This is a genomic window from Sphingomonas sp. NY01, assembly GCF_038809135.1.
Classification (GTDB): Bacteria; Pseudomonadota; Alphaproteobacteria; order Sphingomonadales; family Sphingomonadaceae; genus Sphingomonas; species Sphingomonas carotinifaciens.
Genome location: NZ_CP101722.1, coordinates 2483634 through 2595162, shown reverse-complemented (window position 1 = coordinate 2595162; position 111529 = coordinate 2483634). Strand labels below are relative to the sequence as shown.

The 111529-nt window shown below is 68.2% G+C and carries 107 protein-coding genes and 2 tRNA genes (2 of these 109 only partly in view); 52 read left to right on the top strand and 57 right to left on the bottom strand.

All coding sequences use genetic code 11. The features are described from left to right. From NPJ82_RS12545 to NPJ82_RS12520, 6 genes are all read left to right on the top strand, one after another. Window positions 1-995, top strand: partial view of a heme lyase CcmF/NrfE family subunit gene (locus NPJ82_RS12545; RefSeq protein ID WP_342657579.1) — the 3' portion only. The gene continues 922 nt to the left of window position 1, outside the view; the window shows 995 of its 1917 coding nt (coding positions 923-1917); the start codon falls outside the window, past its left edge; it ends in the stop codon at window positions 993-995. Continuing rightward, window positions 995-1522 carry a redoxin family protein gene (locus NPJ82_RS12540; protein ID WP_342657578.1) on the top strand — a complete coding sequence of 176 codons (528 nt, stop codon included), beginning with the start codon at window positions 995-997 and terminating at the stop codon, window positions 1520-1522. Before NPJ82_RS12545 ends, NPJ82_RS12540 begins: the two co-directional genes overlap by 1 nt. A 26-nt stretch (window positions 1523-1548) precedes the next feature. After that, window positions 1549-1923: a cytochrome c-type biogenesis protein gene (locus NPJ82_RS12535; RefSeq protein ID WP_240313396.1), complete on the top strand. Its 375-nt coding sequence runs from the start codon at window positions 1549-1551 to the stop codon at window positions 1921-1923. Continuing rightward, window positions 1923-2552 carry a hypothetical protein gene (locus tag NPJ82_RS12530; RefSeq protein WP_267351141.1) on the top strand — a complete coding sequence of 210 codons (630 nt, stop codon included), beginning with the start codon at window positions 1923-1925 and terminating at the stop codon, window positions 2550-2552. The genes NPJ82_RS12535 and NPJ82_RS12530 overlap by 1 nt, the downstream gene beginning before the upstream one ends. A 378-nt stretch (window positions 2553-2930) precedes the next feature. After that, the gene (locus tag NPJ82_RS12525) at window positions 2931-3500 is read left to right on the top strand and encodes a hypothetical protein (protein ID WP_342657577.1); all 570 of its coding nucleotides are present in this window, start codon (window positions 2931-2933) and stop codon (window positions 3498-3500) included. Continuing rightward, entirely contained in the window at window positions 3497-4306 is an 810-nt protein-coding gene (locus NPJ82_RS12520; protein WP_342657576.1) for a hypothetical protein, read from the top strand. Before NPJ82_RS12525 ends, NPJ82_RS12520 begins: the two co-directional genes overlap by 4 nt. A gap of 266 nt (window positions 4307-4572) precedes the next feature. On the opposite strand, the gene NPJ82_RS12515 is transcribed toward NPJ82_RS12520, so the two are convergent. After that, on the bottom strand, window positions 4573-4785 hold the full coding sequence (locus NPJ82_RS12515) for a DUF3072 domain-containing protein (protein ID WP_174236572.1): 213 nt from the start codon (window positions 4783-4785) through the stop codon (window positions 4573-4575). 53 nt (window positions 4786-4838) lie between these two features. Continuing rightward, complete coding sequence (gene ald, locus NPJ82_RS12510; protein WP_342657575.1) at window positions 4839-5945, bottom strand: alanine dehydrogenase; 1107 nt, start codon at window positions 5943-5945, stop codon at window positions 4839-4841. A 131-nt stretch (window positions 5946-6076) separates the two neighbouring features. Here ald and NPJ82_RS12505 point away from each other — a divergent pair, with 131 nt between their 5' ends. After that, a complete protein-coding gene (locus tag NPJ82_RS12505; RefSeq protein WP_112381081.1) occupies window positions 6077-6520 on the top strand; it encodes an Lrp/AsnC family transcriptional regulator in 444 nt (147 codons plus the stop codon). Here the strand turns inward: NPJ82_RS12505 and NPJ82_RS12500 are convergent. From NPJ82_RS12500 to epsC (NPJ82_RS12460), 9 genes are all read right to left on the bottom strand, one after another. Further along, window positions 6492-9053, bottom strand: a complete 2562-nt coding sequence (locus NPJ82_RS12500) for an EAL domain-containing protein (protein ID WP_342657574.1) — start codon at window positions 9051-9053, stop codon at window positions 6492-6494. The genes NPJ82_RS12505 and NPJ82_RS12500 overlap by 29 nt on opposite strands. 271 nt (window positions 9054-9324) lie before the next feature. Continuing rightward, window positions 9325-12474: an autotransporter domain-containing protein gene (locus NPJ82_RS12495; protein ID WP_342657573.1), complete on the bottom strand. Its 3150-nt coding sequence runs from the start codon at window positions 12472-12474 to the stop codon at window positions 9325-9327. A gap of 70 nt (window positions 12475-12544) precedes the next feature. Further along, window positions 12545-14926 carry a TonB-dependent receptor gene (locus tag NPJ82_RS12490; protein WP_342657572.1) on the bottom strand — a complete coding sequence of 794 codons (2382 nt, stop codon included), beginning with the start codon at window positions 14924-14926 and terminating at the stop codon, window positions 12545-12547. Continuing rightward, the gene (locus NPJ82_RS12485) at window positions 14926-15861 is read right to left on the bottom strand and encodes a FecR domain-containing protein (RefSeq protein WP_342657571.1); all 936 of its coding nucleotides are present in this window, start codon (window positions 15859-15861) and stop codon (window positions 14926-14928) included. Before NPJ82_RS12485 ends, NPJ82_RS12490 begins: the two co-directional genes overlap by 1 nt. Window positions 15862-15894: 33 nt before the next feature. Next, window positions 15895-16434, bottom strand: a complete 540-nt coding sequence (locus NPJ82_RS12480) for an RNA polymerase sigma factor (protein ID WP_342657570.1) — start codon at window positions 16432-16434, stop codon at window positions 15895-15897. A 37-nt stretch (window positions 16435-16471) separates the two neighbouring features. Continuing rightward, window positions 16472-18895: a DUF3772 domain-containing protein gene (locus NPJ82_RS12475; RefSeq protein WP_342657569.1), complete on the bottom strand. Its 2424-nt coding sequence runs from the start codon at window positions 18893-18895 to the stop codon at window positions 16472-16474. 168 nt (window positions 18896-19063) lie between these two features. Further along, a complete protein-coding gene (locus tag NPJ82_RS12470; RefSeq protein ID WP_342657568.1) occupies window positions 19064-19300 on the bottom strand; it encodes a hypothetical protein in 237 nt (78 codons plus the stop codon). Continuing rightward, the gene (locus NPJ82_RS12465) at window positions 19300-20070 is read right to left on the bottom strand and encodes a gamma-glutamyl-gamma-aminobutyrate hydrolase family protein (RefSeq protein ID WP_342657567.1); all 771 of its coding nucleotides are present in this window, start codon (window positions 20068-20070) and stop codon (window positions 19300-19302) included. Before NPJ82_RS12465 ends, NPJ82_RS12470 begins: the two co-directional genes overlap by 1 nt. Further along, window positions 20070-21020 (bottom strand): serine O-acetyltransferase EpsC, encoded by a 951-nt coding sequence (gene epsC / locus NPJ82_RS12460; RefSeq protein ID WP_267351336.1) that lies wholly within the window; start codon window positions 21018-21020, stop codon window positions 20070-20072. Before epsC (NPJ82_RS12460) ends, NPJ82_RS12465 begins: the two co-directional genes overlap by 1 nt. 171 nt (window positions 21021-21191) lie before the next feature. On the opposite strand from epsC (NPJ82_RS12460), the gene NPJ82_RS12455 reads away from it, so the two are divergent. Next, window positions 21192-22724: a tryptophan halogenase family protein gene (locus tag NPJ82_RS12455; protein WP_342659018.1), complete on the top strand. Its 1533-nt coding sequence runs from the start codon at window positions 21192-21194 to the stop codon at window positions 22722-22724. Window positions 22725-22883: 159 nt separating this feature from the next. Next, window positions 22884-25397: a TonB-dependent receptor gene (locus NPJ82_RS12450; RefSeq protein WP_342657566.1), complete on the top strand. Its 2514-nt coding sequence runs from the start codon at window positions 22884-22886 to the stop codon at window positions 25395-25397. Window positions 25398-25674: 277 nt separating this feature from the next. On the opposite strand, the gene NPJ82_RS12445 is transcribed toward NPJ82_RS12450, so the two are convergent. Genes NPJ82_RS12445 through NPJ82_RS12435 form a run of 3 tightly spaced genes read right to left on the bottom strand, consistent with a single transcriptional unit; the run spans window position 25675 to window position 30283 of the window. Further along, complete coding sequence (locus tag NPJ82_RS12445) at window positions 25675-26805, bottom strand: glycoside hydrolase family 68 protein (protein WP_342657565.1); 1131 nt, start codon at window positions 26803-26805, stop codon at window positions 25675-25677. A 32-nt stretch (window positions 26806-26837) separates the two neighbouring features. Further along, window positions 26838-28952: an alpha-galactosidase gene (locus NPJ82_RS12440; RefSeq protein ID WP_342657564.1), complete on the bottom strand. Its 2115-nt coding sequence runs from the start codon at window positions 28950-28952 to the stop codon at window positions 26838-26840. Next, on the bottom strand, window positions 28949-30283 hold the full coding sequence (locus tag NPJ82_RS12435) for an MFS transporter (RefSeq protein ID WP_267351344.1): 1335 nt from the start codon (window positions 30281-30283) through the stop codon (window positions 28949-28951). The genes NPJ82_RS12440 and NPJ82_RS12435 overlap by 4 nt, the downstream gene beginning before the upstream one ends. A gap of 192 nt (window positions 30284-30475) precedes the next feature. On the opposite strand from NPJ82_RS12435, the gene NPJ82_RS12430 reads away from it, so the two are divergent. From NPJ82_RS12430 to NPJ82_RS12405, 6 genes are all read left to right on the top strand, one after another. Then, window positions 30476-31000, top strand: a complete 525-nt coding sequence (locus NPJ82_RS12430) for a hypothetical protein (protein ID WP_342657563.1) — start codon at window positions 30476-30478, stop codon at window positions 30998-31000. Further along, window positions 30943-31713 carry an MFS transporter gene (locus NPJ82_RS12425; protein ID WP_342657562.1) on the top strand — a complete coding sequence of 257 codons (771 nt, stop codon included), beginning with the start codon at window positions 30943-30945 and terminating at the stop codon, window positions 31711-31713. The genes NPJ82_RS12430 and NPJ82_RS12425 overlap by 58 nt, the downstream gene beginning before the upstream one ends. Then, window positions 31710-32708, top strand: a complete 999-nt coding sequence (locus tag NPJ82_RS12420; protein WP_342657561.1) for a helix-turn-helix domain-containing protein — start codon at window positions 31710-31712, stop codon at window positions 32706-32708. The genes NPJ82_RS12425 and NPJ82_RS12420 overlap by 4 nt, the downstream gene beginning before the upstream one ends. 189 nt (window positions 32709-32897) lie before the next feature. Continuing rightward, window positions 32898-33710 (top strand): helix-turn-helix domain-containing protein, encoded by an 813-nt coding sequence (locus NPJ82_RS12415; RefSeq protein ID WP_342657560.1) that lies wholly within the window; start codon window positions 32898-32900, stop codon window positions 33708-33710. A gap of 82 nt (window positions 33711-33792) precedes the next feature. Further along, window positions 33793-34317: a phosphoribosyltransferase family protein gene (locus tag NPJ82_RS12410; RefSeq protein WP_149680863.1), complete on the top strand. Its 525-nt coding sequence runs from the start codon at window positions 33793-33795 to the stop codon at window positions 34315-34317. 5 nt (window positions 34318-34322) lie between these two features. Further along, the gene (locus NPJ82_RS12405) at window positions 34323-34589 is read left to right on the top strand and encodes a hypothetical protein (protein ID WP_342657559.1); all 267 of its coding nucleotides are present in this window, start codon (window positions 34323-34325) and stop codon (window positions 34587-34589) included. Window positions 34590-34766: 177 nt separating this feature from the next. On the opposite strand, the gene NPJ82_RS12400 is transcribed toward NPJ82_RS12405, so the two are convergent. Together NPJ82_RS12400 and leuA are read right to left on the bottom strand one after the other, a co-directional pair. Beyond that, window positions 34767-35543: a hypothetical protein gene (locus tag NPJ82_RS12400; protein ID WP_342657558.1), complete on the bottom strand. Its 777-nt coding sequence runs from the start codon at window positions 35541-35543 to the stop codon at window positions 34767-34769. Between the two features lie 50 nt (window positions 35544-35593). After that, complete coding sequence (gene leuA / locus NPJ82_RS12395; RefSeq protein ID WP_342657557.1) at window positions 35594-37252, bottom strand: 2-isopropylmalate synthase; 1659 nt, start codon at window positions 37250-37252, stop codon at window positions 35594-35596. Between the two features lie 282 nt (window positions 37253-37534). Between leuA and NPJ82_RS12390 the strand changes: the two genes are divergently transcribed. After that, entirely contained in the window at window positions 37535-37930 is a 396-nt protein-coding gene (locus NPJ82_RS12390; protein ID WP_342657556.1) for a BLUF domain-containing protein, read from the top strand. Window positions 37931-37945: 15 nt separating this feature from the next. On the opposite strand, the gene NPJ82_RS12385 is transcribed toward NPJ82_RS12390, so the two are convergent. From NPJ82_RS12385 to miaA, 5 genes are all read right to left on the bottom strand, one after another. Beyond that, window positions 37946-38551 (bottom strand): YceI family protein, encoded by a 606-nt coding sequence (locus NPJ82_RS12385; protein WP_342657555.1) that lies wholly within the window; start codon window positions 38549-38551, stop codon window positions 37946-37948. Window positions 38552-38687: 136 nt separating this feature from the next. Continuing rightward, on the bottom strand, window positions 38688-39707 hold the full coding sequence (ilvC, locus tag NPJ82_RS12380; RefSeq protein ID WP_342657554.1) for a ketol-acid reductoisomerase: 1020 nt from the start codon (window positions 39705-39707) through the stop codon (window positions 38688-38690). 107 nt (window positions 39708-39814) lie between these two features. Further along, window positions 39815-40330 carry an acetolactate synthase small subunit gene (gene ilvN / locus NPJ82_RS12375; RefSeq protein WP_112381059.1) on the bottom strand — a complete coding sequence of 172 codons (516 nt, stop codon included), beginning with the start codon at window positions 40328-40330 and terminating at the stop codon, window positions 39815-39817. A 151-nt stretch (window positions 40331-40481) separates the two neighbouring features. Next, a complete protein-coding gene (locus tag NPJ82_RS12370; protein ID WP_112381719.1) occupies window positions 40482-42242 on the bottom strand; it encodes an acetolactate synthase 3 large subunit in 1761 nt (586 codons plus the stop codon). Window positions 42243-42330: 88 nt separating this feature from the next. After that, window positions 42331-43257 carry a tRNA (adenosine(37)-N6)-dimethylallyltransferase MiaA gene (miaA, locus tag NPJ82_RS12365; protein ID WP_342657553.1) on the bottom strand — a complete coding sequence of 309 codons (927 nt, stop codon included), beginning with the start codon at window positions 43255-43257 and terminating at the stop codon, window positions 42331-42333. Between miaA and serB the strand changes: the two genes are divergently transcribed. Further along, window positions 43256-44140 carry a phosphoserine phosphatase SerB gene (gene serB, locus NPJ82_RS12360; protein ID WP_342657552.1) on the top strand — a complete coding sequence of 295 codons (885 nt, stop codon included), beginning with the start codon at window positions 43256-43258 and terminating at the stop codon, window positions 44138-44140. The two genes, miaA and serB, sit on opposite strands and share 2 nt — an antisense overlap. A 19-nt stretch (window positions 44141-44159) precedes the next feature. Here serB and NPJ82_RS12355 read toward each other — a convergent pair whose 3' ends face one another. Beyond that, window positions 44160-45143, bottom strand: a complete 984-nt coding sequence (locus NPJ82_RS12355; RefSeq protein ID WP_342657551.1) for an SPOR domain-containing protein — start codon at window positions 45141-45143, stop codon at window positions 44160-44162. 146 nt (window positions 45144-45289) lie between these two features. Between NPJ82_RS12355 and NPJ82_RS12350 the strand changes: the two genes are divergently transcribed. From NPJ82_RS12350 to NPJ82_RS12340, 3 genes are read left to right on the top strand one after another with little or no spacing between them, the layout of a single operon-like run. Next, window positions 45290-46003 carry a ParA family protein gene (locus NPJ82_RS12350; RefSeq protein ID WP_342657550.1) on the top strand — a complete coding sequence of 238 codons (714 nt, stop codon included), beginning with the start codon at window positions 45290-45292 and terminating at the stop codon, window positions 46001-46003. Continuing rightward, the gene (locus NPJ82_RS12345; protein ID WP_342657549.1) at window positions 46003-46452 is read left to right on the top strand and encodes a hypothetical protein; all 450 of its coding nucleotides are present in this window, start codon (window positions 46003-46005) and stop codon (window positions 46450-46452) included. The genes NPJ82_RS12350 and NPJ82_RS12345 overlap by 1 nt, the downstream gene beginning before the upstream one ends. A 1-nt stretch (window position 46453) precedes the next feature. Then, window positions 46454-47707 (top strand): SPOR domain-containing protein, encoded by a 1254-nt coding sequence (locus NPJ82_RS12340; RefSeq protein ID WP_342657548.1) that lies wholly within the window; start codon window positions 46454-46456, stop codon window positions 47705-47707. A 7-nt stretch (window positions 47708-47714) separates the two neighbouring features. Here NPJ82_RS12340 and NPJ82_RS12335 read toward each other — a convergent pair whose 3' ends face one another. From NPJ82_RS12335 to coxB, 8 genes are all read right to left on the bottom strand, one after another. Next, window positions 47715-48884 carry an NAD(P)/FAD-dependent oxidoreductase gene (locus NPJ82_RS12335; RefSeq protein WP_342657547.1) on the bottom strand — a complete coding sequence of 390 codons (1170 nt, stop codon included), beginning with the start codon at window positions 48882-48884 and terminating at the stop codon, window positions 47715-47717. Between the two features lie 454 nt (window positions 48885-49338). Further along, window positions 49339-49518 carry a hypothetical protein gene (locus NPJ82_RS12330; RefSeq protein ID WP_112381051.1) on the bottom strand — a complete coding sequence of 60 codons (180 nt, stop codon included), beginning with the start codon at window positions 49516-49518 and terminating at the stop codon, window positions 49339-49341. Further along, entirely contained in the window at window positions 49518-49976 is a 459-nt protein-coding gene (locus NPJ82_RS12325) for a GreA/GreB family elongation factor (protein WP_342657546.1), read from the bottom strand. The genes NPJ82_RS12330 and NPJ82_RS12325 overlap by 1 nt, the downstream gene beginning before the upstream one ends. A 67-nt stretch (window positions 49977-50043) precedes the next feature. Then, window positions 50044-51102 carry a c-type cytochrome gene (locus NPJ82_RS12320; RefSeq protein ID WP_342657545.1) on the bottom strand — a complete coding sequence of 353 codons (1059 nt, stop codon included), beginning with the start codon at window positions 51100-51102 and terminating at the stop codon, window positions 50044-50046. Continuing rightward, window positions 51099-51710, bottom strand: coding sequence for a cytochrome c oxidase assembly protein (locus tag NPJ82_RS12315; RefSeq protein WP_342657544.1), 612 nt, complete (start codon window positions 51708-51710; stop codon window positions 51099-51101). The genes NPJ82_RS12320 and NPJ82_RS12315 overlap by 4 nt, the downstream gene beginning before the upstream one ends. Further along, window positions 51707-52087: a hypothetical protein gene (locus tag NPJ82_RS12310; protein WP_112381047.1), complete on the bottom strand. Its 381-nt coding sequence runs from the start codon at window positions 52085-52087 to the stop codon at window positions 51707-51709. Before NPJ82_RS12310 ends, NPJ82_RS12315 begins: the two co-directional genes overlap by 4 nt. Window positions 52088-52112: 25 nt before the next feature. Then, window positions 52113-54632: a cytochrome c oxidase subunit I gene (gene ctaD / locus NPJ82_RS12305; protein WP_342657543.1), complete on the bottom strand. Its 2520-nt coding sequence runs from the start codon at window positions 54630-54632 to the stop codon at window positions 52113-52115. Then, window positions 54629-55642 (bottom strand): cytochrome c oxidase subunit II, encoded by a 1014-nt coding sequence (gene coxB, locus NPJ82_RS12300; RefSeq protein WP_342657542.1) that lies wholly within the window; start codon window positions 55640-55642, stop codon window positions 54629-54631. Before coxB ends, ctaD begins: the two co-directional genes overlap by 4 nt. A 193-nt stretch (window positions 55643-55835) precedes the next feature. Here coxB and NPJ82_RS12295 point away from each other — a divergent pair, with 193 nt between their 5' ends. Then, window positions 55836-57536, top strand: coding sequence for a DEAD/DEAH box helicase (locus NPJ82_RS12295; RefSeq protein ID WP_342657541.1), 1701 nt, complete (start codon window positions 55836-55838; stop codon window positions 57534-57536). Window positions 57537-57581: 45 nt separating this feature from the next. Here the strand turns inward: NPJ82_RS12295 and NPJ82_RS12290 are convergent, their stop codons facing one another. The 4 genes from NPJ82_RS12290 to NPJ82_RS12275 all read right to left on the bottom strand — a co-directional run bounded on the left by NPJ82_RS12290 (window position 57582) and on the right by NPJ82_RS12275 (window position 61549). Then, a complete protein-coding gene (locus tag NPJ82_RS12290; RefSeq protein ID WP_342657540.1) occupies window positions 57582-58793 on the bottom strand; it encodes a dihydroorotase in 1212 nt (403 codons plus the stop codon). Next, entirely contained in the window at window positions 58790-59773 is a 984-nt protein-coding gene (locus NPJ82_RS12285; protein ID WP_112381042.1) for an aspartate carbamoyltransferase catalytic subunit, read from the bottom strand. The genes NPJ82_RS12290 and NPJ82_RS12285 overlap by 4 nt, the downstream gene beginning before the upstream one ends. 211 nt (window positions 59774-59984) lie before the next feature. Then, window positions 59985-60443: a Holliday junction resolvase RuvX gene (ruvX, locus tag NPJ82_RS12280; RefSeq protein ID WP_342657539.1), complete on the bottom strand. Its 459-nt coding sequence runs from the start codon at window positions 60441-60443 to the stop codon at window positions 59985-59987. Beyond that, the gene (locus NPJ82_RS12275; protein ID WP_342657538.1) at window positions 60440-61549 is read right to left on the bottom strand and encodes a DUF3089 domain-containing protein; all 1110 of its coding nucleotides are present in this window, start codon (window positions 61547-61549) and stop codon (window positions 60440-60442) included. Before NPJ82_RS12275 ends, ruvX begins: the two co-directional genes overlap by 4 nt. Before the next feature lie 140 nt (window positions 61550-61689). Between NPJ82_RS12275 and gatC the strand changes: the two genes are divergently transcribed. The 6 genes from gatC (at window position 61690) to NPJ82_RS12245 (ending at window position 67807) form a co-directional block, all read left to right on the top strand. Then, window positions 61690-61992: an Asp-tRNA(Asn)/Glu-tRNA(Gln) amidotransferase subunit GatC gene (gene gatC / locus NPJ82_RS12270; protein ID WP_342657537.1), complete on the top strand. Its 303-nt coding sequence runs from the start codon at window positions 61690-61692 to the stop codon at window positions 61990-61992. Then, window positions 61992-63476, top strand: a complete 1485-nt coding sequence (gene gatA, locus NPJ82_RS12265; protein ID WP_342657536.1) for an Asp-tRNA(Asn)/Glu-tRNA(Gln) amidotransferase subunit GatA — start codon at window positions 61992-61994, stop codon at window positions 63474-63476. Before gatC ends, gatA begins: the two co-directional genes overlap by 1 nt. Window positions 63477-63712: 236 nt before the next feature. Then, on the top strand, window positions 63713-65185 hold the full coding sequence (gene gatB, locus NPJ82_RS12260) for an Asp-tRNA(Asn)/Glu-tRNA(Gln) amidotransferase subunit GatB (RefSeq protein ID WP_342657535.1): 1473 nt from the start codon (window positions 63713-63715) through the stop codon (window positions 65183-65185). A 110-nt stretch (window positions 65186-65295) separates the two neighbouring features. After that, the gene (locus NPJ82_RS12255; protein WP_342657534.1) at window positions 65296-66024 is read left to right on the top strand and encodes a hypothetical protein; all 729 of its coding nucleotides are present in this window, start codon (window positions 65296-65298) and stop codon (window positions 66022-66024) included. After that, window positions 66021-67196: a M48 family metalloprotease gene (locus NPJ82_RS12250; RefSeq protein WP_342657533.1), complete on the top strand. Its 1176-nt coding sequence runs from the start codon at window positions 66021-66023 to the stop codon at window positions 67194-67196. Before NPJ82_RS12255 ends, NPJ82_RS12250 begins: the two co-directional genes overlap by 4 nt. Next, the gene (locus NPJ82_RS12245; RefSeq protein WP_342657532.1) at window positions 67196-67807 is read left to right on the top strand and encodes a hypothetical protein; all 612 of its coding nucleotides are present in this window, start codon (window positions 67196-67198) and stop codon (window positions 67805-67807) included. Before NPJ82_RS12250 ends, NPJ82_RS12245 begins: the two co-directional genes overlap by 1 nt. Window positions 67808-68329: 522 nt before the next feature. Here the strand turns inward: NPJ82_RS12245 and NPJ82_RS12240 are convergent. The 3 genes from NPJ82_RS12240 to NPJ82_RS12230 are packed head-to-tail and all read right to left on the bottom strand — an operon-like array spanning window position 68330 to window position 68929. Beyond that, on the bottom strand, window positions 68330-68578 hold the full coding sequence (locus tag NPJ82_RS12240; RefSeq protein ID WP_112381034.1) for a hypothetical protein: 249 nt from the start codon (window positions 68576-68578) through the stop codon (window positions 68330-68332). A gap of 14 nt (window positions 68579-68592) precedes the next feature. Next, window positions 68593-68763, bottom strand: coding sequence for a hypothetical protein (locus tag NPJ82_RS12235; protein ID WP_160146715.1), 171 nt, complete (start codon window positions 68761-68763; stop codon window positions 68593-68595). Between the two features lie 4 nt (window positions 68764-68767). Beyond that, the gene (locus NPJ82_RS12230; protein ID WP_162843965.1) at window positions 68768-68929 is read right to left on the bottom strand and encodes a hypothetical protein; all 162 of its coding nucleotides are present in this window, start codon (window positions 68927-68929) and stop codon (window positions 68768-68770) included. Between the two features lie 113 nt (window positions 68930-69042). Here NPJ82_RS12230 and NPJ82_RS12225 point away from each other — a divergent pair. The 6 genes from NPJ82_RS12225 to NPJ82_RS12200 all read left to right on the top strand — a co-directional run bounded on the left by NPJ82_RS12225 (window position 69043) and on the right by NPJ82_RS12200 (window position 74507). Next, window positions 69043-69127: transfer RNA gene (locus NPJ82_RS12225), tRNA-Leu, on the top strand. A gap of 61 nt (window positions 69128-69188) precedes the next feature. Then, window positions 69189-70871: a trigger factor gene (gene tig / locus NPJ82_RS12220; RefSeq protein WP_342657531.1), complete on the top strand. Its 1683-nt coding sequence runs from the start codon at window positions 69189-69191 to the stop codon at window positions 70869-70871. Between the two features lie 191 nt (window positions 70872-71062). Next, on the top strand, window positions 71063-72001 hold the full coding sequence (locus NPJ82_RS12215; RefSeq protein ID WP_112381032.1) for a glycosyltransferase family 2 protein: 939 nt from the start codon (window positions 71063-71065) through the stop codon (window positions 71999-72001). Window positions 72002-72056: 55 nt separating this feature from the next. Next, on the top strand, window positions 72057-72743 hold the full coding sequence (locus NPJ82_RS12210; protein WP_112381031.1) for an ATP-dependent Clp protease proteolytic subunit: 687 nt from the start codon (window positions 72057-72059) through the stop codon (window positions 72741-72743). Window positions 72744-72866: 123 nt separating this feature from the next. Then, window positions 72867-74135: an ATP-dependent Clp protease ATP-binding subunit ClpX gene (gene clpX, locus NPJ82_RS12205; RefSeq protein ID WP_112381030.1), complete on the top strand. Its 1269-nt coding sequence runs from the start codon at window positions 72867-72869 to the stop codon at window positions 74133-74135. 204 nt (window positions 74136-74339) lie between these two features. Then, window positions 74340-74507, top strand: coding sequence for a hypothetical protein (locus tag NPJ82_RS12200; RefSeq protein WP_162843964.1), 168 nt, complete (start codon window positions 74340-74342; stop codon window positions 74505-74507). On the opposite strand, the gene NPJ82_RS12195 is transcribed toward NPJ82_RS12200, so the two are convergent. After that, window positions 74497-75810 carry an MFS transporter gene (locus NPJ82_RS12195; protein ID WP_342657530.1) on the bottom strand — a complete coding sequence of 438 codons (1314 nt, stop codon included), beginning with the start codon at window positions 75808-75810 and terminating at the stop codon, window positions 74497-74499. The two genes, NPJ82_RS12200 and NPJ82_RS12195, sit on opposite strands and share 11 nt — an antisense overlap. Window positions 75811-75957: 147 nt before the next feature. Here NPJ82_RS12195 and pgsA point away from each other — a divergent pair, with 147 nt between their 5' ends. From pgsA to NPJ82_RS12180, 3 genes are read left to right on the top strand one after another with little or no spacing between them, the layout of a single operon-like run. After that, window positions 75958-76509 carry a CDP-diacylglycerol--glycerol-3-phosphate 3-phosphatidyltransferase gene (gene pgsA, locus NPJ82_RS12190; RefSeq protein ID WP_149680830.1) on the top strand — a complete coding sequence of 184 codons (552 nt, stop codon included), beginning with the start codon at window positions 75958-75960 and terminating at the stop codon, window positions 76507-76509. A gap of 5 nt (window positions 76510-76514) precedes the next feature. Further along, on the top strand, window positions 76515-76772 hold the full coding sequence (gene moaD / locus NPJ82_RS12185) for a molybdopterin converting factor subunit 1 (protein ID WP_342657529.1): 258 nt from the start codon (window positions 76515-76517) through the stop codon (window positions 76770-76772). Continuing rightward, on the top strand, window positions 76769-77221 hold the full coding sequence (locus NPJ82_RS12180) for a molybdenum cofactor biosynthesis protein MoaE (protein ID WP_342657528.1): 453 nt from the start codon (window positions 76769-76771) through the stop codon (window positions 77219-77221). Before moaD ends, NPJ82_RS12180 begins: the two co-directional genes overlap by 4 nt. A 21-nt stretch (window positions 77222-77242) precedes the next feature. Here the strand turns inward: NPJ82_RS12180 and NPJ82_RS12175 are convergent, their stop codons facing one another. The 4 genes from NPJ82_RS12175 to NPJ82_RS12160 all read right to left on the bottom strand — a co-directional run bounded on the left by NPJ82_RS12175 (window position 77243) and on the right by NPJ82_RS12160 (window position 80481). Next, on the bottom strand, window positions 77243-77905 hold the full coding sequence (locus NPJ82_RS12175; protein ID WP_342657527.1) for a fasciclin domain-containing protein: 663 nt from the start codon (window positions 77903-77905) through the stop codon (window positions 77243-77245). 111 nt (window positions 77906-78016) lie between these two features. Next, window positions 78017-78631, bottom strand: a complete 615-nt coding sequence (locus tag NPJ82_RS12170; protein ID WP_342657526.1) for a fasciclin domain-containing protein — start codon at window positions 78629-78631, stop codon at window positions 78017-78019. A gap of 113 nt (window positions 78632-78744) precedes the next feature. Then, a complete protein-coding gene (locus NPJ82_RS12165) occupies window positions 78745-79647 on the bottom strand; it encodes a hydrogen peroxide-inducible genes activator (protein ID WP_112381025.1) in 903 nt (300 codons plus the stop codon). 72 nt (window positions 79648-79719) lie between these two features. Beyond that, window positions 79720-80481, bottom strand: a complete 762-nt coding sequence (locus NPJ82_RS12160; protein WP_112381024.1) for a sulfite exporter TauE/SafE family protein — start codon at window positions 80479-80481, stop codon at window positions 79720-79722. A gap of 220 nt (window positions 80482-80701) precedes the next feature. Between NPJ82_RS12160 and epsC (NPJ82_RS12155) the strand changes: the two genes are divergently transcribed. Both epsC (NPJ82_RS12155) and NPJ82_RS12150 read left to right on the top strand, forming a co-directional pair. Beyond that, window positions 80702-81385 (top strand): serine O-acetyltransferase EpsC, encoded by a 684-nt coding sequence (gene epsC / locus NPJ82_RS12155; RefSeq protein ID WP_149680825.1) that lies wholly within the window; start codon window positions 80702-80704, stop codon window positions 81383-81385. Between the two features lie 16 nt (window positions 81386-81401). Continuing rightward, complete coding sequence (locus NPJ82_RS12150; RefSeq protein ID WP_112381715.1) at window positions 81402-81734, top strand: DUF2794 domain-containing protein; 333 nt, start codon at window positions 81402-81404, stop codon at window positions 81732-81734. 9 nt (window positions 81735-81743) lie between these two features. On the opposite strand, the gene NPJ82_RS12145 is transcribed toward NPJ82_RS12150, so the two are convergent. The 9 genes from NPJ82_RS12145 to NPJ82_RS12105 form a co-directional block, all read right to left on the bottom strand. Then, on the bottom strand, window positions 81744-82787 hold the full coding sequence (locus NPJ82_RS12145) for a hypothetical protein (protein ID WP_342657525.1): 1044 nt from the start codon (window positions 82785-82787) through the stop codon (window positions 81744-81746). A gap of 180 nt (window positions 82788-82967) precedes the next feature. Next, window positions 82968-83354, bottom strand: a complete 387-nt coding sequence (locus tag NPJ82_RS12140; protein WP_267351046.1) for a hypothetical protein — start codon at window positions 83352-83354, stop codon at window positions 82968-82970. Window positions 83355-83468: 114 nt separating this feature from the next. Next, entirely contained in the window at window positions 83469-84161 is a 693-nt protein-coding gene (phoB, locus tag NPJ82_RS12135) for a phosphate regulon transcriptional regulator PhoB (RefSeq protein ID WP_112381020.1), read from the bottom strand. An 11-nt stretch (window positions 84162-84172) separates the two neighbouring features. After that, the gene (gene phoU, locus NPJ82_RS12130) at window positions 84173-84856 is read right to left on the bottom strand and encodes a phosphate signaling complex protein PhoU (protein ID WP_112381019.1); all 684 of its coding nucleotides are present in this window, start codon (window positions 84854-84856) and stop codon (window positions 84173-84175) included. 11 nt (window positions 84857-84867) lie between these two features. Next, a complete protein-coding gene (gene pstB / locus NPJ82_RS12125) occupies window positions 84868-85614 on the bottom strand; it encodes a phosphate ABC transporter ATP-binding protein PstB (protein WP_342659017.1) in 747 nt (248 codons plus the stop codon). Window positions 85615-85646: 32 nt separating this feature from the next. Next, a complete protein-coding gene (pstA, locus tag NPJ82_RS12120; protein ID WP_342659016.1) occupies window positions 85647-86861 on the bottom strand; it encodes a phosphate ABC transporter permease PstA in 1215 nt (404 codons plus the stop codon). A 28-nt stretch (window positions 86862-86889) separates the two neighbouring features. Further along, on the bottom strand, window positions 86890-88266 hold the full coding sequence (gene pstC, locus NPJ82_RS12115; RefSeq protein WP_342657524.1) for a phosphate ABC transporter permease subunit PstC: 1377 nt from the start codon (window positions 88264-88266) through the stop codon (window positions 86890-86892). After that, the gene (locus tag NPJ82_RS12110) at window positions 88263-89309 is read right to left on the bottom strand and encodes a substrate-binding domain-containing protein (RefSeq protein WP_342657523.1); all 1047 of its coding nucleotides are present in this window, start codon (window positions 89307-89309) and stop codon (window positions 88263-88265) included. The genes pstC and NPJ82_RS12110 overlap by 4 nt, the downstream gene beginning before the upstream one ends. A 221-nt stretch (window positions 89310-89530) precedes the next feature. Next, a complete protein-coding gene (locus tag NPJ82_RS12105; RefSeq protein ID WP_342657522.1) occupies window positions 89531-90709 on the bottom strand; it encodes an ATP-binding protein in 1179 nt (392 codons plus the stop codon). A gap of 370 nt (window positions 90710-91079) precedes the next feature. On the opposite strand from NPJ82_RS12105, the gene NPJ82_RS12100 reads away from it, so the two are divergent. From NPJ82_RS12100 to NPJ82_RS12085, 4 genes are read left to right on the top strand one after another with little or no spacing between them, the layout of a single operon-like run. Beyond that, on the top strand, window positions 91080-91421 hold the full coding sequence (locus tag NPJ82_RS12100; protein ID WP_342659015.1) for a hypothetical protein: 342 nt from the start codon (window positions 91080-91082) through the stop codon (window positions 91419-91421). 5 nt (window positions 91422-91426) lie between these two features. Then, window positions 91427-91702 carry an HPr-rel-A system PqqD family peptide chaperone gene (locus NPJ82_RS12095; RefSeq protein WP_342657521.1) on the top strand — a complete coding sequence of 92 codons (276 nt, stop codon included), beginning with the start codon at window positions 91427-91429 and terminating at the stop codon, window positions 91700-91702. After that, entirely contained in the window at window positions 91699-92544 is an 846-nt protein-coding gene (locus NPJ82_RS12090) for an HprK-related kinase A (RefSeq protein WP_342657520.1), read from the top strand. The genes NPJ82_RS12095 and NPJ82_RS12090 overlap by 4 nt, the downstream gene beginning before the upstream one ends. Then, complete coding sequence (locus NPJ82_RS12085) at window positions 92541-93536, top strand: nucleotidyltransferase family protein (RefSeq protein ID WP_342657519.1); 996 nt, start codon at window positions 92541-92543, stop codon at window positions 93534-93536. The genes NPJ82_RS12090 and NPJ82_RS12085 overlap by 4 nt, the downstream gene beginning before the upstream one ends. Here NPJ82_RS12085 and NPJ82_RS12080 read toward each other — a convergent pair. After that, window positions 93499-94188, bottom strand: a complete 690-nt coding sequence (locus NPJ82_RS12080; protein ID WP_342657518.1) for an HAD-IA family hydrolase — start codon at window positions 94186-94188, stop codon at window positions 93499-93501. The two genes, NPJ82_RS12085 and NPJ82_RS12080, sit on opposite strands and share 38 nt — an antisense overlap. A gap of 63 nt (window positions 94189-94251) precedes the next feature. Here NPJ82_RS12080 and glmU point away from each other — a divergent pair, with 63 nt between their 5' ends. From glmU to NPJ82_RS12060, 4 genes are all read left to right on the top strand, one after another. Beyond that, window positions 94252-95607 carry a bifunctional UDP-N-acetylglucosamine diphosphorylase/glucosamine-1-phosphate N-acetyltransferase GlmU gene (gene glmU, locus NPJ82_RS12075; protein ID WP_342657517.1) on the top strand — a complete coding sequence of 452 codons (1356 nt, stop codon included), beginning with the start codon at window positions 94252-94254 and terminating at the stop codon, window positions 95605-95607. A 6-nt stretch (window positions 95608-95613) separates the two neighbouring features. After that, complete coding sequence (gene glmS, locus NPJ82_RS12070; RefSeq protein ID WP_342657516.1) at window positions 95614-97437, top strand: glutamine--fructose-6-phosphate transaminase (isomerizing); 1824 nt, start codon at window positions 95614-95616, stop codon at window positions 97435-97437. Window positions 97438-97746: 309 nt separating this feature from the next. Next, window positions 97747-99624: an EAL domain-containing protein gene (locus tag NPJ82_RS12065; RefSeq protein WP_342657515.1), complete on the top strand. Its 1878-nt coding sequence runs from the start codon at window positions 97747-97749 to the stop codon at window positions 99622-99624. Beyond that, window positions 99624-101483: a CHASE4 domain-containing protein gene (locus NPJ82_RS12060; RefSeq protein WP_342657514.1), complete on the top strand. Its 1860-nt coding sequence runs from the start codon at window positions 99624-99626 to the stop codon at window positions 101481-101483. The genes NPJ82_RS12065 and NPJ82_RS12060 overlap by 1 nt, the downstream gene beginning before the upstream one ends. A 1-nt stretch (window position 101484) precedes the next feature. On the opposite strand, the gene NPJ82_RS12055 is transcribed toward NPJ82_RS12060, so the two are convergent. Both NPJ82_RS12055 and dinB read right to left on the bottom strand, forming a co-directional pair. Further along, a complete protein-coding gene (locus tag NPJ82_RS12055) occupies window positions 101485-102606 on the bottom strand; it encodes an SET domain-containing protein-lysine N-methyltransferase (RefSeq protein WP_342657513.1) in 1122 nt (373 codons plus the stop codon). 67 nt (window positions 102607-102673) lie between these two features. Beyond that, on the bottom strand, window positions 102674-103717 hold the full coding sequence (gene dinB / locus NPJ82_RS12050; RefSeq protein WP_342659014.1) for a DNA polymerase IV: 1044 nt from the start codon (window positions 103715-103717) through the stop codon (window positions 102674-102676). 296 nt (window positions 103718-104013) lie between these two features. Here dinB and NPJ82_RS12045 point away from each other — a divergent pair, with 296 nt between their 5' ends. The 3 genes from NPJ82_RS12045 (at window position 104014) to NPJ82_RS12035 (ending at window position 106078) form a co-directional block, all read left to right on the top strand. Then, complete coding sequence (locus tag NPJ82_RS12045; protein ID WP_342657512.1) at window positions 104014-104349, top strand: hypothetical protein; 336 nt, start codon at window positions 104014-104016, stop codon at window positions 104347-104349. 112 nt (window positions 104350-104461) lie between these two features. After that, a complete protein-coding gene (locus tag NPJ82_RS12040; protein ID WP_342657511.1) occupies window positions 104462-105889 on the top strand; it encodes a phospholipase D-like domain-containing protein in 1428 nt (475 codons plus the stop codon). A 3-nt stretch (window positions 105890-105892) separates the two neighbouring features. Then, window positions 105893-106078 (top strand): DUF4169 family protein, encoded by a 186-nt coding sequence (locus NPJ82_RS12035; protein WP_342657510.1) that lies wholly within the window; start codon window positions 105893-105895, stop codon window positions 106076-106078. A gap of 3 nt (window positions 106079-106081) precedes the next feature. On the opposite strand, the gene NPJ82_RS12030 is transcribed toward NPJ82_RS12035, so the two are convergent. Together NPJ82_RS12030 and NPJ82_RS12025 are read right to left on the bottom strand one after the other, a co-directional pair. Next, window positions 106082-107104: a glycosyltransferase family 1 protein gene (locus NPJ82_RS12030; RefSeq protein WP_342657509.1), complete on the bottom strand. Its 1023-nt coding sequence runs from the start codon at window positions 107102-107104 to the stop codon at window positions 106082-106084. 4 nt (window positions 107105-107108) lie between these two features. Beyond that, window positions 107109-107966, bottom strand: a complete 858-nt coding sequence (locus NPJ82_RS12025) for a UDP-2,3-diacylglucosamine diphosphatase (protein ID WP_149680805.1) — start codon at window positions 107964-107966, stop codon at window positions 107109-107111. 196 nt (window positions 107967-108162) lie between these two features. Here NPJ82_RS12025 and NPJ82_RS12020 point away from each other — a divergent pair, with 196 nt between their 5' ends. After that, window positions 108163-108318, top strand: a complete 156-nt coding sequence (locus tag NPJ82_RS12020; protein ID WP_160146714.1) for a hypothetical protein — start codon at window positions 108163-108165, stop codon at window positions 108316-108318. Window positions 108319-108433: 115 nt separating this feature from the next. Here the strand turns inward: NPJ82_RS12020 and NPJ82_RS12015 are convergent. Then, window positions 108434-108510: transfer RNA gene (locus NPJ82_RS12015), tRNA-Pro, on the bottom strand. 220 nt (window positions 108511-108730) lie between these two features. On the opposite strand from NPJ82_RS12015, the gene lepA reads away from it, so the two are divergent. Next, window positions 108731-110542, top strand: a complete 1812-nt coding sequence (gene lepA, locus NPJ82_RS12010; RefSeq protein WP_112380998.1) for a translation elongation factor 4 — start codon at window positions 108731-108733, stop codon at window positions 110540-110542. Between the two features lie 314 nt (window positions 110543-110856). Next, window positions 110857-111529 carry the 5' portion of a molybdate ABC transporter substrate-binding protein gene (gene modA / locus NPJ82_RS12005; RefSeq protein WP_342659013.1) on the top strand. It continues 59 nt past the right edge of the window, so 673 of the gene's 732 nt are visible here — the first part of the coding sequence; its start codon is at window positions 110857-110859; its stop codon lies beyond the right edge, outside the window.

Here is a 111529-nt window from a genome sequence, read left to right as displayed (position 1 = left end):
TCGATCCCAAGCGGGGCGCGTTCATCCTGGCGCTGCTCGCCCTCTATATCGGCGGGGCGCTGGCGCTGTTCGCAGGCCGCATCGGCACGGTGAAGGCGGGAACGGTGTTCGCCTCGGTCAGCCGCGAGGGCGGGCTGGTGGTCAACAACCTGTTGCTGTCGGTGATCCTGGGCGTGGTGCTGATCGGGACGCTGTACCCGATCGTGGCGGCGGCGTTCGGGGTGCAACTGTCGGTGGGGCCGCCCTTTTTCAACAAGGCGGCCGGGCCGATCGCGCTGGCGATGGTGGTGGTGATGGCGGTGGGGCCGCTGCTGCGCTGGCGGCGGGACGACGGCCGCGCGCTGCCGCGGCGGATGGCGGTGCCGGCGGGGGTCGCCGCGGCGGTGCTGGTCGCGCTGCTGGTGCTGGCGCCGATCGGGGTGCTGCCGCTGCTCGGGCTGGCGCTGGCCGCCGGGCTGGCGGTGGCGAGCGTCATGCCGCTGGGCGGGCGCAACCTGCGCCGGACGCCGCTGCCGATCTGGGGCATGGTGGTCGCGCATCTGGGGCTGGCGGTGAGCCTGGTGGGCATGGCGTGCGACAGCGCGTTCACCGCCGAGCGGCTGGCGGCGGTGCGTCCCGGCGAGACGGTGACGGTGGGCCCGTGGCGCGTGACGCTGGACGGGATCGCGCCGGTGGTAGGCGAGAACTGGTCGGCCTTGCAGGCGCGGCTGACCGCGCGCACCGGGAATAGCGTGCGGGTGCTGCGCCCGCAGTCGCGCTTCTTCGCGACGCCGCCGACGGTGACCAGCGAGAGCGCGATCCTGACGCGGTGGAACGGGCAGCTTTATACCGTGCTGGGCCAGCCCGATGGATCGGGGCGCTGGCAGGTGCGACTGTGGTGGAAGCCGTTCGTGACGCTGATCTGGGCCGGCGGCGGGATGATCGCGCTGGGTGGGTTGCTGGCGCTGGTCGGGCGGTGGTGGCGGACGCGGCGGCAGCGGAGGGCGTGGAACTGATGCGGCGGTGGTTGCTCTGGGTGCCGTTCGGGGCGTTCGCGCTGCTGTTCGCGGTGGTGGCGAGCGGGCTGTTCCGCCCCGCCGACCGCACGGTGCGCTCGACCCTGGTCGACAAGCCCTTGCCGGCGTTCAAGCTGGGCGCGGTGGTGCCGGACAAGCCAGGGCTGGCGAGCGGCGATTTCGGGCACGGGCAGGCACGGCTGCTGAACGTCTTCGCGAGCTGGTGCGTGCCGTGCATGGCAGAGGCACCGCAACTGATGCGGCTGAAGGCGATGGGCGTGCCGATCGACGCGATCGCGATCCGCGACACCGGGCCGGCGGTGCAGGGCTTCCTCAAGCGCTTCGGCGACCCCTATACGCGGATCGGCAACGACCGGGTGAGCCGGGTGCAGCTGTCGCTGGGGTCGTCGGGCGTGCCCGAGACGTTCCTGATCGATGGGCGCGGGCGGATCGTGCGGCAATATGTCGGCGATATCCAGCCGGACCAGGTGGCGGGAATCGCGGCGGCGGTGAAGGCGGCGCAGTGATGCGGTGGCTGTTGCCTTTCGCACTGATGCTGACCGCGCCCGTAGCAGCGCAGGTCGCGGCCCCGGCGGAATATGCCGATACGCAATTGCCCGACGGGCGCCAGGAGGCAGCGGCGCGCGGATTGATGGAGACGCTTCGCTGTCTGGTGTGTCAGGGACAGTCGATCGCGGACAGCGACGCGCCGATGGCGGGCGACATGCGCGCGCTGGTCCGCCAGCGTATCGCGGCGGGCGAGGAGCCGGCGGCGGTGCGCGACTGGCTGGTCGAGCGGTACGGGGCATATGTGACCTATGACCCGCCGCTGGGGGCGGCGACCTGGCCGTTATGGCTGGCGCCGCTGCTGCTGCTGGGCGTGGGGGCATGGCTGGCGCGGGGCAGTTTCCGGCGGAAGGAGCGCTGATGGGCTGGGCGATGCTGCTGCTGGTCGGGCTGGGCGCGATGGCGCTGGTCGTGGCGTTGCGGCTGGCGCGGCCGTTATGGCCGATGATGGGCGCCGCGCTGATGCTGGGTGCGGCGGGCTATGCGGTGCAGGGGCATCCCGGCGTGCCCGGCGCGCCGGTGTCACCGCGCGCGGAGGGGCTGGCCGAGGATGACGGGCTGCTGGACATTCGCAGCCGGATGTTCGGGCGGTTCGGACCGGATGCAGCAATCTTTACCGCGGCGGATGCGATGAACCGCTATGGCCGCGACCGCGGCGCGGTGCAGGTGATGCTGGGGTCGATCGGCGGCAATCCCCGAAGCGTGCCGTTCTGGACGCATCTCGGCACGACGCTGGCACGACATGACGGGAACCAGATGTCGCCGGCGGCACGCTTCGCCTTTGCGCAGGCGCGGCGCCTGGGGCCGCGCGACCCGGCACCGTTGTTCTTCGAAGGACAGGCGCTGATCCGGGCAGGCGATTTCGCCGCCGCCCGGCCGCTATGGGCGCGGGCACTGGCCCTGTCCGATCCGCAGGCCGGATACGCACCGGAGGTGGCCAAGCGGTTGATGGTGCTCGACCGGTTGCTGGCGGCGCAGGGCGGGGGGTGAGTGTTCGGGGTGCGGTGTTACCCGATAGGGGTTGAGTGACTTCGTTGAATCATCGTTTCCGGGCAAGAGTGTCCTAAAAGCGATCAAATTCCGAGAATGCCCGGATTGGGGTAGAAAGCCGACGTTCTGGTTTACGACGAACAACCGCAAATGCTCTTTTGGTTATTCTAAACATCGCCGATCCAGCTATGATCCTGCTACTGTGACGCGCTAGGCAGGATGGAGAACCGTGCGCGATAATACAGGTCGGGCAGGCGTGTCATATTTGCCAGCGGCTGGGTAGGAATACGGGGGAAACGGTCGCCCATTCTTGTCTGATTGCCCTCTCGCGAAACCCTGTCAAAATCAGGCCGTAGGCGGGTCGCATAGGAGTTGCGGATGGCAGGAGGTAGCAAGGATCGAGCTAAGCATACGGCTGCTCGCGGAGTTAAGAAGCCTACCCGACAGCAGCTTATGTCTGAAATACCCGATCCGGCCGACATGCCCGCTTATTTGAAGATGCTACACTTCGAGGCTGATGACCGGGGTTGTGCCATCATGGGCGGGGGTCTGGTTGAGCACTACCTTACGCAGGCGATCAAATGCCGCTTAATTGATCCGGGAGCCAAGCTAGCGGGTGAGTGGTTCACTGGACCTAGTGCGCCATTCTCTACCTTCTCTGCTAAGATACAGTTAGGCATGGCGATTGGTATTTATGGCCCCTTGATGCATGGACGCCTTAACGCGATCAAGGATGTTAGGAATGTGTTCGCTCATAGGGCGCTACCTTTGACCTTTGACCATCCGACTTTGCTAGAGTCGATTTTGAAGCTAGCTCCATTCTTAAAGGGGTCGAAAGAAGATAACTACAAATTGGTCTATGCTACCGGGTGTGTGGCTATGGGGGATGCTCTAATCCAGGACGCTGCCGCCCACTCTGGTCGAGACATGGAGACGACATATCCATGAAGCGGTTGCTAATGCCGGGTTTGGTGTTGCTGCTAGGTGCCGCGAACGCGCCAGCCGTGCAAACCAAGTATCCATCGAGCAAGGCACAAGCGGCTGTAGCCGCAGCAGTTCCTGATCAGGATAGAGGATGCTTGGGCAAGCCGTCAGATCGGTCATCGGAGTTATGCGCTCAGTGGTCCGCTGTCGATGTTTCAGCATCGGCCCTGAAATGGTCCGAAGCCAGTTTTTGGCTTGGGATCATCGGGGCGGCTCTCGGCCTCCTTACTGCTGTGGCAGCATTCCTAGCAGCCCGGTATGCAAAGAAAGCATTTGAAGCCGCAGAGATTGATCTACGCCCATGGCTTCAATTTACCATAGAGCCGGGTTGGGCAAGTGGTCGTGAAGATGGCTACACTGCTGCCATTGTGGTCAAAGCTACCAACATCGGCAGAACTCCCGCTACCGACGTGAGTTGCCTTTCCGAAACACACAGATACGATAACAGGGTCGTGGAAGATCACTTCCTGCCATTCTTCAAAAGCGATGTATTCACCGATCAAAATACTGAGCTAGTCTCCCTCCTGCCCGGAGAGAGTTACACATTCCAAGTTCTGTCTGACGTTCCCAACGATGACACAAAGCGCATTCCTACCATTGGCATCAAGCTAGGATACAAGTGGTCAAACGGAAAGCGAGCTAGGACATGTCGCGCCTTCCACTCTGATTACCGCTGGGAAGGGCCGACGATCAATCCTCATACCGGCAATCCCCAATGGCATTCCACGGAACAACGGTTCTGGGTCGCTCCCGTCAACGTGACCGAATGACGGCTTGGCGGTTCGAGTCCCTGTTGCGGACTCACGTCGACCTGCCCTTTGCCATTCGCCTAGGCAAAATGTTACATCACGCGTTGCCAACAGTGACAGCGGCCCAAACAAAAGTGTTTTTCAATGCCTTAGGAGGATGTCGGTAAAATCCTCATCTGGCCACTCGCGGTGCGTCGACTAATGGACGAGCGTGCTTGGGAACTTGAAATGACGCCTTGAGGGAGCGAGGCGCGCCCCGCTCCCCCGGATACGACAAAGGGTCGGTTTTACTGCCCGCGACCGGTCTTGGCCTGCAGTTCGTCGATACGCTTCGATGCATCCGCCTTGGTCAGTGTGTCGTCGAAGGGTTCGCCCGCTTCCTCGGACAGCGTCTTGAGGTAGCTGGCCTGGGCGCCGGTCATCGCCTCGTCGCCGGTGGTCCAGTCGTCGGGGTCCTTCTCGGCGTTGGAGAAGGGTTCGCTCTTGGGATTGTCGGTCATCGCGATCGGTATCCTTTCGCGATGACCAACCAACATGTTCCTTATCCGTTCCCTTATGCCGTCCATGCCTGGTACGGCAGGTCCAGATCGTCGGCGACCGCCTTGTAGGTGATCTTGCCGTTCATCACGTTCAGGCCGTTGGCGAGGTGCGGGTCGGCGCGCATCGCCGCCTCGGCGCCCAGATTGGCGAGCTTGAGCGCGAAGGGCAGGGTCGCGTTGTTGAGCGCGAAGGTCGAGGTGCGGGCGACCGCGCCGGGCATGTTGGCGACGCAGTAATGCGTCACGCCGTCCACCTCGAACACCGGGTCCTCATGCGTGGTGGCGTGGCTGGTTTCGAAACAGCCGCCCTGGTCGATCGCGATGTCGACCAGCACCGATCCGCGCTTCATCGTCTTGAGCATGTCGCGGGTGACCAGCTTGGGCGCGGCGGCCCCGGGCACCAGCACCGCGCCGATGACGAGGTGCGCTTGTCGAACCGCCGCGGCGATCGCCGCCTTGCTGGCATAGGCGGTCTTGATCTGGCTGGAGAAAAACATGTCCAGCTCGGCCAGGCGGTCGTTGCTGATGTCGTAAATGGTAACGTCGGCGCGCATGCCGACCGCCATCTGCGCGGCGTTGACGCCCGAGACACCGCCGCCCAGGATCGCGACCTTGGCAGGCGCGACGCCGGGCACGCCGCCGAGCAGCACGCCGCGTCCGCCCTGGAACTTCTCCAGATAATGCGCGCCGACCTGTACCGACATGCGGCCGGCAACCTCCGACATCGGCTTCAGCAGCGGCAGGCCGCCGCGCGGGGCGGTGACGGTTTCGTAGGCGATGCAGGTGGCGCCCGACTTCATCAATCCTTCCGCCTGCGGCTTGTCGGCGGCGAGGTGGAGATAGGTGAAGAGCAGGTGATCGGAGCGCAGCATCGCGATCTCGCCCGCCTGCGGCTCCTTGACCTTTACGATCATGTCGGCGCCCGCGAAAACCTCGGCGGCGGTCGGCAGGATGGTGGCACCGGCGGCGACGTAATCGGCATCCTCGAAGTCGATGCCGCGTCCGGCGCCGGTTTCGACCACGACGCTGTGGCCGGCGGCGGTCAGCTCTGCCACCGAAGGCGGGGTGAGGCCGACACGATATTCGTGGTTCTTGATTTCCTTGGGAACGCCGACGCGCATGACTTGTCTCTCCTGTAACGTGTTGCGCATTGCTGTACCGCCAACAGGATCGGAGAGGCTCGCAAACTCCTCCCGCCTTGCTATGTTCGCTGCATGATATGTGCGTTCAAGACGGGTAACGCAGGATCGTTATGAGCGATGCGATCGAGCGAAAGATTCTGGCGCTTTTGACGCAGAATGCCGATCTGACCAGTGCGCAGATCGGGGAGCGGGTGGGACTGTCGCCCAGTGCGGCGCATCGGCGGGTGGCGGCCTTGCGCGAGGCGGGGGTGATCACGGGGTACCGGGCGGTGCTGAGCCATGCGGCGCGGGGCAGTCCGACGATCGTGCTGGTCAACGTGACGCTGCGCGACCAGCGGCAGGATACGATGGCGGCGTTCGAGCGGGAGATCGCCGACCGGCCGGAGATCGTGCAATGCTTCCTGATGAGCGGGGAGGCGGACTATATGCTGCACGTCGAGGTGCGGCGCGACGACAGTTTCGAGCGCATCCACCGCGAAACGCTGGCGCAATTGCCCGGCGTCACGCGGCTGGCGTCGCATTTCGTCATTCGCGAGGTGGTGCGGCGGGGGTGAGCCGGTCGGCGACCGCGGCGGCGGTCATCGGCATGCCGAACAGGAACCCTTGCGCGGAGGGACAGTGCTGGGCGTGCAGATAATCGGCCTGGGCCTGCGTCTCCACCCCCTCGGCGACGACCTCCATGCCGAGGCGGCGGCCGAGCCCGACGATCGCGTCGACGATGGCGGCGTCGCCGGAGCCGGCACAAAGATTGCCGACGAAGCTACGGTCGATCTTGATGACGTCGACGGGAAAGTCCTTGAGATGGGTGAGCGAGGCGTAGCCGGTGCCGAAATCGTCCAGCGCGATGCGTATGCCGCCGGCATGGAACGCCTCCAGCATCGTGCCCACCGCTTCCGCGCCGCGGCCGAGGAACACGGTTTCCGTCACCTCCAGCTCCAGCCGCTCGGGCGGGATGCCGGCATGGTGGAGCCGGTCCATGATCCGCTGCACCAGATTGTCGTGACGGAACTCGGCAGGCGACAGGTTCACCGCGATGCGACCGGGATCGAGGCCGGCGGCGAGCCATTGGCGGATGTCGGCGATGACGCCGTCCAGCATCCGCTCGCCCAGCGCGGGGGCAAGGTCGAAATCCTCGAACGCGGCGGCGATCGTCTCGGGCGCCTGGATGCCGTGATGGCCGTGATGCCAGCGAAGCAGCGCCTCGAACCCGGTGATCCGGCCGTCGTGCAGCGACACCTTGGGCTGGTAGAAGGGCAGGATGCGCGCGTCGCGCACCGCGGCGCGGGCGATGCCGAGCATGGAGGCGCGGCGTTGGAGATGCGCGCGCATCTCCGGCCGGAACAGCGACAGCGTGCCGCGGTGCCGCGCCTTGCCCGCATAGAGCGCGATGTCCGCCGCCTTCAGCAGGTCGGCGGTGTCGCCGCCGTCGCGCGGGTATAGCGAGGCGCCGGCGGTCGCCTGGCAATCGAGAATGTGGTTGTCATGGGCGAAGGGTTCGTGGAGCGCGCGCAGGGCGGCACGCACGGTGTCGCCCACCGTATCCACGTCCTGATCGGGGGCCAGGGGGATGAAGGCGGCGAACTCGTCGCCACCTAGGCGGCCAAGGACTGCATCGTCGCCCAACGCCCGGGCAAGGCGGGCGGCAAAGGTGGAGAGCAGCCGGTCGCCCGCATCATGGCCGATGGTGTCGTTCGTTTCCTTCAGGTGATCGACGTCGAACAGCGCGAGCGCAAGGCGACGACCGCTGGCGCGGGCCCGTTCGATCGCGGCGTCGAGATGCATGGTGAAATGTGCGCGGTTGGGCAGGCCGGTCAGCGCGTCGTGATTGGCGGTCCAGCGGATGCGGTCCTCGGCCGTCCGCTCCTCGGTCACGTCGCGCACGGTGACGAGGACACGCGCCAGCGTGCCGGATGGAGCCTGGATGCGCCAGCCATCGGTGCGCATCCAGCGTTCCTCACCCGTGTCGGCGCGGCGGATGCGCAGCGTCACGTCGAAGCGATAGGCGCTGTCACCGGCGCGGACCGCCTCCACCAATGCGGAAAGCAGGTGGCGATCCTCAGGCACGACCAGCGCGAGCGCGGTGGCCACTTCGGGGGCGGCATCGGGGGAAAGGCCGAGCATCGCCTTGAACTCGGGCGACCATGCGCGGCGGTCGCGCACCGCGTCATAGTCCCAGATACCCAGGCCCGTGGCCTCCGCGGCGAGGCGGAAGCGCTCCTCGCTGGCGCGCAGTGCCTCCTGCGCCAGGGTACGATCGTCGATATCCTCCAGCGTGCCGTACCAGCGGACGACCCGGCCTTGCTCGTCCAGTCGGGCGGAGGCACGCGACCGGAACCAGCGATACGCGCCGGTCGGGGTGCGTAGCCGGTATTCGATGTCGATCGGCTCCCCGCTGGCGACGGCCCCCCGCCAGACGGCGATGGCCCGGCCCTTGTCGTCGGGATGCACCGCGTCCAGCCAGCGCGCGTCCAGCGCCTCGTTCGAGGTGCAGCCGGTGACGTCGGACCAACGCAGACTAACCGTCTGGATCGCGCCGTCCGGGCTGGCGGTCCATCCGATCTGGGGATTGAGTTCGACGGTGTGGCGGTAATGCGCCTCGCTTTCGCGCAACTCCTGTTCGGCGATGCGCTGCGCGGTGATGTCCTGCGCGACCGTGATGGTGGAGGCGACATGGCCGTCCGCATCGCACAGGAAGGAGACATGGACGGCGCACCACACCACGCTGCCATCGGGGCGGCGATAGCGTTTTTCGATGCGAAAGGGCTCGGCGCGTTCGCGTTGCGCGCGGTAGAGCGCGCTGCTGCGGGCGACATCGTCGGGATGGGTGAAAGCCTCCATCGACACACCGTCCAGCACGTCGGCGCAGCGCCCGATCAGGTCGCAGAAACAGCCATTGACGGCCAGGACGCGTAGATCGACGTCGCGGTGCAGAATGCCGATGCGCGCACGGCTGAGTACCTCCGACAGCGGCGGCCCAGCCGAGGCGTCCCACGGGCCGCCCAGTTCGTGCAGCAGCGGGCTGCGCCGATCGGGACCCAGCGCGGCGGGGGGCAGCCCGGTGACCTTGCCGAAACCTCCGCGATCCAACCGTCCCAACCCCAAGTCCCCCAAATCATCTGCCGGTGATGTCGACCGCGCGACAACGATCAGGCGAGAATATAGGTATTCAGGTCAGAGGTTTAACAATGGGTGACAGACCCGTTTCGGGTGGATCGCGGCGCGTGGGGAGATGGGCCGGCGCGGTGATGGGGGGCACCGCGCCGTGCAGCGAAGCTGCCGTGTCAGACGCCGCTTCGCTGCTGCTAGGCCGCCATTGGAAACAAACGGGCAGAAAGATGCCGGCGCATCGCGCGAGCCATCAGAAGCGGACGAGCAGGCTGCCGCGAACCGACAGCGCCAGATCGTCCTGCCGCTCCTCGGCGTTGAATTCGCCCGCCAGGCGGAAGCCGTAGGAGCCGCCGATCGCACGGACCCGGCCGATCCAGCCGCTGGTGCGCTGCGTCGGGTCAAGCGTGAAGCGCTGCCCACCCTCGAACTGACCGGTGGTGGCGCCGAGTTCACCGGCAAGGATCTCGCGCCGGCCGCCTTCGACCTCGACGCGGAACCAGCTCTGGTTGACGACCTGGCCCATCCAGTTGCGCGAATTGCCAAGGAAATCGATGCCCGCCGCCAGGCTGGCGGTGCCGGCCAGTTCGTCGCTGGTGCGCGTGTCGATGCGCAGCGCGAAGCCTTTGCCACCACCCTGATCGGCATGCGCCTTTTCGCTCAGGCGGTAGTAATCGATCGCGGCGACAGGACGGACGAAGAAGCGTTCGCCGCCCATTTCATAGGACATGGCGCCCGAGGCGGAGAACAGATCGCCGTTCCAGTCGCTGCGTGCCAGGCGATTGACCTGGGTGGTGCCGGCCGTGCCGAGGAAGCGGCGCTCGCCATCGAAGTTCACGCGCGCGGCGGAGATGCGGGCATTGGCGGCAAAACTGCCCCAGTTGCCGCGCCAGTATCCGGCCGCCTCGTACTGGCCGCTGTTCACGCGGTTGGCGTTGGCCTTCATCGTCTGGCGCCCGTCCAGATAGGCGAGGGCGACGCCGAAATGGCCGATGCCGGTGGCGCGCTCGACGCCGCCGGCCGCGCCCCAGCCCGACACGTCATAGCCGCCGCTGGCGACGCTGCCCGTCTTCAACTGCCACGCAGCGGGCGCGATCCAATAGCCCCAATCGCCCTCCTGGCGCAGCAGGCCGGTGGGGTCGGCGATGACGCGGGCGATGGCGCGCGAACCCATGGTGACCATCTCGAACGTGCCATCGGCCTGGTCGGGCAGCATCTGGTCGACGGTGCGGCGGAACACGGCGCCGTCCGAGATCCCCAGCACGACATTGCCCAATTCGGCATCGGTGGCGAGTGCGGCATAAGCGGCGTCGTACAGTTGCGCGGTCTGACGACGCAGGCCGAGTTCGGTGGTGGTTTTGCGCGCGATATCGACGCTCACCTGATTCGCAGTGGCGGTCAGCGTCCCCTTGAACAGGAAGGGGATGGAGGTGGCGGACAGGGTCAGCCCCTCCACCCCGGCGAGGGTACCGGCGCGAAGTGCGACGTGGCGGCCCTCCACCCCGGTCAGGCTGGTGATGCCGACGGCCAGCGTCGCACCCTTTTCGATGGTCGCGCCGCCGATCACGTCGAGCGCGGGCGTGGTGCGCGTGCTGCCGTCCAGCGTCACGCCCAGCGTCGCCTTGGCGCCCATGGAAAGCGAGGCGATGTGCGTCGGTGCGGTGAGCGCAAGCGTGCCGCCGGCCAGATTGACCGCCAGCCCGGCGGCGTTGGCGAGGGCGCCGCGGAAGCCGGCGGTGTCGCCGATGCGCAGCACGTCCGCGCCGCCGCCGAAATCGGCGGTGCCGGCGAAGCGGCTGGTGCCGGCCAATATCATGGTGTCGTTGCCCGCGCCGAAGCGCAGCGTGCCGGCGACGGTGCCGGTCTGGATATCCAGCGTGTCGTTGCCGCCGCCAAAGCGAATGTCGCCGTTGATCGCGGCCCCGGCCACGCCCGACTGGCGGATGGTGACGTCGCCGGTGGCTGCCGACACATCGATCGCGACCGAACGTCCGGCGGTGGCGAGACCCCCGGTGGCGGCGATCACGCCGCTATTCTCGATCGTCCGGACGGTGCCGGATGCGTCGTGGATGGCGATGGCGGTCGCATCGGCGCCGCCCGCGGTCGCCTGGATCGTGCCGGCATTGCGGATCAGCGGCACGGTGGCGCCGGTGTCGATGCGCAGCGCGGTGGCGATCGACTGTGCGGTATCGCCGCCATTGGCCGCGACGGTGCCGGTGACGTTGACCTGCGGCACGCTGGCCCCCGCACCGATACGGATCGCGGTGGCGCTGGCCCCGTTCGCCACGGCAGCGACGCGCCCTGCCACACCCAGACCACCGGCGATGGTCACGGTACCGCCCTGTCCACCGATGACGAGAGCCTGCGCGGTGATGCCCTTGTAGACGCCACCGGCCTGGATCGTGCCGTCGATCACCATGCCGAAGCCGTCGCTGCGCCCGGCAAGCGCACCGACCGCGACCGTGCGGTCCGCCGCGCCGACCAGCACGGCAGGGGCAGCGCCGAAGGACGTGACGAGGGCGGTGCCCTCCTGCGCGTCGTCGATGCCGTCCTTGTCCTCGTCGCGGTCGCTGGGGCTGGCGTCGCGCGGGGGCACGGCGAAGATGATGCCGCCTGCGACATTGTCCGCGACCAGAAGCGCCGGGCCGCCCTGCAACAGATCGTCGGCATCGAGCTTGTCGACCGAGGCGGGCAGGGTGGTCGAGCGATAGCCGGTCGCGGTCAGCGTGCCCTGAACCTCCAGCCGGCCGCTGACCGGTCCTTTGATCCGCGCGGCGCTGGCGTTCAGGCCGGTGGCGCCGATCGCGCCGGCGAGCCGGACATTGCCGGTGACCGCACCGGTGCGCACGCCGACCGCGCGGTCGCCGGTCACGGTGGTGGTGCCGTTGTGCACGAGGTTGCCGGTCAGCGGGCTGTCGACCCGGATGCCCGCGGAGTCATTGCCCTGGACCGTGATGACGCCGGCCTGCGCATGGGTGATGTCGCCGGCATAGGCGCCGGTGACGCGGATGGCGACGCGGTCGCTGCCCTTGGCGAAGGGGCCGTCGAGATCGCCGTCCTTGTCGTCGTCGGTGGGCTTGTAGGTCTCGTCCAGCGTGATCTTGCCGCTGTTGGTGATGCCGCCACCCCCGGCGGTCGCGGCAATGCCGGTCGCGCCATTGGCGTCGCGGATGGCGATCGTGCCCTGGTTGACGACGGCGTTGCGGCTATCCTGCGTGACCGCGGTGCCGGTGGCGATCTCCACCGATCCCTTGTCGGTGATGGTGATGGCATCCGCCGCGCCGCCCTTGACGGTGGCGGTGCGCAGCGGTGCGGTCTGCTTGGTGGCGATGCTGGTCTGCGCGGCAGCGGGCATGGCAGATACGGCAAGCATGGCGGTGGACGCCATGAGGCAGGTACGCATGGAGAAGACCCTTTTTCTGTCCCTTTGTGGAACCAGACGGAGCCGAAAGCGTGCAGCCTTGATCGGGTGGTCAGAAGCGCGCGTCGAGCCCGAGGCGCAGGGTGCGCGGCCGGAGCGGCGTCACCTGCCCCATGCCGACGCGGAACGGGGTGCCGAGCGCGAAGCGGTTGCCGCGCGTGTCGGTCAGGTTGTCGATCGCAAGCGAGATCCCGAAGGGGCCTCTGTTCATGCGCACGGTGGCGGCGCTGTCGACATAATCGCCCTGCCACTCGCCCAGATAGGGGCCGATGCCCAGGCGCGAGCGGCCGACATAGCGCGCCCAGCCATCGACCGCGATGTCCCAATGGTCGTTCAGCGCGGCGCGGTAGCCGACGCCGAGGCGTGCGGTGCAGTCCGCGACATTGGGGATGTCGCCGCCCAGCCGCAGCGCGGAGACCGCGGCCTGTGACAGCGCCTCGGCAACCCAGGGGGAACGCGCGCTGGCGAACAGCGCCGCGCCCGTGCCAAAGGCGGTGACCCGGCTGCTGTTGACCGCGCCGGCGGCGTCGATCTGCCAGCCCGGTGCCGGGCGCCAGCGCAGCCCGAGCGTCGCCGACCAGATGGTGCCGTCGCCGAGATTGGCGGTGGAGGGCAGGCCCCAGGGGTCGAGGTAATTGGCCTGGATGCCGTGCCAGCGACTGCGCGACAGGGCGAATTGCGCGGACCAGCGGCCCGCCTCGTCGCCCAGCCGGGCGCCCGCCTCCAGCGCATAAAGCCGGTCGCTGAGGAAATGGCGCACCGTCTCGCCCTCGATCGCCAGGCCGCCGGGGCGGAACCCCTGCTGATAGCGCGCATAGAGCGTCGCTGCGGGCAGGCGCCAGGTGAGTGCCGCCGAGGGCAGGGCGACGCGCATGGTGCGGGTATCGGTCAGTTCCGGGGCGGCACGCAGGGCGAGTGGTGCCGCTTCGTCGGCACGGCCGCGCAACTCGACCTGCGTCAATCGCCCGCCGGCGGTGGCGAGCAGGCGAGGGGTCAGCGCCACCGCGCCCTCGCCATACAGCGTCGCCTCGGTGACCGACTCGCCGCTGCGGATGGTGGGGGTGAGGCCGATCGGGGGGACGAAGCGGCGGTCGAGGTCGCGGCGATGGTCGATCAGGCTCAACCCCGCGACCCAGCCGCTGCCATCGCGGCCCGCCTGCCATGCGCGCGTTTCCGAGGTCAGCATCCGCGTCGTCTGGCGCTGGACCAGCAATTGCGGGTCGCCGCCGGGCAGGGTGGCATCGAAGCGCTCGGTCAGCGACTGCCGGACGATGCCGGTGGCGGAGCGCAGCGACACGCCGCCGATCCGCCCGGTGATCGCCAGCTGGCCCAGGCCGAAGCCGGTGCGATAGCCTTCACGCAGGGCCCGGTTGTTGACCAGCGGCGGTGCGGCCTCGTCGGCATATTGGCTGTCGCGGCCGTCGATCGACTGGCCGGCGCCCGATGCCTCGACATACCAGTCGGGTGCGACCTGCCAGCCGATCGCCGCGCGTCCGCCGGCCATGGCGACGCGGTTGGCGTTGTCGCGGCCGAGCAGGGGTTTGTCGATATAGCCGCCCTCGCGTCTGGCGTAGCCGACGATGCGGGTGGCGACGCTATCGGTGACGGGCAGGTTGAGCATCGCGGCGATGTCGCCGCCGGGCTCGCCGTCGCTGGTCGAGGACAGGCCGGCGGTCAGGCTGGCGCCGGGGCGGGTGGCGTCGGGGGCGGCGGGGACCATGCGGATGATGCCGCCGAGCGCGCCCGATCCGTAAAGCGTGCCCTGTGGACCCTCCAGCACCTCCACCGCACGAACGTCGTAAAGCTGCAGGCTGGGGTCGGCGCCGTTATAGCCCAGGCGCAGGTCGCCCCAATATTGGCCGACGATCGCCTGGGCGGGGCCGGTGAAGCTGGAATCGGCGATGCCGCGGATGAACAGCTTGTTGCGACCCTGTCCGAGATGGGTGGAGCCGACGCTGGCGGTGCGCGAGACGATGCGTTCGGTGCCGCCCGCGCCGCCGCCGAACGCCAGATCGCCGCCATCGATGCGCAGCGCGGTGCCGGGAAACCAGCGCGCCGGCACCGCGCGCTTGCTGGCGATGACGACGATCTCGCCGGGGGGCTCTTCGGTCGGCAACGGCACAAAGGGGCGCGGCGGCGGGGGTGCCGGTCGGGGGCGGGGGGACAGGCGCCAGATCGTCGCACCCGCCCGCTGAACCTGCGCGCCGCTCGCCTGCGCCAGCCGATCCAGCGCGGCGCGGGTGGACAGGCGACCGGCAATCGAAGGGACGGGGCGGCTCCACAAGGCGGGGTCGACCGCGATGCTGACGCCGTGCTGTCGACCGAGAACGGCGACCGCCTGGCCCAGTGGGCCGGCGGGCAGCGCGATCCGGGGCTCGCCGGCCATTGCCGGCGCCGCCCCGATCAATCCGGCCGTCAGCAGGAGGTGCCGCATCAGGACCCCGGACCAAGCTCCCACCCGTCGCCGCGGCGGACCATCGCCACATCGACGAGCGCCCCCAGGCTGGCGGGATCGCGGCGGATGCCGTCCAGCGCGACGGTGCCGGTAAAGGGGCGGGTGGCAACCGCGGGGGCCACGGTGATGCGCAGGCCGAGCGCCTGGCCGACCTCTGCCGCGACGGTGCCGAGGGGGGTCGCCAGATAGCTGAGCTGTCCGCGTTCCCACGCCCCGACCGAGGCGACCGCGACGTGCGACACCACGCGGCGCGCGCCCTTCACCTCCAGCCGGTCGCCCGGGCCGAGCGCGAGCCGCTCGCCGGCAGGGTCGACCATCACCCCGCCTTCCGCCACCGCGACGCGCAGGCCGGTGGCGGCGCGCGCCACATCGAAGACGGTACCGGTATCGACCAGTTCTTCTCCCCCGACGCGGACGCGGAACGGATGCTGCGCGTCATGCCGGATGGTGAACAGCGCCTGCCCGCGCTCCAGCGCGGCGAGGCGGGTATCGGCACGGTCGAGGATCAGGCGGGTGCCGCCGGCCAGCGCGATGCGGCTGCCGTCCGCCAGTGCCACGGTGCGGGTGGCGCCGGCCGCCGTCTCCACGGCATAGGGCTGCGCCGCCGGATCAGGGTCGCCGACGAGGAAGAATACCGCAGCGGCGGCGGCCGCCGCGGCGGCGACACCGGCAGGCCACCAGCGGCGACGGCGCGTTGGTGCAAAGGCGGGGGTGGGCGCGGGGACAGCCACCGGGGCATGACGCAGCAGGTCGGTCATGTCCGCCAGGTTCGCGGCGGCATGGTGATAGCGATCGGCGCGCGCAGGATCGGCCGCCAGCCAGTCGGTCAGCGCGTCCCAGTCATCGAACGCGGGATCGGCGCTGCGTATCGCCCAATCGCGTGCCGTCTCGTCATCGCCGTCACCTGCCATCATGGCCTCCTGCGGTGAAGGACGGAGACATGGGCGTCAAACCTCATCCCATCGCTCCTTCAGGTCGATGAGCGCGCGGGACGCCTTGCGCAGGTCGCTTTCCACGGTGCTGAGGCTGACGCCGTTTTCCTGCGCCACGTCGCGCTGGGCGACGCCGTCCAGCCGGTGGCGGCGGAACACGCGGGCGACGCGGTCGCCCAGCGACTGGAGAACGCCCTGCGCCTCGGCGGCACGCTCGCGGGCGATCAGGACGCGCTCGCCCGCCGGATCGTCCGACTGGCCGGGGGTGGCGGGGCCGGTGGCATCGCCCCAGGCATCCTCGCGCCGGCGCTGGGCGCGCTCGGCGCGGTAGCGGTCGATCATCAGCGTGTCGGCGGCGCGGTAGAGATAGGCGAGCGGCGCGGCGATCGGCCGGGTGGGCGGGGCGGCGGCGACCTTCATCCACAGGTCCTGCAACAGATCCTCCGCCGCGTCGCCGGCACCGCGCGCGGCCAGAAAGCGCAGCAGTTGCGGCCGGTTCGCGAGGAACACGGCCTCCAGTCCGGCGGGCGGGGACGGGGGATCGGGCGGCGACACGGCGGCGCGATAGCCGATGGGCGGGGCGTGATCCAGATCAAGCAGGCGGCTGATCGGGACGGATAAGTTCCAGCCGTTGCGGAATGGTGCCGATATCGATCCCCTGTTCACGGAAGCGGGCGAGCAGCATCATGAACACGTTGCTGCGCGCGCCATAAGCCGCCCGCGGTGTCGCGACATGCGCAAAGGCGTTGAACAGGATGCGCCCGTCGGTGATCGCATCGATGAACACGGCGGGCGCGGGATCCGCCAGCACCGCCTCCTCGGCGGTGAAGGCGTCGAGCACGATTCCACGCACCGCCTCCGCATCCGATCCCAGGGGGACGGAGAACTGGATCTGGATGCGGCCCAGCGGGCTCGCCAGCGTCTTGTTGAGCACCGATTTGGTGATGAGTTCGGAATTGGGAACGATCAGGGTGGAATGGTCGGCCAGCTCGATCTCGGTCGATCGCACGCTGATCCGCTTCACATCGCCCTCGTCCAGCCCCACGCGGATCAGGTCGCCGATCTTGATCGGGCGCTCGGCCAGCAGGATCAGGCCGGACACGAAGTTGGACGTGATCGCCTGAAGGCCGAAGCCGATGCCGACGGACAGCGCGGACAGCAGCAGCGCGATCCGCTCCATGCCGATGCCGAGCGACGCCAGCGACCAGACCACCGCCAGCGCCACCCCGACATAGCGCGCGACCAGGCTGACCGAGTTGCGGCCCGACCCGTCCAGGTCGGTCGCGGGCAGGTAGCGCGTTTCCAGCCAGCGCATGAACAGGCGGACCAGCGCCAGCCCCAGGAACAGCGCAACGATCCCGCGCAGGATCGTACCCGGCGAAATCGCGATGCCGCCGAACTGGATGCCCTTCGCCAGCGCTCCCAGCCGACCGAACAGCGTGTCCACCCCGCCGCCCGCTCCGAAGGGCGAGACGAGCATGACCAGCGCGACGATCACCAGGGCGATACGCAGGCTACCCGACAGCAGCAGCCCGAACTGGTCCACCGCGCTGCCGCGCACGCCGAGCGCGCGGGTGAGCATGATGCCGACCCGGCTGTCGCGGGTGAACACGCTGGTCGCGATGTCGTCCACCGCGACGAGGAGCAGATAGACGGCCGATCCCAGCACGGTCGCCCAGGCGATGAACTGCGCGACGATCAGGCTGAACCCGATATAGCCGAGGAGCAGCGCGATCAACGCGACACCGACCAGGATCCAGGCGAGCAGGGTGGCGGCACCCAGCCCGGCGCTGGTCGACTGGCTGACGGCATCGTCGCGCGCGGCGCGGTCGGCACGCAGGCGGCCGATGGCGAACAGGAAGGCGGCGATCAGCAGCAGGTGGAGCAAGGCCTCGCCCGCCTGGGTCGCGACGTTCAGCGCGGCGCTGACGCCGACGATACGGATCGTCGCGGTCGCCAGGATGCTGAGAAAGGCAAGAACGGCCAGCACCCAGGAGAGCGGGCGCAGCCGGGTCGCGGTCTCGTCGTCCAGTGGCGCGATCCGCCACGAGGGCTGGGTCCGCATCAGCACCGCGCCGCTGACCGAGGCGGTGAAGCTGCCGAAGCCGACCGCCAGCACCAGCGCATCGAGCAGATCGCCCCAGCGATCGGGCAGCAGCCCGGACCAGCGCAGCCCCTGCACGAAGAATGTGGCGCCGAGCAGCGGGGCGAGCGTGCCGATCAGCACCCGCCACAGCGCATTGGCGGAGCGGCGGACGCGGTGACCCGGCGCCCCGTCGATCAGGTGACGCTGGCCCAGCCGCTGCACGGCGAGCCGGATCGGCATGGCCAGCGCCAATCCCAGCACCGTGCCGAGCAGCGCCTGCCAGGGGAAACCGCCGCGCCACTGCGCCCGGATCTGGGTGGTCCCCTGGGTCAGGAACAGTTCGACGCGGCGCATGTCGCGGGGGATGGCGGTGAACACGGCGTGCCAGAAACCGGGCGACAGCGGGGAGGCGACGCGGGCCGAGATGGTTTCGTTGAACTGTTCGGCCTTGCTGCGGTCGATTTCGTCGACCAGTTGCTGTGCCTCGACGCCGGCAAGGCGGCCGCGCTTGATCGTGGCGTCGATGGCGGCGCGCTGCCGGTTCAGGTTCGCGCGTTCGCGCCGGATGTCGGGGGCCTCGTTGGCGGTGGCGGCTCCCAGCCCGCCGAGGCGTGCATCGACCAGCTTCAACTGGTCCTCCAGCGCAGTGGCCGCCGCCGTGGCCGCCGCCTGGGCGGCGAGCGCCTTGGTGCGCTGCGTATCGCGGTCGTCGTCGTCGAGGCGCGTGTCGAGCGCGCGGTCGACGGCATGGAGATCGGCCTCCGCCTGCGACAACTGGCCGGACAGGGTGGCGATCGGCGACTGCGCGGCGGCCGGCGTCGTTGGCAGCAGGCATGGGGCGAGCAGCAGGAACAGGGCGAGCGCCAGCCGGTGGAGCAGGGTGACCGAAACCGAAACAGGCTGGAGGAAGGCAGGGAAACGTGGCCGCATGGGCGGGGGTGTAACCGAAGCAAGGCGTGCAGGCCAACGCCCTCTCCCCAACGGGGCGGGGCACGCGAAAAAATGCCCGGCACGCTTGCGCGCCGGGCGGAGGTTACGCCTAGGGAGCATTCCAGGCGATAGGGGTGCCGCCGGAGAGAAGGGGCGGCGAAAGGGAAATCAGAGGCCGTTGGCGAGCGCCGTATTGCCGCCCGCCGTGGCGGACAGATTGTCCTCGCCGGCCGACAGGTTTCCGGCGTCAAAATTGTCGATCGCGGTCAGGTTCTCGTCCACGGTCCCCTCGTCCGCGTTCAGCGCGACGGTGTCGGCGGAGTTCTGCGTCGACCCCGAGCCGCCGCAGGCCGCCAGACCGATCGTCGCGACGGCCAGCGTCGCCAGGGTGAAAGCTTTCTTCATCAGGTCCTCCTTGTTGAAACGGGTGTGGGCGCAGGGGCGCCGCCGCGCAGCGCATCCCCGACCAGCGCGAAAAAGGCGCGGCTGTTGGCGCAGCGGTCGGCCTCCCATTCGGGATGCCACTGCACGCCCAGCACCTCAGCCCCGCAGGGGCGGGCGGACACCGCCTCGACCAGCCCGTCATCGACCGCACGAGCCTCAACGCTCAGGCCGCAGCCCAGCCGGTCGATCCCCTGCTGGTGAACCGAATTGACCGACAGGCGGCAGGTGCCGGTGGCACGCGCCAGCCGGCCGCCGTCCGCCAGTTGCACCTCGTGCCGGTGGCCGAACATGGCGGCATAGTCGCCGTCCCAGGGGCCGCGGAAATGCCGGTCGGCGCAATCCCCGCCGGTCAGCGTGCCGCCGAACAGCACGTTGATCTCCTGCAGGCCGCGGCAGATGCCGAAGACGGGTTTGCCGATCTCGATCATGCGGCCGGCCAGGGCGAGGGCGACGGCGTCGCGCTGGGGGTCGGTGGCGTGGCCGGCGGCAAGCGGGGTGCCGCCGTAGCGGGTGGGGGAGACGTGGCTGCGCGAGCCGGTGAGGAGCAGTCCGTCGAACAGGGCGGCGAGCTGGCGCGCGTCGGTGGCGTCGCTCATGGCGGGGACGAGGAGGACGGTGGCGTGCGCCAGCGTGGCGAGGGGAGTGACGAAGCGGCTGGCGACCGCCTGGACGGGTCGGCCGGCGACCTCGTTGCAGCACAGGACGCCGATGACGGGGCGGGCACGCTCCATCAGTCGACCGCCTCGGCCAGGGTTTCGCGAATCCGGTCGCGCGCGCCGCGGTCAAGGCGTTGCGCCTCGGGCTGGGTGACGATGGCGTCGGCGGGCACGTCGGACAGCAGCCAGACATTGCCGCCGATGGTGGCCGCGCGGCCGATGGTGACGCGGCCGAGAATGGTGGCGCCGGCATAGACGACGACATCGTCCTCCACGATCGGATGGCGGGCCAGCCGGTCGCGGGGCGTGGCGCGCGCGGCACCCAGCGGGCTGCGCGCGCCGAGCGTCACATGCTGGTAGAGGCGGACGCCCCGCCCGACGATCGCGGTTTCGCCGATGACGACGCCGGTGCCGTGGTCGATAAAGAAATGCTCGCCGATGGTGGCGCCGGGATGGATGTCGATGCCCGTGCGCTCGTTGGCGAGTTCGGAGATCAGCCGCGCGACGATCGGCGCGCCGAGTTCGTAGAGCGGATGCGCGATGCGGTGGTGCAGGCTGGCGATGGCACCGGGATAGCAGAGCAGGATCTCGTCCACGCTGCGCGCGGCGGGATCTCCCAGAAACGCGGCCTCGACATCGCTGTCGACCAGGCGGCGGACCTCGCCCAGACCGGCGGCGAACAGGCGGGTGATCGTCGCGGCCTGATCGGCATCGAAGCGGGCCTGCGACTCATGTTGCCAATAGGCCAGCTCGTTCTCGATCTCGCGCTCCAGCTCGCCAAGCGCGGCGATCAGCTTGGCGGCGACGAAATGATCTTCCTCGGTGACGGCGCCGCGAAAACCGCCGAGCCGGCGGGGATAGAGCGCGGCGGCGAGCAGTTCCACCACCCGCTCGACCGCGCCGCGGGCGGGAAAACGCGCGGTGCTGGCGGGATGGCGGCCCCGCCAGTCGCGGCGGGCGGAGGACAGCGCATCCACCGCATCGGACAGCGTCGAGCGGGCGGGAATGGCGGTGGTCTGCGTCATCGAAGTCCTCCTTCCTTACCGGCCAGCATATCCCATCATCTTAGTAGGGATAACAAGAAAAGCTATACCCCGGCCAAGCGGGACATTCACTTACAGCATGCGATCGTTTGCGTTGGACTTGCGCGCGGCGCCATCGGCATAGGTGGCGATATGACGGGAGAGAACGGGGACATGCAGGCGGACGGGCAGGCGGGCGGGCAGGCAGGCGACGGGGCGATACGCAGCATCCTGATCGTCGGCGGCGGGACCGCGGGCTGGATGACCGCGGCGGCGCTGGCGCACGCCTTGCCGCGCGGCTGCACGATCACGCTGGTCGAATCGGATACGATCGGGACGGTCGGGGTCGGCGAGGCGACGATCCCGCCGATCCGGCTGTTCAACGACACGCTGGGCATCGACGAAGGCGAGTTCCTGAAGGCGACAAAGGGCAGCTACAAGCTCGGCATCGAATTCGTCGGCTGGGGGCAGGAGGGGCATCGCTACTTCCACCCGTTCGGCACCTTCGGCAAGCCGTTCGACCTGCTGGCCGTTCACCAGCACTGGCTGCGTGCGCGACGTGCGGGCTCGACCATCCCGCTCGATGCCCTGTCGATGGCATGGGGGGCGGCGGCACGGAACCGCTTTGCGCCGCCGCTGGCCGATCCGCGCAGCGTGGGATCGACCTTCGACTATGCCTATCATTTCGATGCCGGGTTGTATGCCGCGTTCCTGCGCCGTTTTGCCGAGGCGCGGGGTGTGGTGCGGGTCGAGGGGGACGTGGGCGATGTCGCGCTGCACGGCGGGAACGGGCATGTGGCACATGTCGCGCTGCGCGATGGGCGGCGGCTGGCGGCCGACCTGTTCGTGGATTGCAGCGGCTTTCGCGGGCTGCTGATCGCAGGGGCATTGGGGGTCGGGTTCGAGGACTGGACGCACTGGCTGCCCTGCGACCGGGCGGTGGCGGTGCCCAGCGCCAATACCGGGCCGCTGACGCCCTATACCCGCTCCACTGCGCGGGCGGCGGGGTGGCAGTGGCGCATCCCGCTGCAACATCGCACCGGCAACGGCTATGTCTATGCCAGCCGGCATCTGTCGGATGACGAGGCGGCGGCGACGTTGCTGGCCAATCTGGACGGCGAGGCGCTGGGCGATCCGCGGCCCTTGCGCTTCACCACCGGGCGGCGAACGGCATTCTGGCGGCGCAACGTGGTGGCGATCGGTCTGGCGAGCGGCTTCATGGAGCCGCTGGAGTCGACCAGCATCCATCTGATCCAGGCGGGTATCGCCAAGCTGCTCGCCTATTTCCCGACGCGTGCGTTCGAACCCTCGGGCATCGCCGAATATAACCGCGTCGCGGTGACCGAGAGCGAGCGGATCCGCGACTTCCTGATCCTGCATTATGTGCTGACCGAGCGCGGCGACACCGACTTCTGGCGCGCATGTGCGGCGATGGACATCCCCGATACGCTCAAGCTGAAGATCGATCACTTCCGCGCGCATGGCCGCCTCGTCGCGCGCGAGATGGACCTGTTCGGCCCGGCGAGCTGGCTGGCGGTGCATATCGGGCAGGGCAACTGGCCGGCGGCACTCGATCCGCTGATCGCCTATGCCGGCGAGCCGGCGGAGAGCGTGCGTTTCGTCGAGCGGCTGGCCGAGGCGATCGCGCGGGGGGCGGAGACCATGCCCGAGCATGCCGCCTTCCTCGCCCGCCGCATCGCCGGCTGATTTTTCCGACAAGATGCTGCTGCTGCGGCATTTTCGCAACAGCATCGCCAATCCTGCAATCCATTGCATAAACTGCTTTGCAAACGATTGTGGGATCGGTATCCCGAAATCCTGTTTCGCCTGCCGATGAGAGAGCAGGGCCATGAGAGGAAGAGCTGAATGAGCAAGGTTGCGCTTCGTTGCTGTGCGTCGGGGATCGCGCTGTCCCTGGCGTGGACCATGCCCGCCACGGCGCAGACCGCTCCCGCCGCGACCGAGGCACCGGCCACGGATACCGACGCGGCGCCCCAGGCCGCCGCCGAGCAGAGCGACGACATCGTCGTCACCGCGACCAGCGGCGAGCGGTCGCGCTTCCGCAGCTCGATCTCGGTGTCGCAGGTCAGCCAGGATGCGATCCGCAACTTCACGCCGCGCTCCGAAGCCGAGGTGCTGCGCAACATTCCCGGCCTCCAGCCGTCCGACACCGCCGGCCCCGGCGGTAACGCCAATATCGGCGTGCGCGGCATTCCGGTGTCGACGGGCGGTTCGGAATATGTGGCATTGCAGGAGGACGGCCTGCCCGTCACGCTGTTCGGCGACATCAACTTCGGCAACAACGACTACTGGATTCGCTTCGACCAGAATGTCGAGCGGGTGGAAGCGGTGCGCGGCGGTTCGTCCTCCACCTTCGCCAGCCAGGCGCCGGGTGCGGTGATCAACTATCTGAGCAAGACGGGCGACCGCGCGGGCGGTTCGGCCGCGTTCTCCAAGGGCCTGGATTTCCGCGAGAACCGGGTCGATTTTGATTATGGCGCGCCGATCAGCGACAGCTTGCGCTTCCATGTCGGCGGCTTTGCGCGCAACGGCGGCGGCCTGACCAACGAGGATTTCAACATCCTGCGCGGGTATCAGATCAAGGCCAACGTCACCAAAGATCTGCCCGACAATCGCGGCTATGTCCGCCTGTTGTTCAAGCGGCTGGACGAACAGGCGCCGACGAGTTCGGCGACGCCCGCGCTGGCGCGGGTGGAGAACGGCAAGATCACCGACTTCTCGGCGCTGCCCGGCCTCGATCCGCGCGATGGCTCCACCTATTCGATCTACAACCGCGCCTTCCAGTTCCGCGATTATGACGGCCAGCTCCGCTCCGCCGAGGTGGAGGGTATCCACCCGCGCGTCACCTCGATCGGCGGCCAGCTCCATTACGAGTTCGACAATGGCGTGACGGTGGACGACACCATCCGCTACCAGGACATGAGCGGCAACTTCACCACGCAGTTCGCCAATGCGCTGTCGACGTCGAGCCTGCTGGGATCGACGGTGAACGGCCAGCGGGTGGGCGCGATCCGCTATGCCGCCGGGCCGAATGCGGGGCAGCTTTTCACCGGCCAGTTCGTCAACAACAACCCCAACATCAACACCTTGATGAAGGACATGGGGAATTTCGCCAACAACCTGACGGTGTCAGGCAAATATGACGTGCTGGGCGGGTCGCTGCGCGCCACCGCCGGCTGGTTCCACATGAGCCAGACGATCCGGCAGGACTGGCACGTCAATCGCCAGTATAGCGAGCTGGTCGGCGAGAATGCCGCGCCGCTCGACCTGTTCTCCACCACCGGCGCGCGGCTGACCGCGGCGGGACAGGCGGGGTTCAACGACAATTGGGGCACCTGCTGCGCCCGCCGCGTCGACCTGACCTACACCAACGATGCGCCCTTCGTGTCGCTGTCCTACGAGAATGGCGGCCTGGACTTGGACGGCAGCGTCCGGTTCGACACAGTGAAGGGTGAGGGCACCGCGCAGGGCGGCGTGCAGGGCCCGGTGACGGTGGTGAACGGCGCGGCGATCCCGTCACTGGTGCTGAACCCGGCCGCCGAGCGAATCGATTACCGCGACAGCTATGTCAGCTGGTCGTTCGGCGCGCTCTATGCGCTCAACACGCATACCAGCCTGTTCGCGCGGGTCAGCCGCGGTGGCCGCTTCAATGCCGACCGGCGCGTGCTGAGCGGCAACTTCAACGCGGATGGCTCGCTCAACGCGCAAGGCCGCAACACCTCGGTTAACTTCCTCAACCAGCAGGAAATCGGCTGGAAGCAGCGCGGCGAGGTGATGAGCGGCAGCTATTCGGTCGAGGTTACCGGCTTCCGGTCGACGCTGACCGAGAATAATTTCGACTTCACCCGGCTGACCAACCTGCCGCCGAACAACAATCCCAACATCTCGAACAGCTATCGTTCGATGGGTATCGAGTTCACCGGGCGGTTCAATCTAGGCAATTTCCGCTTGGCGGCCGACGCGACCTATATCGAATCGAAGATCACCGACAGCGCGACGCCAGCGCTGCGCGGCAATCGTCCGGGCGGGCAGCCCAGGCTGATCTACCTGATCTCGCCATCCTACGATGCGGGCTTCTTTGCCGGCGGCGTCAGCGTCAGCGGCCAGACGAGCGTGCCGCTGGACGACTTCAACACACTGAGCGTGAAGGGGTCTACCTTCCTCAACGGCTATCTGAAGGTGCGTCCGACCGATCAGATCGAGGTGGGGCTGAATGCCAACAACCTGCTGAACACACTGGGCTTCCGTGGCGGTGGTTCGGTGGTGCCGCTGGTGCCGGCGTCGGCGACCAGCACGCTGTTCCAGGCGACCGCGGTCTATGGCCGCACGGTGACGGCGTCGATCCGGTATAATTTCTGATTGTTTGGTAGGGGTGACAAGGGCGGGGTCGGCGTAAAGCCGGCCCCGTTTTTTGTTTGGTTGATGCCCTCTCCCCCTCGGGAAGGGGGGGCGCCGCGCAGCGGTGGGAGGGTGAGGGGCAGACCAGCAATGCTGCGCCTGTGGCTACCCTCACCCTCCCCACTGCCTTACGGCAGCGTGCCCCTTCCAGCATCAGGTCGTTCATGCCCCCGGCATGAACTAAATAGCACGGGGTGCTATTTCCCTGATGCTCCCCGGAGGGGAGAGGGTGAGCAAATCACTTGATCGTCACCCGGTCGCCATCGATGCCCAAGCGGAAAAACGGCGCGGCCGTGCCGCCGAACTGTGCGCGGCGCACGGCCGGATCGGCGGGATCGCGCCCCGCCAGCCCCCAGGCGTCGACGAAGCTGATCACGTCCAGCTCGCCCGTCACCCACCAGCAATAGGCCTGATAGGGCTCCGCCGCCGGGTTCGCTGCGACGAGGCCGGTGCCGTTCACCGGCCGCCATGGCCCCGCCATCGATTCCGCGACCATACCGTACAGCCCGGTGACGCCGGGCAGGCCGGGGGCAAAGCGCTTCCCTTGCGTCGACCAGAACAGATAATAACGGCCGTCGCGGTGGATGACATGCGGGCGTTCCAGTTCGCTGTTGGTGCCGATCGACTCGACCGGCGGCGCGATCAGCATCCAGCGGTCGCCCTCGCGCCGCGCCGCGCCGATCACGCCGTCATGCACATCGTCCACCCAGCCGGCCGATCCGACGAACAGCAGATATTCGGCGCCGTCGGCGGGATCGCGGAAATAGCCGGGGTCGCGGAAACCCTTGATCCGGTCGTCCACCGCCTCGCGCTGGTCCGCGACCAGATAGGTGGCGCCATCGGCGGCGACCGATTCGACCGGCGTGGTCCAGTTGCCGGTGCGCGGGGCCCCAGCATCGACCAGGAAGCGCCCTTGCGTCTCGAACAAGCGCTGCTCGAAGGTGCGCAGGGCCCCGGGCCGGCCGGAGGCGGTGAAATACAGGGTAAGCGTCTCGGCATCGTCGCCCAGCACCGCACAGCCGGACCATTCGCGGCTGCCGGGCGTGACGCCGGGATCGAACGTCCAGCCATGATCGCGCCAGCCATCGGCGCCGTGGCTGGTCAGGCGGATGCGCGCTGCGTCATGGCGCATGTCGGGGTCGGGAAACCGCTCGGTCGCCAGAAAGAACCAGAAGCTGCGACCATCGACGATCACCGTCGAGCCGTCCGCGCGCTGGATCTGCCACATGTCCCACAGGTCCAGCCCCGGCGCGATCGGCACCACGTCGGCCGCGCCGAACACGGGCAGCGACGCGTGCGGCATCTGCTCCGGGATGCCGGCCACCGCGTCGGCGGACCAGTGCGAGGGAAGGGGATCGAGTAACGGCATCGACAATGGTCCTGGCATGGAAGGAGTGACGGTCAGGAAGCACGGGTGAGGCGGAACAGCGCGACGCTTTCCGCCTTCATCGCCGGCATGGGCAGGCCCGCGGTCGCCAGCGCATCGCCGCCGATCACGACGCCGCCGCCCCGCATCGCGGCGAACAGCGGCGCATCGGGCGCGGGGTGGCCGGGCACGGTGGCGATCTCCAGCAGCGCGACGCGTACGTCACCCGCACCGGCCAGCATCGGCAGCACGATCGGCGGCGGGCGGCGCAGGGTGGTGGGCGCGACGCGGGTGACGTGCAGGATCAAATCGTCCGGCTCCCCATGCGCCTGCCAGACCAGTCCGTCCGGCCCTTCGCCCAGCCACACGCGCCCGCTGTGCAGCCGGTCGCGCAAAGCCTTGTAGCGGGCGATGCCGGCGGCAAGGACGCCCGCCTCGTCCGCGGCCATGTCGGCCGGGTCCAGCTCGACGCCGAAATGGCCGGGCAGCGCGACCGCGGCGCGGAACGCCATGCCCTGGGCGCGGCCGGTGGAATGGGCGGGTGCGGCGCCGACATGCGCGCCCATCATCTCGGGCGGCATGAACATCAGGAAGCCGCGCTGCATCGACACGCGCGACACCGCGTCGATGCAGTCGCTGGTCCAGAAGCGGTGCGTGCGCGCCGCGATGCCGGCATCGATCCGGCCGCCGCCGCCGGCGCAGGACTCGATCTCCACCGCCGGGTGCGCGCCACCCAGCCGGTCGAGCAGATCATAGACGCCGCGCACCTGCGCCACATAGGCTGCGTGGCCATCCGCCCCGGCGGCGGGCGCCAGATCGCGGTTATGGTCCCATTTCAGATAGGCGATCGGCAACCCGGTCAGCAACGCGTCCAGCCGCGCGAACAGATGGTCGCGCACCGCAGCCCGGCCGAGGTCGAGGACGAGCTGGTTGCGCGCGGTGATGCGCGGCACGCCGTCCACCGCCAGCACCCAGTCGGGATGCGCGCGATACAGGTCACTGTCCGGATTGATCATTTCCGGTTCGACCCAAAGGCCGAACTCCATGCCCAGATCCATGACATGGGTTGCCAGCGGCGCCAGTCCGTCCGGATATTTGCGTGCATCCGGCTCCCAGTCGCCAAGGGCCGCGGTGTCGTCGTCACGGCCGCGGAACCAGCCATCGTCCAGCACGAAGCGTTCGACGCCCAGATCGGCGGCGCGCGTGGCAAGTGCCTTCAGCGCGGCCTCGTCATGGTCGAAGTAGAAACCTTCCCAACTGTTGATGTGCACCGGGCGGGGGCGCATCCCCTCCGCCGGCCAGGGCACGCGGGCGCGGATCGCGGCGTGGAACGCCTGCACCGCGCCGTTCAGGCCAGTGTTCGAACAGGTGGCGAGCAGGTCGGGCGCCGTCAGGCTCTCGCCCGGCGCCAGCGATACCTCGCCGGGGGCCAGCGCCATCCCCATCTGCAGGACCCAGTAACCTTCGTCGTCGCGCTCGACGAGCAGCCGGTGATTGCCCGACCAGGCCAGTTGCGCGGCATGGACCCGGCCGGCATGGCGGGTCGCCCCCGGCCCCTCGACGAACAGGCCCGGCGGGCCGGCATGGCCGGTCAGCCCGCGACGGCCCTCCCGCGTCCAGCCTTGCGCGGGCATCGGCTCCACCGCTTCGACGAACTCGGCATTGTGGCGACCGGTAAAGTGGCGGATCGCGGTGCAGTCGTGCGGCAGGGGCAGGGTGCCGCTCGCCAGCCAGTCGACGCTCAGCGACGTGTCGCCGGTGTTGGTCAGCGTGGCGGACAGGGTCAGCATGTCGCCCGCCGCCGCGATCCGCTGCACCAGCGTCAGGCCGGCGTCGTCGTCGCGCAGATGCACGGTGATCGCATCCGCGCCGCGATCGATGTCCTGCGTCGTGAAGCGATGTGTGAAGTGGCGGCCGCCGCGATGCGCGCGCAGCGCCGCCGGGCCGAACCAGCCGGCGCCATAGGCGGGGACCACCGCCAGCGGTTGATCGACATCCAGCGAGAAGGAGGCGGGGGCCCGCAGATCGGCCAGCGTCGGCAGCGTCTCGTCGTCCAGCCAGCCGCCCCACCAGCGCCACAGCGGCGTGCCGTCGCCGCGGCGTTCCAGCACCATGCTCGTCGTCGGGCCGTGCAGGGCGATGGCGCTCATGCCGCGGTCGCGCCCACGGGCAGACCGGCGGCATTGCGCTCCCGCACCGAGAAGACGGCGGCGGCGGCGGCGAACATCAGCACGCCGCACAGGCTCAGCACATGACGCGGATCGCCGCCCAGCAGCGGCTGATAGGCAAAGGGCATCGTTGCCGCGAACAGCAGCATCGGGATGACGATCATCATGTTGAAAATGCCCATATAGACGCCGTTGCGCTCCGGCGGGATCGACCCGGCCAGGATCACATACGGATTGCCCATGATGCTCGCCCAGCCGAGGCCGACGCCGATCGCGGGCACGAACAGCAGCGCCTTGGTCTCGATATGCGGCAGCCACAGCATGCCGATCCCGGCAAGCACCAGACAGGCGGCATGAAGCGGGGCCGCGCCGATGCGCCGGGCAAGCGGCACCATCGCAAAGGCAGCGATAAAGGCGACGCCGTTGTAGAAAGCCGCCATCTCGCCATTGGCCAGCACGGCGGAATGGAAGCCCGACGAATTGGCCTGGGCGGTGCCATAGACCGACCGGCCGATGGCATAGATGATGTACGCCCAGTATCCGCCCATCGCATACCATTGGAACAGGCTCATCAGCGCCAGCTTGCGCATCGCCACCGGCATGTCGCGGATCGCGGTGCCGATCTCGGCCAGCACCGCGCCGGGGGACTTGGACTGCGCGGCGATGCGGGCCTTTTCCTCCGGCTCCAGCGGCAGTTCGGGCACGCGCCGGATCGACCAGAGGATGGTGGTCAGCGACAGGACCGCGCCCGCCATGAACGTCACCCGCGCGGTATAGGGGATGTTGTGCGCGTCGACCCAGTCCTGGTTCATGCCCAAGAAGACGAGGATGGAGGGCGTGAGAAAGGCGAGCATCTGGGCCAGGCCGGTGAACGCGCTTTGCGTCAGGAAGCCCAGTCCGTGCTGCGGCGCGTCCAGCCGGTCCGCGACATAGGCGCGGTACGGCTCCATCGTGATGTTGTTGCCGGCGTCCAGGATCCACAACAGTGACGCCGCCATCAGCAGCGATGCGCTCAGCGGCATGAAGAACAGCCCCAGCGCGCACAGCACCGCGCCGAACAGGAAATAGGGGGTGCGCCGCCCGAACCGGCTGTCCGTCCGATCGCTCATCGCGCCGATGATCGGCTGCACCACCAGCCCGGTGATCGGCCCGGCGAGCAGCAGCAGCGGCAGGCTCGCCTCCTCGGCGCCCAGATAGCTGTAGATCGGGGCCATGTTGCCCTGTTGCAGGCCGAACGAGAATTGCAGGCCGAAAAAGCCCAGGTTCATCTCCAATATGCGGGCGAGCGGCAGATGGGGCTTGGGTTTGCGCATCCGGAACGATCCTCTGTCGGGAAAACCCGTCTTTTGCGGATTTGGCCGCATCCTAGCTGTTCGTGCGCAAACCGCAACAATCGTTTGCAGAAGCGTGAACATGCCCGATAACGGGACAGTTGCAACGATTGTCCCGAATTGAGCCCGGCTGCCGGCGCTCCTATGCTGACCGGCAAAGGGGGGGAGCGAGGGGTGGCAGCACAGCCGGGGGAGGGCGCCGTCGGGCGTCTCGCTATCGCATTGTCACTCGGGCATTTCCTCGCCTTTGTGGACCGTTTCACGCTGGCCGCGCTCATGCCGGTCCTCGGCCCCCGCCTCGCCCTGGGCGACGCCGCGACCGGCCTCCTCCTCGGCCCCTGCTTCGCCCTCCCCTACGCCACCGCCGCCCTCTTCCCCCACAAACCCATCCACGGACTGGCCGGCGGGATCGCCCTATGGTCGGCGAGCGGTGCGGCGATGGGATTTGTCAATTCGTTCGAGGGGCTTGCTGCCGTCCGCTTCGGCTTGGGGGTTGGGCAGGCGGCATTCATTCCCGCCGCAATGGCGCTGGTTGCGGCGCGGCCGGGGCGGGCGCGGGCGGCGGGGCTGGCGATGTTCACCATGGCGTCGGCCTTTGGGCGGAACGTTGCGTTGGTGAGTGCGGGGGCGGACTGGCGGCGTTGGCGTGGTTCGGGGTGGGGGCGGCACCCTATGGGTGGCGGTGGCTGTGCGTGGTGACGATCCTGCCCAACATCGTGCTGCTGATCGTGCTGATCCGGTGGCGGGCGAAGGTGAGCGGAGCCATAGCGGCGCCGGGGAGCGCGGCCGCGCCGACCCCGACGCCGGCGGGCGGGGTGAGGACGATGCTGCTGTACCTGCTGGCCGCGATGCCGGTGCTGGTGATCCAGAGCCTGGCGGCGTGGCTGCCAACGCTGATGGCGCGGCAGCATGGGCTGGAACCGGCGCGGGCGGCGATGGTCGGGGGGATCGCCATGCTGATCGGGTCGCCGCTAGGGCAGGGGCTGGGCGGGGTGATGATGGCGCGGTGGCCACAGGCGCGCGAACGGGGAGGGCCGGCGCTGGTCATGCTGCTCGCGCTGGCGATCGTGCCGGCGCTGGTGGCGGTCAGTGCCGGCACGACCGTGGCGGTGGCGGGGATCACGCTGGCCGCGACGATGCTGGGGATGAGCGCGTTTGCCGGGTTGTTCATGGTGCAGCAGGAAATCGCCCCGGCGCGCAGGGCACAGGCCAGCGGCGCGTTCCTGACCGTGATCACGCTGGTCGGCATCGGCATCGGGCCGCTGGCGGCGGGCGTGGCAAGCGGGCTCAATGCGGGGGGCATTGCCGGGGGACTGATGATCGTGATGATCGCAGCCGCGGCGACCGCGCTCCTGCTGCTGATCGTCAGTCGGACGATGGGACGTCCATCCATGGGGCCGGCGGTGCCGTGACTGCGCCCGACCAATGGCAGTTCGACAGCGACGAGTTGTCCCCCGACGACAGCTTCGTCCGCTACCGCGAACTCTACGCGCCGGGTGCGGACGCCGTACGGTTGAGCCGACCCTTTGCGGCAAAGGTGCGGGCCTGGCGATTGCACCGCGGCCTGTTGTTCGACCGCCGATTGCGCGGGGTGGGCCATGAGCGGGACGCCGCCCGCGTGCAGCGCGATGCGTTCGACCATTTCACGCTGACCTTTGTCCTGTCGGGCGACCAGGCGGTGGATACGGGCGAAGGCTTTCGCCAGCTCCTGCCGGGCGAGGCGCTGTTGCTGGACATGATGCTGCCGATGCGCCTGCGATCCTATGACGCGCATATCGTGACCGTCAGCATCGCGCGCGACCGCCTGGCGGGGGCGGCGGGCCAGCTGGACGGGCTGCACGGGGCGATCCTGACCGGGCCGGGCGCGGGGTTGCTGGGCGATTATCTGCGGGCGCTGGTCGACCGGATCGCGGCCTTGTCCGACGCGGCGCACGAACCGGCGATGACGGCGCTGTCGGCGCTGGTCGCGGTGGCGCTGGGCAAGGCGGTGGACGAGGATCCCGAGCTGTTGGCGGCCCGGCGCGCAACCGCCCGGATCGAGCGAATTCGCGCGTTGATCGACGCACGGCTGAGCGACCCCGATTTTACCGCCAGCGAGGTCATCGCGACCAGCGACCTGTCGCGCGCTACACTGTATCGCACGTTTCGCTCTTATGGCGGATTGGCCGGCTATATTCAGTTGCGGCGGCTGGAACGGGTGCGCCGGGCATTGGGCGATCCGCGTGACGAGCGGCCCTTTGCCACCATCGCGCTGGACAGTGGCTTCGAAAGCTCCAGTCATTGCAGTCGCTTGTTCACCGATCGTTTTGGCGTGCGGCCCGGTGCGTATCGGCAGATGATGGCGCTGGACACCGACACCGATGATCCACGCATCGCCATGCGGATGTGGCAGGCGGAAGTCAGTTAGCCGGATGGAATTTGATCGAGATCAACTTGTCTCACAAGTGAGACGTAGAGGCATTGGCGAAAACTTCATGCCCGTGCATGACGAAAAAGGCCCGGTTTCGGGGTGGGGATGACATTGGGGGGGCATGTGGATTTGGCGGTGGAGCGCAAATCCACGCCTGCAGCGCAAGAGGCAGGCGTCCGGGAGAATATGGTTGCCTATCGGTTGAAGCCGCCGACGTCGTTGGCGGGGCTGATCGCGGGCGCGGGCATCTATCATGCCGGGGGCGGCGTGGGACAGGTGGCGGTCGACTGGCTGCTGCCGGGGCCGGCGCAGATCTGCGTGATGCTGGGTGGCGGGCCGATGACTGCGATGATCGGCGCACGTCGCTTCGATCCAGTGCCGTCAGTGGCGCTGTGCGGCCCGACATCGCAGGTGGTGCGGGTGCAGACGCAAGGGGGGCGGGTGCTGTCGCTGGGGCTGACCGCACAGGCCTGGGCACGGCTGACACGCCACTCCGCCAGCACGGCGCACAACCGCTTCATGCCATTGCATGCGATACTGCCCACCGGGGCGGCGGCGACGCTGGCGGAGGCGATGGTGGTCGCGGCGACGGGCTCCGATCCGATGGACACGATCGAGGCGGCGCTGGCACCGCTTCTGGCCGTGCCGCATGACGACGAACCGATGATCACGGCGCTGATCGCAGTGTTGAACGAGGGCGGGCATCACAGCGCGTCGGCGGTCGCCGAGCGGCTGGGCATGTCCGAACATACGTTGCGGCGGATCGCGGTCCGCTATTTCGGTATGACGCCTAAGCTGTTGCTGATGCGCGTGCGCTTCCTGCGGGCGTTCGTGCGGCTGTTCGTGCTGGGGCCGAACGGGAAATATGATCCGCTGGAGGACGGCTATTTCGACGTGCCGCATTTCCTGCGCGATGCCCGCTACTTCCTGGGCATGACGCCCAGGCAGTTCATGGCGATGCCGACGCCGTTCCTGGATGCGGTGTTGCGCAACCGGTAAGGCGGCGGAGAAGCGGGATTTTGCGCGGGGCGAGCGGGCGGGCTATGGCGCCAACCCCACGCCCATGCAGGAGTTCGCCCCGATGCCCACCCCCGACCTGACGCCGATCGAACAGGCACGGTTCGTTGCCGATACGCTGGCGATCGCCGAGCAGCTGGCGGCGGACACGGCGTGGCGGGCCGACTTCATCGTCGGCATCGGGCGGGGCGGACTTGTGCCCGGCACGTTCCTGAGCCACGCCACCGGCCTGCCGATGCTGTCCGTGGATTATTCCTCGCAGGAGCCGGCATTTTCCGCAGACCTGCTGGTGCAACTGGCGCGGCGCACGGCGGGGGGCACGCGGTTGGTGTTCGTCGACGACATCAACGATAGCGGGCGCACGATCCGCTTCATCCGGGCGGCATTGGCCGATGCGGGAGCGGATATGGCGGCGGTGCGCTTCGCGACGCTGATCGACAACGTCACCTCGACCGAGCGGGTGGATTATTTCGCGCAGCGGATCGACCGGACCGTGTTCAAGAACTGGTTCGTCTTCCCCTGGGAGGCGGTAGCCCCGGCCGAGAGCGTGGTCGAGGATGCGCAGGCCGTGCCCGAGCGGCTGGGCTGACGATCATGCATTTCGACGATCTGCTGCACCATTATTTCGGCACGACCGACCTGTCCGCCCTGTCGCCCGAGGCGATGCTGGATGGTGTGGAACAGGTGAAGATCGCGTTTGGCACCGAGCGCGAGCCGGGGCGGCGATTTGCCTTGTGGGTATTGCTGGATGCGCTGGGGGCGGCGCCCCTTCCGGCGGATGCGTTCACGGACCCGGCGCAGCGGCGGGCGGCGGAGGATTATCTGGATGCGATGGGGCGGCTTTCGCCCGACGCAGGGTGATCCGGGGGTGTCGAGAGAAGGGGTTCTCAAGCGAAGACGCGAAGACGCCAAGGGGTGGCGTTTGGCGGGGTGTTGCGTGACCCTTTGGACGGAAGACCGGCGTTAGCTGTGCGGGATGAGTGAGCCTTGGGCTCGCAAGACATGTTCGCGTCTTCGCGTGAACCTGTTCCGGCGGATTTATTCGCCGGGCTTCCGTGTGAAGTCGAAATGGATGCGGACCCAGGCGCCGATCATCGGTTTGCCGCCGATGCGCGGGGGGCGGATGCGGAATTGCCAGGCGGCTTCGCGCAAGGTTCGGGCGAGGCCGCTGCCCATGTGCGAATCGCCCAGAACCCGGCAATTTTCGACGCGGTTGTCGGGCGCCGTCTGGCAGGCGATTTCCGCCCACGCATTGGGCGGGATGTTGCGCGGCAGATAGCCGTTCAGTTCGGCGTCGGTCGGCTCGCGCAGCCAGTCGGCCTTGTAGAGCCGCTGACCGCCGGGACCGGCGCCCGGGCCATAGGCGGCGACACTGTCCGCGCCGCTGTCATCACCCTGCGCCGTGCCTGCGCCCCGGCCGACCGGGCCGGCATTGGGGATGCGCGCGATATCGCTCGCCTCGAACAGGGACTTGTCGCCCCAGAGCCAGGGCGTGGCGGGCGCCTCCTCGACCGGTTTCGTCTTGGGCTCGACCGGGGTGGGGGGCGTGGGCGCCTTGCTGGCCGGGGGAGCGCCGGCCGAGGGACTGGATTTCTCCGCGCTGGGGCGCTTGGTCGGGGACGGAGCTTCACCGCCCTCGGTATCGGGGGACAGCGAGAAGCTGTTGGTGGTCGGCCCCTTCTTCTGCGGCGTGAAGCTGGGCGCCAGGTGGAGCAGCAGCCAGGCGAGCAGCAGGTGCGCGACAAGCGTCAGCCCGAGCGAGGCACCGCGGCGGCGGAGGAACAGGCGATGACGCTCCGGCAGGCGACGGAGCAACAGAGCCGGGCTCACGGACGATGGGGACCGTGGCGCCCGGCCGTGCATGGTTACGCTCGGTTTGCCGCGCTGAGTACCGCGCGGACGCTGGCGGTCGCTATGTCGGTGTCCATGCCGACGCCGAACACGGTGCGGCCGTCCGCCGTACGGGCCTCGACATAGGCGGCCGCTTGCGCATCAGCGCCGTGGCCGATGGCATGTTCGTTATAATCGACGATCTCGAGTGCCGGGCCGGTGCTGTCGGCCAGCGCCGCGATGACGCCCGAGATGAGGCCATTGCCGCGGCCGGAGATCGAGCGCTGCTCGCCCTCCACCGCCAGTCGGCCGACGAACAGGCGGTTGCCCGCGCTTCCGCTTTCCTCGTAGTCGACCAGTTCGAAGCGGTCGCCGGGGCGGGGCAGATAGGTCGCCTCGAACCGGTTCCAGATATCGGCGGCGTTCAGTTCGCGGCTGGTTTCGTCGGCCATGGCCTGAACATGCTGCGAGAAATCGGCCTGGAGGCGCTTGGGCAGCTTCAGCCCCTTGTCCTGCTCGATCACCCAGGCGACGCCGCCCTTGCCGCTCTGCGAGTTGACGCGGATCACCGCTTCGTAGCTGCGGCCGAGATCGGCGGGGTCGATGGGGAGGTAGGGGACTTCCCACAGGCCGTCGTTGCGCTGGCCTTGCGCGGTGAAGCCCTTCTTGATCGCGTCCTGATGGCTGCCAGAAAAGGCGGTGAAGACGAGATCGCCCGCATAGGGCGTGCGCGGGTGGACGGGCAGGTTGGTGCAATAGGTGACCGTGTTCACCACCGCATCGATATCCGACAGGTCGAGCCGGGGATCGACCCCTTGCGTGTACATGTTGAGCGCGACCGTCACGAGGTCGCAATTGCCGGTACGCTCGCCATTGCCGAGCAGGCAGCCCTCGACCCGGTCGGCACCCGCCATCAGGCCGAGTTCGGCGGCCGCGACGCCCGTGCCGCGATCATTATGCGTGTGGAGCGAGACGACGACGCTGTCGCGGTTCGGTACGTTGCGGCAGAACCATTCGATCTGGTCGGCATAAACGTTGGGGGTCGCGCATTCGACCGTGGCAGGCAGGTTCAGGATCAGCGGATTTTCAGGGGTGGGGCGCAGCACGTCCATGACCGCTGCACACACCTCCACCGAGAAGTCGAGTTCGGCGGTGGAGAAGGTCTCCGGGCTGTATTCGAACTGCCAGGCGGTGTTCGGGCGTTTGGCCGCCTCGTCGCGAAGGATCTTCGCGCCGGCGACCGCGATGTCGCGCACCTCGTCGCGGGTCATGCCGAAGACGATCTTGCGCCATGCCGGCGAGACGGCGTTGTAGAGGTGGACGATCGCCGATGTCGCACCGTCGAGGCTTTCGAAGCTGCGTTCGATCAGGTCGCGGCGCGACTGGGTGAGGACCTGGATGGTCACGTCGTCGGGAATGCGGCCCTCGCGGACGAGGCCGGAGATGAAGTCGAATTCGGTGGCACCGGCCGAGGGAAAACCGACCTCGATCTCCTTCAGGCCGACCTTGACCAGGAGGTCGAACAGGCGGGTCTTCTTTTCCGCATCCATCGGATCGATCAGCGCCTGGTTGCCGTCGCGCAGATCGGTCGACAGCCAGCGCGGCGCGCGGGTGATGACGGCATCCGGCCATGTCCGGTCGGGCAGGGCGATGGGCGGGAAGGGGCGGTATTTGGTCGTGGGATCGCGGAGCATGATCGAGTCTTCCGGTCGGACCGCGTGGGAGGAAAGATGACGCGGTCGGTTGGCGCTAGCGGTTCATCTTGCCCTTAGGGAAGCGCGCGCGTCACGCCCGTCCACCCTAAGGGCGGATAAGTCGTAGCAGCAGGCCGGCGCGATCGATCATCGTCCGCGTTCATGGCCGGTGGGGGGGCGTTTGTCTACTGTTCTTGGGCGAGGGGGCGGCGAACGCTTCGTTAAACTATGGCGGGCAAGGAAGGGCGCTGTTCAAACGCTGCCCCGATCGGATCCGCCACCATGCGCCAACTCGTCTATATCAGCACCGTCCGCAGCGGCGCGCCGGTCGAGGCCGACGCGATCCTGGCGGCGTCGCGGCGTAACAATGCACGAGCCAATGTGACTGGGTTGCTGTTCTTCGACGGCAAACGGTTTCTGCAGGCGCTGGAAGGCGATGACGCGGTGGTGGATGCGACCTACGCCCGCATCCAGGCGGATCCGCGGCACCATGCGCTGGTCGTGCTGTCCGATCGCAACGTCGAGGAGCGCAGCTTCGGCCCATGGGCGATGGCCTATCGCGCGCCGGGCGAGGATGACGGGGCCAGCCTGGCGCGGATCGAACTGCTCACCGCAAACGCCTCCGCCACGGTACAGGCAACGTTTGCGAGTTTCGCGCGGATCAAGCGCGCCGCCTGATCCGCGCGGGCAGATTTACTGCGCGGCGAAGGCGGCGTTGATCGTCAGGTCGACCTTGTCGGATACGACGGGGACCGCCATGCCCAGGCCGAAATCGCTGCGCTTGATGGAACCGGTGGCGCGGAAACCGATGTTGAGCTTCTTGCTCATCGGGTTGGCGCCCGCGCCGATGAAGGTCGCGTTGAGGGTGACAGGCTTGGTGATGCCTTTGATGGTGAGGTTGCCGGTGATGACGGCGGTGTTGCCCGAGGGTTTGACCGAGGTGGAGACGAAGCGGGCGGTGGGGTGATTGGCGACGTCGAAGAAGTCGGCGCTCTTCAGGTGTTTGGCGAAGGCGGCGCTGGTGACGGAAAGGTCGTCGATCTTGAAGGTGACGTCGACCGTGGTGGCGGCGGGGCGGGCCGGGTCGATGGTCAGGGTGCCGTCTGAGGCGCCGAACTGGCCTTCGAGCATGGTGAAGCCCATGTGGTTGACCTGCCAGGTGACCTGGGTGTGCGCGGCATCGACGGGGTAGGTGCCGGCGGTGACGCGCGAGGCGACGGGGGCGCCGGGGAGCGACTGGGCGATCGCGGGGGTGGAGGCGAGGGACGCGGCGAGGGCCGCGGCAAGGATCAGGCGCATGGGTGTTCGGTCTCCTGTTGGATGACCGATTTGACCATGAAGTGCAGCGGGCCGAAAGGTCCGGAATGGAAACAGACGGTTGCGCGAGTAGCGCTCCCCCCGCCCGGCGCGCGGGCGAAGGGAGGGCCGATGCGGGTCAGTTCTTGGTCTGGTCGACCAGCTTGTTCGCGCCGATCCACGGCATCATCGCGCGCAGCTCGGCACCGGTCTTCTCGATCGGATGCGCAGCGGCCAGCTTGCGCGCCGCCTTCAGCTCGGGCTGGCCGGCGCGGTTGTCGAGCACGAACTTCTGCACGAAGCGACCCGACTGGATGTCGGCGAGGACGCGCTTCATCTCCGCCTTGGTCTCGTCGGTGATGATGCGCGGGCCGGTGACGATGTCGCCATATTCGGCGGTGTTCGAGATCGAATAGCGCATGTTGGCGATACCGCCCTCATAGAGCAGGTCGACGATCAGCTTGGTTTCGTGGAGGCATTCGAAATAGGCCATTTCGGGGGCGTAGCCGGCCTCGACCAGCGTTTCGAACCCGGCCTGGATGAGGTGGGTGACGCCGCCGCACAGCACGGCCTGCTCGCCGAACAGGTCGGTTTCGCACTCTTCCTTGAAGTTCGTCTCGATGATGCCCGAGCGGCCGCCGCCGACGCCCGAGGCATAGGCAAGCGCCACGTCATGCGCATTGCCGCTGGCATCCTGATGGATCGCGATCAGGCAGGGCACGCCGCCGCCCTTCACATATTCCGACCGCACGGTGTGGCCGGGACCCTTGGGCGCGATCATGATGACATCGACGTCCGCGGGCGGCTCGATCAGGCCGAAATGGACGTTCAGGCCGTGCGCGAAGGCGAGCGCGGCGCCGGGCTTCAGATTGCCCTTGATATCCGTCTCGTAGATCGCGGCCTGATGCTCGTCGGGGGCGAGGATCATCAGGATGTCGGCCCAGGCGGCCGCTTCCTTGTTGGGAAGAACCTTGAAGCCGGCGCCTTCGGCCTTGGCAGCGGAGGGCGAGCCGGGGCGCAGCGCGATCGCGATGTTCTTGACGCCCGAATCGCGCAGGTTCTGCGCATGGGCATGGCCCTGCGAACCATAGCCGAGGATGGCGATGTTCTTCTCGGAGATCAGGTTCAGATCGGCATCGCGATCGTAATAGACACGCATTCTGGCACTTCCTTTCTATGGATTGGGGAGCGGGTGGGGTGTTCGCCCTCACCTTCCCATGGCCTTGCCATGGGCCCCGTCCTCTCCCGGTGGGAGAGGGGTTTGGATCAGGCGGCTTCGCGGCCGCGGGCGATGGCGACGATGCCGGTACGGGCGACCTCGACCAGACCGACCTCGCCCATCAGTTCGACGAACTTGTCGATCTTCTCGATCGTGCCGGTGACTTCGAAGACGAAGGAGCCGATGGTCGCATCTACGACGCGGGCGCGATAGACCTCGGCCAGGCGCAGCGCCTCGATCCGGTGGTCGCCGGTGCCCTTGACCTTTACCAGCGCCAGCTCGCGTTCGACATGCGCGCCCAGTGCGGTGAGGTCGGTGACCTTGTGGACGGGCACGAGGCGGTCGAGCTGCGCAATGATCTGTTCCATCACCGGCGGCGAGGCGCTGGTGACGATGGTGATGCGGCTGACGCCCTTGTCGGCGGTGATCTCCGACACGGTCAGGCTCTCGATATTATAGCCGCGCGCGGTGAACAGGCCGGCGATCCGGGCGAGGATGCCCGGTTCATTGTCGACAATGACCGCCAGCGTGTGGCGTTCGGTGGCTTCGGTCTTGATGTGCAAAATCGTTCCTCCCGGACAAGGGGAAGGGGAACCGCTCGCGTAGCGCGTGGTGGAGGGGACACTCCACCGACGCTTTCGCTTGCCGTACTCCCCCTCCACCATGCCGCTTCGCGTCACGGTCCCCCTCCCCGTGCTGGGGAGGAAAAAAGTTTCAGACCAGCGCCTTGGCCTCGTCGTCCATGGTGCCCGAGACCTCGTTGGCCTGGAGGATCATGTCCGTGTGCGCCGCGCCGCTCGGGATCATCGGGAAGCAGTTGGCGAGTTTCGCCACGCGGCAGTCGACGATCACCGGGCCGTCATGGTCGAGCATCGCCTGGATACCGTCATCCAGCTCGTCGCGCTGTTCGATGCGGATACCCTTCCAGCCATAGGCCTCGCCCAGCTTCACGAAATCGGGCAGCGAGTCCGAATAGCTTTCGGCATAGCGGCTTTCATAGGTCAACTCCTGCCACTGGCGGACCATGCCCATATATTCGTTGTTCAGGATGAAGATCTTGACCGGCAGGCGGTACTGGCTGGCGGTGGCCAGTTCCTGGATGTTCATCTGGATCGAGGCTTCACCCGCGATATCGATGACGAGCGCGTTCGGGTTGCCGATCTGCGCGCCGATCGCGGCGGGCAGGCCATAGCCCATCGTGCCGAGCCCGCCCGAGGTGAGCCACTTGTTCGGCTTTTCGAAGCCGAAATGCTGCGCGGCCCACATCTGGTGCTGGCCGACCTCGGTGGTGATGATCGGATCGCGGGCGTGCGTCGCCTCCCACAAGGCACGCACCGCGCGCTGCGGCATGATCGCGTCGCCGACTTCCGGGAAGGACAGGCAGTTGACCGCACGCCATCCGGCGATGCGCCGCCACCAGTCGCCCGTCTCGGGCCGGGGATGCTGGCGCGCCTTCCACACGCGAACCATGTCCTCCATCGCATGGCCGACATCGGCGATGATGGGCAGGTCGACGCGAACATTCTTGTTCACGCTCGACCGGTCGATATCGACATGCACCTTGCGGCTGTTCGGGCTGAACGAGTCGAGGCGGCCGGTGACGCGGTCGTCGAAACGGCTGCCGAGCGCGATCACCAGATCGGCCTGGTTCATCGCCATGTTCGCCTCATAGGTGCCATGCATGCCGAGCATGCCGAGGAACTGCGGCGAGGAGGCCGGGAAGGCGCCAAGGCCCATCAGCGTCGAGGTGACGGGCGCACCACTGATCCGCGCAAGCTCGCGCAACAGTTGCGAGGCGGCCGGACCCGAATTGATGATGCCGCCACCCGTATAAAGGATCGGGCGCTCGGCGGCGGCGAGCATGTCGACCACCTGCTCGATCTCGCTCGGCTCCGCCTTGATGCGGGGGCGGTAGGTCTTGTGCTGGATGGGCCCCGGCTTCGCATATTTCGCGGTGGCGACCTGCACGTCCTTGGGAATGTCGATCACGACCGGCCCCGGGCGGCCCGAAGTCGCGATATGAAAGGCCTCGTGAACCACGGCGCCGAGGCGCGCGGGGTCCTTCACCAGATAGTTATGCTTGGTGCAGTGGCGGGTGATGCCGACGGTATCGGCTTCCTGGAACGCATCGGTGCCGATCAGCGCGGTCGGCACCTGACCGGTGATGACGACCATCGGGATCGAATCGAGCAGCGCGTCGGTGATGCCGGTGACCGCGTTGGTCGCGCCGGGGCCGGAGGTGACGAGCACCACGCCAGGCTTGCCCGTGGCGCGGGCATACCCCTCCGCCGCATGGGTCGCCGCCTGTTCGTGGCGAACGAGGATGTGACGCAGCCGCCCGCCGCTCTTTTCCGCATAACGGAACATCGCGTCGTAGATCGGCAGCACGGCGCCACCCGGATAGCCGAAGACGACCTCCACGCCGAGATCGCACAGCGCCTCGACCAGAATATCGGCTCCGCTCTTCTCCGTCATCATCGGTCCTTTCACTGGCACACGGGACGAACCGCCGTAGCGCCTCGTCCAAGGGGCGGCTACCGATGATAAAAGTTCGTGTCAACCATCAGTTTCGTAATAAAATGTCTGCTGCATTGCGGCGCGTTTCGTTGTCATGGTCGGAAATGCGATGCCAATGATCGTCCAACTGGTTGCGAAACCACGTATATTGCCGCTTCGCATAGCGCCGGGTGGCGAGTGCGCCGGCGGCAGCGGCTTCGTCGGAAGAAAGATGGCCGGCGAGCAGCGCGGTGGCCTCGGGCACCCCGATCGCGCGCCGGATGGGCGCGTCTGCGGGAAGGTCGGTGCGGGCGACGAGCGCGGCGACCTCCTCCAGTCCGGTGGCAAGCATGTCGGCGAAGCGGGCGTTGATGCGCGCGAACAGCCAATCCCGATCGGGGAGGAGAACGAGGGCACGGGGGTCGATCGTGTCGGCGATGCCGCCATGCCTGTGCGCCTGCCATGCGGCGAGCGGGCGGCCGGTGGAGCGGACGACCTCCAGCGCGCGGGCGACGCGGGTGGTGTCGGCGGGGTTGAGGCGGGCGGCGGCCGCCGGATCCTCGATCATCAGCGCGGCATGGGCCTGTGCGACGGGTACGGCGCGAACGGCGGCGCGGACGCTTGCGTCGATGGCGGGAACCGGCGCGATGCCATCCAGCAGGGTGCGCAGATAAAGGCCGGTGCCGCCGACGAGGATGGGAAGCCGGTCCTCGGCCAGCGCCTCGGCGATCGCGGCCTTTGCATCGCTGGCCCAGCGGGCGGCGGAGTAGCCGGCATCCGCACCATCGACATGGCCGAACAGGCGGTGGGGCACGCGTGCTTCCTCCTCGACCGGGGGCCTTGCGGTCAGGATGCGCAGGTCGCGGTAAACCTGGGCGGAGTCGGCGTTGATGATCGTGCCGCGGTGCGCCAGCGCAAGGTCCAGCGCGAGAGCGGACTTGCCGCTGGCGGTTGGCCCTGCGATGAGCGCGACCTTCGGTAAAGGAGCCTTCATGTTCACAGCGACGCTGATAGCAGCAGGTGGCCGGCTGGCCGACGGGGATTTGCAGGCGGCGGCAGATCGGCTGGCGGCCGCATCCATCGAGCCGGGCGCACGGCGCTGGATCGATCACGGCGTGGCCGCCGATATCGACTTTGCGGGCGACCCGCTGGTGGCCCGCGAGGCGCTGGAGGGCGCATTCGCCGCGACGGATATCGTGGTGCAGCCGAGCGAGGGACGCGAAAAGCGGCTGCTGGTCGCGGACATGGATTCGACCATGATCACCGTCGAATGCATCGACGAACTGGCCGATTATGCCGGGATCAAGGCGGAGGTCGCCGAGGTGACCGAGCGGGCGATGCGCGGCGAGCTGGATTTCGGGGCGGCGCTGGATGCGCGCGTCGCGCTGCTGGAGGGGCTGGACGAGGGCGTGATCGCGCAGTGCCTGGCCGAACGCGTGACCCTGATGGCGGGCGCACGGACGCTGGTGCGCACGATGAAGGCGCGCGGCAGCCTGACCGTGCTGGTGTCGGGCGGGTTCACCCGCTTTGCCGAGCCGGTCGCAGCCGAGATCGGGTTTGACCGGGCGATCGCCAATGTGCTGGAGATCGAGGGCGGACGGCTGACAGGCCGGGTGCGCAAGCCGATCGTGGGGTCGGACACCAAGGAAGCGACACTGCTGGCGGCACTGGCCGAGCGCGGCCTGGAGCCGGGCGCGAGCATGGCGGTGGGCGACGGCGCGAACGACCTGGCGATGATTCGCCGCGCCGGCCTTGGCATCGCGTTCCGGGCCAAGCCGATCGTCGCGGGCGCAGCGGGCGCGCGGGTGGATCAGGGCGACCTGACCGCGCTGCTCCATGCGCAAGGGATTGCGCGGAGCGCGTGGGTGGAGGGCTGACCCCTCCACCCGGTCGCGATCAGCCGTTCACCACCACGCAGGGCACGCCGGAGCGGGCACAGGCCTGGGTCGCGGCGGCGCGGGTGGCATAGCCGCCGGCCTGAAGCCGGGTGACGCCGCCGGCGGGAACGTAGAAGGGCTGCGCGCCGGTCAGGCGGGCGCGGACCTTGCCCCACTGCGCCTCGGCATTGGCGCGGTCGCGAAAGGCGCCGAGCTGGATGCGCCACGCACCGGATTTGGCGGGGGTCGCCGCGGGCTTGGCCGCAACCGGGGTCGGCTTGGGGGCCGGCGCCGGCTTTACGGCGACGGGGGTGGGTTTCGGCGAGACAGGGGACGAGGCGGGCAGCGGCGTGGTGCGGATGGCCGGCTGGCGCGGTGCCGGCGGCGTCGCGGTCGGGGTGGCGGCCAGCGTCGGCCGGGGAGCGAGGGTGCGAGCCTGCGCGGCATATTGCTGGGCCAGGCGCGTTCCGCGTTCGCGATCGGCGGGCGTGATATACTGGTCCATCTGCAACAGCGTCTCGGACGCGGCGTTGAGTCCGGCCTGCGACGCGCGGGTCATCAGCGCATAGGCGCGCGGATAGTCGCGCGCCACGCCATCGCCGTTGAAGAGCATGGTGCCGAGCACGAGCTGGGCGCGCGGTTCGCCGCGGCCGACCGACTTTTCCAGCCAGGGCACGGCGTCGCCCTTCTTGCCGGACTGGAAGAGGGCGAGGCCGTAATTGTCCTGCGCCTGTTCATGGCCCTGCTGCGCGGCTTTGCGGAACCAGCTTTCGGCGAGCGCGGGGTCCAGCGGCACGCCGCGGCCGAGCTTGTAGGCCTGCGCCAGATTGAACTGCGCGTCCGGGTCGCCGGCGACCGCGGGGCCGCGCCATTGTTCGACCGCAGCCTTGTAGTCGCCGCGGCCCCAGGCATCCACGCCGGCTTTCACATCGGCGCCCGCGGGCCATGCCGCGCCCATCGATGCCGCCACCAACAGCAAGCCAAGCATCCGCTTCATCACCATCGACCCTTATTCCTGTTCATCGGCCCTGCGACACGTTCCAACCATAGTGGACCGGATCGGACACGGAACGGTGTTAACCCATCCTTATCGGGCCTGGTGCCATCAGAGCGCTTAACAAAGGGCTCCATAGCGGAGAACGGGGGAATATGCGCGTTCTGGCGATGGCATCGCAAAAGGGCGGGTCGGGGAAGACGACCCTGTCCGGACATCTGGCCGTGCAGGCCGAACTGGCGGGGCAGGGCCCGGTCGTGCTGATCGACATCGATCCGCAAGGTTCGCTGGCGGACTGGTGGAACGAGCGGGAGGCGCCGACGCCCGCCTTTGCGCAGACCAACGTGACAAGGCTGGCGGCCGACTTGGAGACGCTGCGGCAGGAGGGTTTCCGGCTGGCGGTGATCGACACGCCGCCCGCGATCACCATGGCGATCCAGAGCGTGATCACGGTGGCCGAGCTGATCGTCATCCCGACGCGGCCGAGCCCGCACGACCTGCGCGCGGTGGGGGCGACGGTGGATCTGTGCGACCGGGCGGGCAAGCCGCTGCTGTTCGTGGTCAACGCCGCCACGCCCAAGGCGCGGATCACCACCGAGGCGACGCTGGCGCTGGCGCAGCATGGCACGGTGGCGCCGGTCACTATCCACCAGCGCACCGATTTCGCCGCATCGATGATCGACGGGCGCACGGTGATGGAGGTGGATGCCAAGGGGCGCTCCGCCGCGGAGATCGCCGCCTTGTGGACCTATGTTTCGGATCGGCTGGAGAAGAACTTCCGGCGGACCGTGTTCAGCGTGCCATCCGCGGTGATCGGCGCGGGCGTGCGGCCGCAGGCGAACGGCTTTGGCCGGCGGGTGGTGAGCTGATGGCCGCGCAGCCCAAGCCCGCGGCGTCGCTGTCGTCCGGGTTGCTCGCCCGCAAGGGCCACGCGCGCCCGGCGATGCGGCGGCAGGACGCGGCCGGACCGGACGATCTGGGCTGGAACGACATGGGCGCGGGCGCGCCGGCACCGGACGTGTTGCCGCCCGTGCTGGTCGAACGCGCCGCGCTGGCGCGCGAAGTGGCTGGTGGACCGACGCTGTCGGCGGCGGCCGCCGCGCAAATCGGGCGCGACAGTGCTGCACAGGTGCGCAAGACGGGCCGGGCCGCATTCACGTTGCGCCTGGACGGCGAGCGGCACCTGCGGCTGCGGTTGGCGAGTGCACTGGCGCATCAATCCGCGCAAAGCCTGGTGACGCAGGCGCTGGACCAGTTTCTGGCAACGATGCCCCAGGTGGATGCGCTGGCCGTCCAGGTGTCGGCAAAGGACGGCTGATATGACGCGATCGATCATTGTGCTGGGCGTGTCCGCCCTGGTGCTGGGCAGTGCCGTGAGCGGCTGTGCGGTGCAATCGCGCAGCGTGACGCCCGCGGTGGCGAATGGCGGCGATGCGCAGGCGGTGAAGGCGGCGGCCAAGGCGGCGAAGCGTGCGCAGCGTGCTTTGGCGAAGCAGGATGCCGTGGCGGCGGTCGGCTTTGCCGAGGAGGCGGTGCGCCTGCGGCCACGCGAAGCCGGACACCGGCTGGTGCTGGCGCAAAGCTATCTGAAGACGGGGCGGTTCGTCGCGGCGCGAGCGGCCTTTGGCGATGTGCTGGCGCTGGAGCCGGACAATGGGCGCGCCGCACTGAACCTGGCGCTGATGACGATCGCGGGTGGCGACTGGCTGGCGGCGCGGGGCGTACTGGCCGAACATGCCACGCGGATTCCGGCGGCGGACCATGGACTGGCGCTGGCGCTGGCGGGTGATCCGGCCGGCGCGGTGGCGATGCTGACCGCGGCGGCGCGCGAACCCGGTGCGGGCGCACAGGTGCGCCAGAACCTGGCGCTGGCGCTGGCGCTGGCCGGCAATTGGCAGATGGCGCGGGTAGTGGCGGCAACCGACATGTCGCCGGCGGATGTCGATGCGCGGATGCAGCAATGGGCGGACTTCGCGCAGCCGCATGGCGCCGCCGACCAGGTGGCGACGCTGTTGGGGGTGACGCCGGTTGCGGACGCAGGACAGCCCCTGACGCTGGCACTGCACGCGCCGACGCCGGTGGCGCCGCCCCAGCTTGCCGAGAAGGTGGGCGCCGAGCAGATCGAGGACGCGCCGATGCAGCCGGTGCAGCCGGTGCAGCCGGTGACGAGGCCGCCGGCGATCGTGTTCGCGGCGCCGCGTGAAGTGGTGCAGTCCCTGCACGGCAGGACCCGCATCGGCGGGAACCCGGTGGTGCCGCGGCGCGCCGATCCGGCAACGGGGGAATGGTACGTCCAGCTGGGCGCCTATGGCAGTGCGGAGGGCGCGCGCGAGGCGTGGAGCCGGAGCGCGCAGCGGCTTGCCCGGATCGGGGAACATGCGCCGCGCAGCACGACCTTCCGGTCGGCGGACGGCACGGTGTACCGGCTGTCGGTCGGCGGGTTCGCACGGGGCGATGCCGAGGGGCTGTGCCGGCGATTGAAGACGGCGGGCGGCGACTGTTTCGTGCGGCGGCAGGCGGGCGACCGGGTGGCGGCATGGGCGCGCGGCGGGATCATGCTGGCCGCGCGCTGACCGGGCGTCACAGCGTCTGTGCGCAGGCCCAGCCGCTGGCCCATGCCCATTGGAAATTGTAGCCGCCGAGCCAGCCGGTGACGTCCACCGCCTCGCCGATCGCATACAGGCCGGGGACGCGGGTGGCCTGCATATCCTGTGACGACAGCTCGGCGGTGGCGATGCCGCCAACGGTAACCTCCGCCTTGGCAAGCCCCTCGGACCCGTTGGGGGTGAAGGACCAGCGCGACAGCCGATCGGTGGCGGCACGCAAAGCCTTGTCCGTGCAGCCGGCAAGATCGGGGGCGAGGGCGAGGCGATCGGCCAGCGTTTCGGCGAGACGGTCGGGCAGGTGGGTGGCCAATGCCCGGCGCGGCGAGAGGCGCGGCGTCGCGCGCTTGGCGGCGATCAGCCAGTCGGCGTCCATGTCGGGCAGGAAGTCGATCGTCACCGCATCGCCGTGGCGCCAATAGGACGAGACCTGCAGGATGGCAGGGCCGGACAGGCCGCGATGCGTGAACAGCGCCGCTTCGCGAAACTGCGCCTTGTGACAGCGGGCGACGACCTCGGTCGCGACACCCGACAGGCTGCGGAACAGGGTTTCCTCGCCGCCCAGCGTAAGTGGGACGAGCGCGGGCCGCGGCTCGACCACCTTCAGGCCGAAGCGACGGGCGAGCTCATAGGCGAAGCCGGTCGCGCCCATCTTGGGGATACTCGGCCCGCCGGTGGCGATGACGAGGCGGTCCGCCTCATGGGTGAGGCCGCCATGGCGGACGCGGAAGCGGCCATCGGCATGGGCGACATCGGTGATCGGCTGGCCCAGTTCGATGCGGACGCCGCCCCGGTCGCATTCGTCGAGCAGCATGGTGACGATCTGGCGCGCGGAGCCGTCGCAAAAGAGCTGCCCGAGCGTTTTTTCGTGCCAGGCGATGCCGTGCGCCTCGACCAGCGCGAGGAAGTCGGCGGCGGTGTAGCGGCGCAGCGCCGATTTGGCGAAATGCGGGTTCGCCGACAGGAAGCGGTCGGGGGCGGTGCCGATATTGGTGAAGTTGCAGCGGCCGCCGCCCGAGATCAGGATCTTCTTGCCCGGCGCATCGGCATGGTCGAGCACCAGGATGCGCCGCCCGCGCTGGCCGGCGACGGCGGCGGCCATGAGGCCGGCGGCGCCGGCGCCGAGAATGATCGCGTCATAGTGCATTGTTGGATTCGCCGGCTTGACGGGGGTGGGGCGGCTGCGGCGACTCGTAAGTGGACACTACACCCCCTGGGCCGTGTCCACTTACCGTTTTTGCAATCGTCGGTTTCGGCGAGGGGGGCGGGCTTTGCGCGGCCGGGGTCATGGGCGGGACATAGGGGATGGGGGGTGTGTAGGACAGCGGATTTGGTTCTTGCGGAGGCGCGGAGAGAAGGAAGAAGGTCGGTTCACGCGAAGACGCGAAGACGCGAAGAGAAGAAAGAAGGTTGGTTCGCGCGGAGACGCGGAGACGCGGAGGTGTTGCGTTCGTGGTGAAGTCGCGCCTCCTCTCGTTCGGAAGACGATGTTGAGGCCAGTGGGGTTCGAGAGCCTTCGGCTCGGGAAACTCTCCGCGTCTCCGCGTCTCCGCGTAAAACGAACTTCTTCGCGGCTTCGCGGCTTCGCGTGAACCAGCTCTTTAACGCAGCTTGGCGATAGAAAGACCGTCTTCCTTGGCGCGCTGTTTGATCGACTCCTCGCTGCGGGTCATCGCCTTGGATATCGCTTTGAGCGCCATGCCCTTCTTGGCGAGGGTGTGCAGCTTCTGGATCTCGTCGGGGCGCCAGGGCTGGCGGTGGCGTTCGAACTTTTCGGCCATCAGATCGGCTCCACGCTGTCGAGGGTGATCGCATCGGTGCGGCCGGCGAAGTCGAGTTGCTCGCCGGGGGTGGCGCCGATCAGGGCGCGGGCGAGAGGGGCGGAGAAGGCGATGCGGTCGGCGGCGGGGTCCGCCTCGTCATGGCCGACGATTTCCAGCGTGCGGCTCTGCCCGTTCAGGCGGAAGCGGACACGGGTGCCGATGCCGGCCTCTTCCGACCCGGGCGGGGGTGCGAGTTCGGCGGTGGCGGCGCGCGTGTTCCAGTAGCGGAGGTCGCGCTTGAGCGCGTCCCTGGCGTCGGCGGGGGCCGCGGCGATCCGGCGTTCCAGTTCGGCGACGCGGTCGCGGATCATCGCCAGACCGCGCGGCGTGACGAGGTTGGGGCCGGGCGGGATCGGCAGCTCGAACTTGGGTTCGAGATGTTCCTCGTCGGATTCTCGGCGAAAGGCTACGCTCATGGATGAACAACGCTTTGGGGCATGGCGCGGGTCCATGGCCGGGGCGGGCGCCGCCCGCAATAGCGGCCTAGCGCTGCCCCGCCAGATAGCGGGCCAGCCGGTCGATCATCTCGTCGGGAATACGGCGGGCGATGACCGGCATGGTGGCGTGGGTCTTGCGCGCGTCGACGACATTCTTGTCGCCCTTCCAGTGCCGTAGCCGCTGGGCGAGGTAGAGGGGCTTTTGGCCCGACAGGACGGGGTAGGGTTTGCCGGGGGCGTGGCAGCTGGCGCAGGCGGGAAGTTGCAGGCGGGGGATGCCCTGCTGGACGATGCGTCGTGCCATGGGGTCCGGCGCGGGGGCGACGGGGGCGAGGCCGGGCATGGTGGCGAAGTGGGTGGCGAGGGCGCGCATCTCCTGCTCGGTCAGCGCGGCGGCGGCGTTCTGCATCACTGCGCTGTGACGGGCGCCGGTGGCGTAGGCGCGCAGGGCGGTGAGCAGATAGGCGGGGCTCTGACCGCCGAGGACGGGGATGTCCGGCTGGTTGCGGCCGCGGCCGTCCGCGCCGTGACAGGCGATGCAGCCGGTGAGCGTGGCGGTGCGAATGCCGCGGACGCCGACGGTGCCGGCAGCGGCGGCATCCTGGGTCAGCGCGCGGTACTGCGCGGGCGTCATGCCCGGCAACGCGCGGACGAAGGCGACCATGGCCCGGATCTCGTCGCCGCGTTCCGGTGCGGGCCAGGCGGGCATGCCGCTATATTTCACGCCGTGTTTCAGGATCCAGTAGAGCTGCTTGTCGGTCCATTGCCGGGCGTTGACGGACAGGTCGGGGGCGGGGGGCGTGGCGGCCTGCATGACGGGGGAGGGGCGCTGGCCGGGGGCGCCGTGGCAGGAGGCGCAGGCGCCGGCGAAATGGCCGGCGGCGCTGACGAGGACGCGAGGGGCCTTGGGGTCGTCGGGCGCGGAAAAGGCGGCGTGCGTCTTCACCGAGTTGCGCATGACCCAGTGAAGGAACCAGTCGGTGACCGGCCAGTGTCCGCTGGAGGCGGCGACGTTGAAGAGGCCGGACCAGGCAAAGAGCATGCCGGCGGCGAACAGGCCGAACAGCGTGGCGGCGACGCGTTTCCAGGTGAGGCGTATCGTCATGACCGGGCTTCCCGCAGGCGGAGCAGGCTGGCGAGCATGGCAAGCCCGCCGAAGAAATAGGCGGCCGCGCCGATCATCAGCATGACGACGCCGCCGACCTGTTGATCGGCGAGCGGCTCCATGCCGTGCGCGGCGTGGAGGCCGGCATAAAGCGGTCGGGGCGCCAGGCCGATCAGCGCACCGAGCAGGGTCATGTGCATGGAGGTGAGCAGCATCGCCGCCACCCCGCCGGCGCGGCGCGCCCAGCGGGCGTCACCCGCCGCCCCCAGCGCGGCGGACCAGAGCAGCAGGCCGGCGACGAGGAAGCTGGCCTGTTCGGCGATCAGGACGAGCGGGTAAGCCTCGGCGGCGAGGCGGAGTGCGGGTACGTGCCAGCTCCAGACCACGACCAGTTCGACCACCGACATGGCGAGCGGCGTGACGATGCGGGGAAAGCGCGTCGCGGGATCGGCCGGCGTGCCGGCGATGGCGAAGGCGAGCAGGGGCGCCGCCACCGCGACCGCGATCATGTGCCCGGCCATGTGGCCGATCATGCCAAAGCCGCTGCCGGCAAAGGCCCAGCCCAGCAGGAGAAACGCCGCGCCGGCGGCAAGGCACAGGCGCGTCATCGGCAATCGTTCAGCAGGATGACGGGCAGCGCGGTGAAGATCACGCCGACAAAGCTGAGCGCGGCGAGAAGCAGCGTGGCGGTGGCGAGAAAGCGCAGCCGGTCGATATCGGTGCCCTGTTCGTGCGGGGGCGGATCGCCCGGCGTGCGCGACTGGACAAAGGCGATCCAGCCCGAGACGAGGATGATCCCGAGCGCCACCACCGTGCCGATGGTGAAGGCGGTGGGAAAGAGCGACCATTCGCCGAGCTTCGCGCAGGACACCGCCGCCCAGATATAGGAAAACAGGAAATGCACCGCCCAGACGCCGGGCGGCACGATGAGCGTCCAAAGCGTGACCTTCAGCCGCTTCACGCGGTTGCGGAAGCCCGGTTTCATGCGGATCGCTCCTGCGCCCGCCCCATCACGCCACCGCCGGGAACAGGCCGATCGTCGCATAGGCGACAAGGGCGGTGAGGGCGAGGAAGTGCTGATACACGGTGATGTTGCGAATGTCGGCGTCGTAGGTGGGGGTCATGCGCCCCGCGAGGCTGCGGGCGAGCGTATAGCTCTGCATGATCGCACCGATGCCGGCGTGCACCGCGGTCCAGATCGCGAGCGTCCAGACGATGGCGGGGTAGACATGCGCCTCCGGGTTCATCGCATATTGCCACGGCCCCGCCAGCCCCGCGAACAGGCTGGCAAAGGTGGCAAGCAGGCTGACGACGAGCAGGGTGCGGGCCAGCGTCACCTTGCCGCGGGCATGCACCTCGCGGGTCGCGATCGTGCCGGCCCAGCCGACCAGCGTCAGGGCCAGAGCGACCATCGGCCAGACCATGCCGGGGCCGGGGAAAGCAGGCGGCGGGAATTCGGCATGGATCGTCCAGAAGAAATAATAGCCGAAGACGAGGCCGGAAAAGGCGGTGGCGTCGGCCATCATGGTGATGAACATCGCCCACCAGCCCGAGGACGACGGGCCGGAAAGATAGAGCGGCACCTCCAGCCCGTGGCCGATCGGCTTGCACGGCTTTTCGGGGATCTCGGCGGTGCCGGTCCACAGCCACCAGAGCACCATGGCAAGCGTGGCGAAGGCGGCGAACAGCGCGGCCATGTAGAGATGATAGGTGGTCAGGATGAACACCGCGCCGAGCACGATGGCGGTCAGCATCGGCTTCCAGCTCGGCGTGCCGAGGCGGATGACGGCAATGGGGCGCGCATCGAGCACGGTGGTGATGATCGTCTCGCGCCGGCCCTCCTCCGCATCGGGCAGGAAGAAGCGGCCTTCATCGACCTTCTTCACGAAATCCTTCTGGTCCCAGATCGGATAGCGGCTCTCGATCAGGGGGACCGAGCGGATGCCCCAGTCCTCGTCATCGGGCAGGGCCAGCCATTCGAGCGTGCCGGCGTTCCACGGGTTGCGCTTGCCCTTGGGCCGGGTCGGGGAGAGTGCGAGGTCGAGGCAGACGATCGCGACGCCGGCGGCGAACAGATAGGCGCCGATCGTCGAGGCGAGGTTCAACCCGCCGATGCCCAGTTCGGCCGGATAGGTGAAGACGCGGCGGGGCATCCCCTCCAGCCCGGACAGGTGCATGGGAAAGAAGGCGAGATTGGCGCCGACGAACATGATCCAGAAGGCGACGCGGCCCATGCGATCGGAAAGTTTCTTGCCGGTGATGAGGGGCCAGTAATAATAGAGGCCGCCGAAGAGCGGCAGCAACGTGCCGCCGATCAGCACGTAATGGAGATGGGCGACGACGAAATAGGTGTCGTGCGCCTGCCAGTCGAACGGCGCGACCGCGACCATCACCCCGGTCAGGCCGCCGACGACGAAGATGGCGAGGCTGCCGGACGCATAAAGGAGCGGCGTCGACCATTTCACCTTGCCCGCCCAAAGGGTGGCGATGAAGGCGAAGATCTGGATCCCCGTCGGGATCGCCACCGCCTCGGACGCGGCCGAGAAGAAGGCCAGGCTGATCTTGGGCAGGCCGGTCGCGAACATGTGGTGCACCCACAGGCCGAACGATAGAAAGGCGGTGCCGACCGCGGCCAGCACGATCCACGGATAGCCGAGCAGATGCCTTTGCGCAAAAGTGGGGATCAGCATGGCGAACAGCGCGATCGACGGCAGGAAGACGATATAGACCTCCGGGTGGCCGAAGATCCAGAACAGGTGCTGCCAGAGAAGCGGATCGCCACCGCGCGCGGCATCGAAGAAGGGCCAGCCGAGCAGCCGCTCCATTTCGAACAGGACGTCGCCGGCGATCAGCGGCGGGAAGGCGAACAGGATCATCACCGCCACGACCAGGATGTACCAGGCATAGAGCGGCATGAGGTTGAGGCGCATGCCCGGCGGGCGGCATTTGAGGACGCCGACGATCAGTTCGACTGCGGCGGCGACCGAGGACACCTCGATGAAGGACAGGCCCAGCATCCAGATGTCGGCGCCCAGCCCGGACAGGTCGGTGCGGGTGGTGAGCGGCGGATACATGAACCAGCCGCCGTCGGGCGCGGCGTTGAAGAAGATCGAGCCCGACACGAAGACGCCGCCGATCAGGAACGACCAGTAGCCAAAGGCCGACAGGCGCGGGAAGGGCAGGTCGCGCGCGGCTAGTAGCTGCGGCAGGAGGATGATCGACACCGCCTCGAACATCGGCACGGCGAACAGGAACATCATCATCGAGCCGTGCAGCGTGAACAGCTGGTTGAAGGTGTTGGCCGAGACGAGGTCGTTGTCGGGCACGGCAAGCTGGGTGCGCATGATGAGCGCCAGGACGCCGGCGAACAGCATGAAGCCGAAGGCGGTCAGCGTGTACCACACGCCGACGCGGTTGTTGTTGGTATCCGTCCAGCGCAGGAACAGCCCCTCGGGCGGCTTCCACACGGCCCGCAGGCGTTCCTCCTGCGCGCGGCGGAGGTCCGGATCGTCTTGTGCGTGGAGGCTCATTTGAGGCCCTGAAGGTAGCGGGCGATGGCCGTGGCTTCGGCTTCACGCATCTGGGGGAAGGCGGGCATGCGCACGCCGGGCTTGGTCGCCTCCGGATGGCGGATGAAGCGGGCGATGTTCTGCGTCGTCGGCTCCAGGATGCCGGCGGCAAGCGTCCGGCGGCTGCCGAAATGGGTGAGGTCGGGGCCGATCGTGCCCGCCTGCGTCGTGCCGCGGATGCTGTGGCAGGCGCCGCAGCCATAGCTTTCGAACGCCACCATGCCGACCAGCACGGGATTGTTCGGCACCATCTGAAGTGGCACCGGGCGAGGCGGCTGCGCCTGCGCGGCGAGCCACGCGTCGAACGCGGCGGGCGGCATGGCGACGACGTCGAACGCCATCAGCGCATGACTGAGCCCGCAAAATTCGGTGCAGACGCCGCGATAACGCCCCGGCTTTTCGGCGCGGACGACGAGATTGGTGACGCGGCCGGGGATCATGTCCATCTTGCCGGCAAGGCCCGGCACCCAGAAGCTGTGGATCACGTCTCCGGCGGTGAGTTCGAGCGACACGGTGCGGCCGACGGGCAGGCGCAGCTCGTTGGCGCCCTCGACCGGGCCGCTGGGGGTGCGATACTGGGTGCGCCACCAGAATTGCTGCGCATCGACGCGGATGCGCAGGTCGGCGGGGCCGACGGGGGCGGGCTTCATCATCGGCAGCGAATAGACGAGCAGCCCGCCGAGCAGGATCGTCGGAAAGACGCCGCCCAGCCACAGCACCATGCGCATGCCCTGTTGATGGGTGATCGCACCCTCGGCCGAGGTGACGGCACGGCGCATCAGCCAGAACAGGCCGGCGGCGAGCAGGACGGCACCGATCAACAGTAGGATCAGGAGCGAGCGCAGCGCATCCGCCTCCGCCCCGAACGGCGCGAGCGCGGACTGGTGCGTGTTGCAGCCGGAAAGCCAGGCCAGTCCCGAAACGGGGCACAGCCAACGAAGTGCACCCCCACGATCCCGGGTGCCTATCACCTTGATACGAAAGCCGCTGATCGCCGGCACCCCTTTTGCCCACCCCCCTGTAAAGAGTGGACCCAGCGCCGCGTCTGTGCCATGTGGCCGACGCATTTCACGGGACGCACCTAATCCAGGCTGGTCTGGATAACACTCGGAAGCCGGGAACGATCCTTGGTTTTCGAGATGCGATCCCCATTTCTGGAGCCTCATGCCCTTTTCGTCTCTCCCGACGCTTCTCTCCGAAGCGCTTGGTGCCCGCGGTTACGCGGCACCCACCCCCGTCCAGGCCGCCGTCATCGAGCCGGAGGCCATCGGCCGCGACCTGATCGTGTCCGCACAGACCGGTTCCGGCAAGACCGTCGCCTTCGGCATCGCCATGGCCGGCGAGCTGCTGGAGGACGGCACGCTGCCGCCGCCGCGCACGCCGCTGGCGCTGGTCATCGCGCCGACGCGCGAACTGGCATTGCAGGTCAGCCGCGAACTCGCCTGGCTGTACGAAGGGGCGCGCGCGCGCATCTCCACCTGCGTCGGCGGCATGGATGCCAGCCGCGAGCGTCGCTCGCTGAGCAACGGCGCACATATCGTGGTCGGCACGCCCGGTCGTCTCCGCGACCATCTGGAGCGCGGTGCGCTCGACCTGTCGTCCTTGCGCGTCGCGGTGCTGGACGAGGCGGACGAGATGCTCGACATGGGCTTTCGCGAGGATCTGGAAGAGATACTCGACGCAACGCCGAACGAGCGGCGCACCTTGCTGTTCTCGGCCACCATGCCGCGCCCGATCGCACAGCTTGCCAAGCGGTATCAGCGCGATGCCCTGCGCATCGAGACGATCGGCGAGGAACGTGGCCATGCCGACATCGCCTATCAGGCGGTGACGGTGGCGCCGGCCGATATCGAGGCGGCGGTGGTCAACCTGCTGCGCCTGCACGAAGCGGAGACGGCGATCCTGTTCTGCGCGACGCGCGACAATGTCCGGCACCTGCACGCCAGCCTGGTCGAGCGCGGCTTCGCGGCGGTGGCGCTGTCGGGTGAGCATTCGCAGAACGAGCGCAACCACGCGCTGCAAGCCCTGCGCGATGGCCGTGCGCGGGTGTGCGTGGCGACCGACGTCGCGGCGCGCGGCATCGACCTGCCGGGCCTGACGCTGGTGGTGCATGTCGAGATCCCGCGTGATGCCGAGACGTTGCAGCACCGTTCGGGCCGGACCGGCCGCGCCGGGCGCAAGGGCACCGCGATCCTGCTGGTGCCGTATCCGCGCCGTCGGCGCGTCGAGGGCATGTTGCGCGGGGCGCGCATCCAGGCGGAATGGCGCCGCCCGCCGACCCCGGAAGAAATCCGCGCTGGCGACCGCGAGCGGCTGCTGGCCGCGCTGCTCCAGCCGGTCGAGGTGGACGACGAGGACAAGGCGCTCGCCGAAAAGCTGATGGCCGAAAAGCCGGCGGACGAGATCGCCGCGGCCCTGGTGCGTGCGCACCGTGCGGCCATGCCGCAGCCCGAGGAGATGGTGGACAGCGGCGAGCGCGACGGTCGCAGCGACCAGCGCGAGCGACGTGCCGGGTTCGAGGACACCGCCTGGTTCCGGATGAATGTCGGCCGGCGGCAGAATGCCGATCCGCGCTGGCTGATGCCGCTGCTGTGCCGTCGCGGGCATATCACCCGCAACGAGATCGGCGCGATCCGCATCCAGCCGAACGAGACGCTGTTCGAAGTGCCGAGCGCGATCGCGGCGCGTTTCGCGGCGGCGCTGAAGCGTACCGCGGCCGAGCATGCCGATGACGGGATCGAGATCGAGCCAGCCGAGGGCGGTGCGATGTCGAGCGGTCGCCCGCAGAGCCGTGCGCCGGCGGGTGCGGGTGGCCCCGGCGGCCCGCGTCGTCACGCGCGTGGACCGAAGGGCCCGCGGCGGTGATTTTCTGATTTCCCTCTCCCCGCCGGGGAGAGGGCTTTTGCTACATCAGACCTCCCGGCCTGCCTTCCACAAGCGCAGCGCCTTGCCCTGTACGGGGAGGCCGTCAAACGGGGTGTTGCCCGCAGACGCGAAGCGGTCGCCGAGGATCTGCCACGGCGCGCCGGCGTCGAACAGCAGCAGGTCGGCGGGCTTGCCCGGCTCCAGCGTGCCGGTATCGAGCCCCAGGATGCGGGCCGGATTCGTCGCCAACTTCTCGAACAGTTTAGCCAAGCTCAGCCGCTCGTCGCGGACCAGCATCAGTGCCAGCGGCAGCAGCGTTTCCGCACCCGCCATGCCGGGCGCGGCGTCGACGAAGGGCAGGCGCTTTTCCTCCGGCCCATGGGGATCATGACCCGATGCGATGACGTCGATCGTGCCGTCCGCCACCGCGGCAAGTGCGGCCTGACGATCGCTTTCGCTGCGCAAAGGCGGTGACAGGCGCGCGAAGGTGCGGAAATCCGTCGTCGCGATGTTGGACAGGTGCAGGTGGGCGGGCGTGATGCCGCAGGTGACGCGCACGCCGCGGCGCTTGGCGGCGCGAACGAGGTCGAAGCCGGCGGCGGTCGTCACCTGGCGAATGTGCAGGCGGGCGCCGGTGTCCTCGGCGAGCATCAGGTCGCGGGCGATGGCGAGCGCCTCGGCGATGGCGGGGGCGGCGGGCAGGCCGAGGCGGGTGGCTGTTTCGCCCTCCGTTGCGACCGCGCCTGCCGCGAGGCCGCCATCCTCGGCATGGGTGATGACCGCGAGATCGAGGTCGTGCGCATAGGCGAGGACCCGGTGCATCACCCCGGCGTCCGCGATCCAGCCGCGCCCGGTGCCGACCGCGCGCGCGCCGGCCGAGGCGCAGATCGCCATTTCGGCCATGTCGGTGCCGGCAAGCCCGCGCGTGGCGGCGGCAATGGGGTGGATCCACAGATCGGGCTTGCCGATCAGCGCGGCGCGCTGGACGATGCCGGGATCGTCGAGCACGGGCGACTGGTCGGGCATCAGGCCGACGCGGACGATGCCGCCGGCGCGGGCAGCGGCGCGGTCGACCTTGAAGATGCCAAGGTCGATCAGGCCGGGGGCGAGCGTCTTGCCCGCGCAGTCGATGACGGTCGCGTCGGCGGGCGCGTCGCCGGTGCCGAGGATGGTGCCGTCCTGCACCAGAAGCGTGGCGCGCTGCTCGCCGCCCACGGGGCAGACCAGGGCGGCGTTGGTGAAGGCGGTGACGGTCATGCCCAGCCCTCCACGCCGCGCGCCCTTCGCGTCAGGACATCCAGGCAGGCCATGCGGACGGCGACGCCCATCGCCACCTGTTCGGTGATCGCCGATTGCGGGCCGTCCGCCACCTCCGAATCGATCTCCACCCCGCGGTTCATCGGGCCGGGATGCATGACCAGCGCATCGGGCTTGGCGCGCTTCAGCCGTTCCGGCGTGAGACCGTAGCGGAGGCGATATTCGCGGGTGGAGGGGATATAGCCGCCGCCCATGCGCTCATTCTGGACGCGCAGCATCATGACCACGTCGGCATCCTCGATCGCACGGTCGAAATCGGTGAAGGGGGTCACGAACATCCGGTCGATCGCGGCGGGCATGAGGGTGGAGGGCGCGCAGACGCGGACCTCTGCGGCAAGTGCGGTGAGGGCGAGGATGTCGGAGCGGGCGACGCGGCTGTGCAGGATATCGCCACAGATGACGACCCGCTGGCCGGCGACATCGCCCCGGGCGCGGCGGATGGTCAGCATGTCGAGCAGTGCCTGGGTCGGGTGTTCGTGGCGGCCATCGCCGGCGTTCAGCACCGGGCAGTCGACCTTGTCGGCGATCAGGCGGACCGCGCCGCTCGCCATGTGGCGGATGACGATCACGTCGGCGCGCATGGCGTTGAGCGTCTGCGCGGTGTCGATCAGGGTTTCGCCCTTCTTCACGCTCGATTGCGCGGCGTGCATGTTGACGACATCGGCACCCAGCCGCTTGCCAGCGATTTCGAACGACAGCAGCGTGCGGGTCGAATTCTCGAAAAAGGCGTTGATCTGGGTGAGCCCGGCGAGGCGCGTATCGGGCACGTCGCGCGTTCCCCGGCCGATCCACTGCTCGGCTTCGTCGAGCAGGAAGCTGATCTCGTGGGGCTGAAGCCCCTCGATCCCGGTCAGGTGCCGGTGCGGGAACACGGCGCCGCCCGGTAGGACGGCGGCGGGGCGGTGGTCGGAGGTCTGCATCAAAGCCGCCGGGTAGCGAGCGGGCGGGGTGGGGGCAAGGGATTTGGGGTTTGTCCCTCTCCCCGCCGGGGAGAGGGAGGGGATCCGCGGCGTAGCCGTGGGGAGGGTGAGGGGCTGCCACCTAGTGAGGCGCTGCTTGGCGGCCCCTCACCTTCCCACTGCCTAAGGCAGCGGGCCCCTTCCTCTCCCCGGAGGGGAGAGGAGGTTGAGTTCATGCCATGGTCAGGGCGTCGATGGCGGCTTGCAGGATATGGGCGGCGGCGAAGTTGTCGATCTTCTCGGCGCGTTTGGCGCGGCTCATGTCCTGTTCGATCATGAAGCGTTCGACCGCGACGGTGGACCAGCGTTCGTCCCAGAGCAGGACGGGCCCCAGATCCTCGCAATTGCGGGCAAAGGCGCGGGTGGATTGCGAGCGGGGGCTCTCCGAACCGTCGAGATTGAGGGGAAGGCCGATGACGAGCCCCTTGACCGACTGCTTGGCGATCAGGTCGGCGAGCAGCGCCTTGTCCTGCGCGAACTTGGTGCGGCGGACGAGGGTAGCGGGGCTGGCAAAGGTCCAGCCGGCATCGCACAGCGCGGTGCCGATCGTCTTGGTGCCGACGTCGAGGCCCAGCAGGCGGCCGCCGGTGGGAAGCGCCTCGCGAAAGACGTTGCGGTCGAGCGTGATCACCGCGCGAACGCCGCCAGCCGGCGGTTCGCATCCGCGCGGACATTGGCCCAGAACAGGCTGTAGTCGTAGACATGGTAGTTGTTGCCGGGCAGCACATAGGGGCCGACATTGGGGCCGTCGCCGATCAGCAGGAAACCGCGATCGCCGCAGCGGGCGGCGACGCGGTTCGGCAGCAGGTCGGCGGTCTTGAGATCGGGCGAGGGGTAGAGCGTGCCGAGATTGGCGGTGGCGGGTGCCTGCACGTTCGGGGTGCCGGTCAGCGGGTTGGTGCACAGCATCGGCGTGTCGCGGCGCGGGGCGCCGTTGAAGCCGTGCGTCTGATCATACAGGTCGAGGATCAGCGACGGGTCCGCCGGCTCGGCAAAGGTCTGCCACGAGAGGATGCAGCCGGTCTGGTCCGCCGTCCCGCAGGCGGGCAGGCCCATGCGCGGCAGATCGGTGGTGACGGAGACGGGCCAGCCGACCACATAGGCGGCGACGATACGGCGGGTAAGCGCAGGGTTGCCCGCCACCCGGTCGCGCAACAGCCGGGTCAGGTGGAGCGCGCCCTGGCTGTGCCCGGCGAGGATGATCGGGCGATCCGGCCCGATCGTGTCCAGAAACGAACCGAACGCCGCGTCGATGTCGCCATAAGCGAGCGCCAGCGCCCGTTCGGCATCCGCCACGCTGGTCAGGAACGCGCCGAACGTCGCCTGGCGATAGCGCGGCGCCCAGACATCGCCGGCCGCGTTGAACGCGCTGGCCTGGCCGCGCAGGAACAGCGCGGTGCGCTCGTTGGTCTCCGCATCGTCCAGCGGCGCGTTCCAGCTCGCCTTGCTGATATAGGAGGTCGGGTGGATGAAGAAGATCGCGGCCCCCGTGCCAGTCTTGCCCGGCGCATGGCCGGCGGGCGTCCATTGTGCCGGATTGTTCGGCAGTTCGGGACGCGCGAGCCACAAGGCGGTGCGATCGTAGAGCGACGGCGGGGCCGCCGGCTGTGCCCGGAACGACTCGCCGGGCACCGTCGACCAGCGCAGCAACTGGTTGCCGAACAACCGGTAGGCGAAGGTCGCGGCTATCGCGAGCACGATGAGGCCCGCGACGACATAAAGGAATTTGCGGGCCACATCATATCTCCGTTGTGCAGTGCAGCAATAGCATCGCCGCCGCAACCGCCAACTCCGTGCCGTAGCGTTGCGCATGTTGCAATCGGCGTCACGTGGCAAAAGCGTTGCGCGCGGAGTGGCGGCATTGTAGCCGCAGGGGCATGTCCGTAGATACTGCAACCGTGAAACGGATCGCGAGCCTGGCGCGCATCGCGATCACCGACGAGGATGCCAGCCGCCTGGCGCCCGAACTGGGCAACATTCTGGGCTGGATCGAGCAACTGGGCGAGGTCGACACCAGCGGGGTCGAGCCGATGACCGCGGTGATCCCCAATACGCTGCGCCTGCGCGACGACGTGGTGAACGCCGATCCGCTGACCGGCGGCGACCTGCGCGATGCGCTGATGGCCAGCGCGCCCCAGGCCGAACATGGCTTCTTCACGGTGCCCAAGGTGATCGAATAATGAGCGACGTGACCAATCTGGGCATTGCCGGCATCCGCGACGGTTTCCGCGCGGGCGACTTCTCCGCACGCGAGGTGGCCGAGGCCTTCAACGCGAAGGTGGCGGCTGCCAAGGCGCTGAACGCGTTCCTGTTGGAAACGCCCGACCATGCGCTGGCCGCGGCCGACGCCGCCGACAAGGCACGCGCGGCGGGCGATGCGGCCAAGCCGCTGGCCGGCGTGCCGATCGGCATGAAGGACCTGTTCTGCACCAAGGGCGTGGCGACCACCGCGGCGAGCCACATCCTGGAAGGCTTCGTGCCGCCCTATGAGTCCACCATCTCGCAGAAGTTGTGGGATGCGGGCGCGGGCATGCTCGGCAAGCTGAACATGGACCAGTTCGCCATGGGGTCGTCCAACGAGACGAGCGCGTTCGGCAACGTCATCTCGCCGTGGCGGCGGAGCGACGGCGGCAATGCCGCGCTGGCGCCGGGCGGATCGTCTGGCGGATCGTCCTCGGCGGTCGCGGCGCGGCTGTGCCCGGGTGCGACGGGGACGGACACCGGCGGGTCGATCCGCCAGCCGGCCGCGTTCACCGGCATTTCGGGTATCAAGCCGACCTATGGCCGCTGTTCGCGCTGGGGCACGATCGCCTTTGCTTCCTCGCTCGACCAGGCGGGGCCGATGGCGCAGGACGTGCGCGACTGCGCGATCATGCTGGAGGCGATGGCGGGTTTCGACGCCAAGGACGCGACGTCGCTGCAACTGGACGTGCCGAACTGGGAAGCAGGGCTGAACGCGGACCTGAAGGGCAAGCGGGTCGGCGTGCCGCGCGAATACCGGGTCGACAACATGCCCGCCGAGATCGAGGCGCTGTGGAGCCAAGGTATCGACTGGCTGCGCGATGCAGGCGCCGAAATCGTCGAGGTGTCGCTGCCGCATACGAAGTACGCGCTGCCGGCCTATTACATCATCGCCCCGGCCGAGGCCTCGTCCAACCTCGCGCGCTATGACGGCGTGCGCTATGGCCTGCGCGACCTGCCCGAGGGGGCGGGGTTGCAGGACATGTATGCCGCGACGCGCGCCGACGGCTTCGGCCCGGAGGTGAAGCGCCGCATCATGATCGGCACCTATGTGCTGTCCGCCGGCTTCTACGACGCCTACTACACGCAGGCGCAAAAGGTGCGGGCGCTGATCGCGCGCGATTTCGAGCGAGCGTTCGAGCAGTGCGACGTGCTGTTGACCCCCACCGCGCCGTCCGCGGCGTTCGCGCTGGGCGAGAAGCAGGCCGATCCGATCGCGATGTACCTGAACGACGTCTTCACCGTGCCCGCCAGCCTTGCCGGCCTGCCGGCGATGAGCGTGCCGGGCGGGCTGGATGCGGGCGGTCTGCCGCTGGGCCTGCAGATCATCGGCAAGCCGCTGGACGAGCAGGGCGTGCTGAACGCCAGCCTGGCGATCGAGCAGCGCGCGGGCTTCACCGCGCGGCCCGAGGCCTGGTGGTAGGCCTTGGACGCAGCCGATCTTCTTGAGGCTTGTCTCGAGTTGGTCGGCTGGGTTGTCGAGGCCGCGGGGGATCGTCCTGAACGGGATGACGATGCCCCGGCCCGGCGGCGAAGTGCGGCTGTGTTGAAGAATATGGGGTCGTCGGTCGGGCCCCGTTTGCATGTGTGGAGCAAAGGTCGCCGCGGTGAAGACCTGACCGGTACCAAGCGCTCCGACGGATTTGGGCAGGAAGCGAAATGACGGAATCAACCTACCGCATCCAGGGTGCCACCGGCGAGTGGGAGGTCGTGATCGGCCTGGAGGTGCACGCGCAGGTGACGAGCCAGGCGAAGCTCTTTTCGGGCGCGGCGACCGCGTTCGGGGCCGAACCCAATACGCAGGTGTCGCTGATCGACGCGGCGATGCCCGGCATGCTGCCGGTGCCGAACCGCGAGTGCATCCGCCAGGCGGTGCGCACCGGCATGGCGATCGATGCGCAGATCAACCGCTGGTCGCGGTTCGACCGCAAGAATTATTTCTATGCCGATCTCCCACAGGGTTATCAGATCAGCCAGCTCTACCACCCGCTGGTCGGCGAGGGCGCCATCGAGATCGCGCTGGACGAGAAGGACCCCGAAGGCTCGGTCAAGTCGATCGGCGTCGAGCGCATCCATGTCGAGCAGGATGCGGGCAAGCTGATGCATGACCAGCATCCGACGCGTTCCTATGTCGACCTCAATCGATCGGGCGTGGCGCTGATGGAGATCGTCAGCCGGCCGGACATGCGGTCGCCGGCGGAAGCGGGGGCTTATTTGCGCAAGCTGCGCGCGATCCTGCGCTATGTGGGTTCCTGCGACGGCAACATGGAAGAAGGCTCGATGCGCGCCGACGTGAACGTCAGCGTGCGCAAGGTCGGCGATGAACTCGGCACGCGGACCGAGACGAAGAACGTCAATTCGGTGCGCTTCGTGATGGCCGCGATCGAATATGAGGCCAAGCGCCAGGTCTCCGTGCTGGAGGATGGCGGCAGGATCGTCCAGGAAACGCGGCTGTTCAACGTCGAGAGCGGCACGACGCGGTCGATGCGGTCGAAGGAAGATGCGCATGATTACCGCTACTTCCCCGATCCCGACCTGCTTCCGCTGGAGCTGGACGAGGCGTTTCTGGAGGAGTGTCGCGCCAGTCTGCCCGAATTGCCCGATGCCAAGCGCAAGCGGTATGAGGGCCTGGGGATCAGCGCCTATGCCGCCAATGTGCTGACCGCCGAGGTGGAGGCGGCGCGCTGGTTCGATGCGCTGCTGGAGACGGGCGCCAAGCCGGTGCCGGCGGCGAACTGGGTTACGTCGGAACTGTTCGGGGCGTTGAACCGGACGGGGAAGGGGATCGAGAACAGTCCGGTGAGCGTGGACCAGGCGGCCGAGCTGCTGGCGCTGGTGGCGGACGGGACGCTGTCGGGCAGTCTGGCCAAGCAGGTGTTCGAGGTGATGCTGGAGACGGGCGACGGCGCGGCCAGAATCGTGGAGGAGCGCGGCCTGAAGCAGACCAGCGACACCGGTGCGATCGAGGCGGTGATCGCGGGCGTGCTGGAGAAGAACCCCAACCAGCTGGCGCAATATCGCGGCGGCAAGGAGGCGCTGTTCGGCTTCTTCGTCGGGCAGACGATGAAGGCGATGGGCGGCAAGGCGAACCCGGCCGTGGTCAACGACCTGCTGAAAAAGGCGCTCGGCTGAGGCTCGGAGGCGGGCAGGCAGCTTGTAAGAAGCTGCGCTTGCCCGCCTCGCCCACCCCGGATTAGGTTTCGTGCGGCTCGTGACGCGGGCCGGAACCGGGGGGTTTTAGCATGTCATCGCGCTGGTTCGCTGCGTTTGCGGCGATGCTTCTGGTCGTGCCGGCAATGGCGGACGCCAAGATCCGCTTCGACCGCAACTTCCGCTTCGACGGTGGCAAGCCGGTGCGGATCATCGTCTTTCGGCCGGACGTGAAGGTGGGGGCGATGGGCGCGGGCGGGGTCGAGGAGGCGAATGCCGACTGGACCGCGGCGGCGCGCGACAAGCTTGTCGCACAGGTAAAGGCGAACCAGCAGGCAGCCGGCAACGAAGCGGTGTTCCTGGCCGAGCAGGACGGCGAGGCGGGGCAGCTGATCGCGGAGTATCAGGCGCTGTTCCGCACGGTGGCGGGCGCGATCGTCCAGCACAAGATGAACCCGGCGGCGAGCCTGCCGACCAAGAAGGACCGGTTCGACTGGACGCTGGGCGAAGGCGCAGCGCGGCTGGGGCCGATCGGCGGCGGGGACTATGCATTGTTCCTGTCGACGCACGACGCCTATGGCACGGCAGGGCGCAAGGCGTTGCAGATCTTCGCCGCGCTGGCGATCGGTGCGGTGGTGCAGGCGGGCGTGCATGAAAGCTATGCCGCGCTGGTCGACCTGAAGACCGGCAACATCGTATGGTTCAACGTCGATCCGGGATCGGGTGGTGACGTGCGCACCGACGAGGGCGCGGCCAAGCGGGTCGGGCAGTTGCTGGCCGAGTTTCCGACGGCGCAAGTGCGGCAGGTCGCGGCGAAATGATCGCGCATGTGCTGGCGGCGCTGGCGCTGCTTGCCACGGGGCCGGCGCAGGGTGGTGCCGGGCAGGCTGGGCCGGGTGCGGGGATCGGCATGGGCTACCAGCCGGCGGACAAGGACGAGCGCGGACTGTGGATGGAGGTGGACGAGCTGGAGCGCCAGTTCCGGACCAGCGCCTTCGTCATCCGCGATCCGGCGCTCAACGCCTATGTACGCGGCGTCTTCTGCCGGATGGTGGACGCGGCCGCATGCCAGGGGGTGCGCATCTATCTGGTGCGGACCGCGGATTTCAACGCGTCGATGGCGCCGACCGGCATGATGATGGTCAATACCGGCCTGTTGCTGCGCGTGCGCAACGAGGCGCAGCTGGCCGCGGTGCTGGGCCATGAATATGCGCATTTCACGCGGCAGCATTCGCTGCGCAACCTGCGCGACATGCGGGGCAAGGCCAATGCGCTGGCGTGGCTGTCGGTGTTGCCGGTGCCGGGGCTGGCGGGCGCGGCGGCGATGGGCGCGATGCAGTTCGGGCTGATCGGCGCGATCTTCCATTTCTCGCGCGCGATGGAAAGCGAGGCGGACGCGGGATCGGTGCCGTTGATGGTCAAGGCTGGCTATGACCCGCGCGAGGCGGAGAAGGTGTGGGAGCAGTTGCGCGCCGAGCAGGACGCGACCGCCGCGGCACGCCACACCCGCAGCCGCAAGAACGACAATGGCGGGCTGTTCGCCACGCATCCCCCCAGTGCGGAGCGGATCGCGGCCCTGCACGCGCTGGCGGCCGGCGGGACCGGCGAGGACGGACGCGCGGCGTATAGCGCCGCACTGGCGCCGTGGTGGCCGCAACTGGTGGACGATCAGGTGAAGCTGAACGACACGGGTGCGACCGACTTCCTGTTGACCGCGCTGGCCCATGAGGGGTGGACGGCCGACCTCCTTTATGCGCGGGGCGAATTGTACCGGGCGCGGGGGCAGGCGGCGGATCTGGGCCAGGCGGCGGGGTTCTATCGCGAGGCGATCGGCCTGCCGGGTGCGCCGGCCGAGGCGTGGCGCGGGGCGGGGCTGGTGGCGCTGCGCACCGGGCGGGCGGACGAGGGGCGCGCGGCGCTGGCGGAATATCTGCGGCGCAAGCCCGATGCGACGGACAAGGCGATGATCGGCATGATGGCGGAGGGGTTGTGATGCGCAGGGTACGGGGATGGGCGGTGGCGGCCGCGCTGATGATGGCCAGCCCGGCGCTGGCCTATAAGCTGGTGCCGCACGGCGTCCGCGTCGCGGTGGCGAAGTCGGCGCTGACGGTGCAGCCGCCGATCGACTGGAACCGGATGCAGTCACGCCCCGGTCGCAATGCGGAAGCCTGGACGCTGGACGGCATGCCGTTGAACGAGGTGACGTTTTATGGCGGCATCGCGGACGGCCAGACGCTGTTTCGCGAAGTGGACAAGAAGCGCACGCCGCTGCCGCGGTTCGGTGCGACGATGCTGGCATCGGATGTCGTGCAGTTGTTCGAGAGCAGCTACCGGCTGGCGGGCGGCTCCGCGCTGTTCAGCGTGGACGATGTGGCACCGGCGACCTTTGCGGGGCGGAAAGGCTTCCGCTTCGCCTATAGCTTCACGCTGAAGGATGATGAGGTGAAGCGCCGCGGCGAGGCGATGGGGGCGATCGTGGACGGGCGGCTGTATCTGATCAGCTTCGAGGCACCGGCGATCCATTATTACGAGCGGAACCTGGCCGACTATCGTGCGCTGGCCGGTACGGCGCAATTGCCGGGTGCCAGCGTGAAGGTGTCTTGAGCGGGGTCCTATAAGGTTGGCACTGGTTCGAGCACGTCCGGTCGCCCTCACCCTTCGCCGCCTTCGGCGTCTTTTCCCTCTCCCGGCGGGAGAGGGAGTAGCGAACCGCGGACAGGGTGAGCGCGAACAGGGCAATCGAAAAGCGACTCGCGGGGCTCGCTGGATGACCGTTGGAAATGTTTCCAATCGTCGAGCCGACCGGGATGACGCGTTGTACGCACCGCTTCGACCATAGTCCGCTCGGCGGAAATGGAGCAGGGCGACGTCACCTCAATCCGTTCGTGTCGAGTAGAGATCGAGTAGCTCCTCAGGAGCGTATCGAGAGCTCGTATCGAGACAGTGCTACACGGGGCGACGTGTCTCTCGATACGTCGTCTCGATACACGGCTTTGCCGCTACTCGACGACTACTCGAGACGAACAGGGGAGGGATCAATAGGATGTCATCCAACTTCAAGTCGAAATCCAGAGGTTGGAGGCTGTGCTTCGACTTCGCTCGGCACGAAGGGAGACAATAACAGCCTTATTGCTGCGTCAGGTCCTGGTTCTTCACGACGCCGCCGGTGCCGCTGTTGCCGTCGAATGCGCCTGCATCGGTGAAGGTGCCGGGTTCGTCGCCGCCCTCGCCGCGCTCGACCGCGTCCGAGCGCGCCTCGACCGCCTGTTCGATGTCGCTGCGCGCGTCATCGTCCTGCGCGGCGGGTGGGCTGTCCGGATGCGCGTCCGGGCGATCTTCGGGAAGGCTGTCGGGATTGGGTTCGGGATCGTTCATGACTGTTCCTTGTTTCAACGGCTCGTACCGGCAAGACCGCCGGTTTCGGCGCGCATCGCGTCGGTACCGCCAATGTCGTCGGTGTCGCCGGGCTTGCGGGCGCCGACGTCGCTGGCCGTTGCGCCCTCCTCGGGGGTGAGGGGCTGCGGCGGTAGCGGGTCCTGGCCTTGCTCGTCCTGGGCCATGCGATCAGATTTCCGCGGGCTGGCCGGTGCCCGGATCGCCCGACGGGGTGCCGGGGGAGGGCTGGTCAAAATCCGGGCCGGGGGGCGCGATTTCGGGCGGCGGGGCGTCGGGCTGTGCCGGCTGGGTCGGCTGCGGCGGAACCTCGGTCGGGGGCTGCGTGGCCATCAATTCTCTCCTTGGTACGATGGGCAAACGCGCGGGCGCTGCGCGGGTTGCCTGTTCCTCTTGCTCCGCCATGCCATGCTGATATAGACGCGCGCCCATCGGCAGTGTCCTGTGCGGGCGTGGCGGAACTGGTAGACGCGCTGGATTTAGGTTCCAGTATCGTAAGATGTGGGGGTTCGAGTCCCTTCGCCCGCACCAGTCCCGCCGCCCGGCGGGACGGAAAGCCGTCAAGAAATTTCTCCAGATTGAAGGCCTTAGGATGCAGACTGTCGAGACGCTGAACGAGGGGCTGAAGCGCGCCTACACGCTCACCATCACCACCCAGGACATCGACACCAAGGTCGATGCCGAGCTGAAGCGCCTCGCCCCGCAAATCCGCATGCCCGGCTTCCGCCCCGGCAAGGTGCCCGCGAACCTGGTGCGCAAGATGCACGGCCCGGCGCTGCAGCAGGACGCGCTGAACGCGGCGGTGCAGGAAGGCATCCAGTCGCTGATCGCCGACAAGGGCCTGCGCCCCGCGATGCAGCCGCAGGTGGAGCTGGGCGAGGGGTATGAGCCGGGCAAGGATGCGACGCTGACCGTGACGATGGAAGTGCTGCCGCAGGTGCCGGCGCCCGCCATCGACGGCCTGAAGCTGGAGCGTCTGACCGTGCCGGTCGCCGACGCGTCGATCGACGAGCAGCTGAAGAAGTTCGCCGAGCAGCAGAAGCGCTGGGACGATGCCGGCGACAAGGCGGCCGAGCAGGGCGACCTGGTCACCGTCGATTTCGTCGGCAAGACCGCCGACGGCGTCGCCTTCGAGGGCGGCACCGGCACCGACATGGGCGTCGAGATCGGCTCTGGGCGCCTGATCCCCGGTTTCGAAGACCAGATCGTCGGCGTGAAGGCGGGCGAGGAGAAGCAGATCTCCGTCACCTTCCCCGAGGACTATCCCGCCAAGGAACTGGCCGGCCAGCCGGCGACCTTCGACCTGGTCATCAAGTCGGTGAAGACCGCCGGCGAGGCGACCGTCGACGACGAGATGGCCAAGAATCTGGGCTTGGAGGGTCTGGACCAGCTTCGCGAGCTGCTGAAGGGGCAGATCGAGCAGGAGCATAACGGCCTGACGCGCACCTACATGAAGCGCAAGCTGCTCGACCAGCTGGCCGAGGGGCATGACTTCGAAGTGCCGCCGTCGATGGTCGAGGCCGAGTTCTCGCAGATCTGGGCGCAGCTCGAGCATGAAGCGACGCACGAAGCCGATCCGGAAAAGGCCAAGGCCGAGATGGAAGGCGAGCGCGACGATTACCGCAAGATCGCCGAGCGCCGCGTGCGCCTGGGCCTGCTGCTGTCCGAAATCGGCCAGGCGAACGGCGTCGAAGTGACGTCGCAGGAAATGAACCGCCTGATCGCGCAGGCCGCGCAGCAGTATGGTGCGGAAGATCGCCAGCGCTTCATCCAGTACATCCAGCAGGAGCCGATGGCGGCAGCCCAGCTCCGCGCGCCGCTGTACGAGGACAAGGTCGTCGACTTCCTGTTCGGCAAGGCCGAGATCACCGACCGCGAGACCACGCGCGAGGAACTGGAAGCGGCGATCGAGAGCGAGGACGGCTTTGCGACCGGCACGCACATCCACAACCATGATCACGATCACGATCACGACCATCATGACCATGGTCACGATCATGACCATGCGCATGGCCATGACCATGATCACGGCACGCCGGTGGCCGAGACCGAGGTGACCGGCGACGCGGAAGACGCGCCCAAGCCGAAGGCCGCCAAGAAGAAGGCTGCGTCCAAGGACGAGACGCCGGCCGCCGAGGGTGAGCCCGCGGCGAAGAAGCCGCGCGCCAAGAAGGCCGCTGCCGCCGAGGGTGAGGCAACGGACGCCGAGGAAGGCGCCGAGGCCGCCCCGAAGAAGCCGCGCGCCAAGAAGGCTGCACCGAAGACCGAGGCGTAAGGCCTTGATGGGTGGGGTTCCCTCTGGAGCCCCGCCCGCTGGCGCTGCGGCCGGGTCACCCTCACCCTTCCGCGCCTGCGGCGCTCCCTCCCTCTCCCGGCGGGAGAGGGAAGGGGCCCATCGGCAGAGCCGATGGGAAGGGTGAGGGCGGATCGCCGACGCAGAACTTTCCTTTCAGACAGGCGCCCGCCATGTCCGCCGCTTTGCCCCGTATCGCCGTCCTGCTCCCGTGCTACAACGAGGAAGCCGCCATCGCGCAGACGGTTGCCGGGTTCCGCGCCGCGCTGCCGGATGCCGCGATCTACGTTTATGACAACAACTCGTCCGATCGCACCACGCAGGTGGCCGCGGCGGCGGGGGCGATCGTCCGGCGCGAGCGGATCCAGGGCAAGGGCGCGGTGGTCCGGCGCATGTTCGCCGATGTCGATGCCGACATCTATGTGATGGCGGACGGCGACGCGACCTATGACGCCGCCTCCGCACCGGCGCTGGTCGCGCGGCTGGTGGACGAGCAACTGGACATGATCGTCGGCCAGCGGGTCAGCGAGGCGGAACTCGCCTATCGCCGCGGCCACCGCTTCGGCAATGCGATGCTGACCGGCATGCTGGCGCGACTGTTCGGGCGCAGCTTTTCGGATATCCTGTCGGGATACCGGGTGTTTTCGCGCCGGTTCGTCAAAAGCTTCCCCGTGCTGTCGGTCGGGTTCGAGATCGAGACGGAGATCAGCGTCCATGCACTGGAGTTGAAGATGCCGTGCGCGGAGGTGGCGACGCCCTATTTCGCGCGGCCCGAGGGGTCGGCGTCGAAGCTGAGCACCTATGGCGATGGCTGGCGCATCCTGCGCACGATCCTGAAGCTGTACCGGATCGAGCGGCCGATGTGGTTCTTCGGCGCGATCGGGGCGCTGCTGGCGGCGGTCGCCGTGCTGCTCGCGGTGCCGCTGATGCTCACCTATTTGCAGACGCATCAGGTGCCGCGTTTCCCGACCGCGATCCTGTCGACCGGCCTCATGCTGCTGGCGGCGCTGAACCTGTTCGCGGGGCTGATTCTGGACACGGTGGTGCGCGGGCGGCTGGAGGTCCGGCGGCTGGCCTATCTGTCCCATCCGGCACCGTCTGCCGGGGCTTGAACTCCGCTCGCGGTCACGCGACATAGGGGGCCTTCAGGGCATCAGAGAGAGTTTCATGCACAATCCGTTCGAGACCGGCGATTTCGCAAGCCCGCTGGCGCAGGCCGGCGTCGGTCTTCGGCAGACCCAGGCCGGTCTGGTGCCGATCGTCATCGAGCAGTCCAACCGTGGCGAGCGTTCGTTCGACATCTTCTCGCGCCTGCTGCGCGAGCGTATCGTTTTCGTGACCGGCGGCGTTGAGGACGGCATGGCCTCGCTCATCACCGCGCAGCTGCTCTTCCTCGAGTCCGAGAACCCGAAGAAGGACATCTTCATGTACATCAACTCGCCGGGCGGTGTCGTCACGGCGGGCATGGCGATCCACGACACGATGCAGTATATCCGTCCGCGCGTCGGCACGGTGTGCATCGGGCAGGCGGCGTCGATGGGCAGCTTCCTGCTGTCGGCGGGCGAGCCGGGCATGCGCGTCGCGCTGACCAATGCGCGGATCATGATCCACCAGCCGTCGGGCGGCGCACAGGGCATGGCGTCGGACATCGAGATCCAGGCCAAGGAAATCCTGCGCATCCGCCAGCGGATGAACGAGCTGTACGCCAAATATACCGGTCAGCCGATCGACGAAATCGAGCGCCGCATGGACCGCGACACGTTCCTGTCGTCGGACGAGGCGAAGAATTTCGGCCTGATCGACGAGGTGTTCGACAAGCGGCCGGTGCCGAGCGAGGACGCCGCCGCGGCATGAGGCGAAACGGGATGAGCCGTTCTGTGTAAACGGCTTATTTCGATTGTGCGTTTACTGGGGTGCGATACGATGGGCACCCCACCAACGGAGCGCATCCGCCGGGCGGATGCGAGAGGTGATTGAATGACGAAACTGAGCGGTGGCGACTCGAAGAGCACCCTCTATTGCTCGTTCTGCGGCAAGTCGCAGCACGAGGTGCGCAAGCTGATCGCCGGACCGACGGTTTTCATCTGCGACGAATGCGTGGAACTGTGCAACGACATCATCCGCGAGGAAACGAAGTCGGCGCTGGTATCCAAGAAGGACGGCGGCGTGCCGACCCCGCAGGAAATCTGCAACGTGCTCGACGACTATGTCATCGGGCAGAAGCAGGCGAAGCGCGTGCTGTCGGTGGCGGTGCACAACCACTACAAGCGGCTGAACCACGGCGCCAAGGGTGCGGACGTCGAACTCGCCAAGTCGAACATCCTGCTCGTCGGCCCCACCGGCTGCGGCAAGACGCTGCTGGCGCAGACGCTGGCCCGTATCCTGGACGTGCCGTTCACGATGGCGGACGCGACCACGCTGACCGAGGCCGGCTATGTCGGTGAGGATGTCGAGAACATCATCCTGAAGCTGCTTCAGGCGTCGGACTACAACGTCGAGCGCGCGCAGCGCGGCATCGTCTATATCGACGAGATCGACAAGATCAGCCGCAAGGCCGAGAACCCGTCGATCACGCGCGACGTGAGCGGCGAGGGCGTGCAGCAGGCGCTGCTGAAGCTGATGGAGGGCACGACCGCCAGCGTTCCGCCGCAGGGTGGCCGCAAGCATCCGCAGCAGGAATTCCTGCAGGTCGACACGACGAACATCCTGTTCATCTGTGGCGGTGCGTTCTCGGGTCTGGAAAAGATCATCGGCGACCGCTTGCAGGGCAAGTCGATCGGCTTCGGGGCCTATGTCGCGGCGCCCGAGGAGAAGCGCACCGGCGAGGTGCTTCGCCAGACCGAGCCGGAGGATCTGCTGAAGTTCGGCCTGATCCCGGAATTCGTCGGCCGTCTGCCCGTCATCGCGACGCTGGAGGACCTGGACGTCGACGCGCTGGTCAAGATCCTGTCCGAGCCGAAGAACGCGCTGGTGAAGCAGTATCAGAAGCTGTTCGAGATGGAGGAGGTGGAGCTGGACTTCACCGACGACGCGCTGGTCACGGTCGCCAAGAAGGCGATCGAGCGCAAGACCGGTGCCCGCGGCCTCCGCTCGATCCTGGAGGCGATCCTGCTCGACACCATGTTCGACCTGCCGGGCATGGACGGCGTGGACGAGGTGATGATCGACAAGGATGTGATCGAGGGCCGCAAGGAACCGATCCGCGTCTATGCCGAGAAGAAGCAGAAGGATGGTGCCGCCGCCTGACGGTGACGACGCCAACCCTCTGGACGATCAGGAAAAGCGGCTCGCAAGGGCCGCTTTTTTTGTGCGTGGATGCCAGGCGTCGGAGCGAGCGACACGGCCAGCAGCCTGCCTTATTGATGCCGTGTTTCGGAACGGGACAGCGTGGCTGAAGCCGGCCCATTTTGGGTGGATCGCAAAAGGTAAACGCCACGTTAACGTTTGGCTATGACCAGACGTCTCGTTCTTACCAATGAAGCCGCCGGCCACCCGTTTCGGCGCAGTCTGCCGCCGCCGCCACGCGCGCGGCGTGTGCGCAACGACGACAGCGACTGGCGGTTGTTCGCGCTGAGCTTCGCGGCGTTCTTTACCTGCTTTTACAGCTTCATTTTCTGACGGCCGCGCACGGCTCGTCACAGGCGCGGTGCAGCTTGTAGGCGAGCCAGGCGGAGACGAGGCACATTGCCGCGACCACGAACAACATGTCCTGCGGCGTTACGCCGAAGGAGGAAATGCCCAGCACCACCGCGGACCCTATCGTCATCGCGGCGCAGTTGACGATATTGTTGGCCGCCACGGTGCGTGCGGTCTGATCCTTCTCCACGGTCGTGGTCAGGAAGGCGTAGAGCGGCACTACGAACATGCCGCCGAAGACCGCGATGGCGAGCAGGGCGAGCAGGATGCCGATCGCGCGCGGTTCGTGCAGGAAGGTGAGCCAGGTGTAGAGGGTGCCGGCCGGTGCGGGCGTCCAGTGGCGGCTGAGCAGCGAGAACAGCACCACGCTGGCCCCCATCGCGATCACCGAGGCGGGCGCGTAGCGGGCCGAAATCTCGCCCTTCAGCAGCGTGTTGATGACTACGGACCCGATCGCGACGCCGACCGAGAAGGTGGCGATGGCAAGGCTGGCAACCTCCTTGTCGGCGGTCAGCACGTTCTTCACCAGCGGCGGGAAGATGATGATGAGCATCGAGCCGATGCTCCAGAAGAAGCTGATCGCGATGATCGCGAGGAACAGGCGGCGGATATGCAGCGTCGCCGCGATCAGCCGCCAGGAAGCGGTGAAGGGGTTGTAATTGACCTTGAGCGGCGGCCCCTCGCGCGGGGCGGGGGGCACCATGCGCCCGGTGACCCAGCCGAGCGCGGCGACCGCCAGCACGGCGATGCCGGCGCCCTCCACCGAAATCCAGCCGGCGGTGACGGTGCCGAGTAGGATGGCAAGATAGGTTCCCGCCTCCACCAGACCGGTGCCGCCCAACACGTCGTCGGTGCCCAGATGCTGGGGCAGGATGGCGTATTTGATCGGCCCGAAAAAGGTGGAATGGACACCCAGTGCCAGCACGGTGCCGAGCATCAGCGCAAGCCCGGCACCGGTATAGCCCGCCTGCGCGATGAACAGCCCGGTGGCACCCACGGCCATGATCGCGATCTCCGCGGTCTTCACCAGGCGGATGATGCGCGCCTTGTCATGACTGTCCGCCAATTGCCCGGAAAGGGCGGAGAGCAGCACGAACGGCACGATCGACAGGCCGGTTGCCAGCGCGTTGAAATTGGCTTCCTGATGCGCGTCGTTGAAGATCGTGTAGGTGGCGAACAGCACCATCGACGTCTTGAACAGATTGTCGTTGAAGGCGCCGAGGAACTGGGTGACGAACAGCGGCAGGAAGCGCCGCCGCGTAAGGAGCCCGAGGGCATTGAGCATAATGAACGATAGCCCGATCGTGGCAGAAGGATGCCGATACCCATAGCCGAGCCGGGGGCGGGACGCCAACCGCTTATGAACATCGGTGAAGGTTCGCTTCCCGGGAAAAGGGTTTGTCCGGGGCGGAAGGGTGGTTAGAAGACGGGGATGCTCACGCTGCCCAACCTGCTGACGCTTTCGCGGATCGTGGCCGTGCCGCTTCTGGTCGGCCTGTTGTGGTGGCCGCACTGGACGCCCGGTTACGGCATCGCCTTCGCGCTCTACTGCCTGATGGGGATCACCGATTATTTCGACGGCTATCTGGCGCGCGCGCATGGTGCGGTGTCGAAGCTCGGCATCTTTCTCGATCCGATCGCCGACAAGATCATGGTGGCCGCGGTCATTCTGGTGCTGGTCGGTACGCATGACATTGCGGGCATCGATGTCGTCGCGGCGCTGATCATCCTGCTGCGCGAGATCGCGGTGTCGGGGCTGCGCGAATTTTTGGCGCAGTTGCAGGTTTCGGTGCCGGTCTCGCGACTGGCCAAGTGGAAGACGACGCTGCAACTGGTGGCGCTGGGCGGCCTGATCCTGGGCGGGGCGCTGCCGGGCTGGCCATGGGTGAAGGATGTCGGGCTGGCGTCGCTATGGCTGGCGGCGGCGCTGACGCTGGTGACGGGGTGGGATTACCTGCGCGTCGGCCTGAAGCACATGGATTGACCGCGATGCCCATTCACATGCTGTATTTCGCCTGGGTGCGCGAGCGCATCGGGGTGGCCGAGGAACAGGTGACGCCGCCGGACGATGTTCGCGACGTCGCCGGGTTGATCGCGTGGCTGGCCGGGCGCAGCGACGGTCATGCCGAAGCCTTTGCCGAGCCGGCGCGACTGCGTGCGGCGGTGGATCAGGATTTCGTGGCGCTGGATGCGCCGATCGCCGGGGCGCGCGAGATTGCGGTGTTTCCGCCGGTGACGGGCGGATGATCCGGATCGTGGTGAGCCCGGCGCCGATCGACCTGCCGAGCGAGATCGCAGCGGCCGAGGCGGACGGCGCCGGGGCGGTGGCGACCTTTACCGGGCTGGTGCGCGCCGATGACGGTGTCGATTGCCTGGAGTTGGAGCATTATCCGGGGGCGACGGAGGCGGCGCTGATGCGGGTAGCGGAGCAGGCAGTGGAGCGCTGGTCGTTGCAGGGGGCGACGATCGTGCACAGGGTGGGGCCGATGCGGCCGGGAGAGCGGATCGTGTTCGTCGCAGCGGCAGCACCGCATCGGGGCGATGCGCTGGCGGCGTGTGCCTATCTGATCGACCGGTTGAAGACCGATGCGCCGTTCTGGAAGCGTGAAACCCGTGGGGGTACCGCATCCTGGGTCGAGGCGCGGGAGAGCGATACGGCAGCGGCCGCGCGGTGGAGTGCGACCGGGGCGGGATGATCCGCCCCGGTCCGCCCCGGATCAGCCGATCTTGGGGATGCTGATGCCGTTGGTCAGGTGTGCGACACCGTTGGTGGCGCGCACGTCGGCCTGATCGACATAGGCCTTCTGGCCGTTCACGTCGGTCAGCATGATGTTGCCATTGGGGCCGATCTGCGCGGTGAGCGGCTGTCCGGCGAGCGTGGTGAGCGTCGCGGTGCCGCCGCCGGCGGTGATCTGCTGCTTCAACTGGTCGGCGGTCAGGGCGCCCGACACGACGTGATATTTGATGATGGTTTCCAGCGCGGCCTTGTTCTCCGGCTTCGACAGCGTGTCGAGCGCGCCGGCGGGCATGCGGCTGAACGCCTCGTCGCTGGGTGCGAAGACGGTGAAGGGACCGGGGCCGGCGAGCTGCGCGTCGAGGCCGGCGGTCTTGACGAGGCGGGCGAGGGTGGCGCGGCCGGGGAGCGTGGACAGGGCCTGGGCCAGCGTGGTGGTGGGCGCAGCGGTCGCGGCACCGGTCGCGGGGGCGGCCGGAGCGGTGCCCGTGGCGGGCGCCGCCGGAGCGGTCTGCGCAGGGGTCGTGGTCTGGGCCGGATTGGTCGTCGCCGGCGCGGTCGGGGCAGGCGCCGTGGTCTGCGCGGTGGCGCCGGTGACGAGCATCAGCGAGGCGGCAATTGCGGTCGAGGAAAGACGGACGTTCATCAACAGGGTCTCCCGTGGTTATGCGGTGCAGCGTGCATCACGCCGCACCGGCGTGTAAAATTTAGAGGCCATGCCGCGCGGCGGAGCGAGCCGCCGGCGGGGCGGGTGCCATCACCCCAGATTGGGGACGAGCACGCCGTTCACGACATGGACCAATCCGTTGGACTGTCGCGCGTCCGCGACTTCGACATAGCTTTTGTTGCCGTTCACGTCGGTCAGGGTGATGACCGACTGCGTCATCGTGGCGGTGAGCGGGTCGCCCGCCAGCGTGGCGAGCGTCGCCGTGCCGCCGCCGGCGTTGATGCGGGCGGTCAGTTCCTGCGCGGTGAGGTTGCCGGCGACGACATGGTAGCGCAGCAGCCTGGCGAGCGAAGCGCGGTTGGCGGGGAGCAGCAACTGGTCCTGCACGCCCGGCGCCAGACGCGCAAAGGCGGCGTCATTGGGCGCAAAGACGGTGAACGGGCCGGGCCCGGCCAGCGTCGCGGTCAACTCCGCGGTCCGCAGCACAGTGGCAAGCGTGGAAAGGGCGGGCGCCGCGGCAATATTGTCGGCGATGGTGCGCGTCGGGGTCATGGTCGCGCCCCCGACGACGGGATTGGTCGGGGCGGTGACCGGCGCCGTGTCCGTTGCCGGTGTATCGGACGGCGCCACCGGCTTGTCCCGATCCTTGCCACATGCCGCCAGCGACATGGCCAGACCAAGAAGGGGAAGCATCAGGACGCGCAAATGTCGATCTCCAGCGATGTCGCATGACGAACATGCAACCAATGTGGAGATAAGACGAAGATGACGGAGTTTGGTTGCAGAACCGAAACATGGACGGTCCCGCAACGGCGGGATCAATAGGCGTCGGCAAGCACCTGGGCGAGCAGGCGGAAGTCCTTTTCGCGCGGAGACGCGCGGCGCCAGACCAGCGCGATGCTGCGCACCGCATTGGCGGCATCGAGCGGGCGGGCCGAGATGCTGGTGTTGTTCAGGATGCCGGCACGCACCGCCATTTCGGGCAGCATCGTCATGCCAAGGCCGTTGTCGACCATCTGGACGATGGTGTGGAGCGAGGTGCCGAGCATCGTCGCCTCCGCCCGGATTTCCGGCCGGTTGCAGGCGGCAAGGGCATGATCCTTGAGACAATGTCCATCCTCCAGCAGCAGGAGGCGGGTCTCGTCGATCGCGGACACGGGGATGCGCGGCGTGGGCCGGTCGATGTCGATCGCCTGGAATGCGACAAACAACGGGTCCTCGAACAGGATCTGGCTGGTCACTTCGCCGCACGAATAGGGGAGGGCGAGCAGGACGCAGTCGGTGCGGCCGTTATGCAGCCCTTCGCAGGCGGGGCCGCTGGGTTCCTCCCGCAGGAACAGCTTCAGGTCGGGATATTGTTCGCGCAGGTGGGGCAGGATGCGGGGCAGCATGAAGGGCGCGATGGTCGGGATCACCGACATGCGCATCTCGCCCGACAGCGGTCGACCGGCGGCGCGGGCCATGTCGCCAAGCTCCTCGGCCTCGCGCAGGACGCGGCGCGCCTTTTCCGTGATCCGCTCGCCCAGCGAGGTGAAGCGGACGACGCGGCGGGTGCGCTCCACCAGGGTGACGCCGATCAGCGTCTCCAGCTCGCGCAGGCCCGCCGACAGGGTGGACTGGGTAACGTAGCACGCCTCCGCCGCACGGCCGAAATGACCATGGTCCTTCAGCGCGACCAGATATTGCAACTGCTTCAGCGTGGGGAGGTAGGTGGCGGCCATGGGAAAGCCAGATACCCGGTTCGTCGGGCGATGCCAGCCGCTTTCGTGGCTGGCGCGCGCGGAGGGGGGCGATCAGGCGAGGGCGCGATAGAGGCCGTAGATGCTGGTAAGGGTCAGGATCGTGCCGACAAGGGCCAGCAGCGTCTTGGCGGGTACGCGCTTGGCGAGGAGCGCGCCGAAGGGGGCGGCGACGACACCGCCGATGAGCAGGCCGATCGTGGCGAGGGTGAAGGCGGCGAAGCCCAGTTGGGTGATGAAGGTGATCGAGATGGTGAGCGTCAGGAAGAACTCGGCAGTGTTGACCGTGCCGATGGTGGTGCGCGGCGTCGCGCCCTGCACCAGCAGGTTCGAGGTGACGACCGGCCCCCAGCCGCCGCCGCCCGCCGCATCCAGGAAGCCGCCGACCAGACCCAGCGGCTCGACCACCTTGGGCTCCTTGTTGTGCGGCGGATAGTGGAAGGCGCGGACGAGAAGATAGACGCCGATCAGCGTCAGATAGCCCAGGATAAACGGCTTCACCGTGCCGGCATCAATGTTGGACAGGACATAGGCGCCGAGCGCCCCGCCGATGACGCCCGGAATCATCAGGCGCAGGAACAGCTTCCAGTTCACGTTGCGGTGAAGCGCGTGGCTGATCCCGGAGACGGCGGTGGTGAAGGTTTCCACGGTATGGACCCCGGCCGAGGCGGCGGCGGGTGGCACGCCCAGGCTGAGCAGCAGCGTGTTCGAGATGACGCCGAACGCCATGCCCAAGGCTCCATCAACGACTTGCGCGGCAAAACCGACGGCGATGAAGGGCAGGATGTCGATCAGGTTCACGCTCGTCGGGTCCATTGATGATCCTTGTCCTGTCGCGGTGCTACCGCCTTTGGCCTACAGCAAGAGCGAACGCCTACAACAAAGATAGACTTTAGCGCCATGCTCGTCGGGAAAGGTTGGCAGGGGGGAACGGCCGGAGGGAGAACGGTCGTCGGGCGGGCAATATCCGGCGAAAGTCTGGATTTCGGGCGTGCAGGTGCATAGATGCGGGATACCCCGATGCAAGGATCCGCGTATGCCGAGCCGTTTGGTGGCTTATCTCGATTCGATCCGGTCGCGCGATCCAGCCCCGCATTCGCGCGCAGAAGTGCTGACCTATCCCGGCGTCTGGGCGCTGGCGGGACACAAGGTCGCGCACCGGCTGTACAAATCGCGGCTGTTCTTCCTGGCGCGGTGCGTGAACCACATGACCCGGTTCCTGACCGCGATCGACATCCATCCCGGAGCAACGATCGGCCGCAACTTCTTTATCGATCACGGCTTCGTGGTGATCGGCGAGACGGCACAGATCGGCGACGACGTCACCATCTACCAGTGTGTCACGCTGGGCGGCACCAGCCCGGACAATGGCGTGGCGGGCAAACGGCATCCGACGCTGCTCGACGGGGCGATCATCGGATCGGGCGCGCAGGTGCTGGGGCCGATCACGGTCGGGCGACGGGCACGGGTGGGCGCCAATGCGGTCGTCACCAGGGATGTGCCCGAGGGGGCGGTGATGGTCGGCATCCCGGCGCGCGCGACGATGGTGGAGGGTGGCGCCGCGCCCGAGCCGCGCTTCGTGCCCTATGGCACGCCCTGCTCGGACATGTTCGACCCGCAGACGCAGAAGGTCGAGATGCTGCGCTGCGAACTGGAGACGATGCGTCGGCGGCTGGATACGCTGCTTGCCGAGCAGGATGAACGGCGCGACCGGGCCTGATGGGAAGCTGGGCCTGATGGGGGTCGTACCCTTTCCCCGCGCACCTTTGCAGGTCGGGTTCGACCGCCTGGAGCTGACGCGCATCCTGGACCTGTATGGCCGCATGGTCGCGGCGGGGCACTGGCGTGACTATGCGATGGATTTCCACCGCGACGTGGCGACCTTTTCCGCCTTTCGCCGCGCGGCCGAGCGGCCGGAGTTCCGCATCGAGAAGCGCCCCGCCCTGCGCCAGCGCCAGGGCATGTGGGCGCTGATCGGCGAGGGCGGAGCGGTGCTGAAGCGCGGGCATGAACTGGGCCCGGTACTGGCGCCGGTCGAGCGCCGGCTGATGAAGCTGGTGGAGGAATAGGCCGGGCGGTCAGGCCGCGGCCATCTCAACCGGGGGCAGGCGGCGCCCCGCCTTGCCGAGCAGGCCGACGACGCGGCGGCGCATCGGGTGCCAGAAGACCGACAGCGACAGCAGCGCGGCGCCGATGACCAGCGCGGTGAGGGCGGCCGACAGCTCGACCGCGCCGGCGGTACGGAACAGCGACCCCATGGCGCACAGCACATAGACCAGGCTGGAAACGAGCAGCGCCCGGCGGTCGACCGCAAGTGCCACGAAGCCGAAGACCGCGTAGAGGACGAGCGCGGCCAGTGCCGTGTCGATGCCGCTATTCTCGCCGAATACGCCGAGCAGTTGGAACACTGGATGCGCGATCATCGGCGCGGCGGCGAGATGCAGCCAGAAGGCGACATCGGCCCGCCGGGTGCGCCTGGCAGGATCGGACAGGTCCCAGCGCATCGCGAGCGCGAACATCGCGAGGCCCGCAACGAACAACAGCGGCCACATGGCAGCCTGCAGGCCGGGTGCGATGGCAAGAACGGTGCCGAGAACCAGCGCGGCGACGGCGCAGGCACCGGCCGCGACGGTGATCGGGACCATGAACCGGCGCCAGTGCAGCCAGGCGGCCGCGGCGGCACCCAGACCGGCAAGGGCGGTGACGATCGCGGTCGTCCGTTCGTCGCCGCTGTTCGGCGCGGCCGACAGAACCAGTGTCGTCAGGGTGGTGGCGATGCTGAATGCCACCCCGCCGACGAACGCGCCGAGCAGGATGATGCTGGGCAGCGCCATGCGGCGGCGCGCGGTGAAGACGATCGCCAGCATCCAGGCCGCGGCGGCGACGAACGCACCCGACAGATACGTCGCGATCGTGTCGCCGATCTGGCCGACCGCGACGAGCAGCAGGACAAGCGCGATCGACACGAAGATGTCGTTGAAGCCGGTGAGCAGGCGGAAATGCTCTTCGTCGACGGCAGGCGCGTGCCGCTCGCGTGCGACATGGGCGCGAAACGCCTGTGCCGCTTCTGCCGAGATCGCCCCGGCCTTTACCGCCGTATCCAGATCGCTTTCGCTATACATCCGCACCTCCCTACATCCGCACCTCCCTGTTTCACGGGATGGTGACAGGCGTGTATTACAACGTCAACACACGATTGGATCGTATCATCGGGCGGACGCAAAGGCGGCGGCGATCCGGGTGGGATCGCCGCCGCCTTCGCTACTCATGGAGACGGGTGATACGTGCCCGTCCGCCCGGTCTTACTTGCCGCCGCGCTGGCGGCAGCCGTCATACTGGCCCTTCTTGCAGACCGGATAGCTGTCCTTGGCCGCGGGCGGGGGGAACGCCTCGCTGGGGCTCGGGGCCGGGCGGAACACGACCTGCGAACCCGGCTGCGGCGTGCCCTGCATCGCGCCGCCCTGGGGGGCGTAGCCGCCGGCGGTCGCGGCGCCGCCCGTGGTCTGGGGGCCCATGGTCTGGGCGGCAGGCGGCGTCGACTGGGTCGGATCGGCGGCGGGATCCGGTGCCGTCGGGTTCGCGGCGGCGGCGGGATCGGCGGCGGCCTCCGTCTGGGTCTGGGGGGCGGTGTCCTGAGCGATGACAGGCGTCGCGAACATGGCGGTCGCGGCCAGAAGAATGAGCTTCATGCGGATCTCCTATAGCAGAAGTGCAAGTGCGTTAGCGCGATGCCCCAACGCCCTTTGCCGCACTTGGCTCCCTCGTTTCGGCCCCGACCCAGTCTTTCGCTTGATTTCGATCAGTCAGATGCCGGTGTCCAGCGAGTAGCCTGCCGACCGCACGGTGCGGATGATATCGGGCCGGTCGCCGACGTTGATCGCCTTGCGCAAGCGGCGGATATGCACGTCGACGGTGCGGCTCTCGATGTCCGAATCATGCCCCCAGACCGCATCAAGCAGCCGCTCACGCGAAAAGACCCAGCCGGGATGTTCCAGGAAGTGCTTGAGCAGGCGGAACTCCGTCGGGCCCAGCGCCACGACCTCGCCGGCGCGGCGGACCTTGTGGCCAACCGTATCCATCTCGATATCGGCATAGACCAGTGCCTCGCCAGCGAGCGCCGGGCGCACACGGCGCAGAACCGCCCCGACGCGGGCGACCAGTTCGCGCGGCGAGAAGGGCTTTGTGACATAATCGTCCGCGCCCGTCTCCAGCCCGCGCACCCGGTCCTCTTCCTCGCCGCGTGCGGTGAGCATGATGATGGGCACGTTGGCGGTTTCGGCGGCACGCCGCAGGCGACGGCAGACCTCGATCCCGCTGATCCCCTCCACCATCCAGTCGAGCAGGACGATGTCGGGTGCGGTTTCCCGCGCGAGCAGCAGCGCCTCCTCCCCGTCCGGGGTGTGCGTGACCTCGAAATCCTCGCGCTTGAAATGGAAGACGAGCAACTCGGCGAGTGCCGCATCGTCCTCCACCAGCAACATCTTGACGCGTGCCATGTGCTTGTCCCTCAGTCCTGAGTTCGGCCGCGGTCGCGCTCACCCATGCGGGTGCCGGTTGCCGCGAAATAGACCATTTCCGCCACGTTGGTCGCATGGTCGCCGATGCGTTCGAGGTTCTTGGCGACGAACAGCAGATGCGCGACCTGGCCGATCGTCTTGGGATTTTCGACCATGTAGGTGACGAGCGTGCGGAAGATGGAATCGTAGAAATCGTCGAGCGCGGAGTCGCTGGCGCAGACCTCCAGCGCCTTGGCGGGATCGCGCGCGGCAAAGGCGTCCAGCGCCTCGCGCACCATGGCCGAGGCCATTTTCGCCATGGCGGGCAGGACCGATATCGGCTCGATCCGATCCTCGCTTTCGATCAGCGGCACGCGCTTGGCGATGTTCTTGGCATAGTCGGCGATGCGCTCGACCACGTTCGCGATCTTGAGCGCGGCCACGACCTCGCGCAGGTCGTTCGCCATCGGTGCCCGCAGCGCGATGATGCGGACCGATAGGCGCTCCACCTCGGCCTCCAGCGCATCCACCGCCTTGTCGCCGGCGCGCACCTCCTCGGCCAGTACCAGGTCGCTGCGCTGGAGCGCCAGGATCGCGTTGGCGATCGCCGCCTCCGCCATGCCGCCCATCTGGGAAATCAGACCGCGCAGCCGCCCGATATCGGTGTCGAATGCCTTGACCGTGTGTTCTACCATCCTCGCCTCGCTCAACCGTATCGGCCGGTGATATAGTCTTTTGTCCGCTCTTCCCTCGGGTTGGTGAAGATGTCGGACGTTTTGCCATATTCGACCAGCGTGCCGAGATGGAAGAAGGCGGTGCGCTGGGACACGCGCGCTGCCTGTTGCATGTTGTGGGTGACGATCGCGATCGCGTAGCGGCCACGGAGCGCGTGGATCAGTTCCTCGATCTTGGCGGTGGCGATCGGGTCGAGCGCGGAGCAGGGCTCATCCATCAGGATCACCTCGGGGTCGACCGCGATCGCACGCGCGATGCACAGACGCTGCTGCTGGCCGCCCGACAGCGCGGTGCCGCTGTCCGACAGGCGGTCCTTCACCTCGTTCCACAGGCCGGCGCGGGTCAGCGACTGTTCGACCACCGCGTCCATGTCGCTGCGCGAACGGGTGAGCCCGTGGATGCGCGGGCCATAGGCGACATTCTCGTAGATCGACTTGGGAAAAGGGTTCGGCTTCTGGAAGACCATGCCGACGCGGGCGCGGAGCTGCACCACGTCCATGGCGGGCGCATAGATATCCTCGCCGTCCAGCCGGATGTCGCCGGACACGCGCGCGGAGGCGACGGTATCGTTCATCCGGTTGAGCGTGCGCAGAAAGGTGGACTTGCCGCAGCCCGACGGGCCGATGAAGGCGACGACCCGGTCCATCTCGATATCGATCGAGACGTCGTCGATCGCCTGCTTGTCCCCATAGAAGACGTTGACGTTGCGGGCCGCCATCTTCGGGCGGGCGGCGGTTTTGGGGGAAGCGGTCACCAGCGGGTCTCGAATCGGTTGCGGAGGTAGATGGCGAGCCCGTTCATCGCGAGCAGCACGACGAGCAGCACGATGATCGCCGCGGAGGTCTTCTCGACGAAGCCGCGATCGACCTGGTCGGACCAGAGGAAGATCTGGACGGGGAGGACGGTGGCGGGGGCGGCAAGGCCGGCGGGGGGGGCGGCGATAAAGGCGCGCATGCCGATCATGAGAAGGGGCGCGGTTTCGCCTAGGGCGCGGGCCATGCCGATGATGGTGCCGGTGAGGATGCCGGGGAGCGCCAGGGGGAGGACGTGGTGGAAGACGACCTGGACGGGGGAGGCGCCGATGCCGAGGGCGGCGTCGCGGATGGAGGGCGGGACGGCCTTGATCGCGTTGCGGCCGGCGATGACGATGACCGGCATGGTCATGAGCGCGAGCGTCAGGCCGCCGACCAGGGGCGCGGAGCGCGGAAGGCCGAAGATGCCGAGGAAGACGGCGAGGCCGAGCAGGCCGAAGATGATCGAGGGCACTGCGGCGAGGTTGTTGATCGACACCTCGATCAGATCGGTCCAGCGGTTCTTTGGCGCATATTCCTCCAGATAGAGCGCGGACAGCACGCCGATCGGAAAGGCGAGCGCCAGCGTGACCAGCATGGTGAGCAGCGAGCCCTTGAGCGCGCCCCATATGCCGATGCGGGTGGGATCGGTGGCGTCGGCATCGCGCAGGAAGCCGAGATTGAAGCCCGTCGAGATCGCGCCGCGCGCGCGCAGGCGGGCGACGACCGCCTCCGCCTGGGGCGTGCCATCGCCCTTGGCCGCGACGTCATAGGGGCTGGCGAGCGGCAGGTCGAAGCGACGCCGGCCATGCAGCAGGCCCGGATCGGCCTTGATCGCGTCGCGCACCACCATCCAGGCGCCGGGCGACAGCAGGCCCTCGCCATCGCGGCCGAACACGCGCGTCGGGCTGCGTTCCACCACATCCTGAAGCCCGGCGCCCGCAAGCGCGAGATCGGCCCCGCGGCCGCGCAACTGGGCGGGCATGACGGGGAGGCGCGCGGCGGCGAGGTCGATCGGCACCGTCACCCGCGTCTCGGTAAAGCCGCGCGCCCCTTGCGCCACCATGGTGAAAAGCAGGAAGGCGAGGAACATCGCCGACAGGGCGACGGCGCCCAGCCCCAGCCAGCGGAAGCGGCGTTCCGCGGCATAGCGGCGGCGGATGCGACGCCGCATCTCGGGCGTCGTCCAGTCGGTCGGCTGCCTATTCATACGCTTCCCGGTATTTCTTCACAACGGCGAGCGCGATGATGTTGAGAAGGAGGGTGACGACGAACAGCGTCAGGCCGAGCGCAAAGGCGGCAAGCGTCTTGGGGCTGTCGAACTCGGCTTCGCCGGTCAACAGGTCGACGATCTGGCGGGTCACGGTGGTCGCGCTGGCAAAGGGATTGGCGGTGAGGGTGGCGACGCCGCTGGCCGCCATGACGACGATCATCGTCTCGCCGATCGCGCGGCTGACCGCCAGGAGGACGCCGCCGACGACACCGGGAAGGGCGGCGGGCAGGAGTACGCGGCCGATCGTCTCCGACGAGGTGGCGCCCATCGCCAGGCTGCCATCGCGCATGCTGGCGGGAACGGCGGCAAGGCTGTCGTCCGCCATCGAGGACACGAAGGGGATGATCATCACGCCCATGACCAGCCCGGCGGCCAGCGCGCTTTCCGACGAGGCCCAGCGTACGCCCATCGCGACCGCGAGATCGCGCACGGCAGGCGCCACGGTGAGCGCGGCGAAATAGCCATAGACGACGGTGGGCACGCCGGCGAGCATCTCGAGCAGCGGCTTCATCCAGCGGCGGGTGGCGGGGGCGGCATATTGGGTCAGATAGATCGCGCTCATCAGCCCGAACGGGATCGCCACCGCCATGGCGATGACCGCGCCGATGAAGAAGGTGCCCCAGAAGAGCGGCACCGCACCCAGATTGGCGCCGGGATCGGCAGGGTCGATGACCTGTGGGCTCCAATGCGTGCCGAACAGGAAATTGGTGATCGGCACCACCGAGAAGAAGCGGGCCGCCTCGTACAGCAGCGACAGCACGATGCCGGCAGTGGTCAGGATCGCGACCAGCGAGGCGCCGAGCAGCAGGCCCATGACGATGCGTTCCACCCGTGTGCGCGCGGCAAAGGCGGGCTTGACGCGCAGATAGGCGAAGGTGCCGCCGGCAAAGCCGAGCAGCAGCGCGATGGCGGTTGCGATCCAGTCGTAGCGGGTCTGCGCCGCGGCATAGGCGGGGGCAAGCGCGGTGGACAGTTCGTGAAAGGCGCCGTAGGCACGGCCGGCGGCAAGCGCGCGCGCCTCCGACAGGATCGCGGCCCGCTCGAAACCGGGAGGTGGCAACTGCGTGGCGGGCGGGGTGGCGAGTACCGCATCGGTGACGAGTGCCGGCGCGTTGAGCGCCCAGAGCCCCAGGAACAGCAGCGGCGGGATCATCGTCCACAAGGCGACGTACCAGCCATGATGGCCGGGCAGCGCGCTGAACCGCTGCGTCGTGCCGCGACGGAAACGCGCGGCGCGGACGCGGGCACAGGCCCAGCCGATCAGGCCGAAACCGATGACGAGCAGCAGGATCAGCGGCAGGCTCATCCGTGCAACGCGCCCGGATCGAGCGGGATTTCATCGGCGATCACCGCAGCGGCGCGCGCCTGCACCGCGGGCGGCGAGGCGATCAGGCCGCGCCGGACGAGCGGGCCGCCCCGGCCCCAGTTCGCGGCATACAGCTTCAGGAAATCGCGCAGGCCCGGAATGGCGCTGAGATGCGCCTTCTTCACATAAAGGTAGAGCGGCCGCGAGCCCGGATAGCGGCCATCGGCGATCGTGTCGTAGCTGGGGGCGACGCCATCTATGGCCACACCATCGACGGTGCCGGCATTCTCCTCAAGATAGCTGTAGCCGAAGACGCCGATCGCATCGGGGTTCGACTGCAGCTTCTGCACGATCAGATTGTCGTTCTCGCCGGCGTCGATATAGGCGCCGTCCTCGCGCACCGCGGTGCACAGCGTCAGGTGCGCGGCGGGATCGCTATGGGCGAGCGCGGCGGCACGCGGGTTCGTCGCCTCGCACCCCTTGACCATGATGAGGTCGGCGAGCGCGTCGCGCGTGCCGCTGGTCGCGGGCGGGCCATAGACCTGGATCGGGATGGCGGGCAGGCGGGGGTCGACATCGGCCCAGGTGCGCGTGCGGTTCGGGTGGCCGCCGGGACGCGCGGCCAGCGCTTTGTAGATGTCGACGGCGCCCAGTTGCAGCCGCTGTCCGCCATTCGCCTGCGCAAAGGCGATGCCATCGATGCCGATCTGGATTTCCAGCAGTTCGCGGGCGCCGTGGCGGGCGCAGGCGGCATATTCGCTGGCCTTCATCCGGCGCGAGGCATCGACGAGGTCGGGGTGCCCGGCGCCGATCCCGGCACAGAACAGCTTCATGCCGGCACCGGTGCCGGTCGATTCGATCACCGGGGCCCGGGCATCCGGATTGTTGGCAACGAAGCGTTCGGCGACGATGGTGGTAAAGGGATAGACGGTGGACGACCCGACCGCCGCGATCTGGTCACGCGTGCCCGCACCGCCGCCATTGGCCTGATCTTGGCAAGCCGCCAGCGCGAGCGCCGCGGCGATGAGGCAGGGGATGCGCATTAAGGTCCTTGGGGCTCACCGGGTGGTGCGAACCTGTCGCTGCCACCGCTTGGCAACCCTTGTGTGACATTGCGGTTACCCTTTTGTGACAGCGCCTTCCTTGGCGGGCGCGCATCTTCTTTCTTCTGCGGCCCGATACGGGCTCCGAGTCCCGTATCGTCGGTCATGGCGGTGCCATGCCGGCCGTGCCGGCACGTGCGCCTTTGGCGCATCGGCGCGTGCTACGCGCCTCGTGTCGTCAGCAGGGGCAGGCGCACGGTGACGATGGTGCCGACGCCCACGGTGCTGGCGATCTCCAGCCGGCCGCGATGCCGCTCCACGATATGCTTGACGATGGCGAGGCCCAGGCCGGTGCCGCCCAGCGTGCGGCTGCGCCCGGCATCGACGCGGTAGAAACGCTCGGTAAGGCGCGGCAGGTGGACGGTGGGCACGCCCTCTCCCTGATCGGCGACGATCAGCCGGACGGCGGCGGCATCGGTTTCCAGCGACAAGGCGATCGGCGTGTCGGGCCGGCCATATTTCATCGCATTGCCGAGCAAATTGTGCAGCATCTGCGACAATTGCGCACGGTCGCCGGCTACGGGCACCTGTTCCGCGACGATGCAGTTGATGTCCTGTGCGCGGGGCGCGCCGGAGTCGCGCAGTTCCTCGCACACATCGGCGATCAACAGGCCGAGATCGACCGGCTGGGCGGGCAGGCGGTATTTATCCGCCTCGATCCGGCTGAGCGAGATCAGATCCTCGACCAGCCGCTGCATGCGCCGCGCTTCGTCGAACATCACCTTCAGGAAGCGGGCGCGCAGGGCGGGTTCCTCGCCCGCCTCGTCGCCCAGCGTTTCGATGAAGCCGAGGATGGAGGCGAGCGGGGTGCGCAGTTCGTGACTGGCATTGGCGACGAAATCGACCCGCATCCGCTCGGCCGCATCCTGGTCGGTCTGGTCGATCAGGTGGACGATACGCTGTCCGTCGGAGGCCTGGCCGACGCGCATCTCCCAACGCTGGTCCGGCGCGCCGAGCCCGACGAGCATGACCGGTTCGTCGGACACGGGCGTGTCGGCGACGAGGCGTTCGGCGGCGGCCGGGTGGCGGATCGCGACGCGCGCATCCTCGTCCACGATATGGTCGCCGAGCAGGTCGCGGGCTGCGGCATTGGCCATGGTGACGCGCCCGCCATCGACCAGCAGCACGGGTTCGACGATCGCGTCCAGCACCTCGCCCAGATGCGGATCGGTGGCGACGGGCGCCTGCACGCGCGGGCGCTCCTCCGCCTCGCCGCTGCCCGCCAGCAGCGTGGCCGCCAGCCCGCCCACCGCCGCGATCACCGCGGCGGTCAGGCCGGCCAGGACGAAAACGGTGCCGGCCGTGACCAACGCCACCACGACCCCCCAGACGGTGCGCATCCCGAATCCCATGGGCAGCTTCTCTAGAGAGGTTCCCGCCCAGGTTGAACCACCGTCGTCGCCCTTTGGGCGATCGCTTCGCGGCGGGGTACTTTCGGCGCGGCGCGGCGTTGCTCGTCCGTCACGATGCCATCCGCATCGCGCCGTCCTCCCGCCTTGCGCCGAACCGGAATTTCGTCCGTGCCGGTGATCCAACCTGATCGGGACTCTCTCTAGACGGGACAGGCGGGTCTTGTCGCGCCTCGCGTGCCGCTTGCTGGTGCTTCACGATTATGAAAGAGCAGGCGCACTATGGACGCCCGATGACCGACGATACGCCCCCGACCTGCGTCCCGACGCCGAGGACGGCGCCAGCCGCCGCCGGGTGCTGATGCTGGGGGCGGCCGGCGCGACCGCGGTGCTGTCGATCCGGCCGGCGCTGGCGCAGAGCGCGGGGTCGGTGCTGACCTGCGAGATACCGGTGCCCGATCCGGGCCGGGCGGGCAGCTATATCGCGCCGGACGGCCGACTGGTGCCGGCGCGGACCAAGGGGGCGTTTCCGCCGGTCGCACGGCCGTTCAAGGGCGAGGAGGTGCGCCGCGCCCTTCAGGGCGGGCAGTTGCCTGGCACCGACTGGAACAGCAATCGCGCCTATGTGAACTATATCCGGCGGCTTCAGCGCGGGCAGGGCGGTTTTACCTGTTTCGCCTCGCTCCAGATGCCACGCGGCTGACGCGTGTGGCGCCGCCGCGCTACCGTGCCGCTGCGCCCGATACGCTGCTGACGGCACCGCTCGATCCGTTCGTGGCGGTGTTTCACCGCGCATCGGGCATCACCCATCTGCTGACCGAGCCGGCGCCCGAGATCCTGGCGATGCTGTATCCCGACCCGCTGACCGCGGCGGCGTTGTTCGAGCGGCTGGCCGCGGCCTATGACCTGGCCGATGGCGACCGCGAAACCTTGGTCGAACGGCTGGACGAACTGGTCGCGACCGGGCTGGTCGAGGCGCTGTGAGGCATAGCCTGTCGCTGAAGGTCGGGCCGGTGGGCTTTCGTGTCGGATCGGACTGGCGCGCGCCGATCGCGCAACTGGCAGCGCTCTACGAGGGCTATCCGTCGGTCGATGTGCCCGATTTCACCGTCCGGCTGGAGGCGCTGCGGCCGTGGCGGCGCTGGGTGCGGCCGTCGGTGGCGATCCATGGCGATTACCGGCTGCCCGAAGCGGCGCCGTTGCCGCTGGCGCAAGGGCTGCTGGCGGCGGAGTTGGGGATGAACCTGCAAATGGCGCTGGGCTATCGCCGGCATCTGCTGCTCCATGCCGCGGTCGTGGAGCGGGACGGGCGGGCGGTGGTGATGAGTGGCGTTTCGGGGGCGGGGAAATCGACGCTGGCGTTGATGCTGGGGCAGGGCGGGTGGCGGTTCCTGGGGGATGAATTTGCCCTGCTCGATTGTGCGAGCGGGGGGGTGGTTCCGTTTCCGCGGGCGGTGAGTTTGAAGAACGGGAGCATCGCGGTGGCGGCGGAGGGGGCGAGGCTGGGGCCGATGCTGAGGGGGACGCCCAAGGGGGTGATCCGGCATGTCGCCCCGCCGGGCGATGCGGTGGCGCGGATGGACGAGGGGGCGAGCCCCGTGCTGCTGGTGTTTCCGCGGTTCGGGTTTGCGGGGGCGGTGCGCGGGCTGGACGCGGCGGAGACGTTCGTGCGGCTGACGCAGGCGTCGACCAACTATGCGATGCTGGGGGAGGCGGGGTTCAGGGCGCTGACCCGGTTGGTGGCGGGGGTGCCGGCGGTGGCGATCGACTATCCGGACGGGGCGGCGGGGGTGGCGCAGGTCGAGGCGCTGTTCGCAGGCTTATGAAGACGCTGATCCAGATACTTGGTGATCCCGCGCGGGCGGCGGACCTGGACGCGGATGGCTGGACCGGATTGCTGACCATGGCGCGGGCCGAGCAGTTGGCGGGCACGCTGGCGCAGCGGCTGGCGGGATTGCCGGTGCCGGCGCGGGTGGCGGCGGTGCTGGCGGATGCGCAGGGCTCGGCGGAGCAGGGACGGCGCGCGGCGCTGTGGGAGGCGGAGATGGTGCGCCGCGCGCTCGCACCGCTCGGCGTGCCGGTCGTGCTGCTCAAGGGCACCGCCTATGTCGCAGCGGGGCTGGCGGCGGGGCGGGGGCGCAGCATCGGGGACTGCGACATATTGGTGCCGCGCGAGGCCCTGGCGCCGGTCGAGGCGGCGTTGCTGGCGGCGGGGTGGGAATGGGTGAAGCCCGACGCTTACGACGACGCCTATTACCGGCAATGGATGCACGAATTGCCGCCGCTGATCCACCGCGAGCGGGACCGGATGATCGATGTGCATCACACCATCCTGCCGCCGACCGCGCGGCCGACGCCCGATGCCGACGCGCTGATCGCGGATGCGGTGCCGCTGGAAAACGGGCTGTCGGTACTGGCGCCGATGGACATGATCGTTCACGCCGCCGCGCATCTGTTCGCCGATGGCGATCTGGCCGGCGGCCTGCGCAATTTGTGGGACATACACTGCCTGATCGGCGAGTTCGGGACCGGGGGCCTGGGCGAGCGGGCGGCGCATCACCAGCTGGAAGGTGCGGTGGCGCGGGCGGTACGGCTGGCGGAAGCGCTATATGGCAGCAACGGGACGGCCGGGCTGGGCGCGGTCGATCGCCTGTATGTGCGCCGGTTGCTGGCCCGCGACGGATGGGGACGCGAAACGCGGCAGGGCGTGCGGTTCGGCTTCTATGTGCGCTCGCACGCCCTGCGGATGCCGCCCGCCATGCTGGCGCGGCATTTGTGGATCAAGTGGCGCCGCCGAGGCGGGCCAGCGTCGGGATGAGTTCGCCATAGCCGTCGATGATCGCGTCGGCGCCGAGTTCCCCGACCGGTTGCATCAGGAAGCCGAAGGAGCAGGCGACGACCGGCAGCCTGGCGGCGCGGGCGGCCTGCACGTCGTAGATCGAGTCGCCGACAAAGGCCGCCCGGCCGCCGCCACAGCGGTCGACCAGCGCCTGGATGGGCACCGGCGAAGGCTTTCCGATGCCCATCGTGTCGCCGCCGATCAGGCAGGCGAAGCGGTCGGCAAGCCCCAGTTCGGCGAGGATGCGGGCGGCCAGCGCCTCCAGCTTGTTGGTCATGATGCCGATGGTCACGCCCATCGCCGCCAGTTCGTCGAGCGCGTCCAGCGCGCCGGGGAAGGGGCGGGTGTGGACGGTGATGTTCGCCTCGTAATGGTCCAGCAGGCGGCGCTGGAGGATATCGAGAGTCGCCTCGTCGCAGCCGCCGGTCGCGGCCAGCCCCTGCGCCAGCATGTGGCGCGCGCCGCCGCCGATCATCGGCTTGACCTGTTCGACGGTCAGCGTCGGCCGGTCGATCGAGGCAAGCGCGTGATTGACCGCGGCGGCAAGATCGCCGCTGGTGTCGAGCAGCGTGCCGTCCAGATCGAACCCGATCGTGTCGAATGGGAAACGCGCGGATGAATTTATGTCCATGTCGGGGGCGGGTGCCAGTCGCGCTATGGCGTTGGCAAGCCTTTCGTGGCAGGCGACCGCCCCATGACGCGACCGGTAGCCGCCATCATCCTCGCCGCGGGCAAGGGCACCCGCATGAAATCCGACCTGCACAAGGTTCTCCACCCGATCGCCGGGCAGTCGATGCTGCTGCATCTGCTGGACGCGGCGGGCACGCTGTCGCCCGAACGGACCGTGGTGGTCACCGGCGCCGGGCGCGAGCAGGTGGAGGCGGCGGTGGCGCCGCTGGGCGTATCCACCGCGCTGCAGGCCGAGCAGCTGGGCACCGGCCATGCGGTCGCCCAGGCCGAGGATGCGCTTGCCGGGTTCGATGGCGACGTGCTGATCCTGTATGGCGACGTGCCGCTGGTGCGGGCCGAGACGATGCGCGCGATGCTGGAGCGGCTGAATGCCGCCGACGCGCCGGCGGTGGTGGTGCTGGGCTTCCGCCCGGCCGATCCCGGCGCCTATGGCCGGCTGATCGTCGCCGAAGGGGGCGACCGGCTGGAGAAGATCGTCGAATATAAGGACGCCAGCGACGCCGAGCGGGCGGTGACCCTGTGCAATACCGGCCTGATGGCGGCGCGATCGGCCGACCTGTTCGCGCTGCTCGGCCGGCTGGGCAACGACAATGCCGCGGGCGAATATTACCTGACCGACGTGGTCGAGATGTCGGGATCGGCAGCGGTGATCGAGGCGGACGCGGGCGAGGTTACCGGTGTGAACAGCCGCGGCGAGCTGGCCGCGGTGGAAGCGCTGTGGCAGCAGGCACGGCGGGCCCGCGCGATGGCGGAGGGCGCGACGCTGATCGCGCCGGAAACCGTGTGGTTCGCGCATGATACGGTGATCGGCCGTGACGTGACGATCGAGCCCAATGTCGTGTTCGGCCCCGGCGTGACCGTGGCGGACGGCGTGACCATTCACGGCTTCTGCCATCTGGAAGGTGCCAAGATCGGCCCCAAGGCGGAGGTCGGCCCCTATGCGCGGCTGCGCCCCGGTGCGGTGCTGGAGGACGGCGCCAAGATCGGCAATTTCGTCGAGATGAAGAAGGCCGTGCTGGGTCGCGGTGCCAAGGCCAACCACCTGACCTATCTGGGCGACGCCGAGGTGGGCGCGGGCGCCAATATCGGCGCAGGGACCATCACCTGCAATTACGACGGCTATCTGAAATATCGCACGGTGATCGGCGAGGGGGCGTTCGTCGGCTCCAATTCCGCACTGGTCGCGCCGGTCACGATCGGCGCGGGCGCGATCGTCGCGGCGGGATCGGTGCTGACCGCGGACGTCGAGGCCGATGCGCTGGCGCTGGTCCGGCCGACCCGCGTGACCAAGCCGGGCTGGGCGGCCCGTTTTCGAGAGATCATGCGCGCCAAGAAGAGCGCGGCCAAGACCGGGGAGTAAAAGGCCATGTGCGGAATTGTGGGGATCCTGGGCACCGAGGGCGTGGCCGACCGGCTGCTCGACGGGTTGAAGCGGCTGGAATATCGCGGCTACGACTCGGCGGGTATCGCGACCATCGATGGCGATGCGATTGCCAGGCGGCGGGCGTCGGGCAAGCTGGTCAATCTGGCGCGCGAACTGGCCGAGCATCCGCTGCCCGGCACGACGGGGATCGCGCACACCCGCTGGGCGACGCATGGCGGCCCGACGACCAACAACGCGCACCCGCACGCCACCGAGCATGTCGCGGTGGTGCACAACGGCATCATCGAGAATTTCAAGGCGCTGCGCGAGGAACTGACGGCGCGAGGCCGTACCTTCACCAGCGAGACCGATACCGAGGTGGTCGCCCATCTGGTCAGCGAGAAGGTGGAGCAGGGGCTGGAGCCGGTCGCCGCGGTGCGCGAGGTGCTGCCCCGCCTGCACGGTGCGTTCGCGCTCGCCATCCTGTTCAGGGATGCGCCCGACATGCTGATCGGCGCGCGGCTCGGCTCGCCGCTGGTCGTCGGGTACGGCGAGGGCGAGACCTATCTGGGTTCCGACGCGCTGGCGCTGGCGCCGCTGACCCAGCGTATCGCCTATCTGGACGAGGGCGACTGGGTGGTGTGCACCGCGGGCGGTGCGCAGGTCTATGACCGCGAGAACAATCCGGTCGAGCGGCCGGTGACGATCTCCGGCGTGACCGGCGCGTTGATCGACAAGGGCAATCACCGCCACTTCATGCAGAAGGAAATCTACGAGCAGCCGATCGTCGTCGCACAGACGCTGCGTTCGTATCTGCAGCGGATGGAGGAGCGGATCACGCTGCCCATCCCGGATTTCGACCTGTCGCAGATCAAGCGCGTGACGATCGTCGCGTGCGGCACCAGCTTCTATGCCGGCATGGTCGCCAAATACTGGTTCGAGCAGTTCGCGCGCGTCCCCGTCGACCTGGATGTCGCGTCCGAGTTTCGGTACCGCGCGCCGGTGATGGAGACGGGCGGGCTGATGATCGTCATCAGCCAGTCGGGCGAGACGGCCGATACGCTGGCGGCGCTGCGCCACGCCAAGAGCGAGGGGCAGACGATCGCCGCGGTGGTGAACGTGCCGACCAGCTCGATGGCGCGCGAGGCGGACCTGTTGCTGCCCACCCATGCCGGGCCGGAGATCGGCGTGGCATCGACCAAGGCGTTCACCTGCCAGTTGGCGGTGCTGGCCGCGCTGGCCGCCAATCTCGCCAAGGCGAAGGGGCGGCTGACGGCCGAGGAAGAGAAGCATATCGTCCGCCATCTGGCCGAGGCGCCCGCCGCGATCAACGGCGCGCTGGCCTATGACGAGGCGATCGAGGGCATGGCGGGCGTGGTCGCCGCGGCCCGCGACGTGCTGTATCTGGGGCGTGGCACCGATTATCCGCTGGCGCTGGAAGGTGCGCTGAAGCTGAAGGAAATCAGCTACATCCATGCCGAGGGCTATGCCGCGGGCGAGATGAAGCACGGGCCGATCGCGCTGATCGACGAAAATGTGCCGGTGATCGTCATCGCGCCGTCCGGCCCGCTGTTCGAGAAGACGGTGAGCAACATGCAGGAGGTGCAGGCGCGCGGCGGCCGCGTCGTCCTGATCTCCGACTATGACGGGATCGAGGCGGCAGGCGACGGCTGCGTCGCGACGATCACCATGCCCAAGGTCCATCCGCTGATCGCGCCGATCGTCTATGCGGTGCCGGTGCAGTTGCTGGCCTATCATGTCGCGGTCGCCAAGGGCACCGATGTCGACCAGCCGCGCAACCTGGCCAAGTCGGTGACGGTGGAATGACCGTTATCGGCTAGGCCGCGATGACTTCACCTTAATCCGTTCGTGCCGAGTAGAGATCGAGTAGCTCCGCAGGAGCGTATCGAGAGCTTGTATCGAGGCGCCGCCGGCGAGCTAACCTGTCTCTCGATACGCCGTCTCGATACGCAGCCTTGCTGCTACTCGACGGCTACTCGAGACGAACGGGAAATGGTTCAATCTGAAATCATCATGCTCCACGCTCGTCCGGACGATCGTTTACGGCGCCTTAAGCATCCTTGCCTACCTCATCGGGAAAGCGCCCCGCGGGCGATAGATGAGGAACGGACGGGCATGCGCATTCTGATCGTGGATGACGAGCCGGCGATGCATGCCAGCTATGCCCGCAGCTTCGCGCCGGTGCGCGCGGAGAATGCGGGCGCGCTGGATGCGATGGCCGCCGCGTTGTTCGGCGATGCCGCGGCCGGCGACGTGGAAAGCGATGCGCCCGCCTTCACGCTGACCCGGTGCGATCAGGGGCTGGATGCGGTGGCCGAGGTGGAGCGCGCGCTGGCCGAGGGGGCGCCGTTTCCGGTCGCCTTTATCGACATCCGCATGCCGCCGGGGATCGACGGGCGCGAAACCGCACGCCGCATCCGCGCGCTGGACCCCGACATCAACCTGGTGATCGTCACCGGCTATTCCGATTTCTCACCGCTGGAGATCGCCAAGGTCGCCGGGCCGACCGACAAGATCTTCTACATCGCCAAGCCGTTCGAAGTGGCCGAAATCGTGCAGACGGCCACCGCATTGACCCATCGCTGGCAGGCGGACCGGGAACTGCGCGCCGCGCGCGAGACGCTGGCCGCGCAGGTGAAGCAGCTTGAGGAACAGGGGCTGGAACTGGCGGCGAACGAGAGCCGCGCGCTGCATCTGGCGACGCATGATTCGCTGACCGAGGCGCCCAACCGGCTCGCCTTCCTGCGCGCGCTGGGCGAGCGGGCGCGCAAGCCCGGACTGTTCGGCACCGCGATGCTAGACCTGGACCGGTTCAAGCTGGTGAACGACACGCTGGGGCATCTGGCGGGCGATGCGCTGATCCGCGAGATGTGCGCCAAGTTGCAGCAGTCGTCGCCCGAGGGGGCGGTGGTGGCGCGGCTGGGCGGCGACGAGTTCGGCGTGCTGTTCGACACGGCCGGGCAGGAGGCCGCGGTGATGGCGTGCGAGCGGATGATCGCGGCCTGCTCGGTCACCTTCAGCGTGCTGGGCAATTCGGTGCGCGGCGGCGCCTCGTGCGGGCTGGTCGCGGTGGACGGACGCGACGACCGCGACCCGCTGGATATCGTGCGCCGCGCCGATCTGGCGCTGAACGATGCGAAGCGATCGGGGCGCGGCGTCGTGCGCCTGTTCGACGACAGCATGGACGACAGCATCCGTTTCCGCCGCGACGTCGAGGATCGGCTGTCGCAGGCGGTACAGCGCGAGGAGCTGAGCCTGGCCTATCAGCCGATCGTGTCGCGCGACGGGCTGGAGATCGACGGGTTCGAGGCGCTGGTCCGCTGGAACACCAACGAGTTCGGGCTGATCAGCCCCGACACCTTTATCCCGATCGCCGAGGAATCGAACCTGATCCACGAACTGGGCGACTGGATCCTGGGCGCGGCGCTCAAGGAATTGCAGCATTGGCCCGGGCAATATGTGTCGGTGAATTTCAGCCCGCGCCAGTTCCGGCGGCACAATTTCGTCGGCCATGTCATGGAAAGCGTGCAGCGTGCGGGCGTATCGCCGGGCCGGGTGCAGATCGAGATCACCGAGACCGCGATCTTTGACGATGCCGAGCGCGCTGCGGAAACGCTCTACAAGCTGCGCCAGATGGGCTTTCGCATCGCGCTGGACGATTTCGGCACCGGCTATTCCAGCCTCTACAATATCCGCAAGTTCGCGCTGGACTGCCTGAAGATCGATCGCAGCTTCATCGACGGGATGGGGCGTGAGCGCGAATCGGCGGCGATCGTCCATTCGATCATCCATCTGGGCCGCGCACTGGGGCTGGGAGTGGTGGCCGAGGGCGTGGAAACCGAGGCGCAGGTACAGGCGCTGCGCGTGGCGGGGGCGAGCCACATGCAGGGCTATTATTTCTCGCAGGCGGTGCCGCCGGAGCGGGCACGCGCGCTGGCCGAGCAACGGTCGATGGCGACGCCGCCGCTGATGGCGTCCGGGGCGACGCGCTGATGCAGCGGCCGCTCGCGCGGCCCATGACGCGGGGCGGGGGCTCGCTGGGGGGAAAGCTGGTCCGGCTGTTGACGCTGGTGGGGGTGGGCGGTGCGATCGCGATCACGCTGCTGCTGATCGGCGTCATCACCCCCAGCTTCAACCAGTTGGAGAACCGGGCGGTCCACGGCCATGTCGAGCGGATGCAGGCGGCGCTGGCCGAATATGCGTCCAAGGTCGAGAGCGCGGTGCGCGATTATGGCGACTGGACCGCCAGCTACGACTATATGGCAAGGCCGAGCGCGGCGTTCGAGCGCGACAGTTTCTCCACGCTCGCCATGGCCAATCTGGGGGTGGAGGGCATGGCCTATGTCGCGCCGGACGGCCGGGTCGTGGTGGCGCGCTGGCGCGACCTGACGAGCGGGGCCGAGCGGCCGGACATGCGCGGACAGCTGATGGCGATGATCGGGCGCGTGCCGTTCGCGCGGGTGCTGGCAGGGCGCAGTTCGGGCCGCTTCTATGCGCGGCTGGGCGATGTGGTGGCCGCGGTCGGCGTGGCGCAGATCCGGCGGTCGGACGGGACGGGAGCCCCGCGCGGCCATGTGCTGATGGCGCGGGTGATCAGCTCGCAGCGCCTGTCCGAACTGCTGCAACTGGACGCACGGATCGATCCGGCCGCGCGGGGCGACAGCGCGGTGGTCGGGCGACGCGCGCGCGCGGTGGACATCGCCGTGCCGATCCGGGGGGCGGACGGGCATGCGGTGGCCGCCGCGCGGTTCAGCGTACCACGCGCGGTATCCAATCTGGGGCGGCGGATGGTGCTGCTGGCGGTGGCGGGCTCGACCATGTTGCTGCTGATCGTGCTGATGGTGCTGCGCCGGGCGATCGCGCGGCTGGTGCTGGCGCCGCTGCGGCGGGTGGAGGCGCATATGCAGCGCGTGCGCGTATCGGGATCGCTGACGCTGCTGGACGAGGAGGGCGCGCGGAGCGACGAGATCGCCTCGCTCGGCCGCAGTTTCAACGCGATGCTGCGCCAGTTGAAGGACCTGCGCGAGCAGATCGAGATCCAGAGCTTCGCGCTCGGCCGCTCGGAAAGCGCGGTGGCGGTCATGCACAATGTGCGCAATGCACTGAACCCGATCAGCACGATATTGAGCCAGGGGATCGCGCAGGCGCCGCCGGTGGAGCGGGGAATGCTGGACCGGGCGGTGGCGGAACTGGCGCGGGGGGACGTGTCGCCGGAGCGTCGCGAGAAGCTGGCGGCGTTCGTGGCGGCGGGGCTGGAGGCGCAGGTGCAGGCGCGCGAGGCGATGCGCAGCGAGCTGGTGGTGGGGCGCGAGGCGATGGCGCATGTGCTGGACATCATCGGCCAGCAACAGGCGCAGGCCCATGAGCGCCCGCCGCTGGATGCGTGCGACGTGACCGAGATCATCGCGCGCAACGCCACCATCGCGCGCTATTCGGAAGGCGTGTCGATCGCCTTCACCTTTCCGGCGACGCCCGCCCTGGTGCTGGCCAGCCGGGTGATCCTGAGCCAGGTGATCGGCAACCTGTTCGGCAATGCCGCGGAGGCGATCGCGGCGACCGGGCGCGATCATGGGTCGATCATCGTCGCGATCGAGCAGACCGGCGAGCGCACCACGATCCGCATCAACGACGATGGCGAGGGGTTCGACGCGGAAACGGCCGCGACGCTGTTCCAGCGCGGTTTTTCGACACGGGCGCACAAGTCGGGCGGGCTGGGCCTGCACTGGTGCGCCAATTCGATGGTCGCGATGGGCGGGGCACTGCACCTGCACAGCCGCGGGCGCGGGCTGGGTGCGGAGGCGGTGCTGACGCTGGCGAGCGTACCCGCCGATGCGCTGGCGACCGCCGCCTGAGCTATGCGGCGCGGGCTTCGCGCGGGATCAGGTGGGGGGCGACGAGGCCGCGTTCCAGATACCAGGCGCGGCGATCGGCGGGCAGCGTGCCGAAATGCGCGACGACGCCGCGGCAGGCGGGCGCACCGCAGGCGCAGGGCATGCGCCAGTCGGGATCGGCCAGCGTGGTGGAATAATCCCAGACGATCTCCTCGCCGGGGGCGATGGCGCGGATGGCGATCAGGAACACGCCGTGCGCCGAGAAGCGCAGGCCGGCATTGGGCGCGCAGCTGTGATTGATGAGGTCGTCGATCCGGCCGGAGGGCCCCAGATAGGTGTCGGCGGCGATCTGCACGAAGCGGTCGGCAGGACCGGCGAGCGCCGCCGGCACGCGCGCGGCCGGCACGCTGGGGCCCGAGAAGCGGATGATCCTGCTGCCCTCCGCAAAACCTCTCGTGGCATAGACTGCCTTGCCGAGATGGTTTTCGCGGATGGCGAAGGGATTGCCGCGCGGGATATGGGCATCGCGGATCTGGAGCGGACCGACCGCGCGGCCGAGCGAGCGCAGCGGATTGATCGAGGGCAGGCCGATCATCAACCAGATGCTGGCATGGCAGAGCAGTTCGACGAAGACATAGACATATTCGCCCGCACCCCCGCCGGGATTGCGCATCGCGACGATCAGCGTCGCCAGATCGCCCATCGTCCACAATCCCCAGGCGGGGGAGCGTTCGCGCTCCGCATCCTCCCACACGCTGCGCCAGGTTGGCCAGAAGCTGACCGGCACGGCCGCGACCACCAGCAGGTGCGCCCAGAAGGCTTCGCGAAAGGCGACCCACAGCAGCAACGCGGCCAGGGCCGCGGCCATGCACAGGCTTTCCCCCGCATCGGGCGCGCGCCAGCGCGAGCGGCGCCACATGATCAGGGTGACGAGGATGCAGGCGAGCGCCGAGAGGGCAAAGATCGTCGCCTGCGGCGTGCCGGGATTGACCGCGGCATAGGTTGCCGCCTCGATCCCCGTCGCCGACGACCAGATCAGCCAGGATGCCCGGTTGGGTTCGACCAGGTGGCGGCGCAGCCCCGCCAGGTAGAGCGCATAGCCGGCAAGGCCGAGCGCCACCGCGCCGATGAACCACATCCCCATGCCCCGCCCCAATCGTGGTAAACGAATGGTAAGCGCAAAGCCGGCCGCTCGTCCAGCCGGGCTACGCCTATAGGGGTAGCCGGGGCTGGATTTCGGTATCGACCGCGTCGGCGGCGGTGAGCCCGGACAGGGTGAGGCCGAGCAGCCTTACGCCGCCGACGACCGGCAGTTGCGCATCGAGCAGCAGCCGGCCAGCGGCGAGGATCGTGGGCCGGTCGCCGACCGGATGGGGAAAGGAGCGGGCGCGGGTGATGGTGCGGAAATCGGCATGGCGCAGCTTCAGCGTCACGGTGCGCCCGGCGATCCCGGCGCGCTCGATCCGCACCCAGGCGGCATCGGCCACCCGCTCCAGCGCGTCGTGCAGGTCGGCGCGGGCGGACAGATCGGTCTCGAACGTGCGCTCCGCCCCGACCGACTTGGGCGTCCGTTCGACCCGCACCGGGCGTTCGTCCACGCCGCGCGCGGCGCGATAGAGATAATCGGCATAGCTGCCGAAATGCGCCTGCAGGAAGGGCAGCGGCCGGTCGCGCAGGTCGGCTCCGGTCAGGATGCCCAGCGCCTCCATCTTGCGCGCGGTGACCGGGCCGACGCCGTGGAAGCGCGAGACCGGCAGGCTGGCGACGAAGGCGGGACCCCTGGCCGGGGGAATGACGCACATGCCGTCGGGCTTGTTCTGGTCCGAGGCCAGCTTGGCGATGAACTTGTTGTAGCTGACCCCGGCGGAGGCGGTGAGATGCGTTTCGGCCTGGATGGCGGCGCGGATCGCCTGGGCGATGGCCTGTGCCGAGCCGAGACCCATCCGGTCCTCGGTCACGTCCAGATAGGCCTCGTCCAGCGACAGCGGTTCGATGAGCGGCGTATACCGCGCGAAGATCTCGCGGATCTGGTGCGAGACGGCCCGGTACACCTCGAACCGCGGCTTGACGAAAACGAGGTCGGGACAGCGTCGCACCGCAGTGGACGAGGGCATGGCCGAGCGCACGCCGAAGCGCCGTGCCTCGTACGACGCCGCCGCCACTACCCCGCGCGCCCGCGATCCGCCGACCGCAACGGGGCGGCCGCGCAGGGCGGGATCGTCACGCTGTTCGACCGAGGCATAGAAGGCGTCCATGTCGACATGGATGATCTTGCGGTTGGCCGCGGGGGTATCCTGCGCGCTGCTCAATGACTTGGCTCTTCCGGGCGACCGACTTTGCGCCACCGGATTTACGCGGCCACGACGGTGAAAGCCAGTTTTTCGTGAGAACGGTTGGGGAACATGCATCCGCGTCCGGAAAATATCCGGATCGTCAGGAGAGCGGCATCTGGTCAGGAGCGGGGACGTGCAAACGGCGTGACGCTCCGTCCTGCTTGCGGGCGGGGAACAATTGCCGGTGTGTCGTGACCTGTCTTGGGAGCAAGGGCGAAATGACGATGGATACCAATGCGGCTGGCGATGGTGCGGGGGCTTTGCTTGCCGAACTGCGGGCGCGCTGTCCCACGGCGATGTCGGTTCGGGCAACCGACATACCGGACCTGCGCATCCATCTGGGGCGTCGGGTTCTCGTTGCGCTGTCATCGCGGGCGGATGGTCATCTGCGGTGCGGGACCTATGCGACGGTGGCGGCGTGTCGTGCCCTGGGCTTCACGGCGGAGCCGGATAGCGGCCAGATGACCGCGCGTTTCGATTTCCGGCCCGATCGGGACGATATCGGCAATCTGTTCGCCGTTGCCGGCGCAGCCGCGGCTGCGATCACCGATTAGCCGGCTCGGCCCGGCCCCCTGCGCCATCATCCCGTCATGCCATGCAGATAGGCGAGACTTGGCGAGCGCTCCCCGTTTGTGCATGGGGGGTGGGCGCAGCAAGGGAGACGTCATGCGGGTCGGCAAGGAAGTATGGCGCGTCGAGCGGGCCGATCGCATGGCCGTGATCATCGATGCCGATGATTATTTCCGGCTGGCCAGGCGCGCGATGCTCAAGGCCAAGAAGCGCATCCTGTTGATCGGGTGGGATTTCGATGCGCGCATCGTGCTGGACCACCGCGAGGGGCAGCCGCGGCGGCTGGGCGACTTCATCTATTCGCTGGTCCAGCGTGAGCCGGAGTTGGAGATCTTCCTGCTGCGCTGGGACGTGGGCGCGCTGAAGTCCCTGTTCCGCGGATCGACCGCCTTTACCATCCTGAAATGGATGCAGCATCCGCGTATCCATACCAAGCTGGACGGTCATCATCCCACCGCGGCGTCGCATCACCAGAAGATCGTCATCATTGACGACCAGCTGGCCTTTTGTGGCGGCATCGACATGACCGGCGACCGTTGGGACACGCGCGAACACCGCGATCACGAGCCGTATCGCAAGCGGCCCTTCGGCATTCCCTACAAGCCGTGGCACGATGCGATCAGCGCGATGCAGGGGCCGGTGGTCGGTGCGCTCGCCACGCTGTTCCGCGACCGCTGGCATGCGGCGGGGGGTAAGGCGATGGCGGCCGAGGTGCCGGGCGTCGATTGCTGGCCGGAGGGGCTGGAAAGCGACTTTTCCGATATCGAGGTGGGGATCGCGCGCACCATGCCCGAGATGCCGGGCGAGCCGGCGGTGCTGGAGAGCGAAGCGCTGTTCATGACGCAGATCGCGAATGCGCGGCGGCATCTCTATGTCGAAAGCCAGTATTTCGCGTCGCGCCGCATTGCGGAAGCGATCGTCAAGCGGCTGGAGGAGCCCGATGGGCCCGAGATCGTCATCATCAACCCGCTGACCGCGCAAGGCTGGCTGGAGCCGATCGCGATGGATACCGCGCGCGGGCGGCTGATGGAGGCGCTGCGCCGGCGCGATCCGCACCGGCGGCTGCGCATGTATCATCCGTTCACCGCGGGCGGCACGCCGATCTATTGCCATGCCAAGATCCTCATTTCCGACGACCGGGTGCTGCGGCTGGGATCGTCGAACATGAACAACCGGTCGATGCGGCTGGACACCGAATGCGACGTGGCGATCGTGGCGCAGACCGATGCGCATGCCGCGTGCATCCTGCGCATCCGCGACGGCCTGATCGCCGAGCATCTGGGTTGTCCGGTCGAGACGGTGACCGAGACGATCGCGGAGACGGGATCGTTGATCGACACGATCGAGCGGCTGCGCGGGCAAGGCAAGACGCTGCGCCCGTTCGAGTTGCCCGACCTGAACGCGGTCGAGGAATGGCTGGCCGACAATGAGGTGCTGGACCCCGAAGGGCCGGACGAGATGTTCGAGCCGTTCGCCAAACGCGGGCTGTTCCGCCGCTGGCGGCGGCGCCACCATCGGCGCTGATCGGTGGGCGAGGTCGTCAACCTGCGGCAGGCGCGCAAGCGGCGGGCACGCGATGATGCGGCGGTGACGGCGGCGGAAAATCGCGCGCGCTTCGGCAGGACGAGGAGCGAGGTCGCCGCCGAACGGGCGGAGGAGGCGCGGCGACGGGCGGTGCTGGACGGTGCGCGGCTGGACGAGCCTTCGGACTGAGGATCAGGCGGCGCGGCGGGCGTTTCCGAGCGGGACGAGCGCGTCGAGGAACTCCTGCGCGCTGCGGCGCCAGGAGAAGGACCGGCCATAGGACGCGCACGCCTGTCGATCGCATTGAAGCGCGCGGAGGATCGCGACGGAGAGGTCTTCGTCGAGGGCGCCGTGACGCGGGCCGATCAGGTCGAGCGGGCCGGTGACGGGCAGGGCGGCGACGGGAGTGCCGCAGGCCAGCGCCTCGATCATGACGAGGCCGAAGGTGTCGGTGCGGCTGGGAAAGACGAACACGTCCGCACTGCGATAGGCGGCGGCGAGGGCGGCGCCGAAGCGGCTGCCGAGGAAATGGGCGTGGGGGAAGCGCTGTTCGAGGGCGGCGCGGGCGGGACCGTCGCCGACCACGACCTTGCTGCCGGTGGTGGGGGTGGCGAGAAAGGCGTGCAGGTTCTTCTCGATTGCGACGCGGCCGACATAGAGGTGGATGGGGCGGGGCAGCGCGGCGATCGCCGGGTCGACCGGTCCGTCGGGGGTGAAGAGGTCGAGGTCGACGCCGCGGCCCCAGCGGCGCACGCGGGGCAGGCCGTGGGCGTTGAGGCTGGCCTCGACGCCGGGGGTGGAGGCCAGCACCGCGGCGGCGGGGGCGTGGAACCAGCGGACATAGCGCCAGATCCAGGCGGCGGGGATGCGGGTGCGCGCCGACACGTAATCGGGAAATTGCGTGTGATAGGCGGTGGTGAAGGGCAGGCGGCGGGCGATGCACCAGCGGCGGGCGGCAAGGCCCAGCGGGCCTTCGGTGGCGATGTGGATCGCGTGCGGGGCGGTGGCGGCGAGGCGGCGGCCGAGTGCGCCGGGGCGAAGGATCGCGAGGCGTATTTCGGGATAGGTGGGGCAGGGAACGGAGGCGTGTGCGTCGGGCGCGAGGATGGCGACCTGGTGGCCCATCGCCTGCAACTCGGCCCGGACCGCGCCCAGCGTGCGCACGACGCCGTTGACCTGCGGCGCCCAGGCGTCGGTGACGATCGCGATCCGCATGGAATCAGGCCGCTTTCGCAGCACTGATCGCCTCGGGAGGCGCGGCGCGGCGGGCGATCTCGTCACCCCAATGGAGCAGTTCCATCCGGCCGTCATGATGCTCGACCAGCGCGGTGCAGCCCTCCACCCAGTCGCCGTCGTTATAATAGGCGATGCCGCCGATCTCGCGCATTTCCGCGGTGTGGATATGGCCGCAGACCACGCCGTCCACCCCGCGCGAGCCGGCGGCATGGGCGACCACCTCCTCGAAATGCGAGATAAAGGCGACGGCGTTCTTCACCTTGGCCTTGGCGTGCTTCGACAGCGACCAATAGGGCATGTTCAGCCGCCGCCGGATGCCGTTCACCCAGCGATTGGCGATCATCAGCAGCGTATAGGCATGGTCGCCGACATGGGCGAGCCAGCGATGCGCCAGCGTGATCGCGTCGAACTCGTCGCCATGCAGCACCAGCAGGCGGCGGCCATCTGCGGTGATGTGGATCGTCTTGCGACAGATGGCGATGCCGCCGATGTCCATGCCGGAAAACTGGCGAAACATCTCGTCATGATTGCCGGGGATGTAGACGACGCGGGTGCCGCGCCGGGCGCGCTTGAGCAAGCGGCGGACGACGTCGTTATGCGCGGGCGGCCAGTAGAAGCGGCGCTTCAACCGCCAGCCGTCGATGATGTCGCCGACGAGATACAGCGTGTCGCTGTCGACATGGTCGAGAAAGTCGATCAGCATGTCTGCGTTGCAGCCGCGCGTGCCCAGATGCACGTCGGAAATCCAGATGGTGCGGTAATGCCGGCGACTGCCCGCGCGGGCAGCCGTCAGGCGCGGCGTGATGTCGAGAATGTCGGCGGCAGCGTCGATCGGCATCATGGGCTCCCTGCGCTTTTCGCAACGAGCCTCTACGCGCTCACTGTTACGGCGGCGTCGCACTTCGGTGACGCCATCATGTCAGCGGGTGGGCAGCGTTTCACCGTCTCTCAATCTGCGTTGGTAAGTTTAGCGGAAACCTTTGGTTCGCATCGTCGTTGTTTGAGAACGGTTCGCCGATAGACCAGGGAGTGAAGACATGGCCACGCATTCCGTGCCGATCCGGATTTCCGATTTGCCGCGTGAAGAGCGGCTGACCGCCTTGTATCGCCGCGCCGCCGAAGAGCGGGTTCGTTATGAAGCGAGCCGCAATGCCACCCCGTCGCTGATGGAACGCCTGCGCGCGCTGTTCTGAGTTCGGCGGGTCTGAGTTCGGCGGGGAGGCAGGTCGATCGAACGGCCTGCGGCTGCGTGCCATGCCCGACACGGTCTTTCGCGTGTCGGTGAACCGGGAATTTGCAGGGTCTAAATGGTCGGGGAGAGAGGATTCGAACCTCCGGCCCCTGCCTCCCGAAGGCAGTGCTCTACCAGGCTGAGCTACTCCCCGACGGAGTACGAACCGGTTTGCGAAGCCTTTCGGGAAGGCCGGTCCGTGCTGGAGGCGCGCCTATACCCAGCCGCTCAGGGTGGCGCAAGCGGGTTTTTGAGGGGCGTGCGAAAACTCGGGCGCGCACAAACTCGCGGCGCACGAGGCCATCCTTTTGGCATTTGGGCGAGAGCGGTGCTAACGGCGGGCGAAACCTCTACCCAGGAAGACCCCGACCCCCGTGTCCACTCCGCTCGACAAGATCCGCAACTTCTCGATCATCGCGCATATCGACCATGGCAAGTCGACGCTGGCCGATCGCCTGATCCAGCAAACGGGCGGCCTGACCGACCGCGAGATGTCGGAACAGGTGCTCGACAATATGGAGATCGAGAAGGAGCGCGGCATCACCATCAAGGCGCAGACGGTGCGCCTGGCCTATACCGCGTCGGACGGCGAGACCTACACGCTGAACCTGATGGACACGCCGGGCCATGTCGACTTCGCCTATGAGGTGAGCCGCAGCCTGGCCGCGTGCGAGGGCGCGTTGCTGGTGGTGGACGCCGCGCAGGGCGTCGAGGCGCAGACGCTGGCCAATGTGTACCAGTCGATCGAGCATAATCACGAGATCGTGCCGGTCATCAACAAGATCGACCTGCCTGCCGCCGAGCCGGAAAAGGTGAAGCAGGAGATTGAGGACGTGATCGGTCTCGACGCGTCGGAGGCGGTGCTGGCGTCGGCCAAGTCGGGGATCGGCATTGCCGAGATCCTGGAAGCGATCGTGAAAAAGGTGCCTGCGCCCAAGGGCGACGTGGATGCGCCGCTGAAGGCGATGCTGGTCGATTCGTGGTACGACCCGTATCTGGGCGTGGTCATTCTGGTGCGCGTGATCGATGGCACGTTGAAGAAGGGCCAGCAGATCAAGTTCATGCAGGCCGGGACGACGCACCTTGTCGACCGGGTCGGCTGTTTCCGCCCCAAGATCGAGCAACTGACCGACCTGGGGCCGGGCGAGATCGGCTTCATCACCGCGCAGATCAAGGACGTGGCGCAGGCGCGGGTCGGCGACACGCTGACCGATGCCAAGCGGCCGGCGGCGGCGGCACTGGAGGGCTTCAAGGAAGTCCAGCCGGTGGTGTTCTGCGGCCTGTTCCCGGTCGATGCCAACGACTTTGAAAAGCTGCGCGAGAGCATCTCCAAGCTGCGGCTGAACGATGCATCGTTCAGTTTCGAGATGGAGACGTCCGCGGCGCTCGGCTTCGGGTTCCGCTGCGGGTTCCTGGGGTTGCTGCATCTGGAGATCATTCAGGAGCGGCTGACGCGCGAATATGACCTGGACCTGATCACCACCGCGCCCAGCGTGGTGTACGAGATCGAGCTGACGCATGGCGGCGGCACGATCGAGCTGCACAATCCGGCCGACATGCCCGATCCCAACAAGATCGCGACGATCAGCGAGCCGTGGATCGAGGCGACGATCTACGTTCCCGACGAATATCTCGGCTCGATCCTGAAGCTGTGCCAGGACCGGCGCGGCATCCAGAAGAACCTGACCTATGTCGGCGGCCGGGCGCAGGCGACCTACGAATTGCCGCTGAACGAGGTCGTGTTCGACTTCTACGATCGGTTGAAGTCGCTGTCCAAGGGCTATGCGAGCTTCGATTATCACCAGATCGGCGTGCGCGAGGGCGACCTCGTCAAGATGAGCATCCTGGTCAACGAGGAGCCGGTGGACGCGCTGTCCATGATCGTCCACCGCGGCACCGCCGAGACGCGCGGGCGCGGCATGTGCGAGCGGCTGAAGGAACTGATCCCACGCCACCTGTTCAAGATCCCGATCCAGGCGGCGATCGGCGGCAAGGTGGTCGCGCGCGAGACGATCAGCGCAATGCGCAAGGACGTGACCGCGAAATGCTACGGCGGTGACGCGACCCGTAAGCGCAAGCTGCTGGAGAAGCAGAAAAAGGGTAAGCTGAAGATGCGGGAATACGGATCGGTCAGCATCCCGCAGGAAGCGTTCATCGCCGCGCTGCGCATGGGGGACGATAACTGAGCCGGGCCGTCCCGCTCCTTTTCGGGGCGGGCATTGTCTGGATTGACTGAGATCCGCCCTATCCGTTCGGCTCGCGTAGGGATCGAGCTTGTCGAGAGCCCGTATCGAGAGGTGCCCTCCCGTGGCGAGGATCTCTCGATACGCCGTCTCGACAGGCTCGACGGCTACTCGAGACGAACGGGTGGGGGATCGGTGATCGAAACGAAATGCCGATTGGGTCTTAAGCTGTGCAACCTTGGGGCCGGACCCGCGTCTGGTAATCTATCCGGCGGTATATAACGGCAAAGGGGCGTGCGATGCGGTGGTGGCGGGCAATGGCGTGCGCGGTGCTGGGGCTGGCATCGGCTGCGACGGCGCAGCCACGCCCGCCGCTGGTACTGGCGGCGGCCAGCTTGCAGGAGTCGATGACGGCGGCGGCGGATGCCTGGGCCGCAAAGGGTCATCCGAAGCCGGTCATCTCGTTTGCCGCGTCTTCCGCGCTTGCCCGGCAGGTGCAGGCGGGGGGCAGGGCGGACCTGTTCGCGTCCGCCGACGAGGCGTGGATGGATGTGCTGAACCGTGGCGGCCTGCTCGCATCGGGGACGCGCGCCGCGTGGCTGGGCAATCGGCTGGTGGTGGTGGCGCCGGTGGCGAACCCGGTGCGGCTGACGGTGCGGACGCTGGGGCCGACGCTGGCGCGCGGGCCGCTTGCCATGGCCGATCCTGCCTCGGTGCCGGCGGGCAAATATGGCAAGGCCGCGCTCCAGCGGCTCGGGGCGTGGGATGCGGTGGCGCCGCGCGTCGTGCGGGCGGAGAATGTCCGGGCGGCGCTGGCGCTGGTGCAGCGGGGGGCGGCGCCCTACGGCATCGTCTATGCCACCGATGCGCGGGCGAGCGCAGGCGTGCGCGTCGCCGGGCTGTTCCCTGCCGCCAGCCATCCGCCGATCCGCTATCCGCTCGCTCGGCTGAAAGCCTCCACCAATCCCGAGGCCGAGGGCTTTCGGCGCT

What these genes read in the sequence shown, in the direction of transcription:
- NPJ82_RS12540 (WP_342657578.1), top strand. Translation starts at nt 995, where the DNA reads ATGCGGCGGTGGTTGCTCTGGGTGCCGTTCGGGGCGTTCGCGCTGCTG.
- NPJ82_RS12535 (WP_240313396.1), top strand. Translation starts at nt 1,549, where the DNA reads ATGCTGACCGCGCCCGTAGCAGCGCAGGTCGCGGCCCCGGCGGAATAT.
- NPJ82_RS12530 (WP_267351141.1), top strand. Translation starts at nt 1,923, where the DNA reads ATGGGCTGGGCGATGCTGCTGCTGGTCGGGCTGGGCGCGATGGCGCTG.
- NPJ82_RS12525 (WP_342657577.1), top strand. Translation starts at nt 2,931, where the DNA reads ATGGCAGGAGGTAGCAAGGATCGAGCTAAGCATACGGCTGCTCGCGGA.
- NPJ82_RS12520 (WP_342657576.1), top strand. Translation starts at nt 3,497, where the DNA reads ATGAAGCGGTTGCTAATGCCGGGTTTGGTGTTGCTGCTAGGTGCCGCG.
- NPJ82_RS12515 (WP_174236572.1), bottom strand. Translation starts at nt 4,785, where the DNA reads ATGACCGACAATCCCAAGAGCGAACCCTTCTCCAACGCCGAGAAGGAC.
- ald (WP_342657575.1), bottom strand. Translation starts at nt 5,945, where the DNA reads ATGCGCGTCGGCGTTCCCAAGGAAATCAAGAACCACGAATATCGTGTC.
- NPJ82_RS12505 (WP_112381081.1), top strand. Translation starts at nt 6,077, where the DNA reads ATGAGCGATGCGATCGAGCGAAAGATTCTGGCGCTTTTGACGCAGAAT.
- NPJ82_RS12495 (WP_342657573.1), bottom strand. Translation starts at nt 12,474, where the DNA reads ATGCGTACCTGCCTCATGGCGTCCACCGCCATGCTTGCCGTATCTGCC.
- NPJ82_RS12490 (WP_342657572.1), bottom strand. Translation starts at nt 14,926, where the DNA reads ATGCGGCACCTCCTGCTGACGGCCGGATTGATCGGGGCGGCGCCGGCA.
- NPJ82_RS12485 (WP_342657571.1), bottom strand. Translation starts at nt 15,861, where the DNA reads ATGATGGCAGGTGACGGCGATGACGAGACGGCACGCGATTGGGCGATA.
- NPJ82_RS12475 (WP_342657569.1), bottom strand. Translation starts at nt 18,895, where the DNA reads ATGCGGCCACGTTTCCCTGCCTTCCTCCAGCCTGTTTCGGTTTCGGTC.
- NPJ82_RS12470 (WP_342657568.1), bottom strand. Translation starts at nt 19,300, where the DNA reads ATGAAGAAAGCTTTCACCCTGGCGACGCTGGCCGTCGCGACGATCGGT.
- NPJ82_RS12465 (WP_342657567.1), bottom strand. Translation starts at nt 20,070, where the DNA reads ATGGAGCGTGCCCGCCCCGTCATCGGCGTCCTGTGCTGCAACGAGGTC.
- epsC (WP_267351336.1), bottom strand. Translation starts at nt 21,020, where the DNA reads ATGACGCAGACCACCGCCATTCCCGCCCGCTCGACGCTGTCCGATGCG.
- NPJ82_RS12455 (WP_342659018.1), top strand. Translation starts at nt 21,192, where the DNA reads ATGCAGGCGGACGGGCAGGCGGGCGGGCAGGCAGGCGACGGGGCGATA.
- NPJ82_RS12450 (WP_342657566.1), top strand. Translation starts at nt 22,884, where the DNA reads ATGAGCAAGGTTGCGCTTCGTTGCTGTGCGTCGGGGATCGCGCTGTCC.
- NPJ82_RS12445 (WP_342657565.1), bottom strand. Translation starts at nt 26,805, where the DNA reads ATGCCGTTACTCGATCCCCTTCCCTCGCACTGGTCCGCCGACGCGGTG.
- NPJ82_RS12440 (WP_342657564.1), bottom strand. Translation starts at nt 28,952, where the DNA reads ATGAGCGCCATCGCCCTGCACGGCCCGACGACGAGCATGGTGCTGGAA.
- NPJ82_RS12435 (WP_267351344.1), bottom strand. Translation starts at nt 30,283, where the DNA reads ATGCGCAAACCCAAGCCCCATCTGCCGCTCGCCCGCATATTGGAGATG.
- NPJ82_RS12415 (WP_342657560.1), top strand. Translation starts at nt 32,898, where the DNA reads ATGGTTGCCTATCGGTTGAAGCCGCCGACGTCGTTGGCGGGGCTGATC.
- NPJ82_RS12410 (WP_149680863.1), top strand. Translation starts at nt 33,793, where the DNA reads ATGCCCACCCCCGACCTGACGCCGATCGAACAGGCACGGTTCGTTGCC.
- NPJ82_RS12405 (WP_342657559.1), top strand. Translation starts at nt 34,323, where the DNA reads ATGCATTTCGACGATCTGCTGCACCATTATTTCGGCACGACCGACCTG.
- leuA (WP_342657557.1), bottom strand. Translation starts at nt 37,252, where the DNA reads ATGCTCCGCGATCCCACGACCAAATACCGCCCCTTCCCGCCCATCGCC.
- NPJ82_RS12390 (WP_342657556.1), top strand. Translation starts at nt 37,535, where the DNA reads ATGCGCCAACTCGTCTATATCAGCACCGTCCGCAGCGGCGCGCCGGTC.
- NPJ82_RS12385 (WP_342657555.1), bottom strand. Translation starts at nt 38,551, where the DNA reads ATGCGCCTGATCCTTGCCGCGGCCCTCGCCGCGTCCCTCGCCTCCACC.
- ilvC (WP_342657554.1), bottom strand. Translation starts at nt 39,707, where the DNA reads ATGCGTGTCTATTACGATCGCGATGCCGATCTGAACCTGATCTCCGAG.
- NPJ82_RS12370 (WP_112381719.1), bottom strand. Translation starts at nt 42,242, where the DNA reads ATGACGGAGAAGAGCGGAGCCGATATTCTGGTCGAGGCGCTGTGCGAT.
- serB (WP_342657552.1), top strand. Translation starts at nt 43,256, where the DNA reads ATGTTCACAGCGACGCTGATAGCAGCAGGTGGCCGGCTGGCCGACGGG.
- miaA (WP_342657553.1), bottom strand. Translation starts at nt 43,257, where the DNA reads ATGAAGGCTCCTTTACCGAAGGTCGCGCTCATCGCAGGGCCAACCGCC.
- NPJ82_RS12355 (WP_342657551.1), bottom strand. Translation starts at nt 45,143, where the DNA reads ATGGTGATGAAGCGGATGCTTGGCTTGCTGTTGGTGGCGGCATCGATG.
- NPJ82_RS12350 (WP_342657550.1), top strand. Translation starts at nt 45,290, where the DNA reads ATGCGCGTTCTGGCGATGGCATCGCAAAAGGGCGGGTCGGGGAAGACG.
- NPJ82_RS12345 (WP_342657549.1), top strand. Translation starts at nt 46,003, where the DNA reads ATGGCCGCGCAGCCCAAGCCCGCGGCGTCGCTGTCGTCCGGGTTGCTC.
- NPJ82_RS12340 (WP_342657548.1), top strand. Translation starts at nt 46,454, where the DNA reads ATGACGCGATCGATCATTGTGCTGGGCGTGTCCGCCCTGGTGCTGGGC.
- NPJ82_RS12335 (WP_342657547.1), bottom strand. Translation starts at nt 48,884, where the DNA reads ATGCACTATGACGCGATCATTCTCGGCGCCGGCGCCGCCGGCCTCATG.
- NPJ82_RS12330 (WP_112381051.1), bottom strand. Translation starts at nt 49,518, where the DNA reads ATGGCCGAAAAGTTCGAACGCCACCGCCAGCCCTGGCGCCCCGACGAG.
- NPJ82_RS12325 (WP_342657546.1), bottom strand. Translation starts at nt 49,976, where the DNA reads ATGAGCGTAGCCTTTCGCCGAGAATCCGACGAGGAACATCTCGAACCC.
- NPJ82_RS12320 (WP_342657545.1), bottom strand. Translation starts at nt 51,102, where the DNA reads ATGACGATACGCCTCACCTGGAAACGCGTCGCCGCCACGCTGTTCGGC.
- NPJ82_RS12315 (WP_342657544.1), bottom strand. Translation starts at nt 51,710, where the DNA reads ATGACGCGCCTGTGCCTTGCCGCCGGCGCGGCGTTTCTCCTGCTGGGC.
- NPJ82_RS12310 (WP_112381047.1), bottom strand. Translation starts at nt 52,087, where the DNA reads ATGAAACCGGGCTTCCGCAACCGCGTGAAGCGGCTGAAGGTCACGCTT.
- ctaD (WP_342657543.1), bottom strand. Translation starts at nt 54,632, where the DNA reads ATGAGCCTCCACGCACAAGACGATCCGGACCTCCGCCGCGCGCAGGAG.
- NPJ82_RS12295 (WP_342657541.1), top strand. Translation starts at nt 55,836, where the DNA reads ATGCCCTTTTCGTCTCTCCCGACGCTTCTCTCCGAAGCGCTTGGTGCC.
- NPJ82_RS12290 (WP_342657540.1), bottom strand. Translation starts at nt 58,793, where the DNA reads ATGACCGTCACCGCCTTCACCAACGCCGCCCTGGTCTGCCCCGTGGGC.
- NPJ82_RS12285 (WP_112381042.1), bottom strand. Translation starts at nt 59,773, where the DNA reads ATGCAGACCTCCGACCACCGCCCCGCCGCCGTCCTACCGGGCGGCGCC.
- gatC (WP_342657537.1), top strand. Translation starts at nt 61,690, where the DNA reads ATGTCCGTAGATACTGCAACCGTGAAACGGATCGCGAGCCTGGCGCGC.
- gatA (WP_342657536.1), top strand. Translation starts at nt 61,992, where the DNA reads ATGAGCGACGTGACCAATCTGGGCATTGCCGGCATCCGCGACGGTTTC.
- gatB (WP_342657535.1), top strand. Translation starts at nt 63,713, where the DNA reads ATGACGGAATCAACCTACCGCATCCAGGGTGCCACCGGCGAGTGGGAG.
- NPJ82_RS12255 (WP_342657534.1), top strand. Translation starts at nt 65,296, where the DNA reads ATGTCATCGCGCTGGTTCGCTGCGTTTGCGGCGATGCTTCTGGTCGTG.
- NPJ82_RS12250 (WP_342657533.1), top strand. Translation starts at nt 66,021, where the DNA reads ATGATCGCGCATGTGCTGGCGGCGCTGGCGCTGCTTGCCACGGGGCCG.
- NPJ82_RS12245 (WP_342657532.1), top strand. Translation starts at nt 67,196, where the DNA reads ATGCGCAGGGTACGGGGATGGGCGGTGGCGGCCGCGCTGATGATGGCC.
- NPJ82_RS12240 (WP_112381034.1), bottom strand. Translation starts at nt 68,578, where the DNA reads ATGAACGATCCCGAACCCAATCCCGACAGCCTTCCCGAAGATCGCCCG.
- NPJ82_RS12235 (WP_160146715.1), bottom strand. Translation starts at nt 68,763, where the DNA reads ATGGCCCAGGACGAGCAAGGCCAGGACCCGCTACCGCCGCAGCCCCTC.
- NPJ82_RS12230 (WP_162843965.1), bottom strand. Translation starts at nt 68,929, where the DNA reads ATGGCCACGCAGCCCCCGACCGAGGTTCCGCCGCAGCCGACCCAGCCG.
- tig (WP_342657531.1), top strand. Translation starts at nt 69,189, where the DNA reads ATGCAGACTGTCGAGACGCTGAACGAGGGGCTGAAGCGCGCCTACACG.
- NPJ82_RS12215 (WP_112381032.1), top strand. Translation starts at nt 71,063, where the DNA reads ATGTCCGCCGCTTTGCCCCGTATCGCCGTCCTGCTCCCGTGCTACAAC.
- NPJ82_RS12210 (WP_112381031.1), top strand. Translation starts at nt 72,057, where the DNA reads ATGCACAATCCGTTCGAGACCGGCGATTTCGCAAGCCCGCTGGCGCAG.
- clpX (WP_112381030.1), top strand. Translation starts at nt 72,867, where the DNA reads ATGACGAAACTGAGCGGTGGCGACTCGAAGAGCACCCTCTATTGCTCG.
- NPJ82_RS12200 (WP_162843964.1), top strand. Translation starts at nt 74,340, where the DNA reads ATGACCAGACGTCTCGTTCTTACCAATGAAGCCGCCGGCCACCCGTTT.
- NPJ82_RS12195 (WP_342657530.1), bottom strand. Translation starts at nt 75,810, where the DNA reads ATGCTCAATGCCCTCGGGCTCCTTACGCGGCGGCGCTTCCTGCCGCTG.
- pgsA (WP_149680830.1), top strand. Translation starts at nt 75,958, where the DNA reads ATGCTCACGCTGCCCAACCTGCTGACGCTTTCGCGGATCGTGGCCGTG.
- moaD (WP_342657529.1), top strand. Translation starts at nt 76,515, where the DNA reads ATGCCCATTCACATGCTGTATTTCGCCTGGGTGCGCGAGCGCATCGGG.
- NPJ82_RS12180 (WP_342657528.1), top strand. Translation starts at nt 76,769, where the DNA reads ATGATCCGGATCGTGGTGAGCCCGGCGCCGATCGACCTGCCGAGCGAG.
- NPJ82_RS12175 (WP_342657527.1), bottom strand. Translation starts at nt 77,905, where the DNA reads ATGAACGTCCGTCTTTCCTCGACCGCAATTGCCGCCTCGCTGATGCTC.
- NPJ82_RS12165 (WP_112381025.1), bottom strand. Translation starts at nt 79,647, where the DNA reads ATGGCCGCCACCTACCTCCCCACGCTGAAGCAGTTGCAATATCTGGTC.
- NPJ82_RS12160 (WP_112381024.1), bottom strand. Translation starts at nt 80,481, where the DNA reads ATGGACCCGACGAGCGTGAACCTGATCGACATCCTGCCCTTCATCGCC.
- epsC (WP_149680825.1), top strand. Translation starts at nt 80,702, where the DNA reads ATGCCGAGCCGTTTGGTGGCTTATCTCGATTCGATCCGGTCGCGCGAT.
- NPJ82_RS12150 (WP_112381715.1), top strand. Translation starts at nt 81,402, where the DNA reads ATGGGGGTCGTACCCTTTCCCCGCGCACCTTTGCAGGTCGGGTTCGAC.
- NPJ82_RS12145 (WP_342657525.1), bottom strand. Translation starts at nt 82,787, where the DNA reads ATGTATAGCGAAAGCGATCTGGATACGGCGGTAAAGGCCGGGGCGATC.
- NPJ82_RS12140 (WP_267351046.1), bottom strand. Translation starts at nt 83,354, where the DNA reads ATGAAGCTCATTCTTCTGGCCGCGACCGCCATGTTCGCGACGCCTGTC.
- phoB (WP_112381020.1), bottom strand. Translation starts at nt 84,161, where the DNA reads ATGGCACGCGTCAAGATGTTGCTGGTGGAGGACGATGCGGCACTCGCC.
- phoU (WP_112381019.1), bottom strand. Translation starts at nt 84,856, where the DNA reads ATGGTAGAACACACGGTCAAGGCATTCGACACCGATATCGGGCGGCTG.
- pstB (WP_342659017.1), bottom strand. Translation starts at nt 85,614, where the DNA reads ATGGCGGCCCGCAACGTCAACGTCTTCTATGGGGACAAGCAGGCGATC.
- pstA (WP_342659016.1), bottom strand. Translation starts at nt 86,861, where the DNA reads ATGCGGCGTCGCATCCGCCGCCGCTATGCCGCGGAACGCCGCTTCCGC.
- pstC (WP_342657524.1), bottom strand. Translation starts at nt 88,266, where the DNA reads ATGAGCCTGCCGCTGATCCTGCTGCTCGTCATCGGTTTCGGCCTGATC.
- NPJ82_RS12110 (WP_342657523.1), bottom strand. Translation starts at nt 89,309, where the DNA reads ATGCGCATCCCCTGCCTCATCGCCGCGGCGCTCGCGCTGGCGGCTTGC.
- NPJ82_RS12105 (WP_342657522.1), bottom strand. Translation starts at nt 90,709, where the DNA reads ATGCGCACCGTCTGGGGGGTCGTGGTGGCGTTGGTCACGGCCGGCACC.
- NPJ82_RS12100 (WP_342659015.1), top strand. Translation starts at nt 91,080, where the DNA reads ATGCTGGGGGCGGCCGGCGCGACCGCGGTGCTGTCGATCCGGCCGGCG.
- NPJ82_RS12085 (WP_342657519.1), top strand. Translation starts at nt 92,541, where the DNA reads ATGAAGACGCTGATCCAGATACTTGGTGATCCCGCGCGGGCGGCGGAC.
- NPJ82_RS12080 (WP_342657518.1), bottom strand. Translation starts at nt 94,188, where the DNA reads ATGGACATAAATTCATCCGCGCGTTTCCCATTCGACACGATCGGGTTC.
- glmU (WP_342657517.1), top strand. Translation starts at nt 94,252, where the DNA reads ATGACGCGACCGGTAGCCGCCATCATCCTCGCCGCGGGCAAGGGCACC.
- glmS (WP_342657516.1), top strand. Translation starts at nt 95,614, where the DNA reads ATGTGCGGAATTGTGGGGATCCTGGGCACCGAGGGCGTGGCCGACCGG.
- NPJ82_RS12065 (WP_342657515.1), top strand. Translation starts at nt 97,747, where the DNA reads ATGCGCATTCTGATCGTGGATGACGAGCCGGCGATGCATGCCAGCTAT.
- NPJ82_RS12060 (WP_342657514.1), top strand. Translation starts at nt 99,624, where the DNA reads ATGCAGCGGCCGCTCGCGCGGCCCATGACGCGGGGCGGGGGCTCGCTG.
- NPJ82_RS12055 (WP_342657513.1), bottom strand. Translation starts at nt 102,606, where the DNA reads ATGGGGATGTGGTTCATCGGCGCGGTGGCGCTCGGCCTTGCCGGCTAT.
- dinB (WP_342659014.1), bottom strand. Translation starts at nt 103,717, where the DNA reads ATGGACGCCTTCTATGCCTCGGTCGAACAGCGTGACGATCCCGCCCTG.
- NPJ82_RS12045 (WP_342657512.1), top strand. Translation starts at nt 104,014, where the DNA reads ATGACGATGGATACCAATGCGGCTGGCGATGGTGCGGGGGCTTTGCTT.
- NPJ82_RS12040 (WP_342657511.1), top strand. Translation starts at nt 104,462, where the DNA reads ATGCGGGTCGGCAAGGAAGTATGGCGCGTCGAGCGGGCCGATCGCATG.
- NPJ82_RS12030 (WP_342657509.1), bottom strand. Translation starts at nt 107,104, where the DNA reads ATGCGGATCGCGATCGTCACCGACGCCTGGGCGCCGCAGGTCAACGGC.
- NPJ82_RS12025 (WP_149680805.1), bottom strand. Translation starts at nt 107,966, where the DNA reads ATGATGCCGATCGACGCTGCCGCCGACATTCTCGACATCACGCCGCGC.
- NPJ82_RS12020 (WP_160146714.1), top strand. Translation starts at nt 108,163, where the DNA reads ATGGCCACGCATTCCGTGCCGATCCGGATTTCCGATTTGCCGCGTGAA.